97 protein-coding genes and 1 pseudogene (2 of these 98 cut by a window edge) are annotated in these 115,343 nt (G+C 37.3%); 38 read left to right on the top strand and 60 right to left on the bottom strand.

The genetic code is table 11. The annotated features are described in order from the left end of the window. From QUD79_RS03210 to QUD79_RS03195, 4 genes are all read left to right on the top strand, one after another. Positions 1–2,205, top strand: the 3' portion of a protein-coding gene (locus tag QUD79_RS03210) for a 6-hydroxymethylpterin diphosphokinase MptE-like protein (protein ID WP_184426069.1). 306 nt of this gene lie to the left of the window's left edge; the window shows 2,205 of its 2,511 coding nt (coding positions 307–2,511); its start codon lies off the left edge, out of view; its stop codon occupies positions 2,203–2,205. Between the two features lie 59 nt (positions 2,206–2,264). Continuing rightward, positions 2,265–2,438 (top strand): hypothetical protein, encoded by a 174-nt coding sequence (locus QUD79_RS03205; protein WP_184426071.1) that lies wholly within the window; start codon positions 2,265–2,267, stop codon positions 2,436–2,438. A 408-nt stretch (positions 2,439–2,846) separates the two neighbouring features. Next, the gene (locus QUD79_RS03200) at positions 2,847–3,872 is read left to right on the top strand and encodes a 6-hydroxymethylpterin diphosphokinase MptE-like protein (protein WP_184426073.1); all 1,026 of its coding nucleotides are present in this window, start codon (positions 2,847–2,849) and stop codon (positions 3,870–3,872) included. A 3-nt stretch (positions 3,873–3,875) separates the two neighbouring features. Further along, a complete protein-coding gene (locus QUD79_RS03195) occupies positions 3,876–5,456 on the top strand; it encodes a B12-binding domain-containing radical SAM protein (protein WP_184426075.1) in 1,581 nt (526 codons plus the stop codon). A 789-nt stretch (positions 5,457–6,245) separates the two neighbouring features. Here the strand turns inward: QUD79_RS03195 and QUD79_RS03190 are convergent. The 7 genes from QUD79_RS03190 to QUD79_RS03160 all read right to left on the bottom strand — a co-directional run bounded on the left by QUD79_RS03190 (position 6,246) and on the right by QUD79_RS03160 (position 13,288). Then, a complete protein-coding gene (locus QUD79_RS03190) occupies positions 6,246–6,959 on the bottom strand; it encodes an acylneuraminate cytidylyltransferase family protein (protein ID WP_184426077.1) in 714 nt (237 codons plus the stop codon). Next, the gene (locus tag QUD79_RS03185; RefSeq protein ID WP_184426079.1) at positions 6,952–8,013 is read right to left on the bottom strand and encodes a nucleotidyltransferase family protein; all 1,062 of its coding nucleotides are present in this window, start codon (positions 8,011–8,013) and stop codon (positions 6,952–6,954) included. The genes QUD79_RS03190 and QUD79_RS03185 overlap by 8 nt, the downstream gene beginning before the upstream one ends. Positions 8,014–8,453: 440 nt before the next feature. Beyond that, the gene (gene neuB / locus QUD79_RS03180; RefSeq protein WP_184426081.1) at positions 8,454–9,554 is read right to left on the bottom strand and encodes an N-acetylneuraminate synthase; all 1,101 of its coding nucleotides are present in this window, start codon (positions 9,552–9,554) and stop codon (positions 8,454–8,456) included. After that, positions 9,554–10,225, bottom strand: a complete 672-nt coding sequence (locus tag QUD79_RS03175; protein WP_184426083.1) for a PIG-L deacetylase family protein — start codon at positions 10,223–10,225, stop codon at positions 9,554–9,556. Before QUD79_RS03175 ends, neuB begins: the two co-directional genes overlap by 1 nt. After that, entirely contained in the window at positions 10,222–11,133 is a 912-nt protein-coding gene (locus tag QUD79_RS03170) for a formyltransferase family protein (protein ID WP_184426085.1), read from the bottom strand. Before QUD79_RS03170 ends, QUD79_RS03175 begins: the two co-directional genes overlap by 4 nt. Beyond that, complete coding sequence (gene neuC / locus QUD79_RS03165; protein WP_184426087.1) at positions 11,120–12,274, bottom strand: UDP-N-acetylglucosamine 2-epimerase; 1,155 nt, start codon at positions 12,272–12,274, stop codon at positions 11,120–11,122. The genes QUD79_RS03170 and neuC overlap by 14 nt, the downstream gene beginning before the upstream one ends. A gap of 15 nt (positions 12,275–12,289) precedes the next feature. After that, complete coding sequence (locus QUD79_RS03160) at positions 12,290–13,288, bottom strand: NAD-dependent 4,6-dehydratase LegB (protein WP_184426089.1); 999 nt, start codon at positions 13,286–13,288, stop codon at positions 12,290–12,292. A 371-nt stretch (positions 13,289–13,659) separates the two neighbouring features. On the opposite strand from QUD79_RS03160, the gene QUD79_RS03155 reads away from it, so the two are divergent. Together QUD79_RS03155 and QUD79_RS03150 are read left to right on the top strand one after the other, a co-directional pair. After that, positions 13,660–14,934, top strand: a complete 1,275-nt coding sequence (locus QUD79_RS03155; protein WP_184426091.1) for a motility associated factor glycosyltransferase family protein — start codon at positions 13,660–13,662, stop codon at positions 14,932–14,934. Next, positions 14,922–15,188, top strand: coding sequence for a hypothetical protein (locus tag QUD79_RS03150; protein ID WP_184426093.1), 267 nt, complete (start codon positions 14,922–14,924; stop codon positions 15,186–15,188). Before QUD79_RS03155 ends, QUD79_RS03150 begins: the two co-directional genes overlap by 13 nt. Before the next feature lie 290 nt (positions 15,189–15,478). Here the strand turns inward: QUD79_RS03150 and QUD79_RS03145 are convergent, their stop codons facing one another. The 21 genes from QUD79_RS03145 to QUD79_RS03045 all read right to left on the bottom strand — a co-directional run bounded on the left by QUD79_RS03145 (position 15,479) and on the right by QUD79_RS03045 (position 35,242). Continuing rightward, positions 15,479–15,802, bottom strand: coding sequence for a hypothetical protein (locus QUD79_RS03145; protein WP_184426095.1), 324 nt, complete (start codon positions 15,800–15,802; stop codon positions 15,479–15,481). A 1-nt stretch (position 15,803) separates the two neighbouring features. After that, the gene (gene fliS, locus QUD79_RS03140; protein WP_184426097.1) at positions 15,804–16,241 is read right to left on the bottom strand and encodes a flagellar export chaperone FliS; all 438 of its coding nucleotides are present in this window, start codon (positions 16,239–16,241) and stop codon (positions 15,804–15,806) included. A gap of 33 nt (positions 16,242–16,274) precedes the next feature. Next, positions 16,275–17,639, bottom strand: coding sequence for a flagellar filament capping protein FliD (fliD, locus tag QUD79_RS03135; RefSeq protein ID WP_184426099.1), 1,365 nt, complete (start codon positions 17,637–17,639; stop codon positions 16,275–16,277). A gap of 41 nt (positions 17,640–17,680) precedes the next feature. Then, on the bottom strand, positions 17,681–18,127 hold the full coding sequence (locus tag QUD79_RS03130) for a flagellar protein FlaG (protein WP_184426101.1): 447 nt from the start codon (positions 18,125–18,127) through the stop codon (positions 17,681–17,683). An 80-nt stretch (positions 18,128–18,207) separates the two neighbouring features. Continuing rightward, complete coding sequence (locus QUD79_RS03125; RefSeq protein WP_184426103.1) at positions 18,208–19,020, bottom strand: flagellin N-terminal helical domain-containing protein; 813 nt, start codon at positions 19,018–19,020, stop codon at positions 18,208–18,210. Between the two features lie 240 nt (positions 19,021–19,260). Beyond that, the gene (locus QUD79_RS03120) at positions 19,261–20,073 is read right to left on the bottom strand and encodes a flagellin N-terminal helical domain-containing protein (RefSeq protein WP_184426105.1); all 813 of its coding nucleotides are present in this window, start codon (positions 20,071–20,073) and stop codon (positions 19,261–19,263) included. Between the two features lie 203 nt (positions 20,074–20,276). Then, the gene (locus QUD79_RS03115; protein ID WP_184426106.1) at positions 20,277–21,089 is read right to left on the bottom strand and encodes a flagellin N-terminal helical domain-containing protein; all 813 of its coding nucleotides are present in this window, start codon (positions 21,087–21,089) and stop codon (positions 20,277–20,279) included. Positions 21,090–21,340: 251 nt separating this feature from the next. Then, complete coding sequence (locus tag QUD79_RS03110; protein WP_184426108.1) at positions 21,341–22,156, bottom strand: flagellin N-terminal helical domain-containing protein; 816 nt, start codon at positions 22,154–22,156, stop codon at positions 21,341–21,343. Between the two features lie 120 nt (positions 22,157–22,276). Then, positions 22,277–23,482, bottom strand: coding sequence for a flagellar hook-associated protein FlgL (gene flgL, locus QUD79_RS03105; RefSeq protein ID WP_184426109.1), 1,206 nt, complete (start codon positions 23,480–23,482; stop codon positions 22,277–22,279). Between the two features lie 9 nt (positions 23,483–23,491). Beyond that, entirely contained in the window at positions 23,492–25,492 is a 2,001-nt protein-coding gene (gene flgK, locus QUD79_RS03100) for a flagellar hook-associated protein FlgK (RefSeq protein WP_184426111.1), read from the bottom strand. Positions 25,493–25,541: 49 nt separating this feature from the next. Further along, a complete protein-coding gene (flgJ, locus tag QUD79_RS03095) occupies positions 25,542–26,504 on the bottom strand; it encodes a flagellar assembly peptidoglycan hydrolase FlgJ (protein WP_184426113.1) in 963 nt (320 codons plus the stop codon). 15 nt (positions 26,505–26,519) lie between these two features. Continuing rightward, complete coding sequence (locus tag QUD79_RS03090) at positions 26,520–27,614, bottom strand: flagellar basal body P-ring protein FlgI (RefSeq protein WP_184426115.1); 1,095 nt, start codon at positions 27,612–27,614, stop codon at positions 26,520–26,522. Between the two features lie 24 nt (positions 27,615–27,638). Further along, positions 27,639–28,322 (bottom strand): flagellar basal body L-ring protein FlgH, encoded by a 684-nt coding sequence (flgH, locus tag QUD79_RS03085; protein WP_184426117.1) that lies wholly within the window; start codon positions 28,320–28,322, stop codon positions 27,639–27,641. A gap of 18 nt (positions 28,323–28,340) precedes the next feature. Further along, entirely contained in the window at positions 28,341–29,129 is a 789-nt protein-coding gene (gene flgG, locus QUD79_RS03080; protein WP_184426119.1) for a flagellar basal-body rod protein FlgG, read from the bottom strand. A 20-nt stretch (positions 29,130–29,149) separates the two neighbouring features. Next, on the bottom strand, positions 29,150–29,947 hold the full coding sequence (locus QUD79_RS03075; RefSeq protein WP_184426121.1) for a flagellar basal body rod protein FlgF: 798 nt from the start codon (positions 29,945–29,947) through the stop codon (positions 29,150–29,152). A 164-nt stretch (positions 29,948–30,111) separates the two neighbouring features. After that, positions 30,112–31,488, bottom strand: coding sequence for a flagellar hook protein FlgE (gene flgE, locus QUD79_RS03070; protein ID WP_184426123.1), 1,377 nt, complete (start codon positions 31,486–31,488; stop codon positions 30,112–30,114). Positions 31,489–31,557: 69 nt separating this feature from the next. Then, positions 31,558–32,244, bottom strand: coding sequence for a flagellar hook assembly protein FlgD (locus tag QUD79_RS03065; protein ID WP_184426125.1), 687 nt, complete (start codon positions 32,242–32,244; stop codon positions 31,558–31,560). Between the two features lie 19 nt (positions 32,245–32,263). Next, a complete protein-coding gene (flgC, locus tag QUD79_RS03060) occupies positions 32,264–32,686 on the bottom strand; it encodes a flagellar basal body rod protein FlgC (RefSeq protein WP_184426127.1) in 423 nt (140 codons plus the stop codon). Between the two features lie 3 nt (positions 32,687–32,689). Then, complete coding sequence (gene flgB, locus QUD79_RS03055) at positions 32,690–33,088, bottom strand: flagellar basal body rod protein FlgB (protein ID WP_184426129.1); 399 nt, start codon at positions 33,086–33,088, stop codon at positions 32,690–32,692. A gap of 66 nt (positions 33,089–33,154) precedes the next feature. Continuing rightward, the gene (locus QUD79_RS03050; RefSeq protein ID WP_184426131.1) at positions 33,155–33,988 is read right to left on the bottom strand and encodes a CheR family methyltransferase; all 834 of its coding nucleotides are present in this window, start codon (positions 33,986–33,988) and stop codon (positions 33,155–33,157) included. Positions 33,989–34,303: 315 nt separating this feature from the next. Then, the gene (locus QUD79_RS03045) at positions 34,304–35,242 is read right to left on the bottom strand and encodes a chemotaxis protein (protein WP_184426133.1); all 939 of its coding nucleotides are present in this window, start codon (positions 35,240–35,242) and stop codon (positions 34,304–34,306) included. 167 nt (positions 35,243–35,409) lie between these two features. Here QUD79_RS03045 and flgA point away from each other — a divergent pair, with 167 nt between their 5' ends. From flgA to flgN, 3 genes are all read left to right on the top strand, one after another. After that, complete coding sequence (flgA, locus tag QUD79_RS03040) at positions 35,410–36,099, top strand: flagellar basal body P-ring formation chaperone FlgA (RefSeq protein ID WP_184426135.1); 690 nt, start codon at positions 35,410–35,412, stop codon at positions 36,097–36,099. Positions 36,100–36,176: 77 nt separating this feature from the next. After that, positions 36,177–36,491, top strand: a complete 315-nt coding sequence (gene flgM, locus QUD79_RS03035; RefSeq protein ID WP_184426137.1) for a flagellar biosynthesis anti-sigma factor FlgM — start codon at positions 36,177–36,179, stop codon at positions 36,489–36,491. A gap of 38 nt (positions 36,492–36,529) precedes the next feature. Further along, positions 36,530–36,961: a flagellar export chaperone FlgN gene (gene flgN, locus QUD79_RS03030; RefSeq protein ID WP_286289799.1), complete on the top strand. Its 432-nt coding sequence runs from the start codon at positions 36,530–36,532 to the stop codon at positions 36,959–36,961. A gap of 28 nt (positions 36,962–36,989) precedes the next feature. Here the strand turns inward: flgN and QUD79_RS03025 are convergent, their stop codons facing one another. Further along, positions 36,990–37,457 (bottom strand): LPP20 family lipoprotein, encoded by a 468-nt coding sequence (locus QUD79_RS03025; protein WP_184426139.1) that lies wholly within the window; start codon positions 37,455–37,457, stop codon positions 36,990–36,992. Positions 37,458–37,671: 214 nt separating this feature from the next. Here QUD79_RS03025 and QUD79_RS03020 point away from each other — a divergent pair, with 214 nt between their 5' ends. After that, positions 37,672–38,835, top strand: coding sequence for a flagella assembly protein FlgT (locus QUD79_RS03020; protein WP_184426141.1), 1,164 nt, complete (start codon positions 37,672–37,674; stop codon positions 38,833–38,835). A gap of 44 nt (positions 38,836–38,879) precedes the next feature. On the opposite strand, the gene QUD79_RS03015 is transcribed toward QUD79_RS03020, so the two are convergent. Further along, positions 38,880–39,011, bottom strand: coding sequence for a hypothetical protein (locus QUD79_RS03015; protein ID WP_281401858.1), 132 nt, complete (start codon positions 39,009–39,011; stop codon positions 38,880–38,882). A 154-nt stretch (positions 39,012–39,165) separates the two neighbouring features. Further along, positions 39,166–41,844 carry a CHASE domain-containing protein gene (locus QUD79_RS03010; RefSeq protein ID WP_184426142.1) on the bottom strand — a complete coding sequence of 893 codons (2,679 nt, stop codon included), beginning with the start codon at positions 41,842–41,844 and terminating at the stop codon, positions 39,166–39,168. Positions 41,845–42,482: 638 nt separating this feature from the next. Here QUD79_RS03010 and tkt point away from each other — a divergent pair. The 7 genes from tkt to QUD79_RS02975 all read left to right on the top strand — a co-directional run bounded on the left by tkt (position 42,483) and on the right by QUD79_RS02975 (position 52,946). Continuing rightward, positions 42,483–44,468 (top strand): transketolase, encoded by a 1,986-nt coding sequence (tkt, locus tag QUD79_RS03005; RefSeq protein ID WP_184426144.1) that lies wholly within the window; start codon positions 42,483–42,485, stop codon positions 44,466–44,468. 75 nt (positions 44,469–44,543) lie between these two features. Beyond that, the gene (gene epd, locus QUD79_RS03000) at positions 44,544–45,560 is read left to right on the top strand and encodes an erythrose-4-phosphate dehydrogenase (protein ID WP_184426146.1); all 1,017 of its coding nucleotides are present in this window, start codon (positions 44,544–44,546) and stop codon (positions 45,558–45,560) included. Positions 45,561–46,178: 618 nt separating this feature from the next. Continuing rightward, entirely contained in the window at positions 46,179–47,354 is a 1,176-nt protein-coding gene (locus QUD79_RS02995) for a phosphoglycerate kinase (RefSeq protein WP_184424341.1), read from the top strand. A 552-nt stretch (positions 47,355–47,906) separates the two neighbouring features. Then, on the top strand, positions 47,907–48,971 hold the full coding sequence (fba, locus tag QUD79_RS02990) for a class II fructose-bisphosphate aldolase (protein ID WP_184424342.1): 1,065 nt from the start codon (positions 47,907–47,909) through the stop codon (positions 48,969–48,971). A 125-nt stretch (positions 48,972–49,096) separates the two neighbouring features. Continuing rightward, the gene (locus QUD79_RS02985) at positions 49,097–49,927 is read left to right on the top strand and encodes a mechanosensitive ion channel domain-containing protein (protein WP_184424343.1); all 831 of its coding nucleotides are present in this window, start codon (positions 49,097–49,099) and stop codon (positions 49,925–49,927) included. Then, positions 49,917–50,687 (top strand): DUF481 domain-containing protein, encoded by a 771-nt coding sequence (locus tag QUD79_RS02980; RefSeq protein ID WP_184424344.1) that lies wholly within the window; start codon positions 49,917–49,919, stop codon positions 50,685–50,687. The genes QUD79_RS02985 and QUD79_RS02980 overlap by 11 nt, the downstream gene beginning before the upstream one ends. A 171-nt stretch (positions 50,688–50,858) precedes the next feature. Beyond that, complete coding sequence (locus QUD79_RS02975) at positions 50,859–52,946, top strand: prolyl oligopeptidase family serine peptidase (RefSeq protein ID WP_184424345.1); 2,088 nt, start codon at positions 50,859–50,861, stop codon at positions 52,944–52,946. 162 nt (positions 52,947–53,108) lie between these two features. Here the strand turns inward: QUD79_RS02975 and QUD79_RS02970 are convergent, their stop codons facing one another. Beyond that, entirely contained in the window at positions 53,109–54,707 is a 1,599-nt protein-coding gene (locus QUD79_RS02970) for an isocitrate lyase (RefSeq protein ID WP_184424346.1), read from the bottom strand. Between the two features lie 319 nt (positions 54,708–55,026). On the opposite strand from QUD79_RS02970, the gene QUD79_RS02965 reads away from it, so the two are divergent. The 6 genes from QUD79_RS02965 to QUD79_RS02940 all read left to right on the top strand — a co-directional run bounded on the left by QUD79_RS02965 (position 55,027) and on the right by QUD79_RS02940 (position 61,865). Further along, the gene (locus QUD79_RS02965) at positions 55,027–55,965 is read left to right on the top strand and encodes a LysR family transcriptional regulator (protein WP_184424347.1); all 939 of its coding nucleotides are present in this window, start codon (positions 55,027–55,029) and stop codon (positions 55,963–55,965) included. A gap of 12 nt (positions 55,966–55,977) precedes the next feature. After that, the gene (locus tag QUD79_RS02960; protein ID WP_184424348.1) at positions 55,978–56,364 is read left to right on the top strand and encodes a CidA/LrgA family protein; all 387 of its coding nucleotides are present in this window, start codon (positions 55,978–55,980) and stop codon (positions 56,362–56,364) included. 20 nt (positions 56,365–56,384) lie between these two features. Further along, a complete protein-coding gene (locus QUD79_RS02955; protein ID WP_184424349.1) occupies positions 56,385–57,089 on the top strand; it encodes an LrgB family protein in 705 nt (234 codons plus the stop codon). A gap of 598 nt (positions 57,090–57,687) precedes the next feature. Then, complete coding sequence (locus QUD79_RS02950) at positions 57,688–59,865, top strand: malate synthase G (protein ID WP_184424350.1); 2,178 nt, start codon at positions 57,688–57,690, stop codon at positions 59,863–59,865. Between the two features lie 314 nt (positions 59,866–60,179). Continuing rightward, positions 60,180–60,587 carry a hypothetical protein gene (locus QUD79_RS02945; protein WP_184424351.1) on the top strand — a complete coding sequence of 136 codons (408 nt, stop codon included), beginning with the start codon at positions 60,180–60,182 and terminating at the stop codon, positions 60,585–60,587. A 996-nt stretch (positions 60,588–61,583) separates the two neighbouring features. Further along, a complete protein-coding gene (locus QUD79_RS02940; RefSeq protein ID WP_184424352.1) occupies positions 61,584–61,865 on the top strand; it encodes a peptidylprolyl isomerase in 282 nt (93 codons plus the stop codon). A gap of 152 nt (positions 61,866–62,017) precedes the next feature. Here the strand turns inward: QUD79_RS02940 and QUD79_RS02935 are convergent, their stop codons facing one another. From QUD79_RS02935 to QUD79_RS02910, 6 genes are all read right to left on the bottom strand, one after another. Further along, positions 62,018–63,283, bottom strand: coding sequence for an inorganic phosphate transporter (locus QUD79_RS02935; RefSeq protein WP_184424353.1), 1,266 nt, complete (start codon positions 63,281–63,283; stop codon positions 62,018–62,020). A gap of 9 nt (positions 63,284–63,292) precedes the next feature. Further along, positions 63,293–63,973, bottom strand: a complete 681-nt coding sequence (locus QUD79_RS02930; RefSeq protein ID WP_184424354.1) for a TIGR00153 family protein — start codon at positions 63,971–63,973, stop codon at positions 63,293–63,295. Between the two features lie 116 nt (positions 63,974–64,089). Further along, the gene (phoU, locus tag QUD79_RS02925) at positions 64,090–64,794 is read right to left on the bottom strand and encodes a phosphate signaling complex protein PhoU (protein WP_184424355.1); all 705 of its coding nucleotides are present in this window, start codon (positions 64,792–64,794) and stop codon (positions 64,090–64,092) included. A gap of 27 nt (positions 64,795–64,821) precedes the next feature. Then, entirely contained in the window at positions 64,822–65,646 is an 825-nt protein-coding gene (gene pstB / locus QUD79_RS02920) for a phosphate ABC transporter ATP-binding protein PstB (protein ID WP_184424356.1), read from the bottom strand. 57 nt (positions 65,647–65,703) lie between these two features. Beyond that, the gene (gene pstA, locus QUD79_RS02915) at positions 65,704–67,341 is read right to left on the bottom strand and encodes a phosphate ABC transporter permease PstA (protein WP_184424357.1); all 1,638 of its coding nucleotides are present in this window, start codon (positions 67,339–67,341) and stop codon (positions 65,704–65,706) included. Between the two features lie 16 nt (positions 67,342–67,357). Then, a complete protein-coding gene (locus QUD79_RS02910; RefSeq protein WP_184424395.1) occupies positions 67,358–69,490 on the bottom strand; it encodes an ABC transporter permease subunit in 2,133 nt (710 codons plus the stop codon). A 553-nt stretch (positions 69,491–70,043) separates the two neighbouring features. Here QUD79_RS02910 and QUD79_RS02905 point away from each other — a divergent pair. Together QUD79_RS02905 and QUD79_RS02900 are read left to right on the top strand one after the other, a co-directional pair. Continuing rightward, the gene (locus QUD79_RS02905) at positions 70,044–70,595 is read left to right on the top strand and encodes a hypothetical protein (RefSeq protein WP_184424358.1); all 552 of its coding nucleotides are present in this window, start codon (positions 70,044–70,046) and stop codon (positions 70,593–70,595) included. Positions 70,596–70,864: 269 nt separating this feature from the next. Further along, the gene (locus QUD79_RS02900) at positions 70,865–71,299 is read left to right on the top strand and encodes a CBS domain-containing protein (RefSeq protein WP_184424359.1); all 435 of its coding nucleotides are present in this window, start codon (positions 70,865–70,867) and stop codon (positions 71,297–71,299) included. A 22-nt stretch (positions 71,300–71,321) separates the two neighbouring features. Here the strand turns inward: QUD79_RS02900 and QUD79_RS02895 are convergent, their stop codons facing one another. From QUD79_RS02895 to QUD79_RS02865, 7 genes and pseudogenes are all read right to left on the bottom strand, one after another. Next, positions 71,322–72,890 (bottom strand): protein adenylyltransferase SelO, encoded by a 1,569-nt coding sequence (locus tag QUD79_RS02895; protein ID WP_184424360.1) that lies wholly within the window; start codon positions 72,888–72,890, stop codon positions 71,322–71,324. A gap of 162 nt (positions 72,891–73,052) precedes the next feature. Next, positions 73,053–74,078, bottom strand: a complete 1,026-nt coding sequence (locus tag QUD79_RS02890; RefSeq protein ID WP_385957964.1) for a serine hydrolase domain-containing protein — start codon at positions 74,076–74,078, stop codon at positions 73,053–73,055. Between the two features lie 32 nt (positions 74,079–74,110). Next, on the bottom strand, positions 74,111–76,471 hold the full coding sequence (locus QUD79_RS02885; protein ID WP_184424362.1) for a peptidase U32 family protein: 2,361 nt from the start codon (positions 76,469–76,471) through the stop codon (positions 74,111–74,113). A 639-nt stretch (positions 76,472–77,110) separates the two neighbouring features. Then, positions 77,111–77,719 (bottom strand): nitroreductase family protein, encoded by a 609-nt coding sequence (locus QUD79_RS02880; protein WP_184424363.1) that lies wholly within the window; start codon positions 77,717–77,719, stop codon positions 77,111–77,113. A gap of 67 nt (positions 77,720–77,786) precedes the next feature. Beyond that, positions 77,787–78,770 (bottom strand): glutathione S-transferase family protein, encoded by a 984-nt coding sequence (locus tag QUD79_RS02875; RefSeq protein ID WP_184424364.1) that lies wholly within the window; start codon positions 78,768–78,770, stop codon positions 77,787–77,789. Positions 78,771–78,826: 56 nt separating this feature from the next. After that, entirely contained in the window at positions 78,827–79,570 is a 744-nt protein-coding gene (locus tag QUD79_RS02870) for a pirin family protein (protein WP_184424365.1), read from the bottom strand. Positions 79,571–79,638: 68 nt separating this feature from the next. Continuing rightward, a pseudogene (locus tag QUD79_RS02865) lies at positions 79,639–80,052 on the bottom strand (DoxX family protein); the annotation flags it as partial. A gap of 290 nt (positions 80,053–80,342) precedes the next feature. Between QUD79_RS02865 and QUD79_RS02860 the strand changes: the two are divergent. Then, positions 80,343–80,996 (top strand): glutathione S-transferase, encoded by a 654-nt coding sequence (locus tag QUD79_RS02860; protein ID WP_184424366.1) that lies wholly within the window; start codon positions 80,343–80,345, stop codon positions 80,994–80,996. Positions 80,997–81,100: 104 nt separating this feature from the next. Beyond that, entirely contained in the window at positions 81,101–81,307 is a 207-nt protein-coding gene (locus tag QUD79_RS02855; RefSeq protein ID WP_184424367.1) for a hypothetical protein, read from the top strand. Between the two features lie 105 nt (positions 81,308–81,412). Here the strand turns inward: QUD79_RS02855 and QUD79_RS02850 are convergent, their stop codons facing one another. The 3 genes from QUD79_RS02850 to QUD79_RS02840 are packed head-to-tail and all read right to left on the bottom strand — an operon-like array spanning position 81,413 to position 84,266. Next, a complete protein-coding gene (locus tag QUD79_RS02850) occupies positions 81,413–81,979 on the bottom strand; it encodes a CBU_0592 family membrane protein (RefSeq protein WP_184424368.1) in 567 nt (188 codons plus the stop codon). After that, on the bottom strand, positions 81,976–82,971 hold the full coding sequence (locus QUD79_RS02845; protein WP_184424369.1) for a substrate-binding periplasmic protein: 996 nt from the start codon (positions 82,969–82,971) through the stop codon (positions 81,976–81,978). The genes QUD79_RS02850 and QUD79_RS02845 overlap by 4 nt, the downstream gene beginning before the upstream one ends. A 2-nt stretch (positions 82,972–82,973) precedes the next feature. Next, a complete protein-coding gene (locus QUD79_RS02840) occupies positions 82,974–84,266 on the bottom strand; it encodes a hypothetical protein (RefSeq protein WP_184424370.1) in 1,293 nt (430 codons plus the stop codon). 385 nt (positions 84,267–84,651) lie between these two features. On the opposite strand from QUD79_RS02840, the gene ettA reads away from it, so the two are divergent. From ettA to QUD79_RS02820, 4 genes are all read left to right on the top strand, one after another. Further along, positions 84,652–86,328, top strand: a complete 1,677-nt coding sequence (gene ettA, locus QUD79_RS02835; protein ID WP_184424371.1) for an energy-dependent translational throttle protein EttA — start codon at positions 84,652–84,654, stop codon at positions 86,326–86,328. 119 nt (positions 86,329–86,447) lie between these two features. Then, the gene (locus tag QUD79_RS02830) at positions 86,448–86,813 is read left to right on the top strand and encodes a PilZ domain-containing protein (protein WP_343043959.1); all 366 of its coding nucleotides are present in this window, start codon (positions 86,448–86,450) and stop codon (positions 86,811–86,813) included. Between the two features lie 46 nt (positions 86,814–86,859). Next, positions 86,860–87,357 carry a glycine cleavage system transcriptional repressor gene (locus tag QUD79_RS02825; RefSeq protein ID WP_184424372.1) on the top strand — a complete coding sequence of 166 codons (498 nt, stop codon included), beginning with the start codon at positions 86,860–86,862 and terminating at the stop codon, positions 87,355–87,357. A 410-nt stretch (positions 87,358–87,767) separates the two neighbouring features. After that, positions 87,768–88,919, top strand: coding sequence for an HDOD domain-containing protein (locus QUD79_RS02820; RefSeq protein WP_184424373.1), 1,152 nt, complete (start codon positions 87,768–87,770; stop codon positions 88,917–88,919). 179 nt (positions 88,920–89,098) lie between these two features. Here the strand turns inward: QUD79_RS02820 and QUD79_RS02815 are convergent, their stop codons facing one another. Beyond that, positions 89,099–90,598, bottom strand: coding sequence for an aldehyde dehydrogenase (locus QUD79_RS02815; protein ID WP_184424374.1), 1,500 nt, complete (start codon positions 90,596–90,598; stop codon positions 89,099–89,101). 13 nt (positions 90,599–90,611) lie between these two features. After that, positions 90,612–91,514 carry a dihydrodipicolinate synthase family protein gene (locus tag QUD79_RS02810; protein WP_184424375.1) on the bottom strand — a complete coding sequence of 301 codons (903 nt, stop codon included), beginning with the start codon at positions 91,512–91,514 and terminating at the stop codon, positions 90,612–90,614. Between the two features lie 637 nt (positions 91,515–92,151). On the opposite strand from QUD79_RS02810, the gene QUD79_RS02805 reads away from it, so the two are divergent. Both QUD79_RS02805 and QUD79_RS02800 read left to right on the top strand, forming a co-directional pair. Beyond that, positions 92,152–94,863: a TonB-dependent receptor gene (locus tag QUD79_RS02805; protein WP_184424376.1), complete on the top strand. Its 2,712-nt coding sequence runs from the start codon at positions 92,152–92,154 to the stop codon at positions 94,861–94,863. 224 nt (positions 94,864–95,087) lie between these two features. After that, a complete protein-coding gene (locus tag QUD79_RS02800) occupies positions 95,088–95,963 on the top strand; it encodes a peptidylprolyl isomerase (RefSeq protein ID WP_184424377.1) in 876 nt (291 codons plus the stop codon). A gap of 215 nt (positions 95,964–96,178) precedes the next feature. Here QUD79_RS02800 and QUD79_RS02795 read toward each other — a convergent pair whose 3' ends face one another. The 4 genes from QUD79_RS02795 to QUD79_RS02780 form a co-directional block, all read right to left on the bottom strand. Then, the gene (locus QUD79_RS02795) at positions 96,179–97,144 is read right to left on the bottom strand and encodes a PstS family phosphate ABC transporter substrate-binding protein (protein WP_184424378.1); all 966 of its coding nucleotides are present in this window, start codon (positions 97,142–97,144) and stop codon (positions 96,179–96,181) included. A gap of 158 nt (positions 97,145–97,302) precedes the next feature. Then, positions 97,303–98,598, bottom strand: coding sequence for a phosphate regulon sensor histidine kinase PhoR (gene phoR / locus QUD79_RS02790; protein WP_184424379.1), 1,296 nt, complete (start codon positions 98,596–98,598; stop codon positions 97,303–97,305). Positions 98,599–98,702: 104 nt separating this feature from the next. Next, positions 98,703–99,389: a phosphate regulon transcriptional regulator PhoB gene (phoB, locus tag QUD79_RS02785; protein WP_184424380.1), complete on the bottom strand. Its 687-nt coding sequence runs from the start codon at positions 99,387–99,389 to the stop codon at positions 98,703–98,705. A gap of 246 nt (positions 99,390–99,635) precedes the next feature. Further along, entirely contained in the window at positions 99,636–100,553 is a 918-nt protein-coding gene (locus QUD79_RS02780; protein ID WP_184424381.1) for a porin, read from the bottom strand. Between the two features lie 764 nt (positions 100,554–101,317). Between QUD79_RS02780 and QUD79_RS02775 the strand changes: the two genes are divergently transcribed. Both QUD79_RS02775 and rdgC read left to right on the top strand, forming a co-directional pair. Next, positions 101,318–103,054, top strand: coding sequence for a sensor histidine kinase (locus QUD79_RS02775; RefSeq protein WP_184424382.1), 1,737 nt, complete (start codon positions 101,318–101,320; stop codon positions 103,052–103,054). 106 nt (positions 103,055–103,160) lie between these two features. Beyond that, positions 103,161–104,081: a recombination-associated protein RdgC gene (gene rdgC / locus QUD79_RS02770; RefSeq protein WP_184424383.1), complete on the top strand. Its 921-nt coding sequence runs from the start codon at positions 103,161–103,163 to the stop codon at positions 104,079–104,081. A 233-nt stretch (positions 104,082–104,314) separates the two neighbouring features. On the opposite strand, the gene QUD79_RS02765 is transcribed toward rdgC, so the two are convergent. Further along, positions 104,315–105,157 carry an HDOD domain-containing protein gene (locus tag QUD79_RS02765; protein WP_184424384.1) on the bottom strand — a complete coding sequence of 281 codons (843 nt, stop codon included), beginning with the start codon at positions 105,155–105,157 and terminating at the stop codon, positions 104,315–104,317. Between the two features lie 246 nt (positions 105,158–105,403). Between QUD79_RS02765 and trhP the strand changes: the two genes are divergently transcribed. After that, positions 105,404–106,780 carry a prephenate-dependent tRNA uridine(34) hydroxylase TrhP gene (gene trhP, locus QUD79_RS02760; protein WP_184424385.1) on the top strand — a complete coding sequence of 459 codons (1,377 nt, stop codon included), beginning with the start codon at positions 105,404–105,406 and terminating at the stop codon, positions 106,778–106,780. Positions 106,781–107,209: 429 nt separating this feature from the next. Here trhP and QUD79_RS02755 read toward each other — a convergent pair whose 3' ends face one another. Beyond that, complete coding sequence (locus QUD79_RS02755) at positions 107,210–108,625, bottom strand: coniferyl aldehyde dehydrogenase (RefSeq protein ID WP_184424386.1); 1,416 nt, start codon at positions 108,623–108,625, stop codon at positions 107,210–107,212. Between the two features lie 238 nt (positions 108,626–108,863). Between QUD79_RS02755 and QUD79_RS02750 the strand changes: the two genes are divergently transcribed. Next, positions 108,864–109,109 (top strand): YfhL family 4Fe-4S dicluster ferredoxin, encoded by a 246-nt coding sequence (locus tag QUD79_RS02750; protein WP_184424387.1) that lies wholly within the window; start codon positions 108,864–108,866, stop codon positions 109,107–109,109. 201 nt (positions 109,110–109,310) lie between these two features. On the opposite strand, the gene QUD79_RS02745 is transcribed toward QUD79_RS02750, so the two are convergent. Together QUD79_RS02745 and QUD79_RS02740 are read right to left on the bottom strand one after the other, a co-directional pair. After that, entirely contained in the window at positions 109,311–110,447 is a 1,137-nt protein-coding gene (locus tag QUD79_RS02745) for a transporter substrate-binding domain-containing protein (RefSeq protein ID WP_184424388.1), read from the bottom strand. A gap of 87 nt (positions 110,448–110,534) precedes the next feature. After that, positions 110,535–110,687, bottom strand: coding sequence for a hypothetical protein (locus tag QUD79_RS02740; protein ID WP_184424389.1), 153 nt, complete (start codon positions 110,685–110,687; stop codon positions 110,535–110,537). 164 nt (positions 110,688–110,851) lie between these two features. Between QUD79_RS02740 and QUD79_RS02735 the strand changes: the two genes are divergently transcribed. Further along, a complete protein-coding gene (locus QUD79_RS02735; protein ID WP_184424390.1) occupies positions 110,852–112,255 on the top strand; it encodes a class II fumarate hydratase in 1,404 nt (467 codons plus the stop codon). Between the two features lie 527 nt (positions 112,256–112,782). Here the strand turns inward: QUD79_RS02735 and QUD79_RS02730 are convergent. Further along, positions 112,783–113,859 carry a PepSY-associated TM helix domain-containing protein gene (locus tag QUD79_RS02730; protein WP_246454951.1) on the bottom strand — a complete coding sequence of 359 codons (1,077 nt, stop codon included), beginning with the start codon at positions 113,857–113,859 and terminating at the stop codon, positions 112,783–112,785. Positions 113,860–113,966: 107 nt separating this feature from the next. Further along, positions 113,967–115,343, bottom strand: the 3' portion of a protein-coding gene (locus QUD79_RS02725; protein ID WP_184424392.1) for a TonB-dependent receptor. 756 nt of this gene lie beyond the right edge of the window; only the last 1,377 of its 2,133 coding nucleotides appear in the window; its start codon lies off the right edge, out of view; it ends in the stop codon at positions 113,967–113,969.

The raw sequence follows: 115,343 nt of genomic DNA, 5'->3' as shown, positions 1-115,343 counted from the left end.
ATAGCATTTGCTTCGCTTGCCACTTGGGAAGTGGAATCTGAAAAATTAAGCCTACAGGCTTATATGTACACTGATAAAGTAAGGTACGTAAAGTCGATAGCTGCTAATGATGGTTACGATAACTATTACTACCAAGCAAATACTGAAATAGCACTAAAACTTGAAACCCAACAGCACTATACAATGGTAAGCCTATACCGCGCCCCCTTTGTGATAAAACAAATCATTAATTTAGCTGACAATATCAACCCTATGGCTGCGCTTAAAAATAAATTTGGTGGTATGGATTGTATTATATTAGGTGGCGGTCCTTCTCTTGATGAAGTTATTGATAAACTTAATTCATTAGAAAACAAAGTGGTTATTATTGCAGTTTCCCGTATTGCGAAACGCTTGCTCAGTGAAAAAATATGTCCTCACTTTGTTATTTCAGTTGATCCGCATGAAGTCAGTTTTGATGTAAGTAAAGAAATGTTAGAAATGGCTGATGACGCTATCTTCCTTCACTCAACCTATGTGGTACCAGTACTGTTAGGTCAATGGCGAGGCGTTGCTTTTCATGACGGGCTAAGAGTTCCTTGGCCAAGTGAGCTATCTAAAGATAATGTTAACTTAGCCGGTCCTACTGTCACTAATTCTGCAATTTCAGCTGCCATTGATTTTGGTTTTAAGCGTATTTTTCTGTCCGGCGTTGATTTGTGCTACTCAAGTGAAGGAAACACCCACGCTAAAGGTAGTAACGAAGCAAATGTAGGGCCAGTTCTAGGGAAGCGTGAACAGTGGATAAGAACCTACAGTGGCAAAATGGCAGAAACTATGTTGACCTTTATACAAGCAACAAAAACAATAGCAGAACAAGCAGATTTTGCCATAAAAGAAGGGGCACAACTTTATAATTTATCACCGAATGCAGCGAAAATTGACAATATTTTACTCGCTAATTTCGATGATGTAGATTTTGCTAAAGAAGATCTCGTTACTCCTATCATCAATAAAATAAAGCATAAATACAGTAAAGTGAATACCCAGCAATTTACTGATGTGAGTGATGACATCGATCGACTTGTTGATGAACTTGATGAAATAAAGAAAGTCGTTGAACAAGCAATAACAGATAATCATAACTTATATAAAACCTACGATTCTGAATTAGAAAATGCAAAAATTAAAGAACGAATCGATCAAGCAGAAGAATTACTTAGTACAACATATGAAAAAACAGCCACTTTTTTAAAAAAATATGGTATTCATCGTTTTATCCAAATAGCGAGAACTGATGGAGATTCAGAGTGGACCGATGAAGATATGGAAGAAGTGGGCCGAAAGTATTATCAATGTTTTATCGATAATATAAATGAATTAAAACCACTACTAGCAGCAGCAAAGAAAAAGCTCAACTTACGTCTTCAAGAAACTATTGTTCAGCAAGATTATCATGATATCTTTGAGCAATGGCGAAGTGAGAAGCACTTTGGTCGGGCTTACGGTTGGAAACTAAAAAATCCTGCGATTTATCAAGAGTTAAATGATTTAGATAAAAACGAATTAGACTCTCAAATAGCAGAGTATTTTGCGATACTTGAAAACACTGATACTTATCATTTACAGCGCACTAAAGCCCAATCAAGTTTAAGTGGTGTAAATCGTAAAGCCGTTTATATGTTTGAAGCCAAAAACGCTGATGGGTTAACATCGTTAACAACAAATTTAGAAAAACTTAAAAAGAACCAAAAACAAACCAAAAACATCGTAAAAGACAACGAAAATTTAGATCAGTTAATTATATTATGCTCAGCTTACTCAGCCTTGTTGCAAGGTAATAACCGACAAGCTTTACAGCAATTTTATCAGCTAGATGACCACCACTTATCAGAAGATGAGCTTATTCAAATATCTGTGTTAGAAATTGACTTAAACCATTACCAACAAGCAGAAAAGTCTTTAAAGAAATTATCAGAGTTAACGCCTGCTTATCAGCCTCAGTATGCAACCATACTGAAATTAAACAACAAAGTAACTGAAGCTGAAAATGTATATTTAAGTTATTTAGCGCAACAAAGTCATGATATTAAGGCATGGCTAGCCTTGGCAAATCTTTATCTAGAAAATAATGCGTTAGCCCCAGCTAAAGAAGCATTTGATAAAGTCAGAACATTAGACCCCAACAATATTGAAGCAAAACAATTTTTTGATAGCATAAGCTAATGGAATCAGCTACAACACCGATACAAAGCTGTTACTAAGAAAATATTTGAGGATTAACCATGAGTGATTTATTAAAAGGCAACTTCACTACCCAAAAAGAAGTAAAAAAACCTGAAGAAAACTGTGGTAAAGACAACGCACAACAAGCATTTAAAAAGGCCGCATTAAATTCAATTGGTGGTTCAATGGTATATGTTGAACGAACTGATTTAACCTGGGATGGCGAGGAATAGTCGAAAGTTAATGTTAGACTAGGGGCCTAAACCTTGTAGCTTGGTCTTGCCGCTAAGGGTTAATACATATTATCGGCAATAAATACCGACTTACTTAGTGAAAAATAAATAATAAACACCTAGGGCGTGTTGATCTTTCGAGTACAAATTTCGTACGAATTAAACATGATTTAATTGAGGCGTAGCGAGTAAAGTGTAGTTATTCTACATAAACGAGCTAGAACAAAAAGTAAATCATGTTTAAACGTATCCGTAGGACAGCGCCTCTTTGGTATTTCTACGGCGTTTTCACTTATTTATGGGGAACAACCCCATTACATAAGTTTAGCCTTGTATAAACACCAAATAAATCGCTGCAAAAATGTATAGCAAAGATCAACACGCCCTAGATCTTAATAAAGGTAATTTATGAATCAGAATGATCTAAATATTAAATTTGTTGATGTTGTTTCACAAATTACAGATATTGGCAAACAATGGCACAGCAATGATTTAATTGAAAATGCAAAAGTCAATCTACCTTTTTGTCATAAAAGCTTTAAAGATTTAGCGCCGCTAACTCAAGAAAAAAAACGCTCTGCTGTTGTAGTAAGTGCGGGCCCTAGCTTACATAAATTTAACGTTTTACAAAAACTGAAATCATCAAACTATACTGGTACTATTGTGGTTGTTGACGGCTCATTAGTAAAATGCTTAAAAAATGGCATTATACCTGACTATGTCTTAACACTAGACCCTCATCCAACACGAATGGTACGTTGGTTTGGTGATAATGATTTTGAAGAAAACACTCGCCACGATGATTATTTTTCCAGACAAGACTTAGATGTTGAGTTTCGCAACAACTCTATCAAAGAAAACCAAGAAAATATTGAGTTAATTAATAAATATGCCCCCCAGATAAAGCTTGTTATCTGTTCATCAGCACCAAAAAATGTCGTAGATAGGGCCATGGAGGCAGGCTTTGACATGTACTGGTGGAATCCAATTGTTGATGCGCCCCAAGATCCTGAAAGCCTAACAAGACAAATTTATAATATTAATAAAAAGTCATGCATGAATACTGGGGGGACTGTAGGCACCGCGGCCTGGGTATTTGCTAATGCTATTTTAAAAATACCGGAAATTGCTATCACTGGCATGGATTTGGGTTATCATAGCGACACTCCGCTTGAAATGACACAAACCTATTACGAGCTACAAGAATTTGTTAGCTCACGTGATGAGTTGGAACAGCTCTTTCCACGCTTTACCTTTCCGCTCACCAGTGAAGAGTTTTACACCGACCCTACTTACTTTTGGTACCGTCGAAATTTTCTTGATTTACATAGTCGCTCATCCGGCAATACCTACAACTGCTCTGAAGCTGGTACACTTTTTGCTAGTGATATAAGCTGCATCACTTTTAATGATTTTTTACAAAAAGGGCATTAACTTATGGCTAAAATTTTATTTATTAACCCTGTCGTTCGCGAAGAAGATGTCCCACGCCATATTCCTTATGGTATTGCCCTATTGGCATCTATTGCTATGAACAAAGGACATTTAGTGCAAGTGTATGACGCTAACGCACATCGTCTACCTTTAGATACTATTATTGAAGTATGTGAAGCAGACAATTGGGATGCTATTTGCATTGGCGGCCTTACAACAACTTATAACTACATTAAGAAAGCCTGCAAGTTAATTAAGCAAACTGCACCCAAAGCGCAATTAATTGCAGGTGGTGGTTTTCTAACCAGCATGCCTACCGAAATATTTAAATGGATACCTGAAATCGATGTTGGCTGTATTGGCGAATCATTTGAAACCTTCCCTGCGGTGCTTGATAAAATAGATAAAAAAGACTTCGACTATTCAACGGTACTCGGTGTTATTCACCGTGATTTAACGGGTAAAAGCTTTTTAACACCAGTGCGCCCAAATATTAATGATTTAGACACGTTACCATGGCCTGCTTGGGAGCTATTTCCACTTGATATTTACTTTGCAAACTCAGCGAACTTATTTAGTGAAGAGTCATTTACTTCTAAGCGTAGAATGGACATCAATGGTAGTTTTGGTTGTGGCTTAACTTGCAAATATTGTTGGCACTTGGGTACAACAGGCGACATGCTGATTGAAAAGAATGAAGAGGGCGAAAATGATGTAGTCTTCACATACGGTCGAAATATTCGCTACCATAGCGCCGACTATATCGTTGGCATGGTTAAACACCTATACGATACTTACGATATTGATTTTGCAGCCTTTATTGATGAAAACTTGATGACAATGGATGTTGCAAGTAAAGGTACATGGCTAAAAGAGCTTTGCGCTAAATGGATTGATGCCGGATTACAGCCTACATGTCGCCAGCAAGGCATTGCCCATGACGAAAACTGTAAAGGCGTGCATTGGAATGGTACTTCCCATGCGGGATTACATCGACCTGATACATTAAAGTTAATGTATGAAGCAGGCTGCACTCACTTAGTGTATGGGCTTGAGTCTTTTGATCCGCATATTTTACGTAATTTAGGTAAAGGCTCTAATGCTCGAAAAAACAAACAGAGTATCGCAACGTGCTTAGCATCAGGTATTAAACCTATTCCAAATATTATTATCGGCTTTCCAGAAGAATCGTTTGAGAGTGTACGTAATACTATAGATGCGCTGATAGAGCTTGGTATAACCGCTAAGCCCCATTTTGCTACCGCTTACCCTGGCTCCGAATGGTACTATGCCTATAAAGATTCAATTTTAGAACAATATAATGGTGACTTAGAAGCCTATATTATGGACTTAGGTGATGCTAGTAAAATTACCGCAACCATTTCTCAAGAATTCTCGCCGATGCAATTACTTGGTTTACAGCAAATTGTATATTTAAAAGATTTACGTTTATTAGACTTGTCTGAAAAGCATTGGGCTCCAGTGCAACAACATTTAGCACCTGTAGTTGAACCTAAAGCTTCATTCAATTTAAGAACAGTTAAAGAGGCTGGACCGCTAGCCAAGTACAAAGAAGTTGTTTAAGAAAATAGGGCCTAAAGCTATTATAGGTTAGCCTTTAGGCCATCAGTTTACCCGACCCATACCATTGATTAATAAATTTATTGTCGGCATAAATACCGACCTACATCGGATCTTCACTTGTGTAGGTTGGCCTTTAGGCCATCAGATTTACGGTACCCATACCATTGATTAAAAACATTTGTCGGCATAAATACCGACCTACATCGTATCTTCACTTGTGTAGGTTGGCCTTCAGGCCATCAGATTTACGGTACCCATATCATTGATTAATAAATTTATTGTCGGCATAAATACCGACCTACATCGTATCTTCACTTGTGTAGGTTAGCCTTTAAGCCATCAGACTTAGGATACCTATGCTATTGATTAAAAACATTTGTCGGCATAAATACCGACCTACAACGTTTATCAACTTGTGTAGGTTGGCCTTTAGGCCATCAGATTTACGGTACCCATACCATTGATTAATAAATTTATTGTCGGCATAAATACCGACCTACGACGTTTCTTAACTTGTGTAGGTTGGCCTTTAAGCCATCAGACTTAGGATACCTATGCTATTGATTAAAAACATTTGTCGGCATAAATACCGACCTACATCGTATCTTCACTTGTGTAGGTTGGCCTTTAGGCCATCAGACTTAGGATACCTATGCTATTGATTAAAAACATTTGTCGGCATAAATACCGACCTACATCGTATCTTCACTTGTGTAGGTTGGCCTTTAGGCCATCAGATTTACTCGACCCATACCATTGATTGTAAGGAATTTGGTCAGTACAAATAGTTTAGCCCTTGTTGTTTTGACGTTCTGTTAGTAAAAACTCCGCTAATTTAAAATCTAGGTGGTGGTCAATATCTATTGAAGCTTCTCTATCCATTACATAAGCAAACAATTTTTCTTCCAAAAAAAACGTTTCCTGTGCAAGTAGTTTGTCCACCTTAGTAATATAGATAGCGCCGTTAAGGCGGTAGAAGGTGGGCAATGCTTGACTTCTGGGGTTTTTCTTAACAAAAGTTGAGACAAAACTTGTCATACTTCCATCTTCATCAAGCGTATTACTCCACATTGGGGAGTGATCACATTCACACACACTAATCACACCATCAGCGGACTTTTCTTTTAACCTTTCGATTGCTTCTTTGATATTATTGCTAGAGCGTAATGGTGAAGTTGGTTGCAACCAAAGAATATAGTCAAATACCCGACCTTTCTTTTTATAATAATCAACAGTATGTTTAACTACGTCATTTGCGGTAGCAGTATCACCTGCAATTTCTTTGGGTCTTAAAAAGGGAACAGGTAAACCACATTTTTGAGCAATAGCTGCGATATTCTCACAATCTGTACTGACAATAATTTCATCTATCTCTTGGCATTGTTGTGCTGCTTCCATCGTCCATTGGACTAAGGGTTTTCCACATAATTGCTTACTATTTTTTCCCGGTAAACGTTTACTACCTGCTCTCGCCGGAATAATTGCTAAAATTTTATCAACCATCGAATCGCCCTCCTTGCATTACATCTTTTTGTGCTTGATAAAAGTCGACCATTTTTCCAATATCTAGCCAATACTCGTGTACTGGAAACATAGCAACATATTGGTTATCTGCGATATAACTTTCAATTAAATCAGTCATATCAATACGTTTATTTTTACCTACCGCATTTATCATGGCTTTACTCACCACGTAAACCCCAGCGTTTATAAAGTACTTATGGGTTGGTTTCTCTACCAAACTAGTGATCCTTGCGCCGTCAGCTTCTACTACACCATAAGGCACTTTATATTCATCTTCTCTTACGCACATAGTGCATATAGGCGAATGTTGGTTATGATAATTAAGTAACTTCTCAAAATCGATTTTAGTTAAAACATCACCATTCATCATGATGATAGGAAGTTCTGGTAAATCATCAGGTAATAACCCTAAACTTCCACCAGTACCGAGGGGCTCTTGCTCATGAACATAATGAATCTGTACTCCCCACCTTTCGCCATCACCAAAGTGTTCGTGAATTGCTTCTGGCATATAATGGGTTGAGATATAAAATTGATGAAAGCCTGAATCTACAAAGCTTTCTAGAATAGTTTCTAAAATTGGCTTATCTCCCAACTTTAATAACGGTTTAGGGCAAGTATCTGTTAGCGGTTTAAGCCGTGTACCAAAACCACCAGCCATCAAAAAAACAGGATTATCATAGCTTGGTCGAGCAACAATATGCTGTAGAGTTTCTAAGCCTACTAACTCACCATTTTTTATTAATGGTATAGCGTGCAACCCCTTCGCGTTCATTAGATTTAAGAGTTTATTTCGAGAAGTTCCCATAGTAGCTACAAGTGGTTTTTTATTCATGACATCTGCGATTGAACAGTCCATACTTTGGTGTCTGATTAAAGCACGCCTTATATCACCATCGGTGACAACACCAACCAGCGCATTACGATCATCAACTACCAGCGCCATTTGCATAGCCCCTTTATCTATTATTGTAATAGTTTGTTCCATTGTCGCAGTAGGTGGTATTAATATATTTTGCCAGTTATGACTCATTTTACCCTCTCGATATTTTATTCAAGGCTATACCTAATAATAAATCGGTATTGTTTGTAATTCGCCATTTGAGTAAAGATTTTTATGACACGTTTGCTAGTAGTTTCAATCGTCAATCATAGGCTTAAGTTAAAAAATCATCACTTTTTTGTAAGTTGGTTTATAGCCCTTCAGTTACTCTGATTGGCTAGTCGCTTTAATTTATCGGTATAAGTACCGACCAACAACGTACCTTAATTATGTGGGTTGGCCTCTAGGCCATCAGATGTATAATGCCCATATCATTATTTCTAAAAAGCTATTTTCCAGCATAAATACTGACCTGCAAAGTAAGTCGATAACAAGATGACTTAACCCTTTTATTTCCTAGTGCCCTACTTATGCATGTTAATTACTTATGTAGAGTAGAAGCAATAATTAAACCAGTTCGCACCTAATGCTTAAAGATCGTCAAATTCAATTAAATCGCCACTATTGAACGTTTTTTTAGAAGTTTTACCAAGAACCCGCCAATAGTTTGTCGGCGAAATACCATTCCCCGGTCGCATAATACCTACATTCTCTTGGGAAAGTACGTCACCTTTCGCGATCGGCACAATTGCGACTAAACTTTTACGAACAATATCACGGTTCTTTAATTCAGAAAGGCTTGGTTTTTTAATAACGCTTCCTAATGCTTTCTCAGTAACGCGGATGGCTTCCACCATTGCAATAAGCTCATCCGGTTCAATTGAGGCTTGATGATCGGGCCCTTCAAGGGCTCGGCTTAGAGTAAAATGTTTTTCAATAACCTGTGCCCCTTTAGCTACGGCGGCAATAGGGATAATAATGCCTTGAGTATGATCTGAATAACCCACGGTTAGCTTAAATGTAGTATCTAATGTATCTAAAACATTTAGATTAACTTCGTTAAAAGGCGCGGGATATTCTGTTGTACAATGAAGTAGTACAACCTTATCCAGTAGTAACTGTTGACCTTCTTTGCTTGCAAAAGCTTGGCTAAAATCTTCTGCTGACAAATTTTGGCTAGTAGGTATTCGTTTTTCACTATGTAAATACCCGTAAGCTATTACACCTAATGCTTGTCTAATTTCAACTAATGTTGCCATCCCCGTAGAAACAATCAAATCACAGCCTGTTAGCGCATGTTCAAGTATAAATGGACTATTAGTTAATTCGCCTGAGGGTATTTTTAAGCGTTTTAACTGCATTTCGTCTACCAAGAAGCGTAAACTTTCTGAATCAAATGCTGTAGATAAGTACTCGATGCCCTTTTGATCACAATAATTTTTAACAGACTTATGACTTTCAAAAGTTAACTCCAACTGTTTAAGCAGCTGATATTGACTTTGCTCTTTGTTGGTATTAGTTTGCTGGTATTGCGCTTGTTGCGCGTGCTGAGTTACTAAGTTTTTAGCTTTAAATGTCTGAAACTTAACAATGTCAACACCGGCCGCAACAGCTGCATCCACCAATTGATAAGCAAGTTTCTCATCGCCATTATGATTAACACCTGCTTCTGCAATGATTAAAGTAGTCATTAAAAAATCTCTTTAAGCAGCATAAAAGCTTCTGCAGCATTAGCGTTAGCTTGTACACCTCTAAGTTGCGATTGTGCAATTACTGCCTGTAAACTTCTTGGGAATGGAAACTCATCTAGTTCTGAATCATATAAGGTTAAGATTTCAAGCTTATGATCAATATGATTATCAATATTTACCCATACATTTGGACTAAACTGTGTATTACCAGGTTTAAGGTTAAAGTCTGTTTCTGAAATAGTTTCATAAGCTAACAACCTTTTAACATACGGTGCACGAAAGGCTTTACAACTTGAAATAACGCCATCAAATGTTATTTTATGATCGCTATGTGCATCATATCTAAATGGTACATAAACAACTTCTGGGCTTATATTTTTTATAACACTAGATAACTTACCTATAAAGTCAGACATATTAACCTGATCGAGTCTAGCAGCTTCATAACCTAGCTCTGTTGTTGAACTAAAGCCATACGCTTCACTTACTTGCAGTATATCTTTAGCCCTAGCCTTAATTTTTTCGGCTGAATAACCTGATGAGTCTGTCATTGCTGTGACTATCAACCAATGGATCTCATCTCCTTGTGCCTTGTGTTTCAACAGTGTTCCACCACAGCCTAACGTTTCATCATCTGGGTGTGGTGCAACAACTAATACAATTTTTTTCATAGGTGATCTCCTACCTTAACCGCGACTTTTTTATGAATGTTTTTAAGCCAAACAGCTGAGGTATCGGCACTTTTAACTAATATATTTCGATTTTCAATAGCTAATACCGTTCCAGGAATTATATTTTTGGGTATTTTTTTATTAAAAATTTCTGATTGCCATACTTTGAATTTCTCACCATGGTATAGAAATTCAGCACCTACATAAGGGTGATAGAGAGCACGAACCAAATTTACGATCGAATCGGCAGTCATTCGCCAATCTATAATACCGTCAATTTCCCCACGCTTTCTCCAAGTATTTGCCTTTGTAGCGTCTTGTACATAATAATTTAAACAACCATCACGTAATGGGTAAACAAATTCATTTATTTGCTGTAAAGCAACTTTAATAATTTTTTCATAGAGCGTTTTAGCATTGTCTTCAATGGAAACGGATACAGGCTTTTGACTAATAATTGGGCCTGAGTCTGCTCCTTCATCCATCATAAAAAAAGTCGAGGCTGTACTAGTTAGCCCTAGCGCTAATGTCCAAACAATAGGATGTCGACCTCTGTTTTCAGGTAAGTTGGTTGGATGAAAGCCAACGACACCCTTTGGTGGAAGAGTCAGTATTTCCTTCGATAAGAGTTGACTCCAACCAAAGCAAAATATTACATCGGGTGCTAATTGACGACAAAAATTTAATGTATCACTATGATCATTAACATCCATAGTTGGTATATTTTCAGCGATTCCAAAAGGTAATAAACTAACATGGTCACTATTAAAAGTGGATTTACTCTTAGTAATAATCCCTACAACCGATATGTTGTCAGCTTTAAGGCTCAATAGCACTTTAAGCGCCTGTTCACTAAACTGCACGCAACCAATAAAAACTATAGAGAGCTTATTTTTAGTGGGCGTCATAAAAGACCTTATGTTTTAATTGCTTGTAATCACATCGTAAAAGTTCTTTTACTATTTTCTCAGAAGAGTAACCATCACCGTATGGATTAATAACTGATCGGCATAACATTTGATGCTCTGCTGACAGGGCTTGAGTAATGGCGGTAGTTATTTCAGAATATGATGATTGACAATGAATAACACTTTCTGCTGATATCCGCCCTTTTTGGCGATCTCCAATATTCACGCTTGCAACCTTACACGTTGGTGCTTCAATAATACCGCTAGATGAGTTCCCCAAAACAACTCTAGTATGTTTGAGCGCCGAGAGGTAGTTAATCTGCCCTAGAGAAGGAGTTAAATATACTCTATCGCTATTACGTTTCTGATAAGATTTCAATATCTCTATCAAGTTTCTTCCAAACGTATCAGCATTTGGATAGGTAATAATTACTTTAAACTCGGGGTAATTATCTATAGCTGACAATAGATTCTCTAGCGCACTTATAGCACCTTTTTCTTCTAACGTTACTGGATGGTAGGTAACGAGGAAAAATCCCCCTGAAAGGTCGATTTTGATTGACTCACTTAATTCATCGCAAGAAAGTAAAGTTAATTTGCGTAGGTTATCTAACCCTGGCGCACCAACATTATAGACAAACTGAGGTTGCTCACCCATTTTTATAATTCTATTTTGATAAGCAACATTTGAAGTGAAGTGAATATGCGACATTTTAGTGATTGCGTGCCGAATAGCATCATCAATTAATGCTTGTGTTAATTCCCCTCCATGAATATGGGCAACGGGTACTTGTGCAATTAAAGCTGCCTGCGCCAAAGCGAGCGATTCATATCTATCTCCTAGTAATACTAAGATATCAGGCTTATTTCTTTCAATCGCTTCGGCAGCCGAAATAGTAGCTAAGCCGAGTGACTTTGTGATCCCAACGGGTGAATCTGAAGATAGTAGAAACTCTAATCGTTCATTAATACAAAAGCCGTCTTTTTCTATTTGTTGAAAAGTACAACCAAACTCTGGTGATAAATGCATTCCACCAACAAATAATTGTAAATTAGCTTCACTGACACTTATACCTTTAAGTATCCAATAGAGCAGCCCGTACTCAGCTCTAGTGCCAGTAAATACTGCAATATTTTTCATATATTCACGCTACCGTTAAACATTATAAATCCCATGCTTATACTTGGTTAAGTTGTTGGCTTGTGTAAACCATTCGACAGTTTTTGTTAGTCCCGCTCTAATGTCTACTTCAGGTTTAAAACCCGTTAATTCATTAATTTTGCTATTGTCACACCACAAACGAAACACTTCAGATTTATCAGGGCGAATACGTTGCTGGTCAACAACAAATTCAACATCACTTTTCATGATTTCTTTAATTATATTTAGCGTATCACCAATGCTGATTTCAAAATTAGAGCCAATGTTAATCGTTTTTCCTATGGTTGTATCACTTTGCGCTAAGGCTAAAAAACCACGGCAGGTATCACTGACGTAATTAAAATCACGGGTTGGACTTACATCCCCCAATTGGATCTGTTTTTCGCCATTAGCGATTTGAGTAATGATTGTTGGAATGACGGCTCGAGCTGACTGTCTAGGTCCGTAGGTATTAAAAGGCCTAACAATAGTGAGCGGTAGATCAAATGCATTAAAGTAACTCATCGCCATTGCGTCGGCTCCAATTTTAGAAGCGCTATAAGGTGACTGCGCTTGTAGTGGATGCTTTTCATCAATTGGCACGTACTGTGCTGTACCATACACTTCACTTGTTGAAGTATGAATTACACGACTCACCTTATTATCTAAACTTGCTTGGCAAATATTTAATGTGCCGGTAACATTTGTAGCGACATAACTTTGAGGCGCGACATAAGAATATGGAATCGCAATCAATGCTGCTAAATGAAAAACGATATCAATTTCCTGAGTGATATGACGACAAAAATGAGGATCACGAATATCACCAGTAATTATTTCTAAATTTTTACAGGCTTCTACATCTTCAAGCCACCCCCAGTGATTAAAAGAGTTATATTGGGCAAGTGCTCTAACTTTATAGCCTTGCGATAATAACAATTCCACTAAATGCGAACCAATAAAGCCATCTGCTCCAGTAACCAATACTGTTTGTTCTTTTTGTGAACGAATCATGAACTCAAACCTTTGTTTCAAAAATTATTACTTTTGCACTGGAATATATTAAGCAATTTATCTGCCATTACGACTCATTAATAGCAGTTCATATAAGAAAATGCTACTCAGTGAGAATTTCAAGGCATAGAGACAAAGCATTTACAGAGAATAGCCTCACTTGTCATATTCAAAAACGATGCATTTTAGCCTTTAACACCCATGGTATAGGCCCACAATGGTATTATTGTCATTTTAATTTTAACTAGGCAACCAGATTAAGCAACTAAATTCCCAAATCACTCCTGTGTTTAACTCTGTCACACCATTGAATAGCAAAAACCTTTACATTAGAATGCTTTAATTGCTATTTTACGACTGAGTGCTAGCCCATGCCTAATGTTAACTTACCAAAAAACTTTGAAATACTGAGTCAACGCTGGCCTTTGCTATTTAAAATGTTAATAGCAGCGAATGAAGATACCCTTAAAGTTGAAGTTGTAGAAAGAACGATAACAATCAATGGGATTCAACTTACTAGTAGCTATGATCGACTAGCAGAAGCGAAACTACAAGTATCTCAGATAAATATACATAATAATGAAGCAACTATATACGGACCAGCGCTTGGCGATACTGCAACTTTACTGTTAGCACGTAAGTCATTACGTAAGCTCTATGTAATTATATTAAATAAGGCAATATTTATACATAGTTTACAAGCTATTGAACGATTGAAATGGTTATCAGATCCTCGTGTAAGTTTGTCTATAGCAAGCAGCCACGATGAGGTTAGACTGCCATTTTGTGCCAACCCAGCTGAATTGAAGTTAGCTGACCTAGAAGGTGAGCAGCTAGCAGATAAGGTGCAAATAGAATTAAATCAGCAATTTCTATTGGAAAAACATCGGCGCCGGCACCAAGAACAATGCAACCCTATTCTTGACAGTATTGCTTATGTACAAAAAGATGGCGATATTTCAACATTACCCAAACCTCAGCAAGCTGACCTTTTTATTGTTGCAGCTGGACCAACATTAGCACTTCACCTTGACTATTTACTTCAGCATAAACCGTTTATTATTGCTGTTGACGCCAGTGTTAGGGTATTACTAAATTATGGTATAACGCCTGACATCGTTGTTTCAATTGATTACAAGGCCTTTCAATTTTTTGAAGATATTGATCCTAACGCATTAAAGGATACTACATTAGTTTATTTTCCTAATGTTGAGACACAAGTAATTCAATATTGGCCAGGCCCCCGTTATTGTAGCTACAGTCCAACACCCATGTATCAAGAAATTACATACTTACCCCCTAGAACGCAGCTTTTTTGTGCCGGTAGTGTTGTGCACCCCGCAATAGACCTTGGTGTTTATTTACAAGCAGAAAGGTTAATTTTATTAGGTACCGACTTTGCTTTTACTTACAACAAGAGCCATGCTGCCATTTCCGACCAGGTTAAAGCTTCGCATGAACTTGAATTAAATATTGCCCAAGAAAGTGTTATCAATGGCTTGGGTAAAAAAGTGCCCACTATGGCAAGTTTAAAAGCTTATTTGAGAGACTTAGAACGTTATATTAAGAAACACCCTAATGTAAGTTTTTTAAATGGAAGTCTAGAAGGTGCATATATTGAAGGAACAAGACCATGGAAAAGATAATTGCACTGGCTGATGTCATTTTGGTTGCACAGCAACTTTCTGACAGTTTACGTTTAGGGTTTCTTGCTAGATCACATCATTTAACATCGGAATTCATTGAACTGTTAGAACTATATCTAGCACAAAACGCTTTAGAAAACGCTCAGTTAACCCATATATTAAATGTAATGTTAGACACACAACAGCGTGATGATAGACTCTATTATGCAGATATATTGCAGTACGAGCTTATCCCTTTCTTAACGGATATATAAATATTTAACCTGAGTTCGGGTTAATGGATGTGCATAAAAAACATTTAAAAAAATATTTTACAGTGCGTTAGGTGGCTTTTTATAAGTACTAGGTGCATTGTAACTCAACCAATGCTAAAAGTTTTGTGTGAATCAAGGCTGATTTGTGTACCTAATAGCTGGCTATTAGTAGCAAATTAACGGTTTTTTAGTTCCAGACAAAAACCAAGTACCTACGTCCATGCAGGCAACGCAGATACGCGCGAAAATCTGAGCTTTGGTGCACTTAGCTTATCCCGAACTCAGGTTATTTAATTACCACTAAATTGCTGATATGCATTAACAGCATGTTTAATTTTTGATTGCTTCTGGCTATCAGCAAGTACTTTTGTACGCTCTGCTAGTAATTGTTCAACTTGTTGGTCATCGTCACGTTGACATTTTGTCAAAAACTCACGGAGCTCGTTTTTAGCTTTGTCATCACCTTCTAATAATACAGCTTCGCTTAACTGTTTCATTAAAGATAAGCGAAGAGCTAATTTATCACTAACGTTCTCAAAAGTATCTTCTGATATTAATGTAACGATTTCAGCAGATAATTGTTCTATCTGCTGGTATAGATTACCTAGAGGCATTTTATGCCCCGACAACAGACTGGTTGTCTTTTTTCTTTAACAAATCAAGGCCTTCTTTTTTAGAGGCTTCAGGAATTGATTGCCATGCATCTCTGAGGGGCTTTAATAGTTCTACCACCTCATCTAGCCCTTCAACATTTAATGTAATGTTAGTATCATTTAGACGATCAATGCAATATTGGTATAAGCTTGAAAAAGTTGCTGATATTTTAGGCTCAGCTTCTGCATCTAAAGAATTGTCTAGCGCTGACAAAATATTGACAGCCTTAGTAACCATCTGAGATTTCATTGCTAAGTCTTTGCGTTCAATTGCGCCTTTGACTTTCGCAATGCTTTCAAGTAATCCATCATACATCATTAGAATAACTTGATGAGGATCAGCGGCTAATAAAGTGCTGTTAATATTAACCTGATTATAAGCTTTTAAATTCTTTCTCATGACTTGCTCCTAGCGCCTCTCAACGCGAGACGCTTATGATTTTTTAGGCTGCATACTTTCTAAAGTAGAGGCCAACCAACTGCCAGTTGCATTATATGATGCAACAGTGGAATCTAAATATGAAAACTGGCGTCTAAGCCTATCTTCATAATCTCTTAGTCTTGTTTCTAATGCACTATACTCATCTCGAATTCCTGAAGCTTGTTTACTTAACTCAGTATTTCTTAATGTTAAAGTACCATTACTACCATTATAACTTTCAATTAACGTGGTTAATTTTGACGATACACCATTTGATGAAGCAAAAATCTCGCCAACTTCTTCTAAATTAAATTTTAAAGCGTCTTCAAGTCTTTCTGTCCCACTTTTCATCGTACCAATAGAAACAGGGTTTACTTCTAAGCGCCCTGTTTTATCGATAGTAACACCAATATCAGACAAGCCTTTGTGCACACCCGTTAATCCACTTACTGATTCGGTTACTATACTATTTAACTGTGCTTTAACCTGACGAACATTAGCGTCAAACGCTAACGCTCCATTTTCAGCATTACCTAACACATCAAGCGTACCTCGTAAGGCATTGTAGGCGTCAACAAATTCGTTAACTAACTTAGAACCATTTTCTTCATCTTGACTAATACTAATAGTAGCAGGATTCCCCATATTTTCAGCTTTAGCCGTAAAGGTTACATCTTCTATAATATTTTTGAACTCATTGGTGTCTTGTTCAACAAGGTTTCCGTCTACATAGGCGCGAGCACTTTTAGCTATATCATTAACACCCTGAGTGGTATTAGTTGAGATTGCATCAAGCGAGGCATCTGAGCTTGATATTGTCATATTGTTAGCATCGCCACTCACTGAAGAGTTGAACACTAAATAAGAGCCACTTTGTACATTAATAATATTAGCTGTAACGCCAAAGTTACCTGACTGCTCATTAATTTTATCTCGAATAGCACTAAGATCGTCAGTACCATCTACATTTACGTCAAAGGTATTCGCTCCGGCTGAAAAGGTGAGTGTCCCTGTGCCTACAGTATCAGTAGAAGCAGCAAAAGCAGTTGATTGTCGACGACTCCCTTGAGCTAGCTGTTCAACTTCAATCGCAAAGGAACCATTGCTAGCATAGCCGTTTGTTGTTACTTCAACAGCATCAGAGCTAGAAGCACTAATTTGTTTATTAAAGTCTTCTGGGGAGCCTAGCTTTTTAAGAACCGATTGAAAATTAGATAATGCCGACTTAAATTGTCCGACGCCAGAAAGTTCTGTTGTTATTCTTTTTTCTTTGTTTTGAAGGCGAAGTTCGTGCGGAATTGCTTCGGCATTAATATAAGCTTCAATAATGCCTTCTAGGTCTAACCCTGATCCAATACCTGCTGATGTAACATTCATAACAACACCTCAATTAACTTATGTACAACTAAACTTTATAATTAAACTTTTTCATCAAGAAATATGCCAGACTTTAAGTCAACATCTTGTCTCAGCTCTTTAATTTTCTGAGCTAACTTCACAAGATCTTCGGATGGAAACTGCTTAATTAACTCCTTACTATCTGAGTCAAATACTTTAATCACTGTTTTCTCAGACTTTTCATCCATTGAAAAATTCACATTACGATTATACATGTTCATAAATTGTGAGATTTCTTCAAACGCTTGCTCTAACTCCTCAACTGATTCTTCAGTTGACTTTTCAACTTGAGCTTCTTGTACATTTTTAAGCGCTTTATTTTCATTTGACTCTGTCTTTGCAACATTTGTTTCTGCACTTATTCGCTCTTTATCAGCATCGCTTTCATTATTCGATTTAAAAGTATTTGATGCCATTTCAGAGAACTGGTTAGTGAGCGGATTCTCTAATGATACTGGCTTAACCATAACTTACTCCTACTAATTTATAAAACAAAATGGCACCGAGTAGAATGCCATTGTATATTTTATGAATTAACTTATCACTATTATAACAATGACAGCGCTATTTGGGGCTGTTGGTTTGCCTGCGCTAACATAGAGCTTGACGCTTGTTGTAATACTGAGCTTCTTGCAAGTTTAGCAGTTTCTGCGGCAAAGTCAGTATCTTCAATACGCGAGCGTGATGCCGATACGTTTTCTGAAGTTATGTCGTTACTGCGAATAATTGATGAGAAACGGTTTTGTTTTGCACCTAAATCTGCACGTACGCCATTTACTGTTTTTAAAGCAGTATCAATAGCAGCTATTTGCGCTTGAGCTTTACTGAAATTTGAAACGCCAACATTGGCACTAACACCACCAGCACTTAAATCTGCACTAATCGCAATAGTAATTAATTGACCTTTATTGGCACCGATTTGGAACGCTTCTTGATAAGAAGTATCCAGTAGTTTAACACCACCAAATTCAGTATCTTTTGATATACGTGTTAATTCTGATGCTAACTCTGTAAATTCAGCATTCAATGCTAAGCGATCATCATCGTTATTTGAACCATTTGATGATTGTACCGCCAGTGTACGCATACGTTGTAATGCACCGGTGTATTCATCTAACGCGCCTTCAGCCGTTTGTGCTAATGAAATCGCATCATTTGCGTTACGTGAGGCTTGGTTTAAACCATTAATTTGTGCTGATAAACGACTTGAAATTTGTAATCCGGCGGCATCATCACGTGCGCTGTTAATACGTTTACCCGATGATAAACGTTGATAGTTATCTGATAAGTCATTAGTTGAGCGTGATAACTGACGTTGTGAGTTAAGTGACGCTATATTACTGTTTACGACTAAAGCCATGATAATGCTCCCAGGGGTTAAAAACCCATTCGGTTAGTTAATTCATTCGTTAGGCTCGTTTAATAACTCACCTTCTCTTTACTCTTTATCGGACAATTAAGGTTTTTCTTTAATTTATTTATTCAAAAAGTTCAAAAAACATACTAAACCATTAATAAGCATACTATTAAAACAAGTAATAACTTATAAAAATGGCACTCAATAGAGTGCCATTTGGTTATTATTTACTAAGCGACGTTACTATAACAATGACAGCGCTATCTGAGGTTGCTGATTAGCCTGCGCTAGCATTGAGCTTGATGCCTGTTGCAACACTGAACTTCTTGCAAGTTTAGCAGTTTCTGCGGCAAAGTCAGTATCCTCAATACGCGAGCGTGAAGCTGATACGTTTTCTGAGGTAATGTCGTTACTGCGTATAATTGACGAGAAGCGGTTTTGTTTCGCACCTAAATCAGCACGTACGCCATTCACCGTTTTAAGTGCTGCGTCAATTTTGGTAAGCATTGATTGCGCACCAGTAAAAGTAGCTACGCCTCCAGCAACACTTTGAGCACCGGCTGTTAAATCTTTACTAATTTCAATAGTAATTAACTGGCCTTTATTTGCACCAATTTGAAAGGCTTCTTTATAGTTGCTATCAAGTAATTTAACACCACCAAACTCTGTATCACTTGAAATACGCGTTAACTCGTTAGTTAACTCTGTGTATTCTGCATTAAGTGCCGCGCGGTCAGAGGTGTTATTAGAGCCATTTGACGCTTGTACTGCCAACGTACGCATACGTTGTAATGCACCGGTGTATTCATCTAACGCGCCTTCAGCCGTTTGTGCTAATGAAATCGCATCATTTGCGTTACGTGATGCTTGGTTTAAACCATTAATTTGTGCTGATAAACGACTTGAAATTTGTAAGCCGGCGGCATCATCACGTGCGCTGTTAATACGTTTACCTGATGATAAACGTTGATAGTTATCTGACAAGTCGTTAGTCGAACGTGATAACTGACGTTGTGAGTTAAGTGATGCGATATTACTATTTACAACTAAAGCCATGATAATGCTCCCAAGGGGTCTATACCCACTCTATTTAATTACTCAATGAGTTTGATTAGCTCATCTTCTCTTAAATACGTTATCGGTCAGATAAGTTTTTTCTTTAGCTTTTTTATAAAAAAAATTCAAATATCACATTTTCTCTTTCTTATAACAAAAAAAAGCACCTAGGTAGGTGCTTATATTGTTTTACTTTATCACTGTTATAACAACGACAACGCTATCTGGGGTTGCTGATTAGCCTGCGCTAGCATTGAGCTTGATGCCTGTTGCAACACTGAGCTTCTTGCAAGTTTTGCTGTTTCTGCGGCAAAGTCAGTATCCTCTATACGTGAGCGTGAAGCTGATACGTTTTCTGAGGTAATGTCGTTACTACGTATAATTGACGAGAAACGGTTTTGTTTCGCACCTAAATCGGCGCGTACGCCATTTACCGTTTTTAGTGCTGCATCAATTTTAGTAATTACCGACTGAGCTTTAGTAAAGGTTGAAACCCCTTGTTTAACACTTACACCACCCGCACTTAGCTTTTTACTGATAGTAATAGTGATTAACTGCCCTTTATTGGCACCAATTTGGAATGCTTCTTGATAACCAGCATTTAATAACTTAACACCACCAAATTCAGTGTCATCTGAAATTCGCGTCAATTCTGCGGTTAACTCTGTGTATTCGGCATTAAGTGCCGCACGGTCAGCAGTGTTATTTGAGCCGTTTGATGACTGTACCGCCAACGTACGCATACGTTGCAACGCACCTGTGTATTCATCTAACGCACCTTCAGCCGTTTGAGCTAATGAAATTGCGTCATTAGCGTTACGTGACGCTTGGTTTAGGCCATTGATTTGTGCTGATAAACGACTTGAAATTTGTAGACCCGCTGCATCATCACGTGCGCTGTTAATACGCTTACCTGATGATAAACGTTGATAGTTATCTGATAAGTCGTTCGTCGAACGTGATAACTGACGCTGTGAGTTAAGTGATGCGATATTACTATTTACGACTAAAGCCATGATAATGCTCCCAGGGCTACATACCCATTCGGTTAGTTTAAGCTATAAGGCTCGTTTTACAACTCACCCTGTAATGAAAACGTTATCGGACAATAAAAATATTTCTTTAATCTTTTTTTTAAATTTTAAATAACTTGTACCTAAAGGTATAAATAAAATTGTTCAAGTAAATATAAGACAATGTTTTATCGACGATTAAAAACAAAAAAACCTCAAAAGAGGTTTTTTAAAAATACAGCGTCAATAATTAATTATTGTAATAGCTGTAACGCTATTTGAGGCTGTTGGTTTGCCTGTGCCAACATTGAACTAGATGCTTGCTGTAACACGGTAGAGCGTGCTAGCTTAGCTGTTTCAGCTGCATAGTCAGTATCTTCAATTCTAGAACGAGATGCTGAAACATTTTCGGCTGTATTATCATTACTGCGAATAACAGAAGAAAAACGGTTTTGCTTGGCACCTAAATCTGCGCGCACACTATTAACGGTTTTTAAGGCTGTATCTATTTTAGCTAAAACCGACTGGGCTTTAGTAAATGTTGAAACACCTTGCGAAACACTTACCCCGCCAGCAGATAAATTAGCACTTATCGTTATGGTAATTAACTGCCCCTTATTAGCACCAATTTGGAAAGCTTCTTGATAACTACTATCAAGTAGTTTAACGCCACCAAACTCAGTATCTGTACTGATCCGTGTTAGCTCTACAGATAACTCTTGGAATTCAGCATTCAATGCTGCACGGTCACTGGTGTTGTTAGAGCCATTAGACGATTGAACAGCTAGAGTACGCATACGGTGTAATGCATTAGTGTACTCGTCAAGCGCACCTTCAGCCGTTTGCGCTAATGAAATACCGTCATTGGCATTTCGCGAAGCTTGATTTAAACCATTAATTTGTGCCGTTAAACGACTCGAAATTTGTAAACCAGCTGCATCATCTTTTGCACTATTAATACGCTTGCCCGAAGATAAACGCTGATAATTTTCGCCTAATTCATTAGTTGAACGGTTCAACTGACGTTGAGCATTCAATGATGATATATTACTATTTACTACTAAAGCCATTGCTATCACTCCTAAGTTATAGGGTGTGGTTCAAATCCTGATAACAATCGTTACTTAAGAACCACTACTAAATGTTATTACTACTCACTTTTAAAAGCATAGTTCGTGCCAGCTTTTAATTTATAAGTAATTAAATAAGCTCAACCCCTTAATTTGAACAAAGGTTTGTTGGGCTGCTTGTAGTGCAACTTTAGACTGTTCAAACGTTGATATTGCTTTTGCGAAATCTAAATCTTCAATATTAGAACGGCCAGAAGCCAAGCTTAATGAGGCTTCTGCGTGACTATTGCCTTGAGTTTCAATTAGTTTTAAACGCACACCCGCTTCAGTTCGTCGTGATGTCATGTGATTTAACGCTTCATTTAATTGTGTTAAAACATCACCATAATTAACATTATGCTGAATGGGGTCTACTGGCGATGCGCCAACATTCATCCAATCTATTGACGCTTTAATAGTGTCAAAAATACTGATACTTTCAGTTGGCGTGATATCAAATTCATCACCCGGCAATGGGTTGCCGCTTAATTCCACCTCCATTCCATTAAAGGCAACGGTTTGCCCGGCAGTATATGTTGTGGTATTGAAGACAACTGCACCATTACCATCGGTGACAGTTAAATCAGTAGTAGATGTAAATAAAAACTTATAATCAGGGGGATTAGTGGCCGGATCGTAGGTACTTGGAGTTGCAATTACTGCACGATTAAGGGCAACACCTGAGGTATTATTAATATAATTTGCTGTAAAGTCACCAATTGAATTAGCCACTTTTGAGAATGCATCGTCACCGGGTTGGTTAGTTTCAACCATCACATTTTTTGCTATTTGCAGCTCTCTAGTTCCATTGTCTCCTAAATAAGTAACATTGTTACCAGGATGTATAGCAAATGGCTTCTGATCTATCTGGTAACCAGCAAAAATATAGCCGCCGGTTTCATCTTTACTATTCGCAATATCAAGCATTTGATTTAGGCTATTGGTAGCAAGTTCAGCTAATGACTTTAGATCTGAGTCAGATAACGTACCGTTATTAGCATTTATAAATAGTGTTTTTAATTCCTGCATTAAACTTTCAGCGTTAGCAAATGATGTCTCTTGTAAGCTATTGCGGTTTTCAGCTTGTGTAATATTTCGTTGATACTTATCAATGTTGGTTAATTCATCTTTGTAGCCAGATAACGTACCAAAGCTAACAGGGTCATCTTTTGCAGTAAGCACTCGCTTACCAGATGAAATGTATTTCATTTGATCATTTAACGTCGATTGCTTATCACTTAATTGACGGCTATTTTGAAAATAAAATTGTTGTGTAGAAACTCTCATCGATAACTCCTATCGAACCGCATTCAATAATGTGTCAAATATAGTATTAGCTGTAGATATAATTTGAGAAGATGCTTGATATGCCTGTTGAAATTTCAACATATTGGCAGCTTCTTCATCTAAGTTAACCCCTGATATTTCTTGGTTGCGATTAAACGCTTGGGTATATAGTGCATCTGCTGTTGTAGCAACTAACTCCGCAGATTTAGCTTTTGAGCCAACACCAGCGATAGAAATTGCCATCCCTTGTCCAAAGGTTTCTTTACCACCATTGATAACGCCTTTTTCTTGCGTTAATCCAATAGCAACAGCATTAGCACCATTACCTATACCAAACGCATCAACGATATTGTAAGTTTCACGCGCTAGCGGACCTTGGCCAACAGGGTCTCCGCCAATTTCAATTTGAAAGGCTGGGCCTGCTGGTAAAGGTGGTAAATCGATCAACGCACTAGCACCAGCTGCAAATGTACCTGTAGCAATTGTAGGCGCTGGCGGCGGGTTACCAGAATCGTAAACCCTATATGCATATGTACCTGGAGCACTTTCATAAACGTCTACCGTTAAACCAGCATTAAGTGTCGCTGTATAGTTACGCGCTGCTACTGGATCATAAACTTCCGATACTTTCAGGTAGCCATCGCTAATATTATTTTCTGACGGTTTTACTTCAACTGAAGAGCTTGCAGCTATCCCTAGCTCACTCGTAAGCGTAACTTTCATTAAAGCTGCACTATTTTGGCCTGGCCTTACAATAAAAACGTCATCAGCTACCGGAGCACCCGAATCAATTACAAAGTCAAAGCCTTCTCCTGAGTCATAACGATTAGGAGGTGAAAGTGTTAACACAGTACTAGACATAGTATTCATGTTGGTCATAACGTAATTAGTACCATCGTATTTAACTTGATACTCGTCAGTTGTTAACAAGCTTACATCGGTAATTTCAACGCTGGCAGCGACCGTTCCATTATTTTTAGTTGGTGCCATTACTCGCCCTTCCATCAGGGCTGTAGTATTTATATCGGTAAAAAAGTTAAGACCCTGCTGTTCATTTAAGTCTAGGCCAGCCTGTTGCGCAGAGTTTAAGGTATGTGAAATTGCTAAGGCCAAGCGATCAATACCCGCGCGGGTTTGTGCTAAGTGTTCATCTCTAAATTCCATTTTTGCAGCAAGAGAGCCACCTAAAACAGCGCCATTTAATGCTACCGTGCTATTAGGGCCTGAAAGTTGTAATTGAGTTTTTAATGGGTCTGGATCTCCAGCACGAACACTAACGGTTAAAGGCGTAATACCAGCAACTAAGGTCGCACCGCTGCCAATCATTACGGTCATTACACCATTTTGGTCTTCAATAGCAGTAACATTGGTGTACTCACCTAGCTCATGAATAAGTTGATCGCGTTTATCTAAAATCTCATTAGGCTGGCCATTAACAGTGAGTCCTTTGCCTGTAAGTACCTGCTCATTAATTTTCGCTAATTCTTGGGAGATTTTAGAGATTTTAGAGACCATTTGTTCTATTTCACCATTAGCTGACTTTTCAAGTTGATCAAAGTTTTCACTTAACGATCGAAAGTCACTAGCAAGTATATTTGCTTGGCTTAAGGCAATGCTCCTTAGCCCTAAATCACTTGGATTGTCTGCTATACCATTAATGGTTTGATAAAAACTGTCAATTCCGTTTACCACAGAAGTGCCCGAAAAGCTCATCACTTGATTAAGATGATTTAAATCTTTATGTAAGGTGTCTGCATTACCTAAATTACTTTGGTTGAATAGTTGCTCTTTATAGGCAAATTTATCGTAAATTCTGACAATATCATTTACGTAAGTGCCAGAGCCTATGTAGTTTCCACCACTATTGTGGCCTAGTAACGCATTCTGTTCAGCGCGCTGGCGGTTGTAGCCTTCAGTATTTACATTGGCAATATTATTGCCTGTGGTTGCCAACTGCTGTTGAGCAGCTAGAAGCCCACTTACACCCGTTTGATATAAACTTACTGACATGACTTACACTCCTACAAGCGCACCTAAAGTAACTAACTGATTAAATTTATTATTTATTAATTAGGCTGGTTACGGTACGAAGTGTCCCAAGTATTTTATTGGCATATTCAGGATCGGTTGCATAACCAGCACCCTGTAAACCTTGCAAAAACTGTTCCACATTACCTACTTGCTTTAATGCAGCTTGATATCGGTCGCCCGATGAAAGGAAGTTAATATAGTCGTTAACACTATCTTGGATAGACTGATAAACGCGAAAGGGTTCACGTTTTTTTACCATTGCGCCATTTTCAAACTCTAAGGTTTCTTTATGAGTTTTATCGCCTTGCCAGCGCTTATCGGCTTTTATATTAAACAGGTTATTTGAGCTTTCACCATCACCTGTTTTAATGATTTTCTTGCCCCAACCAGTTTCTAATGCAGCTTGTGCAATAACAACTTCGAAAGGTACCTTTAATCGTTCTTGCACTTGTTTAGCGGGTTCAATAAGTGCTGTTACAAAGTCTTTAGGCTCAGCAAAGGTTTGGGACGTTATTGCTGGTATTCGTTGCGTTAAGGTATAAGTTTCGTTGAAACGATTGTCAGTACTTTGACGCTCTTTTGCTTGTTCCAATAAGTTAGCTTTCATTTTCGCTAATTCAGCTGGGCTAGTGTCAAATCGTAATACGCTGCTCGGGGTAAAGTTTTCACTATCGCCTCCTAACTGACGAACAATTAACTCAGACAAGCCTAACGAACCATTATTAGACATCTCTAACGCCATTTGTTGATCATGCATATCACGATAAAATTTAGTTGACTCTGAGTTAAACGGGCTGTCCGATTCAAGAACATCCTGCGCACTTCGCATACTTTTGAGCAGCATTTGCATAAAGATAGCTTCAAATTGTTTTGCCGCTGAATTTAGTGCTTCTTCTTTGCTCGTTTTGTCACTCGCATTAGATTGTCGACGAATATCATTTAAGCCATTAACATCTAAGAAGTTTTGTGCATCTGCTATACGTGTGCTCATAGTAGTATCTAGTCATTAAATAATGACTAGATCTCCTCGTAATGCACCCGCCTGCTCTAATGCTTCAAGTATTGCCATAACATCACCTGGACCTGCGCCAACATCGTTAATAGCCTTCACTAACGTATCTAAGGTAACCCCAGGATCGAATACAAACATACGTGAATCGTCTTTTCTAACATCAACGATTGATTGCGTGGTAGTTGCGGTTACGCCATCAGAAAATGCGTCGGGTTGATTAATAGACTCAGTTTCATTAATAGTAACGGTAATGCCACCATGGGTAATCGCTGCAGGTAATAAACGTACTTCAGAACCTATAACAATGGTGCCTGTACGCGAGTTAACTATTATTTTCGCTGATGGGGTATCAGGTTCAAACTCTAAATTTTCAAGTGTGGATAAAAAGCTTACTCGGTCAGCTGCGTCTCTAGGTGCATTAACTCGAACTGACGTTGCATCTATCGCACGAGCTGAGCCTGCGATAAAATCATTGATTGCATCTGACAAACGTTTTGCCGTAGTAAAGTCTGAATTTTTTAAATTAAAAGTTATGTAATCACCACTCGAAAATGGTGATTGTACTTCTCGCTCGACTATTGCGCCATTGGCAATACGTCCAACCGTAGGTGTATTTATCACAACACTAGAGCCATCTAAGCCGCCAGCACCTAAGCCACTTACAACTACGCTACCTTGTGCAACTGCATAAGCATTTCCATCAAGCCCCATTAATATGGTTTGAAGTAACGTGCCACCGCGTAAACTTTGTGCACTACCCATTGAAGAAACAGTAATATCTATGGTTTGCCCTGGCTTACTAAATGCAGGAAGCTCGGCATGAACAGCGACTGCTGCCACATTTTTAATTTTCGGCTTTAGGTTTGCAGGCATTGTAATACCGAAGTTACTTAACATAGTTTTAAAGCTTTGCTCTGTAAATGGGCTTTGCTCGCCGGTACCTGGTAGACCAACAACAAGTCCGTAACCAATTAGTTGGTTCGCTCTCACACCTGCTACATCGGCAAGATCTTTAATACGTTGCCCATTAGCTAATTGACTCGTTAGCAATAAGCATGTACCAATAAGTATACTATTAAATAATTTCATCTTATTACCTACCTCATAGCACACTTAAAGTGGCCACCAAGAGCTGTTGAAAAATTTTGATAACCAACCTTGCTCATTAACCTCAGCAAAGCTACCAGTACCAGAATATTGAATACGTGCATTAGCTACTTTATTAGACACTATGGTGTTATTCGAGCTAATATCTTGTGCTCTAATAATGCCCGTTAAGCGAATGTATTCATCACCGCTATTTAGGGTCATCCATTTTTCGCCGCGGATCATCAGGTTACCGTTTGGAAGCACCCTTAAAACATGCACTGAAATATTACCGCTTAAGCTATTGCCTTGATCGGCTTTAGAATCACCTTTAAAATTCGAGCTTTGATTTAGACCAAACTGAATAGCATCATCTTTAAAATTAATCGCGGCACCGCCTAAACCAATGATAGGGTCTAAATTCGCTGAATTATCTTTTTTCAATTCTGTTTTAGCATTTTTCTTCGCTTGCGTACTTTCATTCAAAATAACTGAAATAATATCGCCAACTCGATGGGCTTTAGAGTCAGAATAAATATTATTAACATAGTTAGGTTTAAATAAAGATCCTGTAGGTATAATCGACTCTTCTTCCATTTCAGGTAAAATTGGCGCAAAATCAGGATCATTCGGTAGTATTTGTGCCTGTTCTGTACTTGCACACCCCGTTAACGTCATCCATACGATTATTACTAATATTGTATATTTCATTTGACGCTCCTCAACTCTTTAAAGTTGCTGATTGATATAACTAAGCATTTGGTCAACCGCTGAAATAACCTTAGAGTTCATTTCATACACCCGTTGACTTTCAATTAGGTTTACCAACTCTTCTGTTGTATTTACATTAGAAGTTTCCAACATGCCTTGTTGCAGCATGCCAAAACCTTCTAAACCAGGTATCCCTTCTTGTGGTGCGCCACTTACCGCTGACTCTACATACAAATTCTGACCGACCGGCTGTAAACCTGTTGGGTTAACGAAGTTGATGGTATTAATTTGACCTACAACTGCCGGTTCAGGCTGCCCCGCTAAACTAACTGAGACCTCACCATCTTGTGAAATAGTGACTTGCTGAGCATCTTCAGGAATGGTTATTTGTGGTTGCAGCATATAGCCTGCACCTGAAGTAACCATGTTACCTTCTGCGTCACGAGTAAATTGACCATTTCTAGAATACGCTGAAGTACCATCTGGCATCAAAATCTCAAAGAAACCGTCCCCTTGGATTGATAAATCTAATGCGTTATCAGTGGTTAATACATCACCTTGTGAATGGATTTTTTGTGTAGCTACCACTTTTGTACCTGTACCTAACATTAGTCCTGACGGTAGTGCAGTATCTTGTGCACTTCGGCCACCCGGTTGGTTAATATTTTGATAAAGTAAATCTTCAAAAACAGCCCTACTTTTTTTAAAGCCTATCGTACTAGCATTGGCTAGATTGTTAGAAATTACCGCAATATCTTTGGTTTGCGCATCTAAGCCTGTTTTACTGATCCATAATGCTGGGTTCATAAGTCACCTCAATAATTAGTTTAGAAAGCTCGCAACAATGACCCAGCAGCTGAGTCATTTTCTTCGGCGGTTTTCATAAGTTTTAATTGCATTTCAAACTGACGCTGTAAAGCGATCATGTCAGTCACCTCACCAATAGGGTTTACGTTACTCGATTCTAGTGCACCACTCACCACACCTACGTTAATGTCAGCTTCAGCTATTGCTCCGCTTTTAAGCCTAAATAAACCGTCATTTCCTTTAGCCATTAAACGATTATCAGGATTCACTAACTTAATACGGCCAACTTCTTCTTGAACTGTAGCTGGCGCGCCTTCGGGGCGGACTGTAATAGTTCCGTCGCGTGAAATAGTGATATTATTAACAGGTAACGGAATGGTTATTGGCCCGTTCTCACCAATAACTGGATGACCATTACTGGTTTCTAACATACCTTCTGGTGATAATTTTAATTGCCCAAATCGTGTATAAGCTTCGTCATCATTACCTACTTGCCCTAACTGCTGAGCATTTTGATTTCCAGTATTGGGTGATGGACCTGCAGCTTGAACCGCAATCCAGCCATTACCTTCTACTGCTATGTCTAAATCTCTGCCTGTTGTTAAAAGTGCACCACTGTCAAAGTTTTGGCTGGCGCGCTCAGTCATTGAAAACACTCGCGAAGGTAACCCTTCACCAAATGCTTGCATTGCTCGAGCCTGTGCCATGTCCTGCTTAAAGCCAGTAGTTTTAGCGTTTGCTAAATTATTGGCATTCACCGATAAGGCATGCATATTTTGTTTAGCACCACTCATAGCGATATAAAGCAACTTATCCATAATGAATCCTAACAATCAATAATTAATATATTGATAAATGCAATTTAGGTGCCAATTAAGTTTGTAGAAATAGTTAATGAGTGTAAATAGGGAGGTTATACGCCATAGCAAATAAAAAAGCCCCTGCAACTCTGTTACAGGGGCTTACTATTTTAAAGCGGTTATTAACGAATTTGTAAAATTGTTTGGTTAAGGGTGTTATTTACTTCAAGTGCTCGCGAATTTGCTTGGAAATTACGCTGCGCTGAAATAAGGTCAATTAATTCGGTAGTTAAGTTTACGTTTGACTGCTCTAACGCAGATGAGTTAATTGAACCAAAAGTACCCGATCCTGCTTCACCTGCTAATGCTTCACCAGAATTAATACTTGATTTCCACGAGGTATTACCTATTTGCTTTAACCCCTGCTCATTAGCAAAGTTAACTAACGCGATGCGCGATAATGGTGAAGATGTGCCATTACTGTAGGTTGCACGTAATAAGCCATCGATACCAATATCGATACCGGTTAAACGACCTACCGCTAAACCATCTTGCTCTAACGCCGTTACTTCAAAATTAGAAGCAAATTGTGTTGGTTCATTAGGGTTTGGCTGTAAAGGATCTAAATTAAAATCTATTTTTACATCTTGAGTTGGATCTGCACCATTTGCCAAAATACCTGCGCCTAATGCAGCTGTTTTAATTCCGCCATTTGCGGGGGTTGGTACTTGACTAACAAAATCACCTGAGCTATTGAACCTTAGTTTAGCACCACTTACACCAGCAGGAGATAATGGTCCAATAACATCACCACCAAGGATACCTGTCGGTGTATTAGTATTATCAACAATATCTACTGGCGTGCCATCTACACTCGTGAAAACAAACCATTCGTTAGGATTTGTTGCGGGGTCATCTTTAACAAAGTAATACGTCATAATATGACTATCACCCAGTGAATCAAAGATATTGACCGAAGTAGAATAGTTAAAGGTTAACGGATCACTTGGATCGAAATTTGTTGGTGCAGAAGTAAGATATGAGTCACCTGCAGGCAAGTTCATACGAATATCAACTTCTGCCGTTTTTTGTGGCGCACCTGAGGCAGTAGGTATTCTAATGGGTTCTGTAGTACTTAAGCTTACTGAGGCAGAAGTTCCGTCTGCGTTTACAGGAAAACCAAGTAAGTGTTCGCCATTAGAGTTAACCACAAAATTACTATCGTTTAATTTAAACTGGCCTGCTCGGGTATAAGTTGTTTCTAAACTGCCTAATTCAGGTACAACAGCAAAGAAACCGTTACCTGTGATTGCTAAATCAAGTGAGTTTTGCGTAAACTGAATACTGCCTTGTGAAAACTGTTGGGCAACATCAGCAGTTAAAACACCGTCGCCTACTTTGGTTTTACCTGATGATAAAAGTGACGATGCATACACATCAACAAATTCGGCACGCGACTCTTTAAAGCCTACAGTATTAACGTTCGCGATATTATTTGATGAAACATCTAAATCTTTTTGTGCTGCGTTTAATCCGCTTAATGCTATATTAAATGACATAATTACACCTCTATAAAATTCTGTTCTTTAACCATGATAATAAATCACGATAATTAACTAAGTTACCACCTAGCCTTCTGAAACCTCTACCACATCTGATAATGCCATTGATGTGCCACCATTAAGGTTTAATAAAATTTTTCCACCCGCACCTGCTAACGTTACGCTATCAACTTTGCGATAAGTCATTGCGGTAAGCTCTGATGCTTGGCCATCTACTAAGCCACCAATTCTAAAGCGGTATGCACCTGCAGCTGCCGGTTGACCGTCTGACGCCATACCATCCCAAGTAAAGGTTGACTCACCGGCTGGTACGCTACCAACTGGTACCGTTTGTATAATTTCACCCGCAACGTTTTCAACATAAATATTAACGTTACTTGCAGGCTCATCAGTCACTAACTTTCCTCTAACGTTATCACCTGAATTCATGCCAAAAACATTATCATCAACCAAGACGCTACGTCCCACTAATGAAGATGCTTGTAACGCCTGACTTGATGTCATTGAGTCGGCAAACTTGGTGAACTGATCATTAAGCGCCTGCACACCGTCTGTAGTTGAGAATGCCGTCATCTGCGAGATCATTTCATTATTATCAACCGGTTTGGTTGGGTCTTGGTGCGCTAGCTCTTTGGTCATTAACGCAAAGAAGTCAGCTTGCGTTAACATGCCTCGATTTTGCTCAGCTTCTTTTATCGGCTCTTTCTGCCAATGCAAACCGTCTAGTGGATTACTACCTGATACAGAACTCATAATAACTCCTACTTAGCGTTTAACGCTGGCCTAATAATAAAGTTTTATTCAACATGTTTTTTGCAGATTCTGCTAGTTGAATATTGGTTTGATATGACCGTGAAGCTGAGATCATATTGGTCATTTCTTCAATTACATTGACATTAGGCTTATAGATATAGCCATCTTTATCAGACATAGGATGATTAGGTGCATATTCTACGTTCAGCGGTTTGTCACTTTCGACAATGCCAAGTACTTGTACACTAACCGACTCATCTTGGCCACTAGCGGCAGCTTTTTGCATTTGAGCGGCAAATACTGGATGACGAGCTCGGTAAGTTTGGTCGATACTGCTACTAACGCTATCAGCATTAGCAATATTACTTGCGGTAGTATTAAGACGAATAGATTGAGCGCTCATACCGCTGCCGGATATATCGAATACATTAAAAAGGCTCATTTTTTATTGCCCTCCAGTGATTGCTTTCCTCAATCCCTTAATTTTGCCATTAAGAAATTGAAGGCTTGCTTGATAATTCATTGAATTTTCTAGATACAAGTTTCGTTCCACTTGTACATTTACCGTGTTACCGTCGCCAGTATCTGGTTGATCTGGCACACGATAATCAACACCATTGTTTATTGTGGTGCGTACATCAAAGTGTTTTTCGTGGGTACGTGACATGCCGCTTTGTTGCTTACTTGCCGCTTGAGCTAGTGCCGCTTTAAAGTCCATACCTTTGGCTTTATAACCAGGCGTATCAGCATTAGCAATATTACTTGCAATCACTTCTGCATTTTTTGCACGTAGTTTTAAGCTGTCAGGATGAATACCAAACGCTTTATCAAAACTTATCGCCATAAAAAAATACCTCCAAATCAATGGAAATAATCATTCAATATTTATGCCAAGGTGTTTTAGAAGTGCTTAAGATTTTTTTTGATAGATGATACCAGGGTTACAACGTACCATATCGAAGTTTTGATTAAGTCCAGATAAAGATTCTGATGCGCCAAGAAATAAATATCCATTTTTGTTAAGCACTCCATGGATTTGCGTTAAAATTTTAGATTTTATTTCAGGAGCAAAATAAATGAGCACATTACGACAAAATACAAGATCATAACGCCCCATTAAACTGTAACTATTTAATAAATTAATCTGTCGAAAACTCACCATTTTTTTGACATGATCTTTGACTTTCATCATACCGTTATCACCAGCTTCAAAAAATTGTCGTTTACGCTCAGCTGATAGCCCTCTAGATAAGGCTAAAGAATCATAGTGGGCATACTTACAATGTTCTAACATGGTGTTTGAAATATCTGTACCAACAATTTGCACTCCCCCCGAAAAAGCGCCCGGATTAGATTGCATATACTCAAGTATGGTCATGGCGATTGAATAAGGTTCTTGCCCAGAGGAGCTCGCTGCAGACCATATTTTTAATGGTGTTTTTTGTTTTGAAAATTCAGGTAACAGTTTGTTTTTTAATAATGCAAAAGGGTAATCATCACGAAACCATAATGTTTCATTTGTTGTCATAGCATCAATAACAGCGGCACGCAATTGCCGCTCCGTTGGGCTTAATGTTAATGTTACTAACATGCCTAACGAATCAACATTAAATTTAGCCATTAGCGGAGCTAAACGACTCTTTACGAGATATTGTTTGTTGTTTCCAAGCACAATACCGCATTGTTGCTCAAGAAATTCTCGAAACTGATGATAACTTTTATCGTCCAGTTCTCTTGCTGACACTATATGTTACTACCTTATTAATGTGTGACGTTTCTGAAAGCCACTAGGGTCTATATGATCTTTCACGGTTTTTTTTGTAACAGTTTGTTTGGTATTTGTACAAGACGTGGTCTGTTTCGTAGGGCTTTTCCCCGTAATCAGACGTCAACCTAGTAGAAATGACAAACAAATTTTGCCCTTTGGGTTCTTCTAAACACTCCCTTAGCCGTGTTGTTAGAAATTTACATAGAACATCTATGCTACATGACTAGCGCCTTGCTCAGAAAGTGTTTAGATTGAACAAAATTCAAGCTCGAAAGTTCAACAGATCCTAACTTAGTTGGCAATTTCATCTGCTTTAAGCCATTTTTTTACTGCCGTTGCTAATTCATCAGGATGAAATTTTGGTATAAAATCTTCAGCGCCTACTTTTTCTACCATCGCATTGTTAAATACACCACTCAGTGATGTATGCAAAATAACGGGCATTTTTCTTAGCCTTTCATTACTTTTAATTTCTGCAGTTAAGGTATACCCATCCATTTCTGGCATTTCAATATCAGAAATCAATAATGCGACTTTTTCACAAATAGAATGAGTGCAAGTTTCATCAACTTTTTTAAGTTGGTCAAGCGCATCTTGTCCATTTTTAGCTAACATCATTGTTAAACCTAAAGGCTCTAACGCCCTTTTAACCTGATTACGAGCTACTGTAGAGTCATCAGCAATCATAATTACACGCTCGCCAATACTCTCCCCTACTGTAAGGTCGGCGACCCCTTCACTAAGGTCAGTTGAAACAGGATTGATTTCATTCAAGATTTTTTCAACATCTAAAATAGAGACCATTTCATTATCAATTTCGGTGACGGCTGTCAGATAGCTAGATTTACCAGCGCCCTCTGGTGGTGGCATAATATCTTGCCAACTTAAGGTAACAATACGCTCAACGCCAGCAACTAAGAAACCTTGCACACTTCGATTATATTCAGCAATAATGACAAACGCTGTAGTCAAGTCAGTTATTTCTCTACCGCCAGTTGCTTTACTAAGATCTATAACTGAAATAGTTTGACCACGAATATGGGCAACGCCTTTTATAAATTCATCTTGCTTTGGTAGATTAGTTAAACGCGGACAAGGCATTACTTCTCTAACTTTAAATACGTTTATACCAAAACGCTGTCGTCCAACCAATTTGAACAACAAGAGCTCTAATCTATTTTGACCAACTAATTGTGTGCGTTGGTTAACTGAATCTAAAATACCTGCCATATAAACCTCTTTGGATATTGTGCTATCAATAACAGGCACAGTTCTTGATAGTACAATACTATAAACAACTAAGTGCCTTTTTTTTGACACTTAGATAATCAATATAAACGTCTAATGTTAATCATAGACGAGTATTTCAATTTCCCTAGTGTTAGATTATAAAAAATATGAGCAAATTAACGATTTTTATCACAATTTTATTCATTAGCCTGTGCCACTGTGCTTTGGTGACAGCACAAAACTATGACAGTGAAATTATAAAAAACCTAGCTAAGGCTTATGTAGAAAAAAATATAACCGCTCCCAAAAGGGGAAAAATGGTAATAACACCCGCAGATATTGATCCACGAATAATAATTAAGCCTTGTCAAACACCATTAGTCTTGAATATACCTGAAAATAATTCCAGTAGAAACGTAAACGTTAAAATATCTTGTGATGATTCAGCGTCATGGGTGCTTTACTTACCCGTTAGAATAGAAACCCAAGTTCCCGTGCTTGTACCAAATCAATCAATAGGTAAAGGTTCAATACTTGATCACTCCAATATTGTGCTCACTTACGTTGACCAGTTTGAATTACGCGGAGAGTCACTTAACAATATTGATGAAATTATTGGAGCAAAAGCTAAACGAAGACTATCTAAAGATAAACCATTAAGCCCACGAAGCTTCTGTATGGTCTGTAGAGGTGATAATGTTGAAATAATTGCTAAGTCAGAGATTTTTATGATACAAACTGAAGGTGTTGCACTTAAAGACGCTAATGTGGGTGAACAAATTAGGGTCAAAAATAACCGCTCAGGTAGAATTGTTGTAGGAACGGTGAATCCTGATCATAAAGTTATAATTAATTAGTAATTTTAACTCAAGTTTTTGCTATTATGGTCGATAAAAGGTTAGAAACTTATAACACTTGCCAATAGGATTTTATTATGGCTATAAATATCAACAACTTGTCTAACAACAGTCAAATTAAAACAAATGTTGATTTGCAATCACAAGTAAAAGAAAAGGCTGCGCAATCAACAACCTCAGTTGAACAAGCAAAGGTTGCCAATAAAGACTCAGTTTCAATAACAGCACAAGCACAAAAATTAACCGAGTTGCAAAAAAAAGCTCAGGGTGCTCCTGCTGTTGATGTCAAAAAGATTGCCGAAATGAAAAAAGCAATTGAGTCGGGCGAATATAAAGTTAACCCTGAAAAACTCGCTGCAAGCCTTGCAAAGTTTGAATTTGACTTGGTTTAAGTTCCGTATAGTTTAATAGCATTTGGATAGGAAAATTTGTGACAACAGAATTTGATGGGCAACAAGCACTAGATCAACAGTTACAACAACTGCAACAGTTGCTATTAATTCTTGAGCAGGAAAAAGAGATCTTAATTAAAAGCGACCCCGAACAACTGACCAGTATTGGCCTGGTTAAAGATGAAATTTTATTGGCTATACAATCACTTGATAAGCAAATAGAGCAAAGTGTTCAATTTCGCCAAGGGAAAGCTCAGGGCTTATATGACAATGCATTAGCACAAATAGAACAATGCTTGTTGCAATGTAAAGACCAAAATACGGTTAATGGTAAAATTATTCAGCAATCTCAACTAGCCGTTGAGCGAATGAAAACGTCGCTTTTACAAAGCCATAATAAGTCTTCGCTAACTTATGACAATAAAGGTAAAACTAGTGGTGGTTTAAGTAGCTTAGACGTTAAAGCATAACAAGTGTTTGCTTAAAGCTGCCTTTAGATTAATAGTAATCTACATTTTTAATTTCTCGGTTTCGTGAAGACCCCAAATAAATATCATAAACCTGCTTAAAATCTAACTCTAATTCTGTAGTATAGGTATCGCCAACTGGGTAACTTCTGACTACACGAGCCCCCCGAATTACCCCATTAATAGAGGTTTTTAATTCATTATCTCCCATAACCAAGTTGAGCATACTGGTTTTGCCACTTACTTGCTGACCAAAAACCTGCTCTGCTAGTTCTGCATAAGCTGCTATTTTAGATGCTTTAATTGCTAATAACATTTTTTGTGTTTCGTTATTCGACTTTTGTAAACTAATCGGTGCTTGACCAACCGCTTTAAGTACAGGAAAAGCTTCTGGTTGAGTCGTTTTCCATTCTACGTGTTTATCGTACACACTAGAGCAACTCATTAGAAAACCTAAACTCATACTAACAAGTAACACCTTGGTTAATTGACATTTCATAACGATTACCTACTTTTATTTTAGACTGGGTAGAATTTTTACTTTAAAACCACAATAAAGCTTGCATTATTTATGCCTACTTTACATTTGATTAGGTAACTGCAACTACATGTACTGTAAATTGAAAGCATCTGTTAGTAAATAACGCATACCTTCAATTAAAAGGCATAGTTCATGCATACAAAAATTTATCAATTTACGCTCAGGAAACCCTATGCGATATATTCTTATATTGTTTACTAGTATCTTATTTGTACCAACTAGCGTTGGGCAGTGGTATGAAACGCAAGGCAACGCCATTATAACAAATGGTGATGATAAGCTGGCCCGCACTAAGGCGATGGAAAACGCATTAAAAAAAGCGTTACTCGTTGCTGGCGCTTCCGTGTCTAGTGTTCAACAAGTAGTTAACGGGCTTCTCACGCAAGACGAAATCAATATTCGTGCAACTGGTAGTGTAAATTCGTTTGAGTTGATTAATGAAACTTATCATGACAATCAAGTAACAGTGACGATACGCGCTGATATATTCCCGCAAGAAAAACAATGCTTTTCAGCTGATTATCGTAAGTCGTTACTGCTGACAAAAGCTCAGTTAAAAGATCGTGAGCAAGCTAATATTGGGGGCATTTATAAAATAGACAGTAGTGTGATTAAAAAGCTCGCCAATAAACTGACACAAGATGGTATGTATCTCGACACTAAGTTAGCACTAAAACATAACTCGTCATTCTCGAGATATAAAAATAGTATGCAAGAAGAAAATATAAAGCAGTTATCTATGTCTCTATCAGATGTAAGCGATAGCCAATATATACTATTTACCGAGATCCAAGACCTTTCATTTGCAAATACAAATAATAACACTTGGCAGTTTTGGCAAGATAATATTTATGATCGTTATTTTCAACTTAACACTTACATATATAATGGCACTGATGGCGAACTAATACTGGCAAAAGAATATAGAAACTCTGCTCCATGGACATATAACAAAAGAGCCATGATTGATGTAAATTCAAATAGTTTCTGGCAAAGTGAATATGGCGCCATGATAGATGAATTGCTAAGTCAAGTAATTACTGATATCGACACAAATATGATGTGCCAACCTACTCGTGGCAAAATTGTACAAATAACCGGTAACACTGTGAAAATAAACTTAGGCCGCAGGCATGGTGTACAAGTTGGGGATGAGTTTTCATTACTGCATTTAAATAACTTTACCAGTGACGCTGGTAAAATATACGCAGGTTATAACATTAGTAATTTTAAAGTGAGGGTTACAGAGCTAACTAGAGATAGTGCGACAGCCATTACGCCAGATGAAAGTATTATTGACAGTATTCAAATTGATGACCTTGCGGTAAGATATTAAAAGATAGCCTCGTAAACACGAAGCTATCTTTCTTAACTACAATATTATGTTTGTTCTTCTGTAATGTCCGTATTACCAGCAACTAAGGTGTTACTTATTACTGCTGATAGCGCTAATATTATTACTGCAAATATTACCGTCGTCAGTTTAATCCCACGTGATGACGATTTATTCATGGTTGATCCAAATAACAGCTTTGATCTAATTGAATTAACTAATAACAAATCATTAATTAGTTCATTCAGTAAATTATTTTTGTAATTTTTGTACAAAAAGCACGTTATAGTATTAACATTAAAAAATCAATGATTTAAAGAAATTTTGTACATTTTAGCTAACATTGGCTTTCATTAGTACCATTTGCAGATTCTCTGCCGAAATTGGATACAGCAAACAATCACCCATTAATTGTTTAAACGAAGGCTCAAGTTGTCGATATTCAATCCCACGATAAATGCCTATTACAGTCGTTTTATCGCCCTTTCCTAGCTGACCCAATGATTCTTCAATCGCTTTAACATAGGGCTTTGAGGTGATGTTATCAATAATAATAATATCAAAGTGTAATTCGCTTATGGCATAACCAACTTCAGTGAAGTCATCTATGATCTCTACTTGGTAATCAAGCCCTAATAACAAGGGTGTAGTTTCAAAGTTTGTAGACAATGACTCTTCAATTAATAATACTTTTCTCTTATTATTAAAAGTTAACGTTTCTATTTCATCCGTTTTATTTAAAGTATCTTGCTGAGACTTAATACCTATAGGTAAAGAAATGGTCATCACTACGTCACCAGTTGGTACAAGCGTCAGCTTGATATTACCTTGTAATAGATAAGTAAGTTCAGAAGCTAATGCCATACTTGTACTAAAGTTAGCAATATCTTTCTTTAACCAAGAGAGTATCGGCATGCTTTCTTTCGCAGATAAAGCACTACAGGTAAAAAAAAGTGAGGCAAAGTCTTTATGGTAATGAGTTTTTACCGACATTTGCACATCACTACCGTTAAATAGCTTTAGAATATTATCTTGAAGCGATAACAATAGTTTTTCTAAGCGGTTTTTGTCAGCTACAACAAAATTTGGAAGCTCACAATCAAATAAAAACTTTATTTGATTGTGAGCGTGAATTTCCCTTTGCTGATAGGTACTTTCAATTTGATTAAGAAAGTACGAGAAATCAAATACCTGGCTATCAAGTTTTTGAGTGCGGCTTTCAATAGTAGAAAGGTCGCTAACGCTCGTTAGTATATGCTTTAATTGTTCTGTTACTTCATTAAATTGCTGTAATTGGCTATTTCCCAAGTTTCGACTACTTCCTCGAGATAAACGTTCTGCTAACTTTATTGGCGTACTCAACTCTAGGGTTAACATTTGTAAAAAATGTGCTTTAGATTGATTTTCCTTCTCTGATAATTCGTTAGCTTTAATGAGCTCCCTAGTTTTTTCAGCAACTTTATCACTTAGCTCAATAGAGTATGCCGCCATCATTAAAATAAGTAACTGAAAGATAAAACCACCAAATACAGCCCCCAATAGCATTACCCAAGTTTGCCAACTTTTATCTTGCGATAACCACGTTGTACTTTCAGCAATATGAAACTTCCACTGCCGGCCAAAGAAATCAACAACTTCAGTCTGCTTTAGTCTATTGTCAGTTGTTAATTTATCACCATAAATGAGATAGTTTTCTCCCGCTGTTACATCAACAATTGTCATCGTAATGTTGTTAGCAGAGATCTTGGTTTTTAAGGTATTAACTAATCGTTCAAGTTCAATTACCGCACTTAAAAATCCAATTGCTAATTCGCCAGAAGCTAATGTTATATAGCCAAATACATTAGCGCCTTTAGCGTTGCTTACCGGATGCGCAATAATAATTAATGGGTTCATTTCATTATTCTGATTCATTGAAAAAGGCGCAGAAGCGACAGCATCTTGTTTTTCAAGTGACTTCATCAATGTTGGAGTTATGGCAGTGTATTCATGTAAATCAAACCCATAATAAGTTTCACTCCCTTTCTCAGGAAATAGGTAAAGTACTGGCACAAAAAGCGTTTTATTCTGCGGCTCTAGCGGCTGGTTTCTCACTTTAGTTACAATAGTATATTCAATACCCAACTGACTTTTTGCATATTGTTCAAAACGCTGCTGTTCTTGGGCGGTAACAACAGGCGCCCATTGAATAGAACTTATGCTGCTGTTATCTCGATATACTTCATTTGAGTATGAGTTAAACTCATAAAAGTCAACCTCAACAGAGCTATTAAAATAAGCCGACATTGCTTTAATATCTGATTTAATATCTGAAATTTCTTTCACCAATACGTCGTTCAGCTCATGTAAAGACCGTTCGTATATATCAAGACGTTTATGCAGTTCTTGTTGTTGCGAAATTTGAAATAGCAAACCAATTGCAACACAACCAAGTGTAGATGAAACAAATACAAAGGTCCGTTTTGATACACTAAGCTTTTGTTCGCCAACAATAAAGAGAAGCGAAGGAATAGTAAATGCCGATACTAGAACGCTCGTCGACCACGCCCTAAAGAAAGCATAAGTTAACGAAGTGTCAAAGGTACCATTATCCAAAATTGCTACTATAACTGCGCAAGATGCAGCAACAATCCCAACAACAGGACCGATTTTGAGCATAAATGAAAAGAGTGACGACCTGCTTGCAATCCATCTTTGCTTGCCAATTAATTTATACGTAAGTTGTTTTGCCCAAAATGCTTGCAATAACGCGGCTAGAAAAATAAAAAGGACAATGGCAAGGTTAAGATCAAAGTAGGCATATTTATTTACTATCATTAGCAGCAATAAAGAGCTGATAATAACACCAGCTAACGCAATACTGCCCCAAACTAAAGTGACCGCTGTAATTATTCCTGTCACTGGGCCTATGAAATTAATTAATGAAAGCGGTTTAATAGCAAATACTACCAACAGGCAAACAGCAATAAAAATAGCGCTTGAATAGAAAAGCGGTTTAATTACTCCCCGCATAAATCCCCTGTTATAAATGAAATTATTCATTAATTATAAAATTCCTAACGCTACTATATCGAAAAGCAATAAGAACACCAATAGTGTCTATTAGGGCGGATTGTTCTTTGAAGTACAAATTTAACATGATTTTATTGAGACTATACGAAATACGTATAGTTTTTATATCAATTAACTAACCTGAACTCGGGTTAAGCAAAGTTACTCAGTAAGCTATTTTTGAGCCTATCTACGTTGAATTTGTTGCCAATAGCCCGCTATTGGATCAAAAAATTCGCCTTGATATTCACAAAACTATCAATACTGAGAAATAAAGGTTAGCTTTTCAAACAGTGAATAAAATTAAACTATTAAAAAATAATGTTTTATGTGAGAAAATCAACATTCATTAACCCGAGTTCAGGTTAACTAAAAAATAACGTTGTACTCTTTCGTATAAACCATGCTTAAAGCTTGTAAATAACAGCTGAAAAAACATACAAAAAAGCTCAACACCACCAACCTATGAAGTTTGTATTTGGTTAAAAAATGAGAAAAGTATAATAAATAGCGTAATAACATTTGCAGTTCAGCATGCGCTAGGCGAAAATAAGCACAATTTACGCCCTCAAGACAAGTACAAATTTACTGGAGCTATTATGCCGTCGCGTCAACAACTCGCCAATGCTATTCGTGTTTTAAGTATGGATGCTGTTCAAAAAGCAAAATCTGGTCACCCTGGAGCCCCAATGGGAATGGCCGATATTGCAGAAGTTCTCTGGAGAGATTTCTTAAAACACAATCCTACTGATCCAAACTGGGTAGATCGCGATCGGTTTATTCTCTCGAACGGCCATGGTTCAATGTTGATCTATTCACTTTTACATTTAACTGGCTATGACCTACCAATAAACGAACTTAAAAACTTCCGTCAATTACACTCAAAAACACCAGGCCATCCTGAGTATGGCTATACTCCGGGTGTAGAAACTACTACCGGGCCATTAGGCGCTGGAATTTCTAACGCAGTCGGAATGGCAATTGCTGAAAAAACATTGGCTGCTCAGTTTAACCGTGAAGACCATAATATTGTTGACCATTTCACTTATTGCTTTTTAGGCGACGGTTGTTTAATGGAAGGTATTTCGCATGAAGCCTGTTCATTAGCTGGTACATTAGGGTTAGGTAAACTAATTGCATTTTGGGATGATAACGGTATTTCAATAGACGGAAATGTTGAAGGTTGGTTTACTGATGATACTCCTGCTCGATTCGCTTCTTATGGTTGGCATGTCATTAGTAATGTTGATGGCCATGACTCAGCCGCTATCAGCGCTGCAATTGCACAAGCAAAGTTGGTAACAGACAAGCCAACCATGATTTGCTGCAAAACAGTTATTGGATTTGGCTCTCCAAATAAGTCAGGCACACATGATTGCCATGGCGCACCACTTGGTGATGACGAAATAGCCGCAACTCGTGAATTTTTAAATTGGCCACATGCTCCATTTGAAATCCCTAGCGATATATACAACGAGTGGGATCAAAAAGAAAAAGGTCAAGCAAGCCAAGTGAGCTGGAAGGAAAAGTTTGCCGCTTACCAAGCAGCCCACCCAGCATTAGCAGCAGAGTATGAGCGTAGAGTAATTAAAGGCGATTTACCTGCTGAATTTGAAGAAAGAGCTAATGCGTACATTCAAGAGTGCCAAGCAAAAGGCGATAACATAGCTTCTCGTAAAGCATCACAAAATACGATTGAAGCTTTCGGTACTATTTTACCTGAATTATTGGGCGGTTCAGCCGATTTAGCGGGTTCTAACTTAACGTTATGGTCGGGCTCAAGGGGTATTCAAGACGATGCTGCCGGCAACTATATCTTCTACGGTGTACGTGAATTTGGTATGAGTGGCATTATGAATGGCATTTCTTTACATGGTGGCTTCATTAATTATGGCGCAACTTTCATGATGTTTATGGAGTATGCACGTAATGCGGTACGCATGTCGGCACTTATGGGGATTCAAAACATTTTTGTTTATACTCACGACTCTATTGGACAAGGCGAAGATGGCCCAACCCACCAACCTATTGAGCAATTAACAAACTTGCGCACCACACCAAATATGGTAACGTGGCGTCCAGCCGACGCAACAGAGTCAGCGGTTGCTTGGAAAAATGCTGTTGAACGCCAAAAAGCACCTACTTCTTTAATATTTTCTCGCCAAGGTTTGCCAGCTCTAGATCGCAATGAAGCGCAGGTTGGACTCATTGAAAAAGGTGGCTACATCCTGAAAGAAAGCGAAGGTACACCAGAGGTTATTTTAATTGCGACCGGTTCAGAAGTATCACTCGCTTTAAAAGCTGCAGAAAGCTTAGGAAACAAAGTGCGTGTAGTTTCTATGCCTTCAACCAATATTTTTGATCAGCAAGATGCTCAATATAAAGAATCTGTATTACCTGCTTCAGTTACTAAACGAGTAGCTATTGAAGCTGCACACACAGATTTTTGGTACAAATACGTTGGCTTAAATGGCAAAGTAGTTGGCATGACAACGTTTGGCGAATCTGCGCCTGGTAACGTTTTACTCGAACATTTTGGTTTCACAGTAGACAACGTTGTTGCAACCGTTAATAGCTTAAACTAACGCGATACAGCGCCACTTAATTTAATTAAGTGGCGCTTCAATTCAATAATATATCTCAACATTATAAGTAGTCATATGCCTGTAAACATTGCCATTAATGGGTTTGGTCGTATTGGTCGAAGTGTTGCCCGAGCACTCTATGAAAATGATCAATTAAGCCACCTAAAATTAGTGGCTATCAATGAAATTGCCGATCCAAAAGGGATCGCTCACTTACTAAAGTATGACACTACCCATGGGCGCTTTTCATTTGATGTACAGCTTGATAACGAAACGTTAATTATTGCTAATGATAAAGTAGCCTTAAGTCATTGTGAGCAGTTATCACAATTACCTTGGCAAGCACATAATGTAGATATTGTGCTTGATTGCACTGGAAAGTTTGGTAGCAATGCCGAAGCAATGATCCACATTCAACAAGGGGCAAAAAAAGTATTACTTTCGCACCCAGGCGATCAAGACGTTGACGCAACCATAATTTTTGGTGTTAATGAACACACCTTAACCCCAAATGATAATGTAGTAAGTAATGGCTCATGCACAACCAACTGTATTGTGCCGGTAATAAAAGTCATTGATGATGCTTTTGGCGTTGAAAGTGGCACAATTACTACCATACATTCATCAATGCATGACCAACAAGTGATTGATGCTTATCACCCTGATCTTCGACGTTCACGTGCTGCAAGCCAATCAATTATTCCAGTAGATACAAAGCTTGCTGCTGGCATTGAAAGAATATTACCTAAGTTTTCAGGGCGCTTTGAAGCTATCGCGGTACGGGTACCTACTGTGAATGTAACGGCAATGGACTTAAGCTTAACCGTTAGTAGTGATGTAGATATTAAAGCAATTAACAACGCCATAGTCGCAGCGAAAAATAATGGCCTACAAGGTATTCTTTGTTACAGCGAGGAACCATTAGTTTCAATCGACTTTAACCATGACCCTCATTCTTGTATTGTTGACGGGAATCAAACAAGAGTGAGCCATAAGCGCCTAGTTAAAATGCTGATCTGGTGCGATAACGAGTGGGGCTTTGCTAATCGCATGATAGACACAGCAAAAACAATGGCACAGTTATTAGACTAACTAAGGCGATAAAATATTTAATTTTTTAAACTAGGGTCTGTTGATCTTTCAGTTTATAGCTCTGTTGCATTTGAAAAAGATGACAGTCGAGGCACTTAATGTAATGTTTGGTTGTTCCAAATGCACATTAAGTAACAAAGAGTGACGCTTTTTCAAGGCAACCCAAAGGGCTATGACTATTTTTCAACCTAACATCGTTAAAAATGGTTAAAGTACGACTGCACGGATGCAGAAGGTAGAGCGACGCAGGATGCCAAAGCCGAGAATGACTACATTGCACCATTTTTGCCTTGTTATCTTAAAAAATAGTCTATAGCAGAGGCTAAAATGAAAGATCAACAGACCCTAATTGTTACCTAACTTACACTTTAATATAAAAAATTTAACTCTTATTAGTTAACATTAACTCATAAGTTAGACGTTAAGATACCATCAGTGCGTCATGCCTGATTACATCAAATTTTTAATTATAGGTCGGCATTTATGCCGTCAAGTAACTATCCTAGTCAGAGAGTAACTGATGGGCTAAAGCCCAACCTGCAAATATGATGCTTTTTCTTAAAGTCCAAGCTATGAATACTAATAATTTACTATTTACTCAAAACAGGGAACAAATCAATGTCTGTAATAAAAATGGCTGAATTGGCACTCAAAAATCAACGCGTGCTTATTCGTGAAGATCTCAATGTACCGGTCAAAAATGGAAAAATCACCTCTGATGCACGTTTAAGGGCAGCACTTCCAACAATTAAGTTAGCCCTAAACGCTGGCGCAAAAGTAATGGTAATGTCTCATTTAGGACGACCAACCGAAGGTGAGTATAATAGCGAATTTTCATTACAGCCTGTTGTTGATTACCTTACAGATACATTAGATACTCCCGTCAGACTAGTCGCAGATTATTTAGAAGGCGTAGAAGTTGCTGCCGGTGAATTAGTAATTTTTGAAAATATTCGTTTCAATGTAGGCGAGAAGAAAAACGACGATGCTTTAGCTAAAAAGCTTGCTGCGCTTTGTGATATTTTTGTCATGGATGCCTTTGGAACAGCACACCGAGCACAAGCGAGTACTCATGGCGTTGCAAAGTTTGCACCTATTGCCTGTGCTGGCCCCTTACTATCGGCAGAGTTAAATGCATTAGCTAAAGCACTCGATAACCCTGCCCGCCCATTAGTTGCCATTGTTGGTGGTGCGAAAGTATCAACAAAACTAACCGTTCTTGACGCTTTATCAAAAATTGTTGACACCCTAGTTGTTGGTGGCGGCATCTCTAATACTTTTGTCGCTGCAGCAGGTCATGAAGTAGGCAAATCTTTATATGAAAAAGATTTAATCCCTGAAGCACAACGCTTATGTAAAGAAACTGACGTTATTTTTGCCGATGATGTCACAGTAACTCAAGATGAGTTTAACGATTGGTCACACAACTCAGCGACTGAGGTTAAAGCCTTGACCGATATAAATTCAAACGATAATATTATTGATTTTGGTCCTAAAACAGCAGAAAAAGTTGCTGAAATAGTAAAGTCTGCCGGTACTATTTTATGGAATGGGCCAGTAGGTGTATTTGAAATGGGCGCTTTTGCAAAGGGTACCGAGGTTATTTCTTTTGCTATTGCTCAAAGTGCTGCTTTTTCAATTGCGGGCGGTGGTGATACCTTAGCAGCGGTCGATAAGTATAACATTGCAGATAAAGTGTCTTATATTTCAACTGGTGGTGGTGCTTTTCTAGAGTTTTTAGAAGGCAAAAAATTACCGGCGGTAGAAATTTTAGAGCAACGCGCCAAGAAATAGCAACGCATGCAGGAATGGTTATTTTGGCTAACTGTTCCTGCAATCTTTTAATATAGCGTATTTATGTCAGAGCTTGTAAAAGTTAATAAAGCTATCAGACCGTGTAAATATTGGCTAACTTTTAGTTTCGTTTTAAAAGATGACAAGGCATTAACCTCCCCTGCTTAAAGTCACTCAATTTATATCTCATTAACGATAACGTTATGAATAAACAATGACTTGTACCTATGAGTAGCCATCAACGAAACATCATTACTGAAAGTAAAATAAAAATCTGAGTGCAAAGGCTATTTTTTTTCTGATATAATTACGTTACGAAACCAAATAGTTTCACTTTGAAAGATAAATAATACCTGTTTCATTAATTATGCTATCAACTTTATACGCAGGAAACACAGTCAAATACAAAGTGTTTATTTTCATAACTAGTTGTTCTAATTATTAAATAAATAACGCAGTAGTTGACTGTTTTAGCCTGTAGAAATAAGCACATAGTTAGTAAGATTGGTATAACATCGAATATTGTATTAAACGCAACCTCAGGAGTACATCATGGCTTTAATTTCTATGCGCCAAATGCTAGATCACGCCGCAGAGCATGGATATGGGATCCCTGCTTTTAACGTTAATAATTTAGAGCAAGTACGAGCCATTATGTTGGCGGCAAGTGACACTGACAGCCCTGTTATTTTACAAGCTTCAGCTGGCGCAAGAAGTTATGCAGGAGCACCATTTTTACGTCATTTAATACTAGCCGCAATTGAAGAGTTCCCAGATATTCCTGTTGTTATGCATCAAGACCATGGTACATCACCAGCAGTGTGCCAACGCTCAATCCAATTAGGGTTTTCATCGGTAATGATGGATGGCTCATTAATGTCTGATGGTAAAACACCTTCAAGTTACGAGTACAATGTAGATGTGACTCAACGTACTGTTGAAATGGCACATGCCTGCGGAGTATCAGTTGAAGGTGAGCTAGGCTGTTTAGGATCATTAGAAACAGGTATGGCTGGTGAAGAAGATGGTGTAGGTGCTGAGGGCGTTTTAACTGCAGAGCAGTTATTAACAGATCCAGAAGAAGCCGCTGACTTTGTAAATAAAACTCAAGTAGATGCTTTAGCAATTGCTTGTGGTACTTCACATGGCGCTTACAAGTTTACCCGCCCACCAACAGGGGATATTCTTGCAATTGATCGTATAAAAGCAATTCATGCCCGTATACCTAACACACACTTAGTAATGCATGGTTCATCTTCTGTACCACAAGATTGGTTAGCAATTATTAATGAATTTGGCGGAAAAATCCCTGAAACTTACGGAGTTCCTGTTGAGCAAATTCAAGAAGGCATTAAAAATGGCGTTCGTAAAATCAACATAGATACAGACCTTCGTTTAGCTTCTACAGGTGCTGTGCGTCGCTTTTTAGCCCAAAATCCAAGTGAATTTGATCCAAGGAAATTTCTACAAGCTTCTACAAAAGCAATGTACGATATTTGTAAAGCGCGTTACGAAGCATTTGATGCTGCAGGGAACGCAAGTAAAATTAAACCGATTTCACTTGAAGCTATGTTTCAAATGTATGAAAAAGGTGAACTACGCGCAGTAGTAAAATAATTTTTGTACATATTTACAAATAAAAAAGAGCTACGGCTCTTTTTTTTAAAATATGGGGTAATAGTAATAGGTTTCATTACCGTTTTTTACTATAATTCTCGATTCAAAAAATAGGAGCTCTCTCAATGGAACAAGTCACCGATTGGTTGATAGCAAACCAAGACTTAATTATTAATTATGGAATTAAGTTTGTAGTTGCATTAGCGATATTATTTGTTGGTAAAATTATTGCTAAAGTTATCAGTAAAACCATCAAAAAATTATTAACAAAAAAAGAATTCGACAAAACTGTCGTTAGCTTTATTGGTAGTTTAGTTTATGGCATATTTATTATTATCACCTTTATCGTTGCAATCTCGCATCTAGGTTTTAATACTTCATCACTTGTTGCTATTGTAGGTGCCGCTGGTTTAGCTATTGGTTTAGCCCTGCAAGGTTCACTCTCAAACTTTGCATCAGGTATTTTATTAATCACGCTAAAGCCATTTAAATCTGGTGACTTTATTGACGTTTCAGGCACATCAGGCATCGTAGAAGAAATAAATATTTTTGCTACAAAGTTGAGAACGGGTGATAATAAAGCCGTTATTATTCCAAATGGTCGTATTACTAGCAGTAATATTATTAACTTTTCAGCCAAACCTATGCGACGTATCGATTTAGTTATAGGCGTTGGATACAGTGCCGATTTAGCCCAAACAAAAGAAATATTAACTAGAGTAGCTAGCTCACATGAGCTGGTACTCAAAGACCAAGCTATAACTGTTGGCGTAAGTGAATTGGCAGACAGTTCAGTAAATTTTGTTGTTCGACCATGGGTGAAAACATCTGACTATTGGCCAGTGTATTACGCGCTATTAGAAACAATTAAAGTAGAGCTAGATAATGCAGGTATTGAAATACCATTCCCACAAATGTCTGTACATGTAAATCAAGAGAATTCAAATGAATCGTAATATAACTTTATTAGCACTATGTTGTGCGCCAATGTTCAGTGTTGCTGAAGAAGTTAAAGAAAAGCCAGCACTTACCTCATCAGCCGAACTTGGCTTTTTATATAAAACCGGTAACAGCAAAAGTGCCGACGTTAAAGCCGGTTATGATTTAAAGTATGAAAAAGATTTATGGCGTTCAACCTTAGCCCTCGATCTTTTAATTAGAAAAACGGATGTTGAAGATGACAATGGCAATAGCCACCTAAAAACGACTGACCAAAAGTGGGTAGCCGAATCAAAAACTAACTACACTTTAGATAAAACCTCTAAAAGTTATGTTTATGGCGATGTTTACTATGAAGACAGTCGTTTTAGCGGCTTTGAAAACCAAAGTACTATTTCAGCTGGTTGGGGTCGTGAATGGTATAAAACTGAAGTTGCTTCATTCTTTGCTGATATTGGCCCTGGTTACAAGCGTGATGTTACTATGGCTACAGATTCAAAGCCAAGTGAAACCAATACTGCCTTTATTGTGCAAGCACAAGCCTTATACTTGCGTAAAATTAATGAACATGTAGATTTTAAACAATCACTTACCGTTAAGTATGCACCAGAAAGTGGTGAAAGCAGCCGCTATAGAGCAGAGTCGTCTATTACCACTAAGTTAATTCAAACACTACAGTTAAAATTTTCATTTAAAGTTGATCACAACACAGAAGTTGATGAAGGTCGTGATAAAACAGATACGCAAACAGCAATTACCTTAGTATATAGTTTTTAATGAGCTATTTGTAATAGACGAAAGTTTTGCCGATAAAAGCCGATTAACACACGTTAATCGGCTTTTATCGTTTTTATTCCATCATTAATTAACTTTTTTTGACACCGTAATGAATTTTAATTAGCTTGTCAGTAAGTTTTATACCGCTTTAACAAACACTATAGGAAATATATGAAAATCAATTTAACGCTACTCGCTACGCTGAGTATGCTCTTTGTTTTGTTTCAAACAAATGCGACAGAAGACCCTTTTATATGGCTAGAAGATGTAGAAGGAGAAAAACAACTTTCTTGGGTAAAAAAGAAAAATGAAAAAGCCTTAAAAACATTCAAAGCACATCCTAAATTCAATTTACTTAAGAATAATATTTTATCTCAATATAAAGATAAGGAGCGTATCCCTGGTGTATTTAAACAAGGGGATTACTATTATAATTTTTGGAAAGACGAAACCCATGTTAGAGGGCTTTATCGACGTACAACGCTTGCCGAATATAAAAAAGACGATCCACAATGGGAAACTGTGTTAGACATTGATGACTTGAGTAAAAAAGAAGGTGTTAATTGGGTTTATAAAGGAATGAGCTGTCTCTACCCTGATTATAAGCGGTGCTTAGTTTCACTTTCACGAGGTGGTGCAGATGCAACCCAAGTACGCGAGTTTAATTTAGATACTAAAGAGTTTATCGCCGATGGTTTTTTCCTACCTGAAGCTAAGAACAGTGTTAGTTGGTACAACACAGATACTATTTGGGTTGCCACCGACTTTAACGATGGCGATAGCATGACAGATTCAGGCTATCCACGAAAAGTAAAACTGTGGCAACGAGGTACAAAATTAACGCAAGCAAGTTTATTATTTGAAGGGAATAAAACTTCCGTTAGTAGTGGCGGTTATACAGCGCGAGATGGTGATAACAAACACCATTTTATTTATGAAAGTAATACTTTTTATACACGTACAATATACCTTTATGACCAAGGTAAAAAAATAAAACTCGCTATGCCTGCTGATGCTAGTTTACAAGGAGTTTACCAAGGTAATATTTTTATTGAACTAAAAAGTGATTGGACAATCAATGGAAATACTTATGCTCAAGGTAGTGTGGTATACGCTAATTTTTCAGACTTCATTAAAAACGACTTTGATCTTTTGACCTTTGTTCAGCCAAGTGCAACCACTTCAATTGCATCTTTCGCTATGTCGAAGTCTTATATTATTATAAATTGGCTCGACAATGTAAAAAACAAACTGGTTAGATATCATTTAGATAAAAATAATATCTGGCAAGAGCATTTATTTGAATTCCCTACCAGTGGCTCTATTAGTGCCTATAGTATCAATAGAGAAAGTGATGACTTTTTCGCATCTTATACCGATTTTTTAACACCTTCAGGTGTTAACCAAGTGAATGCTCAAACACTGGCGATTACTTTACTTAAATCTAAGCCACCTAAATTTGACACGTCTAAATACAAATTTGAACAATATATGGCGACCTCAAAAGATGGTACACAAGTACCTTACTTTGTTGTGAGCAACAAAAAGCTCATTAAGAATGGTAAAAATCCCACGTTACTCTACGGGTATGGTGGTTTTGAAGTAAGTTTAGCACCTTTTTACTCTGAATCTGTCGGACAAAATTGGTTAGCGCAAGGCGGTGTTTATGTACTAGCAAATATCCGCGGTGGCGGTGAATATGGCCCAAGGTGGCATCAAGCCGCGTTAAAAGAGAACAGACACCGTGCTTACGAAGACTTTGAAGCTATTGCTGAAGATCTTATCGCAAAAAAAATCACTTCAAGCAAACACTTAGGTATTCAAGGAGGAAGTAATGGCGGCTTACTTGTAGGTGCTGCCTTTACCCGTCGCCCAGATTTATACAGCGCTGTTATATGTCAGGTACCACTGTTAGATATGAAGCGCTTTAATAAGTTATTAGCAGGTGCTAGTTGGATGGGGGAATACGGGAATCCTGACATTGAGAGTGAATGGGCATATATCAAAGAATATTCGCCTTACCAAAATGTTAAGCGTGCTCAACCTTACCCTAAAGTATTCTTTACAAGTTCAACAAGAGATGACCGAGTACATCCTGCACACGCCAGAAAAATGGTCGCTAAAATGGAAAACATGGGCTACGACGTTTTATATTATGAAAATATTGAAGGCGGGCATGCCGGTGCTGCAGATATTAATCAGTCTGCTGAAATTGCAGCAATGAATTACATTTATTTATTACAACAGTTAAGTAATTAGTGAGAGCCTACTTAACCAGTAGCAATGATCTCATCGTTAGTAAGATTTAAGATTTAAATTGAGACGAAAATAAAAAAAGCCAACTAACCGCTAGGTTAGTTGGCTTTTTAAATAAACACAGTGGGAACACTGCTATTCTAGAGTTGTAGACTAAGTCAGAGGTTAGATATTAGCAAACTGATTCATCGTATTGTCTTTACCGCCCGCTTTAAGCGCAGCTTCACCAGCAAAGTATTCTTTATGGTCGTCACCTAAATCTGAGCCTGCCATATTCTGATGTTTAACACACGCAATACCTTGACGAATCTCTTTACGTTGCACGCCTAATACATAACCAAGCATACCTTGGTCGCCAAAGTATTCTTTAGCTAAGTTATCAGTTGATAATGCAGCAGTATGGTATGTTGGTAACGTAATTAAATGATGGAATATACCAGCACCTACCGCTGCGTCAGCTTGGAAGGTACGAATTTTTTCATCTGCAGTTACTGCTAACTCAGTTTCGTCATATTCAGCACTCATCAAACGATCTCTGTCATAAGCTGAAACATCTTTACCTTCTTCTTGCATTGCATCAAACACTTGCTGACGGAAGTTAAGCGTCCAGTTAAATGACGGAGAATTGTTATAAACTAGCTTGGCATTAGGCACTTCTTTACGGATAGCATCTACCATTGCGCCAATTTGACCAATATGAGGCTTCTCTGTTTCAATCCAGATTAAGTCTGCACCATTTTGAAGTGAAGTAATACTATCAAGAATACAACGCGCCTCTCCTGTTCCTGCTTTAAATTGGAACAGATTACTCGGTAAACGTTTAGGGCGAACCAGTTTGCCGTCTCGGTTTAATACTACATCACCGTTATTAAGGTTCTCAGGCAACACTTCTTCACAATCTAAGAATGAATTGTATTGGTCACCTAAATCACCAGGTGTTTTAGTGACCGCAATTTGTTTAGTTAAACCCGCACCTAAAGAATCGGTACGTGCAACAATAACACCATCGTCTACACCCAGTTCCATAAATGCATATCGAACGGCATTAATTTTAGCTAAAAAGTCTTCATGTGGCACTGTTACTTTACCATCTTGGTGACCACATTGTTTTTCGTCAGATACTTGGTTCTCGATTTGAATACAACAAGCACCCGCCTCAATCATTTGCTTAGCCATCAAATAGGTAGCTTCTGCATTACCAAAACCAGCATCAATATCAGCAATAATTGGCACAACATGAGTAATATGGCCATCAATTTTTGCTTGTACTTCTTTAGCTTTTGCTGTGTCTCCGGCTTCATTGGCAGCATCTAACTCACGGAAAAAGTCGCCAAGTTCACGCGCATCTGCTTGACGTAGGAAGGTATATAATTCGGCAATCAAGCTAGCAACTGAGGTTTTTTCATGCATGGATTGGTCGGGTAATGGGCCAAACTCTGAGCGAAGTGCTGCAACCATCCAACCCGAAAGGTATAAATAGCGGCGATCAGTGTTTTGAAAATGTTTTTTAATTGAAATCATTTTTTGTTGGCCAATAAATCCATGCCAACAACCTAGAGATTGTGTATATTTAGTTGGGTCATTATCATACGCGTCCATATCTTTACGCATTATAGCAGCAGTATATTTGGCAATATCTAACCCTGTTTTAAATTGGTTTTGCAAACGCATACGAGCAACTGATTCGGCATTAATTGCCTGCCAGTTATTTTTTGTTTTAAGTTGTGTTGATAACGCATCTATTTCTTGGCGGTAGTTACTCATAGCTTGGCTCTCCAGCAGTTAGTTATGTAATTCGACTTGTAAGTAAACAAATCAGATAACAAAATAGTAGACTATCATTTAGGTATTTATGAAATATATATTGTTTATCACTACCATTCACAATATAAATAAAGGTGATTGATTTGCTCAACAACTTGCATATTAACTATACTAATCAATGATTAAATCGTAATTAGTACCAGTTTCACACTTAGAGTAATTACACTTATATTGTTTTTTTCTGCGAAAAGCGACTTGCTTTCACGTATAAGTCATGACATATAGTTAAGTTATATTTTTTATATTGGCTATTAATAACATGAATATATCTAAAATTGATTTAAACCTGCTTATCTATCTTGATGTTCTTTTACGCGAGAAAAATGTGACTCGCGCTGCAAGTCGCTTAAATATTACTCAGCCAGCAATGAGTAATGGGTTGAAACGATTACGAACCCTTTTTGGGGATCCTATATTAGTGCGTACCTCAGACGGTATGGTGCCAACGGAACGTGCTCGCGCTTTAGCTCCAGTGATCAGAAAAATATTATTAGAACTTGAAGAGGCACTTCAAGGTGAAGAAGAGTTTAATGAAAAAAATAGCCAACGCGTTTTTCGTATAATGGCAAGTGATTATGCAGCCTCAACATTATTTCCAAGTTTATTGCGCAAAATAAATCAACTTGCACCAAATATAACTATTGATTTTATGACGCCTAGTGATGTGACTTTTCATGATGTTGAAGCCGGAAAGATCGATATGGCGATTAACCGCTTCGATGAACTACCACAGTCTTTTCATCAAAAAACTATTTGGCGAGACACTTTTTCATGCTTACTTAGCACTGAAAACGATATAGTTTCCGATTTTAATTTAACTTCCTACTTAGCGTCAAAGCATGTTTGGGTGTCAAAAACAGGTTTTGGGGTGGGTGTTGGAATGGATCCTAAAGATGTTCAAAAGCTTGGTTGGGTTGATGAGGCGCTTGCTAGAATCGGTAAAAAGCGTGATATTAAAGTGTTTACTCGTAACTACCATGTAGCAATGCAGCTAGCATACGAGGATGCACTGATAGCAACTTTGCCTACTAAGGCTGCATTACTCCATAAAAACGATGCTAACTATACAATTTTAAAGCCACCTTTTGAGATCCCAGATATAGAATTAAAAATGATTTGGAGCCCTTTACTTCACCACGACGCTAGCCATATTTGGTTTAGGCAGCTTGTTATTGAAGCTGCAAAAGAAAGCCAATAAGCGTTCTACATAATGAAATATGCGAATAAAAACCAGCTTAAAGATGTGCTATATGCCATAGTAATGCTGCTTATTTGTCTTGCGGGTGGCTACGGGATAAACTTTTTAATTGGTGGACTTCCGCCAAGCTTGTATGGCATGGCAGTACTAACAACAGCATTACAATTACAGTGGATAAGCCCGGTAAAATTTAAGCTTTTTGCAACTTGGGCTATCCGTAATATGGCGGTTTGTTTTATACCTGCAGGAGTCGGCATTATTGAGCACGGTGATCTTATTAAAACGCACGGCTTCGCCATTGTAGTAATTACCTTTATCACCACCTTTTTATTACTTACTTTCGTTGGTGTATTTTATCAACGCTATGAAAATAGCACTTTAAAAGATAATACCGAATAAACCTTAAGGAATAATGGCCAGTGCTAACAGATCTTCTTACGATATTGCTCACCTGTAGCTTAACCATATTAGCTTACCAAGGATTTGCTCAATTACAAATTAAGCTAAATAAAATATGGCTTAACCCAATGTTGTTAACTGTACTATTTATTATTTTATGCCTTTACGTTTTTGATATTAACTACAGTTTTTATGATGATAATAGCGACCCTTTTAACTTTTTATTAGAGCTATCAGTGGTAACATTAGGGTTTCCGCTTTATCAGCACTTACATTCAATGAAACGCCAGTGGAAAGCAATTACATTATTATTAGTATTTGCCGCAGTCATCGCCATTACCAGCAGCTTTGCGTTAACATGGTTAATAATAGCAGAGCAAGAAGTTGCTGTTTCACTTGCGTTAAAGTCAATTACTACGCCTATCGCTCTTGCCATTACTGAGCAGTTTCATGGCAATATCGCAGTAACCGCATTTACTATAATTATCGCCGGCTTAATTGGTGCGATATGGGGGATACCATGGTTAAGCTTTCTCGGAGTGACCTCTGCTAATGCGCAAGGAATTGCTATAGGAACGGCAAGTCATGCCCTGGGAACCGCCACAATTAGTCAAATTAGTTATCAACACGCGGCTTATGGCTCATTAGCATTAATATTATCAGCTGCTATTACTGCTGCTATCAGCCCAATACTAATGCCGATCATGATCAGCTTAGTACAGTAATTAAACGCGATAATACAATTACTTAACCTGAACTCGGGTTAATGAATGTTGATTTTCTCACATAAAACATTGTTTTTTTTAATTAGTTTAATTTTATTCACTGTTTAAAAAGCTAACCTTTATTTCTCAGTATTGATAGTTTTGTGAATATCAAGGCGAATTTTTTGATCCAATAGCGGGCTATTGGCAACAAATTCAACGTAGATAGGCTCAAAAATAGCTTACTGAGTAACTTTGCTTAACCCGAGTTCTGGTTACTTAATAATGTTGTAATTGTAGCGAAGTGAGGTAGTGCATATATTGTAAGTTTATAGGCATTCATAAACATTAAAAATATAAAAACAATCATTCACCAAATGAATGATGTATATCGATTAATACAATAATATAACCTAATGCATTGCACACCTTTAAAATTACCACTATATCAACAAGTTAAACCAACAAGCTAATCAGACAAGTACAGCAAGAACTAAACAGTCAATATTGTGCTATTGCAGCATTAGGCAATTACACTTACATTTCATTTAATCGATTAGTAATCAGGTGTGCTTTTACATAAAAGCTTTCATAACAACATACATTCTTCGGAGACCTCATGACAAACAGAATTAATATTGGGCAAATACAAGTAGCTGAATGTTTATATAACTTCGTTGAAAAAGAAGTTATGCCAACACTCAAGCTCAACAGTGATCAATTTTGGCAAGGCTTTTCTGACATTATCAATCAGCTAAGTGTAACTAACGAAGCGTTATTGGCTAAGCGTGAAAATTTACAGCATAAAATTGACCAATGGCATGACCAACACCAAGGTGAACTGTTTAATTTTTCAGAATATAAAACATTTTTAACAGCAATAGGGTATTTAGAGCCTGTTGTTGATGACTTTACAATATCAACCAATAACGTTGATGCAGAATTAGCGACAATGGCAGGGCCACAGCTTGTGGTTCCTATAATGAACGCACGTTTTGCTTTAAATGCAGTTAATGCTAGGTGGGGCAGTTTATATGATGCGCTTTACGGTACTGACGCTATTAGTGATAAAGATGGGGCTGAAAAAACACCAGAATATAACCCTATTAGAGGCAATAAAGTTATCGCGTTTGCACGAGATATTCTTGACCAAGCAATCCCACTTTCTGAGGGTAGTCATCATCAGGTCAAAAAATATGAAATAAAAGATGGTAAGTTAGCAGTTACATTATTAAATAACGAGACTCACTCTTTAGCAAAACCGAAGCAATGTATCGGCTATACCGGCGAAGCACAAAGACCTGACTCTATAATTTTTGAAAACAATCAACTTCACCTCGAGTTATGTTTCGATGCCAAGAACCCTATAGCAAAAAGCGATAAAGCAGGAGTAAGCGATGTTATGCTTGAGTCGGCACTCACCACAATTATGGACTGTGAGGACTCAGTTGCCGCTGTTGATGCAAGTGATAAGGTTATCGCCTACCGAAACTGGCTTGGGCTTAATACAGGCACACTGACCGAAAGAATTAGTAAAGGTGAAAAAACATATATCCGTTCAATGGCAAACGACAAAAGTTATCAAACTATTAATGGTTCGCCTGCAACGTTACCCGGCCGAAGTGTTATGTTTGTGCGTAACGTTGGTCACTTAATGACAAATGATGCGGTATTAACTCAACAAGGAAAAGCTGCACCTGAAGGAATTATTGATGCTGTGATGACATCACTAATCGCACTTCATGATGTAAAGGGCTATAGCCAAAAGCCTAATAGCCGCACTCGTTCAATATATATTGTAAAGCCAAAGATGCATGGCTCTGCAGAAGTCGCATTTGCTGATCTTCTATTTTCAAGGGTTGAGCAACTTCTACATTTACCTGAAAACACAATAAAGATGGGTATTATGGATGAAGAGCGCCGTACAAGCGTAAATTTAAAAAACTGCATACATGCCGCTAAAGCAAGAGTGGTCTTTATCAACACCGGATTTTTAGACCGAACAGGCGATGAAATACATACTTCAATGAATGCTGGTGTGATGGCGAGAAAAGCAGATATTAAGTTCACTCCTTGGATCAGCGCTTATGAAGATAATAATGTTGATATTGGCTTAGCTTGCGGCTTTAGTGGTAAAGCCCAAATAGGCAAAGGTATGTGGCCTATTCCTGATCAAATGTCGAATATGCTAGCCAATAAAATTAACCATGTGCAAGCGGGTGCAAATACTGCTTGGGTACCTTCACCAACGGCAGCTACATTACACGCTATTCATTATCACCAAACCCATGTACTTAGCTTACAACAAAAGTTAGCCACCAGAGAACCAGCAAGCCTCGATGATATTCTTACTATTCCATTAGCCGACAAAACCAACTGGAGCACAGAAGAAATTACTAATGAATTAGACAATAATGCACAAGGTATTTTGGGGTATGTAGTTCGTTGGATTGATCAAGGTATTGGTTGCTCAAAAGTGCCTGATATAAACGATGTAGGACTGATGGAAGATCGCGCCACTTTGCGTATTTCTAGTCAACACATTGCAAACTGGCTTAAACATGGCATCTGCACAAAAGCGCAGGTACTAAGTAGCATGAAGAAAATGGCTACGATTGTTGATCAACAAAACCAAAATGACAGTTTATATTGCCCAATGTCTAAAGATTTTGATAACAATATTGCTTTTCAAGCGGCGTGCGATTTAGTGTTTAAGGGATGTGAGCAACCAAGTGGTTATACAGAGCCTTTGTTACATCAATATCGAATACAGCATAAAGCAAAAAATGGGTCTTAACTTCCTAAATTAATACGACTGTATTTCAAACTAGGTTAGTAGAGCCTGTTGTCACTTTAAGTTCAACTGGCTCTAGCTTAGCACCCTAACCTACAGTGCTAAGGTTATTTACCTAAGTAAGCATTTATTTTATACTTCAAACCTTCAAAAAACGTTAATAGCCGTGTAATACATGCTGTTTATCCTAAGCAACTAGTAATTATCTAGGTTACAAATTACAGTAATGCTATAATCAAGCTGTATTATGTAAATAATTATTATCGGTTGTTACTCTAGTCATTATTTAAATAGGTGCTTTAAAAGGAAATTGCTCAATGAAATTATTTATAAAATTAGTTTTATTAACCAATATTATCGTATTGGCGAGCTTTGCTTTCTTTAACGCAAAGGCTGCAAGCATTCAAGATGATCAAGTGCTAGTTCAGCAAAAATCGCAAATCATGATCTTTTTTACGTTACCACAGCTTAAAGGCGAAGGTAGCAATGCAGAGCTACCCAATACGTTAATATCGGCTATATCTGACAAGTCACAACATTACAGCATTGATAAGCATACTTGCCCGAGTAAAAAAGCTAATGAAATATATGAGTTAACCGCTCTATTTAATGATAAGTTGCAGGTATTATTGTCTTACTTTTCAACCCATGAGCAAAAGTTAAATTTAGAAGACAAAAGAGAAGACAAAGAAGCTATTAAAGTACTTTCGGTTAAAACCTCATAGTTGCTATTATCACATTTTAGCAATCCCCTTAGTACTTAAACACTGTAATGGTAAAGATTAGCGCGATAAAGTTAATCTCAGTTACCAGAAATTAATCGGTTGTCTTAATTGATAACTCAATATTCTTTTTATCGCCAGCAAACCACTTTTGCACATATATAGTCCCTAAAATTGGAGGCATTCCATTCTCAGGTACTTCTTGATAACGAACACTATTTTTATTTTGTTTTTCAAATACAAACTTATACCAGTTTCATTAATTAAGTGATCTATTGTATACGCAGTGAAAACAGTCAAATACAAGGCATTTATTTTCATAACTAGTTGTTCAGGACAATAATGCTCCTGCATTGTCCACATAAGCTACATCCATGTAGCGATAATTATAAAATAAATAACGCAGTAGTTGACTGTTTTAGCCAGTAGAAATGATCACATAGTTAGTGAGATTGGTATTAGTCACTTTCTCTGACACAACTTATCCTTAGCAGTTAGCTTTATTTTTACATGAATTATACCACTTTATTGAACTGTGTAACCGCTCAGAGCTGCATGGCGATATTAAAAAAGTTACCCAGTTTTGCTAAGTGAAAGATGCAATGAAAAGCAGTAAATCAAATAAAGAGAGAATATAAGAATAATACCAGTCCGTATAAGAAAAAGATCTCTAGAGTGCTATATGGACAGTGCATATAATAAAATTTAGGCAAAAAAAAGCGTTTACCTGAATTCAAGTAAACGCATTATAAAACATGAAACACTAAGGGAAATAATAGTCTATCGTATAGTAAGAGTGCGACTGGGCAACAAAGTTCATTTTAATTTATATTTATTTTTATTTAATTCAAAATTTAAACAAAATGAGTTAATGTTAAGTGTGATTAATTTAGGGAATGTAGCGATACTTCGTTCAACACGCCTCAAGTTATCACGTTTAATGTGTACAAAATTTGTACATTAAAGTTCAACACGTCTTACAGAGAAGTAAATTAACTTATGGTTACAGCATCAGCACGACACATACTAGTAGATTCAGAAGCACAGTGTTTAGCACTTAAATCTGAAATTGAAAGCGGTAATGATTTCGCGAAAGTGGCAGAAGCGCATTCAAACTGCCCTTCAAAGTCGCAAGGTGGCGCTTTGGGGTCTTTTGGTAAAGGGCAAATGGTAAAAGAGTTTGAAGATGTAGTGTTTACTGCACCAGTAAACACTGTTCAAGGCCCGGTAAAAACACAATTTGGCTTCCACTTAATTGAAGTAACTGCTCGCAACGATTAAATGTAGGGGAAGTATTGTCTCAAATGGTTAATCAAAATATGTTCAAGATGAGACAGAGATTATAATATAAGGCCAATCAATCGATTGGCCTTATATGTTCAGGATGAACGCTCAAGGTATTAACACTTATGTTAATACCCAAGCAATCTAAACTAAGCAAAAATAGCTTGCATCATCCAGAAGAATAAAATAGATAAACCAGCACCTACAGGTAATGTAATCACCCAAGAAATGACAATATTTCTAACAACGCTCAAGTTTATTGCCGCAATTCCTCGCGCCATTCCAACACCTAATACTGCACCAACAAGTGTTTGAGTTGTAGAAATAGGCAAACCAGTACCAGAGGCGATAACCACCGTACAAGCCGCGGCTAATTCTGCAGCGAAGCCTCTACTTGGTGTTAAGTGGGTTATACCATTACCGATTGTAGCAATCACTCTGTGTCCAAATAATGCTAAACCGGCAACAATTCCGAAACCACCTAAAGGCAATATCCACCACGCCAAAGCCGCTTGTTTAACAATTTCACCGCCACTAGCAACAATACTGGCTACAGCAGCAAGTGGCCCTATCGCATTAGCTACATCGTTTGAGCCATGGGCAAAAGCCATACAAGATGCGGTTACTATCATTAACATTGCAAACACTTTTTCTACGTTTGCGTAATGGGTTGACCGAGTCACTTTCTCATCAAATTTTATCCTATTGATAAAAAACTTACCCACTACAGCTACTGCAATAGCAATAATTACTGCATACATATAGCCATCAGCAGTGCCAATATCTAAACCTATGTGCTTTAAGCCTTTAGTGATCGTTACTAGCGATAAAATAAATCCAGCTAAGAACATATAAAAAGGCACATAGCGTCGGGCATTTTCTAAGGGTTTGTCGGTATCAAAAATAAGCTTTTGCGCACTATTAAAAATTAAAAAAGCAATGACACCTGAAATTAGCGGAGTAATTATCCAACTACCAACTATGCCACCAACCTTTGCCCATTCAACCGCTTCTGGGCTAACGCCAACAGCAGCAAAGCCAATAATAGCGCCAATTATTGAATGTGTAGTCGATACCGGCCAGCCTAATATAGAAGCAACTAATAACCAAGTTGCTGCAGCAAATAATGCTGAGATCATTCCAAAAACGAGTAATTCCGGTGTTTCAATAAAGAAAGATGAGTCTATTATTCCTTTTCGAATGGTTGATGTAACTTCGCCACCTGCTAAATATGCTCCAGCAAATTCAAACACCATAGCAATAATAATTGCTTGCTTAATAGTAAGTGCTTTAGAACCAACCGATGTTCCCATCGCATTTGCAACATCGTTCGCACCAATACCCCAAGCCATAAAAAAGCCAACAACAGCGGCTAGCATGACTAAGGTTGAGCCATGTGATAATAATATTTCCATGAGCTACCCTTATTTTCTAGCCAGTAAAATTTCTAATCGTGCACCGACTCTTTCGGCTAAATCAGCAAGGTCTCCGACCCAGTCAAATATTTGATATAAAAACATCACATCAATCGGATTCATATCATCTTCAATCGCGAGTAAATCTTTACGGATAGTTACTTGCAAAATATCAGTTTCACATTCAATTTCATCTAATTGATGGATAATTTTATCAACTAATTTTACTTCTCTACCGCGGAAACCTGTTTGTAATAAGTCATCTAACTCATTTATCGCTTCAGCAGCTTTAGCAATTGCATCAATATTACGTTGTAAGTAAATAGCAAATTGCGCTTGTAATGATTCAGGGATCTCCAAGTTACGCCCTAAAACACGACCTGAAATATCTTTCGCTTTGTTCGCTATTTTATCTTGCTGTGATAACAGCTCAAGAATATCTGTGCGATCAATAGGCATAAATAAACCACCGGGCAATTCCATGCGTAGTTGTCTTTTTAAATCGTCTGCATCGCGTTCAAGTTTTGAAATTTTTGTTCTGACTTTCCCTGCTGTCGACCAATCATTGGCGTAAACCGCCTCAAAAAATGGTACTAGCTGCTTAGAACATTTACTCACCATTCGAATATGTTTTTCTAATGGTTTAATAGGTGATTTAGCAAATACACCTAAAATTGAATTACTGGCCATAGTGTTATTTCCAGGAGTTAAAACTCTTAATTGTCTTTCGCGGCGGATATTAACTTATTTAACCGCATTAGAAAATGACTTTATTCACTACTTTATCATAGTGCACGAAAATTATATTACTCAGTTTTTATAATACCGTCTTCAGTAGTATGGCGAACAACCTTACCTTTAACAAAGTATATAATGTATTCACAAATATTTTGACATCTATCCCCTATTCTTTCCAATGCCCTCGCTGACCAAATTACACTCATAACTTGTGGAATAGTACGTGGCTCTTCCATCATATAAGTCATTAATTGTCTCATTAAGGCTTCATACTCACGGTCAATTTTAGTATCACTTTGGTGTATAGCTGATGCAGCTTCAGCATCCATTCGAGTAAACGCATCAAGCGTTGCTTGTAAAAACTCAAGCACTCTACGCCCTAAGTTATCCAAGTTAATTAGTAAGTCTTTTTGTTGTCCAGAAAGGCTTTCTAGGGCCACTTGCGCTATTTTTTTTACTTCATCGCCAATACGTTCTAAATCTGCAATAGTTTTCACTATTGCCATAATCAGTCTTAAATCGCCCGCTGCGGGTTGACGCTTTGCAATAATTCGAGTGCATTCATCATCAATACTCACTTCAAGTTTGTTGATTTGATAGTCATTCTTGTGCACTTTTCGAGCAAGATCTTGGTCAGCATCACAAACCGCTAACAAAGCCTCTGATAACTGCTTTTCAACTAACCCCCCCATTTGCATAACATGGTTAATTACCCGTTCTAAATCTTCATTAAATTGCCCTGATATATGGCGACCAAGATTTAAATTGTCCATTATGTTCTCCTACTTTTAATCGCCAACTTAACCATAACGGCCAGTAATATAGTCTTCCGTTTGTTTTTTAGTTGGGTTGGTAAATAAAGTATTAGTATCGCTGTACTCTATTAAGTCTCCCATATACATAAATGCCGTTTGATCAGACACTCGCGCAGCTTGTTGCATGTTATGAGTAACAATAACTACGGTAAACTGCTTTTTAAGATCGTTAATCAGCTCTTCAATAGTCAGTGTCGAAATAGGGTCTAATGCAGAGGTAGGTTCATCAAGTAACAGTACCTCGGGCGATATCGCGATAGCACGCGCAATCACTAACCTTTGTTGCTGCCCACCTGATAAGCCTAGCGCACTTTCGTGTAAGCGGTCTTTTACTTCATTCCACAGTGCCGCGCTACGCAAAGAGTTTTCTACCGCTTCATCTAAAACTCTGCGATTATTTACCCCAGTAATACGCAGCCCATAAATAACATTCTCATAAATACTTTTAGGAAATGGATTTGGCCTTTGAAACACCATCCCAACTTTACGACGAAGTGCGGCTACATCGACATGTTTTCCATAAATATTTTCACCATTAAGATTTACTTCGCCTTCTATTCGGCAAATATCAACTAAATCATTCATGCGATTAATACATCGCAGTAAGGTAGATTTACCACAACCACTTGGCCCGATGAACGCCGTGACCTGCCCTTTAGGTATCGACATTGATATATTTTGTAATGCTTGTTTGTCGCCATAATATAAATTTAAATTATTAATAGTTAATGCAACCTGCTCAGGTGTCATATTATTTAAATCTAACGGTATATCTGGCTGTAAAATCGTTTTAGGACTAACAGAAATCATAACATTCTCTTTTACACTTAATTTTATTTAGCTCGTTTAGTTAAAGCATTTAATCAATTAATGCTCTAACGTGCGGTATTTTTCTCTTAAACGGTTTCTAATTGAAACAGCCGTCATGTTTAATGCAACAATTATAGTGACTAATAATAATGCGGTTGCATACACCAATGGTCTAGCTGCTTCAACATTAGGGCTTTGAAAACCAACATCATAGATATGAAAACCTAAATGCATAAATTTTCGGTCTAAATGTAGAAATGGAAAGTTGCCATCTAACGGAAGGTTAGGGGCCATTTTCACAACCCCAACCAACATTAATGGGGCTACTTCACCAGCAGCGCGTGCAATCGCTAAAATAATGCCCGTCATAATTGCGGGGCTAGCAATGGGTAAAATAATCCGCCATAAGGTTTCAGCTTTAGTAGCTCCAAGGGCTAAACTGCCATGGCGCATTGATGACGGAATACGCGATAACCCTTCTTCAGTAGAAACAATAACCACAGGTAAAGTTAGTATTGCGAGCGTTAATGCTGACCACATAACGCCTGGTGTTCCAAATGTTGGACTAGGTAATGTTTCTGGATAAAACAATTGATCTAAACTTCCGCCAACCATATAGACAAAAAATCCTAAACCAAACACACCATAAACAATTGAAGGCACACCTGCTAAATTAATGACCGCGATACGTAACAACTTTGTTAAGCCGTTATTGCCCGCATATTCATGTAGATAAATAGCAGCAACAACACCTAAGGGTGAAACAATAATTGTCATCAACAAGACCATTAGCACTGTGCCGAAAATAGCCGGAAACACGCCACCTTCCGTATTGGCTTCACGCGGGTCTTCGGTAACAAAGTTTGCTATTTGAACAAAAAACAATTTCAGCTTATCAATAACATTCATTTGATTATTAAAGTTAATCTGTAAAATATCTTCAAAATTAATTGTCACTAACGAATTATCCATCGCCTTTACGATTAACTGATCTCTAGCTATGTTATCGCGCAGTGACATTAAGCGTGTTTCTAATAATTGATACTCTTGCTGTAATGTTTGAACTTGCTGGTTAATGTCGCTTGCCACTTCATCAGTTAAAGTGTTTTGCAAGCGATGTTTACGTTCTTTTAATCTCAAGCGCTCAAGTTGATAATTAATGGCGCCAATATCTACTTTTTGTAACGAATCTATTTGGCTTTGAAACTCATTAACTCTTTCAAGCGCTTTGTCCATGTTATTGAGTGAAACCGCTTTGCCCTCTAATATCAGCTGTTCAATAACACCATAAAAGTTACCATTAGTTCTTCGTTCTATAACTACTAGGTTTTCTGGGGTAGAAATATTGGTTATTTGAGGGGCTAGTAACCAACGAAAATCTAAACTTACCAGCTCACGGTTACCTGTTTTAACTAGGTAACGTTCAATAGTTTCCTGAGTAGGCTCAAGTTTAAGGTTAAGATGTGATAATTGTTTCGTAGGAACTTTCTCACGATCGTATACTTCACCAATTACCGTTGAAGGGTTGCCAGCTTGATCAACCATTTCAAATTGATAAAGATCGGCAGGCCAAAAGTAAGAAAGCCCTCTTGACGCAATTAACCATAGTAAGCCTAAGACAGATATCAAACTAATGCTAACACCACCTGCCGACAACCAAATCCACGGGGAACCAGATTTAAACCACTTATTCATTCTTTAGTTCCTCAACTTATAACGAGCTATATTTTTCACGTAATCGCTGACGTACAAACTCAGCAACCGTATTGAAAATAAATGTGAATATGAATAGAACAAAAGCAGCTAAGAAAAGTATTCGATAATGAGAGCTACCTACTTCAGACTCAGGCATTTCAACAGCAATGTTTGCCGCTAATGTTCTCATGCCTTCAAAAACATTCCAATCAAGAATTGGCGTATTTCCTGTTGCCATAAGTACTATCATTGTTTCTCCTACTGCTCGGCCTAACCCCATCATTACAGCTGAAAATATCCCTGGGCTTGCCGTTAACAGTACTACTTTAACTAAGGTTTGCCATTGGGTTGCACCTAATGCTAAAGAGCCACTGGTTAAATGTTTTGGCACACTAAAAATAGCATCTTCTGCCATTGAAAATATGGTAGGGATAACCGCAAAACCCATCGCAATACCTACAACTAAGGCATTACGCTGATCAAAATCGATATTTAAATCGTTAGTAATAAATTGTCTGATATCACCGCCAAAAAGGTATAGTTCTAGTACAGGAGATAAACTAAAAGCAGCATAAGCAGCCAGTAACATCGCTGGAATTAACAACATTGGCGCAAGCGTTTCAGGTAGTTTCAACTTGACTTCTTTTGGCAATTTGAACCATATATAGGCAGTTAAAAATACCGACAAAGGTAAAAACAATAACAATAAAGCTATTGCAGGTAAGTACTTCTCAATAATAGGTGCAAGCCATAAACCCGCTAAAAATCCGAGAATAACCGTAGGTAAGGCTTCCATTAATTCAATTGTGGGCTTTACTTTCCTACGCATTGCCGGTGTCATAAAGTATGCTGTGTAAATTGCAGCGCTAAGGGCAACAGGCACTGCAAATAACATGGCATAGGTAGCCGCTTTTAATGTGCCGAATGAAATTGGCACTAATGAAAACTTAGCTTCAAAATCATCTGATCCTGAAGTAGATTGCCAGATATAATCAGGCTCTGGGTAACCTTCATACCAAACTTCTTCCCACAATGCTTGCCATGTTACTTCTGGGTGTTCATTTTTAACTGAAAATAATGAGAATTGCTGACCACTTAATGACAGTAAAGCATCTGCTCGCGGTGATATTGAAAAGTTACTCGGCGCATTAGCACTTAAGGGCCCACGCCAAAGTTCTGCTTCACTCGTTGTATAGAACAAGCCAAGCTCTCCGGAAGCTGTCATTGTATAAAAACTTTTACGATACTGCTCTGTATAAATAGCCGTAATTATTTGATTTTCTGCCGCCTTAAATGTTCTAACTTGTTTAAACTCTCTGCCGTGCTCTCCCGCCACTTCAAACCATTGGCTAACTTTACCACTACTATCACCAAGTAAAATAGAACTACTACCTGAAAGTAACGCCATTGCAGTTATATGTAATGGCTTAGTTGAGTGTTGTGAGAGTTGCGGAATAATGGTGGCTTTTAACTCAACCTCATCATCGTCTGATAAGTCGTAAACAAAAACTTGATCACCAGCTCTAGCAAACACCATAGATAAATCAGGCGTTACCAATATGTCATCATAGTCTCTATTTTTACTGTCTATTTCTTGATAATGAATGTCATAAGTAGTGTCATAGGTAAAATCATCATCGGCGATGAGTGTTGTTTTGATTAAACGTTTATCATGGGTGTAAGCAACAAAAACAGCTCGTTCATCATTCATCGCAAATGATATTTTAGATAACGCTTGGCCATTTTGATCAACTTGAATTGCTGTATCACCCAACGGGTAGGTAATATTAGGTACTATTTTACGATTATCTTGAGCAAATTCAGCGGTAAATTTAGGTGAAACCACTTGAACTTGTCCGTTGCTCCCTACTAAGAGCTTTTCTTCAATATTAATATCAACCACTTTTTCAAGCTTAAATTCGGCTAATAGCAACGCTTGAGAATATACCTGTTCTCCTATGTTGTGTTCATTAGTTTCAACAAGCTGATAGTAGTTAATTTGCCCATTATCGTTAATAATGTAAGCTAATTCCTTTAGCTCATCTACACCAATAGACGAAACCTTAGCATTTGTAGTTAATTCAAACGTTTGTTTTTGCATAATTTCTGCCGAAGCAAAAATGGGTTTTATCACATACAGTAAATACATAAAAATAAGCACTAAAGTAAATAGTACACTTATTCCGCCTAGCGTAATCAGCCACTTTGCTAGTGCATTTTTCAACTGTCTTGGCCCTGTTGATTTCAACGCAATTGTCACTGAATAATCCCAAATAACTATTTTAATTAATTAAAGCGATTATAAGACAGCTATGTGACACTTTTGTGACAGCTTCAAAATATATACCCAAACCACCCCAAGTTGTGAGTTTCAGTTGCAATTAAAAGCGATTTAGACAAGGTATTAATTGCAACTAATCGTGTTTCTATTGTTAAAATGAATAACGCAGTATAAATTGCTTTAAACTAACCTTTTAGGCGCTTCACAACTACCTATCCTCATCGTTGGGACTTCTTAAAAGGCGCTGCCATTCTTGCAAAGTAACGCCTTGATGTTAAGCACCTTTGAAACGCTGAATTCTGCATGTTGAGGTGGCTTGGGTATAAGTGCTTTTATAATTGAAAAAGCTTGCCGCTATAAGGCTTGGTTTAAACAAATTAAGTGATTATACTGCTACTACAACAAGGTTCTGAGAAGTACAATGAAGAAACAATTATTTATACTATTAGCAATATTATCTGCGCCTACTTTTGCTGCACAAAACACCGTTAATACTAAAGCGCTCCAGGCATGTACCATAATAGAAAATAACTTAGAACGTTTACTTTGTTACGATAATGTTATTGCTGGTAAGTCGTTATCTAAGTCACAAATAAGCGAAGTAGCTACACCTGAACCAGTAATTAAGCACCAACAATCAGCTAGCATGCCAATACAAGTAAAAGAGGTAACAAAGAAAGTAGCGACACAAGAAGCAGCAGTACCTGATAACTTTGGGTTAGAACACGAAGATATTATTAAAGAAAAAGAAAAACATCCTCAATTACAAGCTGTGGTAACCAAGGTAATAAAAGCGCCTCATGGAGAATTGATTATCACACTTAATAATAATCAACAATGGCGTCAAGTTGGCACAAAGAAATTTTATTTAAAAGAAAACGAAAACGTTACAATAAGTCGTGGGATCTTCAGCGCTTTCTTACTTAAAAAGGCCGGCCAAAATAGAACAATTACGGTTAAGCGTACTAAGTAACCTCAGTTCTGGATAAGTAAAAACGAAAACTTTTTTACAAAGTTTACCTTAGTGTTAAACGCTATTTAGTAAACCTAGCTAGCATTGATGTTTTAATAAAACCTATCACCCATACACCTCTGTGGGTGATCTCAAATACTTTACCCACTTAACAATTTAAAATTTTATCGATTACTACAAGATAAAAATTTTATTCGTAATTTTAAATAAAAATGTTACCTTAGAGTACGTTAGGGTTATATCTAGTGCGAATATGACGAGGAGTTACCATGAGTATCGGTCAAATAATGTCTAAAAAGTTAATTACACTTGAGATTGACGACCACTTAGACAAGGCAAAAGCATTATTTGAGCAACATAAAATTCATCATATTCTAGTGCTAAATAACAAAGAACTTGCCGGTATTCTCACCGATAGAGATCTTTATAAACAACTTAGCCCTTATATTGGTACCAGTAAAGAAACACCACGCGACAGTACATTGCTCCATAAAAAAGTACATCTGGTTATGACAAGAGAGCTTGTCACAACAACCATTAATAGTTCGATAAACGATGTGGTAATGCTATTTTACAAAGAGCACATTTCTTGCTTGCCCATAGTTGATGAAAACTTCCACCCTATTGGCATTATTTCATGGCGAGATATTATTAAAGTTGCCGCATTACAACACCTTAAAAAAATAGCAAAAGCAAAAACTTAAATGCAACAGCCGATAAAAGTATTTAAGAACTACATGACAACATAGAACTGCCTGCTTTATTTTCTGCCCATTTAGGGCGTTTTGCGGCATATATTTCAAACTCTGGCTGATCTTCATAAGGCTTTAAAAACACTCTTTGCAGAGTATGAAGCAGTGTATAGTCACCTTGCTCTGCTTGCTCAATGGCCTGTTGTGCTAAGTAGTTTCTAAGCACATATTTAGGGTTAACACTGTTCATTTTCACTTTGCGCTGTTCGTGCCCGCTTTCATTCAATGCTAATCGAACAAAATAACTTGCCAACCACTCAATAAAATGCTCTTTATCGGCTTGCGTTAACTCTTGTGGTTGATAAAAACAAGAGTGGAAAAAGCGTATCGCATCTACGCTATTTTCGGGTGTTGCTGTGGCAAGTATTCGATAAAACAGTGTCATATCGATTGTTAGCTCACTCATTAAGTGTTCTAGTTCAAGAAATAAGGTGTCATCTTTATCTTTAATATAGCGCTCAAAGCCTAACTTACTCGCCATCATCTCGCCAAAACTTTGCTGATATAACGTGGCATAGTTATTCAAAATCTCATTTAATGGTTCAGCGTCTTCTATTAATGGGTAGATCGCATTAGCTAATTGAAATAAGTTCCATTGGCCTATTTCAGCTTGCGCACCAAAACAATATCGCTTGCCTTGCGCATCTGTAGTATTGGGGGTCCAGTGCAAATCGAAATTATCAATCCAACCGTAAGGACCATAATCAATGGTTTCACCAATAATCGATAAGTTATCGGTATTCATGACACCGTGAACAAAGCCTACCCTCATCCAGTGCACAATTAGCTGACAAGTACTTTCACTAATTTCTTGAAACCATTTAAGATAAGCAGATTTACATGGCTGACCTAAATGAGTGAAGTTTTGGGTGATAGAATAATCAACCAATTGTTTTAATAATGTTACATCTCCCCTTGTAGCGGGCAGTTGAAAGCAGCCAAAACGTAAAAAGCTTTTTGACACTCTACAAACAACTGCACCGGGCTCTGCTTTAACATTACCGTTATAAAACATATCGCGCATTACTTTATCACCCGTTAAACACAAGCTTAACGCGCGTGTTGTTGGCACACCTAAGTGATACATTGCTTCAGAGCATAAAAATTCACGTACAGACGAACGAAGCACAGCTAAGCCATCGGCAGTTCGCGAATAAGGCGTTGGCCCTGCCCCCTTTAATTGTAGTGTTAACAAACCTGAATCAGTTTTAATTTGTCCTAAGTTAATCGCCCTACCATCACCTAACTGCCCAGCCCAATGGCCAAACTGATGGCCGCCATAATTCATTGCATAAGGCTGCATGCCATCTAACAAGGCATTACCTGAAAAAACATCGGTGAATAACGCTAAGTTGTCATCAACATTAACACCAATACCTAATGCCAACTCTGGTGTTATTGCAATAAGCTTTGGCGCGGCAGTTTTTTTCGGGGTTGCCCATGAGTATGCCTGGGTAACTTGTCGTGGATAATTATCAGTAATTTTGTCAGCGGTAAAGTGTTTTAAAAATTGATTATCAAATGAAAAATTCAGTTTATTCACAGCAAGCCTACAATGAGTTAATTTAAGTTAGGTAAAACCTATTGGTAACAATATGACAGGGTTTTATGAGTAGTACTTTAACATAGACAGGGTAAATCATGATACGAGAGGATTAATGATAAATTTATGCGGTTAAGTACTTTATAGGTTAGAGCGTGTTGATTATCCCTTACTTAACATTTTCACAATGCGATCATAAACAACGTTTGAAAAGATCAGTGTATTTTCGCCAACAGTATTTACAAACTGTATAACCACAGTATCAATATCTTTGTGATATCGCGCGATACTATAATAGCCAATTACCCAGCCTGTATGCTCATACACATAAATTGACATATAAATTGCCTGCTCTTTTTCGGTAAATAATGTGCCATCATTTAACGCCCGCAAAAATATGCCAACATCTTCTGCTGTTGCAACAAACCCTTGGTCAAGCGCTTTAAAATCATCTGGATAACCCACGTAGTAACCACTCATGAGCTTTGAAGAGTCGACTTCATTGACCGAGAAGAATGTGTGTTGCAAGTTAAGGGGGGTTAATATTTCAGCTTGAATAAATTGGTTATGATCGTAGCCAAGTACTTTATCCATAATTCGACCTAGCAGCAGATAATTAGTATTGGAATAGCCATAATCGCTATCTGGTTTGAAGTCTGCAGGGGTATCTAACACTAACGCTAAGTTTTCCTCTGTACCAATAGTATTTTCTGCCCATGAAAACCCTTCATTATCAGTATAGTTGGGTAAACCACTTCGATGACTAACCATCATGTGCAATGTAATTTTATCAGCATATTCAAAGCGCCCTGCTAGCGCTGGTAAATACTCTGCGAGCGTTTTATCTAAAGACAAGTCGCCTCTTGCCACCAGTTTTGCTACAGCTGATGCTCTATATAGCTTGCCGATACTAGCAATTTTAAAAAGTGCATCTGGAGCTGTTGGGATTTTTTTATCTCGATTATGCCAACCGCTAGTATAAAACTGGCCTTCCTGATCTTGTTTTTGAACATAAACAATTATGCCATCTAAGCCCCAGTTGACAGCATTATCTACTTGTTCTTGAATTGTCGCAGGAAGAGGATAAAAGTAATAAACAGCCGCTTTCCACGGTGCAAAAATATAAATACTGACAACTGTGACTATTGCTGCAGTTACTCTAATTATTATCTTATTTTTATTGCTCATTTTCATTCTGCTTTCAGTTCAATTATCTAGGGTTATAAACCATTAAAATACTGAATATTAGTTTGTTCTGGCACCATAATGCCTAACGTTTCTTTAACGGGTAAATCATTTGTTAATTCACCACTAAGTAGTTGTTCAAATTGTTTAATGAGCATAACTTTATCAGGAGACTCTTTATCGCCAGCGCCAATGTTAGTGAGATCTATCATAAAGTCGTCAAATATATCTGCAAGATCGTCGATCACATCAGTGTTTAAAAACTGATCTTTATTATAAATACTTGGGTAACCCGCCTTTTGTTTGTCGATGGCAAACGAAACCCCTTTAAGATTAGTAATACTGGTAGATTTATCACAAGAGAGCATACAACCATTATCAATACGCGGTTTTTCACAGCCAACACTTTGTTGGAAAAAACACTGTCTACTCGCCATAAGTAAAATGGGGTGATAAATACTGTACATCATTTTAAAGTTTTTAGGGCGGGCAATTGTTTTAATTTGTTGTTTGTTAATTTCATTTGAAATAAACGCACCACTACAATTAAATGCTTCTTGCATCGCGAGTAACACATAAGAATTAGTCGTATTTAAAAATGGTCCTGCTATCCATTTTATCCCGAGTTCAAAGGCACGAAAAGCAATGCCTGTGTTATTAGTAACAATGAGCTGTGGTTTCACTTGTTCTAAAATAGTTAATGCGACGTCGTAATCTTTACCAATTAATACTGACGGAAACCATGGAATTAATCGTGGATTTGCTGTTAAAAATTCAACGTATTTTGTACAACCACGTTTATAAGCGTCTGGTAATTTGAAATAAATAGCTGCATCTGTTTCATCAGCTAAGCCAACATCGGCTTCATCACAAATTAATATCGACAAATTAGCACGTTTAACTGTTTCAGCAATATTTACAGTATCAACTTTGGCATGACTCTCAAGCACAGGTAATTCTACTTCGGGTAAGAATTCTTGCTTATTTAACAATGAAATTATTTTATTTTTCATTAATGTTAATACTTTAAATGGAATACTTACTTTACTAGCTAAATTATCAATATTGAGTGTTTGTAAATCATATTCAGCACTTGATAAGCTTTTAAAACGTTTTTCAATAACGCCTGCATCAATGCCAACTTGTTCAGTAGCTGTTAATACTTGCTCTGAGTTAACCACAAAAGTTTGCTGTTCGCTACTAAGGCTTAGATTAATACCATCAGTAACACGTTCTGATATATCATTATGGGTAGACACTTTAATTGACAACGGCTGACCAACATCACCAGAAAATTCAAGGTTAAGCGGTATTTTATCAATGTTAAGGTGTTTAATTTTGTCAAAAACAGTTGCCGTTATTTGATCTTTTTCTTGATTAAGGCTTTGCTCAACTTCCTGAACTTGTACAACTGAAATGGTGTTGCTTGCATCGATACCATATGTTTTAAGTGCATGACTTTCAATCGCATGATTTTTTGAATTGTCGCGTGGATTTTCAATAAACATCGACTGGTTTAAGTCACCTCGTAAAAATGCATTTGAAAAATCACGATTAAACACTTTATATAAGCGTTCTCCATTTTGAGTTAATGCGCCTGTTTCAATAAAACCATCGATTTGTTTTCGGAAACTATCAACCACAGTATGAACATAACTTGCACCTTTAATACGCCCCTCTACTTTAAAGGAATGAACGCCAGCATCAATTAATGCAGGTAAATCAAAAAAGGCAGAATTGTCTTTGATATTTAATGGGAAATTATTACCTGACGCGGTCGTTTCATATTCTTCACGGCATGCTTGACTGCAGCGACCGCGGTTACCTGAGTTACCAACACTAGCGGAGGTTGAATAGCATAAACCTGAAAATGCCACACACAGCGAACCATGAACAAACACTTCGGTTAATACGCCATGTTTACGGCCGGCTTCAGCCATTGATGTAATTTCGCGTAAATTTAATTCTCTCGATAAATTTACTCGAGATGCCCCCAGTTTTTTCAGAAAAGGAATTTGCCCAACATTATGAGTGGTTAACTGCGTTGAAGCATGTATATCTAAACTCGGAAAGTACTTTCTCAGCACATAGCACAAGCCAATATCTTGCACTATTACGCCGTCTAACGTGGTATTAACCAACTTACTTAACAGTTTCGCTAGTGTTTTAAACTCTCGCTCTAAAATAACAATATTAAGCGTTAAAAATATCTGACACTGATACTGATGTGCTAGTCGAATAACCCCTACCAATTCTTCAAATGAAATATTAGACGCGCGATTGCGGGCATTAAATGTGTCTAAACCACAATAGACTGCATCAGCGCCAGCAATAATAGCGGCTTTTATCGCATCAACATCGCCACCAGGTGCCAATAATTCAATTTTAGGGTTCATGTATACAACTTATGTTATGTAATTAGCTTGCGCTTAAAAAGAGATGAATTTATTTTAAGGCTGCGATTTTACCCGTATATTGACTCGATGAATACCGCTAAAATAAACGCCTGATATTTATATTAACAATTTATACGAAACATCAGGTCTGATGATTTAACCTGAAGTAGGGATAATGAATGTACGTTTAACGCATATAAAACTCATACTTTGCAATATTTAGGTTATTTCTTCCTTAATACTAAGTGCAAGTTTACTACTACTGTTATATAACTACATAAGCAATACGATTTTTTATAATAAGCAATTGAAAAATATAACTTTATCTTTATTGGTCGTACATCCGTTATCCAGAACTCAGGTTACTTAGCTTATGCCGAATTCAGGTTATTTATTTTTTCTTAATTAGTTATGAGTGGAAGAAAGAATGAAACCGCTAATTGTTCTAAAAGGAAGTAAGTGGAATCGGTCATAAATAGCAAAAAGTAGTTATAGCTATTTACGATGGAGAGCTTAGCTTAAGAGTACTGCGCTTATTTTGTCTGTATCATCTGTTTAATTTCTCAGAGATAAAACATTGGGTCAAGCCTGATTTAATGGCATTGACCCAGTATAATTCAAAATAATGCGAAGTAATGTTTAGCCAAACACTTTTAAACGCTTTTCAATTGGTTCAAATGATTTATCACCGGCCGCTTGTTCAATACCACCAAATACCATTTGAGCAACTAAAGTCCAGTTTGAATCAACATCCCAAGTACTCGCAACTTTTTTATCAATCACTGGATTATAATGCTGAAGGTTAGCACCTATGTTTAAACTTGCTAGCCCTGTCCACACTGCGTATTGATGCATACCGCTGGCATGATCAGACCATGATGGAAATTTATCTGCATACATCGCAAATTGACTTTGCAAATGCTTAACAACACTATCGTCTTCAAAGAAGAGAACCGTGCCTGCACCGGCTTTAAAGCTATCAATTTTTTGCTTAGTCGGTACAAACTTTTCATCATCGTTTACGATATCTCGCAAGGTGTCTTCTGTAATTTGCCATAGTTTATGATGCTCTTGGCCAAATAATACAATAGCGCGCGACGATTGTGAGTTAAATGCTGATGGTGTATGTAAAATAGCGTGCTCTACTAATTTAACAACCTCTTCTTTTGCCACGGGTAATTGGCTATTTAAGCTATATATTGAACGACGCGTTTGCGCTACTTGTTGTAAAGTTTGTAGGTTTGACATATTCATGCTCCATGTTTTTGTTAGTTAATAATAAGCTGATATCTATCGTTTAAAATATAAACATCAACTAATTAAATGTTCTATTTCGGTTGTGTGTTACTGTCCAATCTTGTTGATGCGTGATCGGTATTATGCCGTATGGGTTAATCGCTAAATGACTCGCATAATAATGACACTTAATATGAGCCTCATTTACAGTTTTAGCAATGTTTGGGATTTGATATAGCTCTAACATATAATTGTAAATGTTCTCGTATTGCGCTATTAAATTCAAATTACATTTAAAATGCGTATGATAAACCCAATCAAATCGCACTAAAGTTACCCATAAACGCCAGTCTGCTTCAGTTATTTTATCACCAGCTAAATACCGTTGTTTTGACAGTTTTTCTTCAAGGTGTTCAAGTGCACTAAATAGCTCTTCTACGTTCCTATCGTAAGCGCCTTGCGTGGTTGCAAAGCCCGTTTTATAAACACCATTATTTATTTTGTGATATACCAATTCATTTACATGATCAATTGTTTCTCGTAATTCTTCAGGATAAAAATCGAGAGTATTACCAGTAATGTCGTTGAACGCACTGTTAAACATACGAATAATTTCAGAAGACTCATTATTTACAATAACTTTATCTTTTTTATCCCAAAGGATTGGCACACTATTCACACCACTATAATTAGGATCTTGTGCTACGTATTTCTCTGCAATAAAGTTATCACCATCTAAGTCATCACCCGTAGTTCCATAAAGCTTTGCAGACTCTTCATCATGCTGAAAACTCCAACCATTTTCGTGCATAATAGGGTGAACTACACTCACTGTAATTAAATCTTCTAAACCTTTTAATTGACGAAACACCAAAGTACGATGTGCCCAAGGACAGGCAAGTGACACATATAAATGGTATCGTCCTGCTTCGGCTTTGAAGCCGCTACGCCCGGATACACCAGCACTACCGTCTGGCGTAATCCAATTTCTAAACTGCGATTCTTTACGCTGATATTCACCATCTTTAATGCTGCTATTCCAACTATTTTTTACTGTTGTCATAAATAATTCTCCTTATTGATGTCTACTGCAGGCGTTCTATAAACTGAGTGTTAATGTTATTTTTTTGATTTTTTCATCTCAATAACAATAACGTGTGCATGATTACCTTTTAGCATGATCTTTAACCTTGTCGGCGTAGTTATCGCCAACGAATCTCTTTCATTAAGCGCTGGAAATCCATCTATATGCACACTACCTTCAACACAATTAATGTAAGCCTGTCGGCCTGCCTTTAATTCAAATTCGACTACGACTCTAGAATCTGTCAACTCTGATGCGTAAAAATTAACATCTGCATTTATATACAAAGGTGCCTTGTTTTTAGTATTTGCACGGCCAACAATATGCAATAGCTTATTTTCTCTATCCTTAAGCTCAAAGCCTTGCTGATTATAACGAGCATTGCCACCACGCTTTTGCGGTGTTATCCAAATTTGTAGCAGACGACACCACTGACTTTGTTTGTTCATTTCTGTATGCCATACGCCTGTACCAGATGATATAGCCTGAACATAACCTCGACCAATTGTTGCTTCTTTTTGCGTAACACTGTCCCAATGAGTTAACTTACCCTTAACTACATAACTGATAATTTCCATATTTTTGTGCTGATGTCGACCAAAACCACTATGAGGCTTAATTTCATCATCATTTAGTACACGTAATGCGCCAAACCCCATGCGTGTTGGGTCGTAATAGTTAGCAAACGAGAAATGAAAGCGAGTATTTGCCGGATGCATCTGACTACTAGGCAAATAATGCAACTGTGACGCGCTAATCTTTTGATGTGCACCATTCATAATAAATATAACCTTACACTGTCTATTAGCGCAGGCCAGTTAATTAGCTAGCCTACACATACATCTCGTTAAGCTAAACGCTTTGATAGTAAGTTATCTAGTGACAGCTTACCTGCTCCACTAAACATTAATGAAACAGATGCCGCCAATAAAGCAAGTCCAAATTCATAGCCGTTATTTGACATAAATAGGCCATTTTCAAAATGAACACTTAAAATTGCAACAACCATAGTTACACTAAGCATTAACGCTGCTGGACGTACTAGTAAACCTACTAATAGTGCTAAACCACCAAAAAACTCCGCACCGCCTGCTAATAAAGCCATGTAATAGCCTGGTTCTAAACCAATAGAAGCCATCCACTGACCTGTACCCTCTAGTCCGTAACCACCAAATAATCCAAATAATTTCTGTGCGCCATGGGCTATAAAAATTATTGCAATGGGTAATCTAAGGGCTAATGCTGAAACGCCAGCGTTATTTTAAACAATTTTTTTAATTAATGAAATACTCATAAAACCTCACCTAAAAGCTATTGATTAATTGATATAAATTAACTTATTGACGTTATTATACTCGAAGAAAGTAAAGAAGAATAACGATATAAACTGAACAATCCTTTCAAAAAATTTGACAGGTTTATAAATCTAGCAATGTTCACATAATAAAGAGATACCTAAAGAAAGGTTATTAAAGCCGGTAATATTTGCCTGACGAATGCCACTCAAGTAAGCTTATCGACGAAACACAATAAAACAGTATTACCAATAAAATGACATTACCTATATTGTATTCGTTAAGAAATTGTCCATATGCCATGCGCGCCCGAATCGCTATTTATCGGTCGTCAGTGCCTATTGAACTACGTGATATTGTATTAAAAAATAAACCTAAAGAAATGTTACTTGCTTCGCCTAAAGGTACAGTGCCTACTTTAGTACTTCCATCAGGAAAGGTGGTTGATGAAAGTTTAGACGTAATGCTATGGGCACTAAATACAAATGACCCATACGGTTTACTCGGCGCTAATAAAGAGCAACTACATAACATGCTAACTTTAATTCATCGGTTTGATCACGAATTTAAGCAAGCACTAGAGCAATATAAATGTGCCAAACGTTATCATGAAGCTAACATAGAACAATGCAGAGAGAAGTGTGAACTTTATATTCAAGAGATAGAGCAGCGACTAAACAAAGGCAATTACCTTATTAACACTGAAGAAAGTCTTGCAGATATTGCTATTTTACCTTTTATTCGCCAGTTTGCTCGTGTAGAACGTCAGTGGTATTTACAGTCGCCTTATCCCAACCTAAAAAAGTGGCTTAAACACTATTTACAAAGTGCGATGTTTACTAAGGTTATGGCTAAATATCCTTTATGGAAATTGAGTAGTGAGCCTGTTATATTTTCTGGCAGTAAATAAGTAAAAGCGAGCTGCGTTTAATAGCATAACATTGCTTATCAAGAATTAAGGCTAACTAGCACAGCCTGCTTAAATAGCGTGAATTTAGGTAAAATAGGTACTACATGAACAAGTTACTGACTTTCGTTTCTTCATTAATATTGCTGGCTGCCTGCACCAACAAAGACTTATACAATTTGGGGAAAGATTACCAAAAGAGCGACTGCATTGATAAAGCGCAAAACGAAGCGCAATACAATGAATGCCTTCTCAAAGAGCATAAAACTTACCAAGAATACAAAGATGCGCGCAAAAAAGTTATTAACCCATAACTTTCCAGTGGTTAACTAAAAACGAATATATCAGGCTTGAAAAGTTCAACACGCCCTAGTCACTTTATTTAAACATTAGAAAGTATTAGAAAGTATTAGAAAAAATTAATCAATTAGGTGTACTTCGTCAACCTGTGTATACGCACCATAAATTGATATTAACACCCAACATATTTCAAGACTAAATACTGGCCAATTTTCTTGCCTCCATAAAATAGGTAAAAGTGCACTTGCGGCAAAAGCATTAAGTAACAAGTAGCTAATACGGTTTAATTTTTTACTACAAAATAAAAAATATGAAAGACAAAAAACATAGCTAGAAGACCACCCTAAATAAGTAAAAAACGCGAGTGAATTAATGCCATGCTTGTATGCAATGTATGCTGACCAAGCCAGTATCAATATAAGCCCTAAATAGAAAGCACGCTTTGAAAAGGCGATTGTGCTCATATCAAACTTGATAATTAACAGTATCGAGATTAAAGCCCAAAAACCATTGATTACCACTGCCTGATAAGAAGAAATCAATAACGAGCTTGCAACTAAAGCAAGCGCAGCAATAAGGTTCCCTGTAAAATATATATTCGGCTTCCACTCTTTATTTACTGAGATATAGCCATGATTAACTAAATATAATATCGAGCCAAACCAACCTAATACAGCGACAATCATTGGATCTCTAAATGCATGTTTTTAATATAAAGCTCTTTGCCTACATGCGGCCCGTTTAACACCACAACTTTACTCAGATCAATCATACTTTTATATATTCGGTCTGTAGTTGATGGCCTTACAATTTTATCGCTCCAGTTTAAAATCAATACTTTAGTTCCTTGCGGAAGGGTGTAGTAATCAGTACTGCTATCTAATGATGTTTGCCCAACAATAGCAGGGTAGCCTTCTGCGGTGATAAGCCTTGCTATGTCTTTGGGTTTAAAACGAAGCACTGGTTTTGGTTTTAAACTGGTTATAGCTGACACCTGCGCTAATAACCGATTAACTTTGTTGATTAATTTTTTACCTTCAGCAGTATTTGGCGCTATAAGATGCAGTGTGTCATGCCCTTCTACTTTATCAATTTTCTTTATTAAAAGTGCTTGGTCACTGTAACTTGAATTAAGCATGGTGTTCATTACACTTTCGGTCATTGGCAAAAAATCAATTTCATTCTTAAATAAACTTTCTAATGCATCGCTTTCACTTGGAAAAACAATAGCATCAGTAAGGTAAGCATCTATAACTTGACCATAACTGTAGCCTGATACACGACCAAACTTATGACCGTTCAACGTTGAAAAGTTCAAATAGTCTTCTCGTTGCCGATTATAATAAATGCCACTTGTTACACTAAGCACGGGCTGTGAGTATAAAACGCGTTGCTCACGCTCTTTAGTTTTAAAGTATGGAAAAGCAGCTTCTTGTTTATTATTTGCCACTAACTCAAAAGCTAAATCATAGTTTTGATAACGCCAATTAATTATCTCTTTATCTTGGCTTAATACTTGTCTAAGTATATCTGCAGCTGTACCTAATGGTTTGTTTTCTGCATGTATATAAGGCGCCCATTGACTTGTAGAAACAGATACAGGCGCGGCCCAAGTAGGCAGTAATAAAGACATAGCAGCAGTAATAATTAGTAGCGATAACGCAGCAATATTTTTCATAATTAGTTTCGTTTTATATAGCGATAAACAACAATAAGAATAAGGGTCAAACAAAAGCCAAATGAAAACATGATATCTGCATCTATCTCAGCAATAATGCCTAAAAAGAATGAGCGTTTATTATCGTTGTAGTCAAGTGCTGGCCTACTCATCATTTCTCGGCTAAATTCAGTTAAATAAAGGGATAATTCAAAGACCGCGAAAAAACTTAACGTAACAAGTAATAGGTCTGTCATTACAGTGCTGCGCTCACGCTTTTTGTTATCTTCTTCTTGAAGTCGCGCGTTACATATTTCAATCATCCGCTCTGAATTTTCTACTAATTGGTTAAATTGCCAACCAGTTAAAATATCTTCTAACAGCACCCTATTAGGACGATTTAGGAATTTGATATTCTCAAAATAAGCAATTTGGTTAAGCCGACAAGCTGTACGGGTATCAGCAAGTACCTTGTCAATTTTATTTGTACTACCACGAGCATACGCAACTTCAATTGCACTACGTAAACCACTATTACAGTTTTCTTGAGAAACGTAATAATATTGGGATAGCACCATTATTTGTATTTGTGGATCAGCACCAACTCCTTTAGCATTTTTAACAACATAATTAAGCCAGGTCATAGAAAAGTTTATTTTACGAGAGATAATATCGGCGGCATCTTCTGGCCTACCTGTTTTCTTTAACCATGCAGTTAATATAGCCTGTATTTTTGGCTGCTCGAGCGACGTGTCATCAATAAGCATTGTTCGCGCAACCCACGTAACATTAGACGCAGGGGTTGTTTTAGAGAGCACAAAGTCATCAGAGAGAAATGATTTAAGTTGCTGTAAATCTTTACAAAAGTCATTAAAATTTAGTTCCACTTGGGCTTGCGCTAATTGCTGCACCTGCTCTTCAAGACCTAAAACAAGAGCATCAACAGATTCTCCTTCGATAGTTAAATCATCCATGTCTATTGTTAGTTCGACTTCAGCAATTGCGATATGGTTAGTAAAAACATGAAACATTACCTGGGTACTAGCCTGCTCTTTAGTTTCAGGCGACCAACACATTAAACGTACATCTTTTGAGTTTAACGCTGTTGACTGATACTGCCGTTTATCACTTTGTTGACCACCAAGGTGAAGTAACCTGCCCTTCCAATTAAGCAGGTTATGCTTATCATCGTAGTCTATATTAGTTGCTTTTAATGATTCGATAAATTGTGGCGCGAACTGATCCACACCTAGGTGCAAGCTCAACGGCGAATATATAGGCGCAATTGCACGGAACGTTATTTTAGAATTAGGCATAGCTATTAAAGTTTAACTGTTATAATTCAAACTTTAACAGTTATGCCAGCAAACTACTAACAATTTGCATACTAAATATATGTTTTAAATAGTTATATTACCTTCATCAGCATAAAAAACCTGACAAAAACAGTGCGAATATTATAAGTTTGCTTACAAAAAAACTCATTTTTAAAACAGATGACACGACCATAAAAACCCACTTAATATTACTGGCGTTACAGCGCGCTAAAAGCGTTATTGATTTTGACAAGGGAGTAACCATTCACTACAATCTATGCCTTGCCTAAAGCCACATAATTCTTGCTAAATAGGCAATTATTTACGTCAGTTGCTGTACAATATTAACAATTTAATTTTCTATTAAAAATAAAAGGTTGTTCCAATGGCTTTGCCAGATAAATTTATCTATTCAATGAATCGTGTCAGTAAAGTTGTGCCACCAAAACGCACAATTTTGAAAGACATTTCACTTTCTTTTTTCCCCGGTGCCAAAATTGGTGTTTTAGGTTTAAATGGTGCAGGTAAGTCAACACTTTTACGTATTATGGCTGGTGTTGATACCGAGTTTGAAGGTGAAGCACATGCATTAACCGGTACTAACATTGGTTACTTGCCACAAGAGCCGCAACTAGACGAAGAGAAAACAGTTCGTGAAGTTGTTGAAAGTGCGGTTTCAGTAGTAAAAGATGCAATGAAACGCCTTGATCAGGTTTACATGGAATATGCCGAAGAAGGTGCTGACTTCGATGCCTTAGCTAAAGAGCAAGGTCAATTAGAAGATATTATCAATAGTAACGATGGCCACAACATTGATAACGCATTAGAGCGCGCAGCAGATGCGCTTCGCTTGCCACCTTGGGATCAAAAAATTGCGGTACTTAGTGGTGGTGAGCGCCGCCGTGTTGCACTTTGTCATTTGCTTTTACAAAAACCAGACATGTTATTGTTAGATGAACCAACGAACCATTTAGATGCTGAATCTGTTGCTTGGTTAGAGCGTTTTTTACATGACTATAGTGGTACTGTTGTTGCTATTACCCATGATAGATATTTCTTAGACAACGTTGCTGGTTGGATCTTAGAACTAGACCGTGGCTACGGTATTCCTTGGGAAGGCAACTACTCATCTTGGTTAGAGCAAAAAGATGCACGCTTACAACAAGAGTCTAAAAGTGAAAGCGCTTTACAAAAAACCATTAAGCAAGAACTTGAATGGGTACGCCAAAACCCTAAAGCTCGCCAGTCTAAAAATAAAGCGCGTATGGCAAGGTTTGAAGAACTTAACAATCAAGAGCATCAAAAGCGTAATGAAACGAATGAGCTTTATATTCCACCAGGGCCTCGTTTAGGCGACAAAGTATTAGACGTAATAAACTTAACTAAATCGTTTGGCGACAGAGTATTAATAGACAAGTTAAGCTTTAGTGTTCCTAAGGGTGCGATTGTTGGTATTATCGGCGCTAACGGTGCCGGTAAGTCAACCTTATTTAAAATGCTATCTGGTGCTGAAAAGCCAGACTCAGGCACTATTGAATTAGGTGAAACCGTAAAAATAGCGAGTGTTGACCAGTTTAGAGATGATATGGATGACAAAAACACTGTCTATCAAGAAATTTCTCAAGGCCACGATATTCTTGAAATTGGTAATTATCAAATACCAAGTCGTGCATACTGTAGCCGTTTTAACTTTAAAGGTAACGATCAGCAAAAGTTTATAGGTGACTTATCAGGTGGTGAGCGTAATCGTGTTCATCTAGCGAAATTAGTACAAACCGGGGGTAACTTATTACTACTAGATGAGCCAACTAACGATCTTGATATTGAAACGCTTCGCGCACTTGAAGAGGCATTGCTAGAGTTTCCTGGTTGTGCCATGGTAATTTCACATGACCGTTGGTTTTTAGACCGTATTGCCACTCATATTCTCGACTATAGAGATGAAGGGCAAGTTAACTTCTTTGAAGGCAACTTTACTGATTATAACGAATGGTTGAAGAAAACACTTGGAGCCGCGGCTACTGAACCTCACCGCATTAAGTATAAGAAAATTATCAAGTAGTAAGTATTTACAATTTTAATTTTTAATAAAAGACACCTTAATTCAATTTTAACGGATTAAGGTGTCTTTTTTTATAAATACAGCTATGCTGAGTGTACCAGTAGTTAATTTATATTTGTATGATGGAAAATAGACGTCAATTTACTCGCATATTGTTTTCTATGGACGCTTCGTTAGAAGTAACAGATCAGCAATACGCTGTTAATATTCATGACATATCGCTAAATGGTGCTTTAGTTAGCCGTCCTAAAGCTGAGCAATCATTATTAAAATCACTAGGCGTACTGCGTTTTGCATTACCTGATAGTGACATTAATGTAGAAATGCATATCGCTATTGTTCATGAAGAAGGTGATGAAATTGGTTTACGTTGTAATGCCATTGATATTGACAGTGTAAGTCATTTGAAACGACTCATTGAACTCAATCTTGGTGATGAAAGTCAATTAAGTAAAGAACTATCGCAATTAACAAAAGCTATGTAAATTACTAAACTGGATCACTTCATTTAACTCTCGATAAGGACGATGTATGAATCACCTCGTTATCTCTTTTATTAGCCCTGACAAGCCGGGTTTAGTTGATAAACTCTCCCATACAATTAAGCAATACCAAGGTAATTGGCAAACTAGTAGCCTGCATCATTTATCTGGATTTTTTGCTGGCATTATTGAAGTTGCTGTTGATGAAGGGCAAACCGATGCACTAAAAAATGCACTTAATAACTTACCAAATTTTAATGTCACTATTGAAGTAGCCACAGCATTATCTCCCAAATCTCCTGCGAGTTTAGTACTTGAATTAACTGCAAATGATCGCCCTGGCATCATACAAGAAATTAGCTCTGTTATACATCAGCAAGGTGGAAACCTATTAAAGTTAGTAAGTAGTCAAGAGAGCGCCCCACACTCTGGGCAAGACTTATTTAAAGCTAAAGCGACTATAACAATTAATAAAGACGCTCTAGCACCTTTAGTTACACAAATTGAGAGTTTAGCTGATGATCTAATGGTTGATATATCCCATTAATAACATTTCAAATAAATGATAAAGCCAATATCTTGAATATGCAGATATTGGCTTTTTCAATTAATGAAACTGGTATAAACAGCCAATTACACAGCATTTATTGTTATAACGGGTTGTTCGGAACAATTATGTTGCTGTATTGTCCTCATATGCAAAATCCTTGTAGCGATACTTAGTAAACACACAACGCCTTAGTAGGTTTTTACCTCTTAGAAATGCTCGCATAATCAGTGGGATTGGCATTACACCTGTAAATTATATTTTTTATCCTTTATAGTTAAGCAATACCAATTGAAGCCTTACAGCAATTTCAATTCGTTTTTTGACAGATGTGCAATTAATTAGTTAGTATGCCTCACTGTTTATTTTTCTTGCCTCTCTCTTATTATGATAAGGATGTTTAAATGTTCATGGAAGTGTCAATTTCTATCGTTATTTTTAGTGTTTTTGCACTTATATTGTGGCGACTAAACAGCATAAAAAAGCCCCATAGAAATACTAATACTCGAGCCAATAATACCTCTGTTCAATATCGTGCCACCAAGTCAAATATTGCGCGAACAGACAATTCTTTAGCCTCAGAGTTTACAGAAAAAGTAACAAAAGAGTTTAACGTTGATGATGTAGAGTTACCTAAAGAATTTAACTCACTTGAATTAATAAAGACAGATATTAACAATAAAGAACAACAGCAAGTTATTGAAGAGATTTGTCGTGGTTTTCGCAAACCCCATCCGCTGTTGCTACCACTTACCCAAAAAGCGTTTGAACCTAACGAGTTATTTGATTTAATTAAATCTGACCCTCAAATCACGGCAAAAGTTCTTAACCGTGTTAACTCATCTGCTTTTGCTTTAAAGCAACCCATTACCAGTATTAACCATGCAATTATTTACTTAGGCATTGGCACAGTTAAAAATATCGCTATGCATTTTGCTGTAGAAAACGAGGTAAAGTTTGAAAGTAATATTCAACAAAATGCCTACCAAAAACTTTGGAGTGCAAGTTATTTAGCGAGTAGTTTAGGGTTATTATTCGCGAAAGAATTGCTACTTGATGACGCCTCTGATATTTCTACCCGTTGCCTATTAAACTATTTAGGTGACATGGCAATATTATCAACACATCCTGAGCTGGCACCGAGTTACAACGAGCAAAAAGCACTGTACCAACGCGTGAGTGATCATCAATCACAACTAAACATTAATACACAAATTATTGGTAGTAAGCTTGCACGTTACTGGCAATTACCTCGCACTTTAGTGCGCAGCATTGAGAACAACTTGTCATTTCTAGCTGCTACACCAGCCTCAGAGACTAATGATATAAATGAGAATGAGCAGGTTAAATACCAAGTATGTTATATTGCATGTCGATTAGCAGATTTAGCAGTTATTAATGAAAAAAGTTGCCTAGAAACCATCCGTTATGACCTTAATAAACAACTCGATTTTTATTATCTTTTTAAAAACGAACAACAGCCAAAAGTGAAACAACTGTTAAATTTGTTTCATGACATGAGTTTTAGTAAAAAAGTAAATAGCCTGTTATTGATAAACTAAGTTATTATTTCAGACGTTTGTTGTGAGTTCATCTAGCATAGTTAAAAAGTAGTTGAAAAACTTTCAACAACCCAATGGCAAGTAGATTAAGATTGAACATGTATGGACTCCAAATACCTAACTTAAATTGGTAGTAAGATCACCCCTCTCGCAGGAAAAGGAGTCCACACATTTAGTTTTTACGAAAAATCAAACCAAGTTGCTTTTACTTCGCTGTATTGGTCAAAAGCCATTAACGAATTATCTCTGCCACCAAAGCCTGATAACTTATAACCACCAAAAGGTGTAGTTATATCACCTTCTGAAAAACAGTTTACAGATACAGTGCCTGCTTTAAGTTGCTGAGAATACAAATGAGCTTTCTTTAAATCTCTAGTATATAAAGAAGCTTGCAAACCATAACAAGTGTCATTAGCTATAGCGATAGCTTCTTCATCAGACTCTGCTTCAATTAACCCGAACACCGGCCCGAAAATTTCCTCTTTAGCAATTGTCATATCAGGTGTTACTGAATCAAATATTGTTGGTTCAATAAATAAGCCATTATTAAGTTCAATAGCATTACCACCGAAAATCACTTTAGCTCCTTCTTTCTTGCCGATCTCAATATAACCAAGCACCTTATCGTATTGCTGGCGGTTAATAACCGAACCAAGCATATATTGAGGGTCTAACGGATCACCTGTTCTCCAGTCATCAAGCTTGGCAATGATCTTTTTAGTTAATTCAACTTTTAGGTCTTTGTGAATAATAATTCTCGAGTTCGCGGTACAGTTTTGCCCCATATTCCATAACCCTGCAGCAACAATATTTTCAGCAACAGAGTCTAAATTATCTGCGTCTGAAAGCACCACACTCGGACTTTTTCCACCACATTCAAGCACAACACGCTTAAGGTTACTGTCTGCAGAGTATTTTAAAAAGCGTCTTCCAGTTGCTGTTGAACCCGTAAAAGAAATTACTTGAACATCTTCGTGCAGCCCAAGCGGTTCACCCACATTAGGCCCTAGCCCCGGCAACACATTGAAAACGCCAGCAGGAATTCCAGCTTTAATAGCAAGCTCGGCCACTTTTAATGTCGTCATACTTGTTGATTCAGCTGGCTTGATAATCACTGAATTCCCCATCACTAATGCCGGGCCTAATTTCCAAGCAAGCATCATTAAAGGAAAATTCCAAGGCAGTACACAAGCTACAACTCCAACGGCTTCACGTCTGATAGTTGCTAAAGCATTGTTAGCCGTTGGTGAAATTTGGTCATACATTTTATCCGCAGCTTCTGCATACCATCTGATGCAACTGATCGTCTCTGGCAAATCAGTTTTAACGCATTCGTGGATTGGCTTACCTGCTTCTAATGTTTCTAGAACCGCCAATTCTAAAGCGTGCTCTTCAATTAAGTCAGCTAACTTTAATACTGCCGTTTTTCTCTCGGCAGGCGATAGTGCTGACCAAACACCACTTTCATAAACTGTTTTAGCATTAGCAACAGCAATATTAACGTCACTCGCATCACAAGAAGCAATTTCTGTTAGTACTTCACCCGTAGCTGGGTTTTCACTTGGCATTGTCTGTCCGCTTTGTGCATCAACAAACTGTCCATTAATAAATGCTTTATTTGGCAAAGTAATTTTCTTTGCTATTTCGCTATACTCTTGTTTAGTTAATAATTCAGACATGATTTATTTCCTATTATTCGTTAGCAAGCGCGGCAAGTTCAATTGACGCTTTAGTTACTACCTCTTTTACTTGCGCTTTCATTTCATCAGACATTTCTAGCATAGGTAAACGTACAGGCCCAGTCGTTAAACCTTGTAATTGAGCACCATATTTTACGCACTGAACAAACTTTCCGCTTTGCTCTAAAAATTCCATTACAGGCATGAAAGTTGCCATGTATTTTTGCCCTTTAACAAAGTCTTTTTCTTCTACGCAGGTTTGATAAAAAGAAACACATGCTTCTGGGAATATGTTTGCACAAGCACAAACCCAACTTTGAGCGCCCCACGCAAAAAATTCTAATACTTGATCTTCAGCGCCTGCACATAACGACACCTGCGGGTATTTTAATGCTAATTCATGGATGCGATTAACATCACCACTAGACTCTTTTATTGCGACAACATTTTTTCTATCGGCAACAAGTTCAAGAAACTCCGTACCCATCTCAACACCCGTACGCCCAGGGTAGTTATATAAAATAATGGCCAAATCCGCAGCTTCATCTATACGAATAATATGCTGTGCTAATTCTTCTTCGCTAGGCAATGAGTATGGTGGAGCAGCAACCAACATGCCTGAAGCACCTAATTCTTTTGCTGACTTTGCAAAACTATAAACTTCTGTAGCGATAACGTCATTTATACCTGCGATCCAAGGCACTCTGCCAGCAATGTAGTCATTGGCAAATTTAAATTGCTCTAAGCGTTCGGCTTTTGACATTGCGTAAAATTCACCCGTAGAGCCACCCACAACAATTCCATGTACACCAGCATTAATCTGCTTGTCTAATACCTTTTCCCATGCAGGATAATCAATTGTTCCATCTTCTTTAAAAGAAGTTAACACCGGTGTGTAGATGCCTTTCAATTTCATTTTTCATTTCTCTCTATGGTTAATTGAACCAATAAAATTTGGTTTGTCTTTAGTCATTTTTAGCGTTTAAGCTAATTTGTAGACAAAATAACACTATTGCATATTGTATGCAATAGTGTTTAATATTGTTTTTCATAAGTGTTACTCAGTTAAAACAAGCTAAGCAATTGTTTATAATATTAAATTTGTTTATTCTTAGAGTAAATTAACCATCAAAATTGATACATAGATCTAAGGCCTTAGCCTTTCACTTGATAATTTTTGTAATCGAAGCACTTGATCTTATGTTTATTGTTTTAAATGCTTATTAGCTGCAAAACCTAACTCGCATAACAGTCTTAGTACCTAAGTTATCCTTAGCAGCAAAAATCGACGTTTTTACCTCAGCCTAAACAATTACCTGAACTTTATATACAAGATTAAATTGCAATGCGCTGCTTCATTATCACGCCACTGACCACCAAATTGTACGCTAAATCAAACAAAGTTTTAGCTAAAGGATCTCGCAATCCCCCTAGACCATAACGTTCAAATTTGCACTCAACACCCTTGATAACGTATACAATATAAAGTATATATAATGAATTGATTCATTAATGCTCTGTATAAAACCTATAAAAGCCAAAAGGACATAATAATGCTTACAAAAAACAGATTTAATCTATCGACACTTTCCGTTGCGATGCTATCGGCAGCAGCAAGTTTTACAACTCCCAGCTATGCCGCTGACGCAAATATAGAAAAAATTATGGTTACCGGCTCACGTATCGCACGGGCTGAAGTAGCTTCTACATCGCCTGTCACTGTGGTAACTAAAGCTCAGCTTACTAATCTTGGCATTACAGATGTTAGCTCTGCTTTGCGCCGTTTACCTGCAATTACTGGTAATAGTGAAAATAACCAAAGTAGTAGAGGAAGCACTAATATTCAAACGGCAACACTACGTGGTATTGAAGCTACAAATACATTAGTTTTACTTAATGGTCGACGTATCGTTGGCTCTAATGAAGAAGGTTTAGTTGATCTTTCCTCTATCCCATTTGAAGCTATTTCACAAATCGAAGTATTAAAAGATGGCGCATCAGCTATTTATGGATCTGATGCTATTGCTGGTGTAATAAACATAATTACCCGCAAAAACTATGAAGGCTTTGAAGTAAATGCCCGTTATGGTCAAACGTCAAAAAGCGATGCTCAAGAGCGTAAACTTGGTTTAGTTATGGGGTTTAGTGGTGATAAAGGGAGCATGATGTTAGCAGCTTCCACCAGTAATAACGCAGGTTGGGAAGAAAAAGATCGCTATATGACGCGTGACGCTGATCAAGGCTATTTAGGTGGTGGCGATACAAGCTCCGGCACAACCCCATTCCCTCGCCTAACCGGCTTTGGTTTAGATCCAAATCAATCATGGACTATTTTAGATGCAGACAATCCTGACAATGTTTCCATTTTTGACTATAGCACCATGGGATACAACTACCGATCGGCACAGTCAGGTGCTAATGATAACAAGACTACCAGCGTATTTTTAACTGGTGATTATCAGCTTAATAATGACATAACTTTTTTCACTGAGCTATCATTTCATGATGGCTTTGTTCAAGGAAATGAAGCACCTCCTGGGGTTGATACTAGCTGGTATGGTGATAATGTTGACACACCAAATGCCTTTAAGCGTTATCCTGATGCAGAGGGTAATAATTTTGGTGTCGGGCCTAACCAAAAATACAACCCGTTTGGAATAGCTGGTAATGTTAGTCGCCGCTTTACTGAGTATGGTTCACGCCTCTATAAGTCTGATAATACAATCAATCGCTACACCCTTGGTTTACAAGGAAGTATTTTTGATGAATATGACTGGGAGTTAAGTTTCTCAAGTCAAACTGCTGAAATAATTAGACGTGGTGGCACCCAACCTTCTATAGCTATGATTGAGCGCGCTCTTTCAGATGAGTGTGAAACAGCAGCAGATCCAACATGTGTAGCATTAAACGTATTTGGGCCAGAAGGCTCTGTTACTTCACAGATGTTAGATTTTATTAATACTACGGCACCAGTAATAACAAATAAAAACGATTTAATGTTTATACAAGCCCATATTTCTGGCCCTATTATGGACTTACCTGCCGGCGTTCTCATGTTCTCAACTGGTATGGAGTATCGAGAAGACCAACTGTCTATGGAGGTAGACCAAGCACAACGAACGGCAACCTTTGATGTTTCTTGGGGCGAATCAAGAACCCCTGTTATTTCTCCCGTTCGTGAAATAACAGAATATTATTTAGAGTTAGCAATTCCGGTACTGGATAATTTAGAAGTTGAAACGGCGATTCGTTATAGCAACTATAGCGACATTAACAAAAGTACAACTAACCCTAAATTTGGATTAATGTACCAGCCATTTGACATGTTAAAGTTACGAACTACTTATAGCACGGGTTTCAGAGCTCCAACAATGGCGCAAATGTACCAAGGGCAAACATCAAGTATGAATACTAACTTGTATGATCCGTGTAATCCTGGAAATGATATTAATTTTAGCTCAAGTAAACCTGAATGCTTGGCTTTAGGGTTAGATCCAGCATTTAGCAATAATACTGTTCAAAGTAACGATATTATTGGTGGCGGTAATCCAAACCTAAAACCTGAAGAAGCAAACAACATGACGTTTGGCTTAGTTATTGAGCCAATAGAGAACTTATCGCTTACGCTCGATTACTTTAAAATTGAGCAAACAAATGTTGTATTTGCAAGTTCGCGATATGTTGTTGATCAGAACTTAGCTGGTAACCCTGCTTATGCTGATGCAGTAATACGAAGTAACAATGGTAAGGGTTATATTCAAACAATTTTTTCTCCTCAAAGCAATATTGCAGCCCGTAACTTAGCAGGGATTGACATTAATGCTCATTATTTATTAGACACCGATATTGGTCAGTGGCGCTTTAATATTGATACTACCTTTTTGAGTAAATTTGAAGTTCAAGACACGAGTGATACACCATTTAGAGATGTAGTGGGAACTTATGATGCTGCATTTGGAAGCCTTCCTGAGTATAAAACAACTATCCAGATTGATTGGTCAATGGGCAATTACCATGTGACCTGGGATGCTAACTACAACTCAAAAATTGAAGCATCACAAGATGATGTTATGTCAGCCTCTACGTTCCATAATATGCAAGCTGGTTATTTCATGGAAAGTATTGGAACCGATATTCACTTTGGTATTCAAAATGTATTCGATAAAGAGCCTCCATACTTAAAAGCTAATGGTAACTCTACTGATGATAGTCTTTATTCATTCAGAGGTAGATTTTTCTACATGGGTGTGAAAAAAGAATTTTAACTGGGGTCTTTTGACTTTTCAGTTTATAGCTCAGTTGCACTTGAATAAAGTGTCAATCGCGGCGCTTAATGTCATATTTGGTTGTTCCAAATGCAGATTAAGCAACAAAGAGCAACGCTTTGTAAAGGCAAGCCAAAGGGCCATGGCTATTTTTCAACCTAACTAGGTTAAAAATAGCCATACTATAAAGCCTAGTATGGCTATTGATAGATGGAGTACGCACTATGAGCACTAGAATAAATTTACTGGTAATTTTTATACTAATTATAAACTTACCAAGCTATGCAACAAATATAGACAAATCACTTTATCGTACACCGAATGCTGACAACCTGTTATACCTAGAACTAGATGTTGGTCTTATTATTATAGAAATGAACCCTTTATTTGCTCCAAAGCATGTCGCTCAAATAAAAAAACTGGTACGCAATGATTTTTATAATGGGTTAACCTTTTATCGAGTAATCGATGGTTTTGTGGCACAAGCGGGAACAAGTATTGATGAAGATAATGGCCATTTAGATTTTGAAATAAAAAACAAGTCATTACAATTACCCATTGAGTCGAGGATAGCTAATACAGTAAACAAACCATTTACCCTAGTGCAGTCCCCAGATATGTTTGCTGCCAAAACAGGTTTTATCGAAGGATTTACTGTAGCTAAAAATAGCGAAGACTCACTTACTTGGTTAACCCATTGCCCAGGTGTAATTGGTATGTCTCGTAATAACGCCCCTAATACTGCAACTACCGATTTTTATATTGTTATAGGTCAGGCGCCGAGGTATTTAGATAGTATTATGTCTGTATTTGGTCGCGTCATTTATGGTATGGATAACGTGCAACGTATTAAGCGGGTTAATGCTAAACACAATGGGAATTTTATCAATCTTAGCGAAGGTACAACAATTAAAAACATAAGCGTAGCAAGCGATCTACCAAAAGATAAACAGCTCAACATTGTCGTAGAACGAACTAATACAACTAGATTTAGAAAAAAATTATCTCAAAGGCGGATGAGAGCAGATCCTTTTTTCTATGAAAAGCCGCCCCAGGTCCTAGATATATGTCAGGTTCCAGTTGAAACAATAATATTGTAAGCCATAATCAGTATATAAATTTTATGAAAACAAACTACTTAAAGCTTGTTATGTGCTGCTATTAAAGTTGCTTTGTTGTAGGCTTTCATCATTAACAAAGATGCACTTAAAAGATAACTTTAACTGTTAGGGGTCTTCTAAAAAATGTTGCCTTACGCGATGTAAGGCAACTGAATAGAATTTATCTGATTTGAGGTTAGCTGCTAAGTATTAGATTACAAACTGAAACCTAATTTTCTAAACTCTTTTTCTACCACTGAACGAGACAATGGGATATAGCCGTCTTTCTCAACAATTTTTTGACCTGACTTTGATAATATCATCTTCAAAAACTCAGCTTCCATTGGCGCTAAAGGCTTATTTGGATGTTTATTTACATACACATATAAATAACGAGACAACGGGTATTTATTAGAAATAGCATTTTCCATTGTAGCCTCAACAAAGTCATTACCTTTTTTCGCTAAAGCTAACGCCCTAACACCTGATGTTTTGTAACCAATTCCAGAATAACCAATACCATTAAGTGACGCAGAAACTGACTGTACAACCGATGCAGAGCCTGGTTGCTCATTTACACTGTTTTTAAAGTCGCCTTTACATAGCGCCTTACTTTTAAAATAACCGTATGTTCCAGAAACTGAGTTACGACCGTATAATTGAATATCTTTACCGCTCCACTCTCCTGTTAGCCCTAAGTCACCCCAACGGTCAATATCTTCTACTAATCCACATTTACGATTATTTGAAAAAATAGCATCAACTTGGTCGATCCGTAAGCCTTTAATTGGGTTATCTTTATGCACAAAAACAGCAAGCGCATCAATGGCCACTCTAACAGCTGTAGGTTTATAGCCATAACGTTTCTCAAAAGCTTCTATCTCTCGCGATTTCATTTTACGACTCATTGGCCCTAAATTTGAAGTAGCTTCTGTTAGTGCTGGCGGTGCAGTAGACGAACCTGCCGCTTGAATTTGAACATTTACATTAGGGTAAGTACGCTTAAATTCTTCTGCCCAGAAAGTCATCATATTCGCTAAAGTATCTGATCCTACCGACGATACATTGCCAGACACGCCACTTACTTTTTCATATTTTGGCAAATTTTTATCAACGGCAGCCGCCGATAAGCTGATCATACTTGTTAAACTTATAACGCTTAATACACGCTTCAAACTCATAACTTTCTCCAATAAGAGTTGTAATAGCTTTGCCACTTGTTAAAAGTTAACGGGTTAATGGCATTGCTTTAAATGATTTGTGAACACTATAAAAACTTTATATGACAATTATATTTAAACTTTGTGACACTTGTATGACAGGAACTTAAAGGGTGAAATTAAAGAATATTCTCACGTTCAAACACTACAAAAAATTCACTCCCTTTACCGAATTGACTGTTAATTGATAAAGACGCGTTGTGATGATTAAGCACATGTTTAACAATCGCTAAACCTAGCCCTGAGCCACCTGTATCACGAGAACGTGATTTATCTACTCGAAAAAAGCGTTCAGTTAAGCGGTTAATATCTTCGGGTCTGATCCCTGCCCCATTATCTTTCACTGAAAACTTTGCTTTATTACCTTCAATTTGCCAAGAAATACTCACTTCACCATTATTTGCAGTATACGCAATTGCATTGGCAATTAAGTTTGAGAAAGCACTTTTTAGTTCACTTTCAACCCCTTTTATTTTTAGCGTTTCATCGATATCAGCTAAAATTTTGTGTTGTTTATCTTGATTAAGCCACTGCGCATCATCGATCAACCCATACAGTAATTTAGGTACGTCAACACTGTGCTTTTCTTCATCATCAGCTTGTATTTCAACACGAGACAGAATTAATAACTGCTCAACCAAACGGTCCATTCGAGTGACTTGTCCTTCTATAGTGGCAAATGCTTTTTTCCACTGGGGATCAAGGCTATGTTCGGTCAACTGAACCATCTCAACATAGCCACGCACAACAGTAAGGGGAGTTTTTAATTCATGAGAAACGTTAGCAACAAAGTCACGCCGCATTTCTTCTAAGCGATAAATTTTACTCACATCTCTTGCAAGCATTAATATTTGCTCAGAGCCGTATGGCATTAGCCTTAACTCTATCCTTAGCTCGTTATTGTGCGGCGATGGGATCAAACAAGGGTGTTCAAAGCTATTGGTCTCTAAGTATTGAGTAAACTCAGGAAAGCGTAATAAATTATCAATGCGTTGCCCAACATCACTTGGCCAACGTATACCAAGAATATGCTGTGCTTTTTTATTACCCCATAAAATAGTTAATTCATTTGAAAGTACAAGTGCAGCATCAGGAAGTGCTTCAGCACCATCCCTAAACTGCCTTATCGTATCATTTAATTGTTTTAATTTTTGGCGGTGCTGTTTCTTTTGTCGATAAAGACCATCATAAATTCGCCCCCAAACCCCCTTAGCTTGTGGAGGAAATATCGCATTACTGTGCCAAAGCCAGCGTGTTAAAGTAAGTAAGTGATGATAATGCCATACAAGAAAACCAAAAGCGCATAAACCTAACATTAATAAGGCTGCATCAAACAAATAACCAATAAAGCCCGAAAGCAAAAATGCAATAACAAGCTTAGATAATATTTCTTTTACTGATAATCGAAAGTGCATATTACGCGGTTAACCTAAACGTGTATTGATGGCTGAAAATTAGCGTGTGTAGAGCTAACGGCTAAATATATCATAACGCTCCACTCAAAACCGAAATTGACAAGTTATTTTCCAGTAAAACGATAACCTGCGCCACGTACCGTTTGAATAAAGTCTTCGTGTCCTTCCCCTGAAATAGCCTTACGCAAACGCCTGATATGCACATCTACTGTACGGTCTTCAACATACACATTTGTGCCCCAAACGTTATCAAGCAGTTGTTCTCGACTATAAACTCGTTCTGTATGAGACATAAAAAAATGCAATAATTTAAACTCTTTTGGCCCCAAATTTAAGCTTCGATCATTTATTGAAACTCTATGGGCTACAGGGTCAAGTCTCATTCCATGAAACTCAATTGACTCTTCTAAGGCGGTTGGTGATACACGACGAATAACCGCTTTAATACGAGCAATTAATTCTTTGGGTGAAAATGGTTTAGTAACATAGTCATCAACACCTACGTCAAACCCTTTAACTTTGTCTTCTTCATCTGCTCTTGCTGTAAGCATAATAATGGGGATATTGCGCGTATATTCATTTTGCTTAATAGTTTTTGCTAGCTTTATGCCGGTGCCTCCTGGCAACATCCAATCTAATAAAATTAATTCGGGATAAGGTTCAATAATTTTGTCTTGAGCTTGCCCATAATCTTCCGCTTCAACAACATCAAAGCCATTCTGCTCTAAGACAAAGGTGATCATTTCTCGAATTGGCGCTTCATCCTCAACCACCAAAATTTTTATACTCATGCTAACTTCCTGATTATTGACTACCGATACACGAGTGCACATTGTGGTCATTTTTTATGACAATTTTATGACATCTATTAAAAATTATTTATGATACATCAAAATATGACAAATAAGTGATCAGCGCATGGGGCTCTGCCTTGAACATATTACAGATGGCTGTACGTGCTCACATAGAAAGCAAAATTGTTACTAAGGCACTACACGCTCTAAATAAAAAAAGCGGCAACTTGCCGCTATATCGCACTAGAATTTGTAATCGATACCTAAACCAAGATAATCTTGATCTGAGTTGCTGTCCATATCATAGGTAGTATAAAAGCTATAAAGTTTGGTACTTTTAGATAAAGTATAGTCTGCACCAATACTAATGCCTGAGTTATCATCTCCGCCATCATGATCAGCAGCTTGTAATTGGCCTTTAAATGTCCAGTTATACATACCATATTTCGCAGAGACTAAATAACCTGTCATTTCAGCACTACCATCTACTTTCTCTTGTGATTGTGCCATTGCTCCTAAAGTAAATCCTGCTACTTTCCCTTGAATTGTTGCTCGCACTGCATCGTAGCCTTTCATCTCAGAATCTATCGCGATGGCAGCATAAACATTCGCTTTTTTCAGGTTTTTGTCACCATAAGAAACGGCAACAGAATAAGCATCGTCTTTATCAAGGCTATCTTCTAAAACATAAGTAAAGGCAAGCTGTACACCAGAAAAGCTCGGTGACTTATAAGTGATGCTATCACTCATACGATTTTCACCTTTCCATAACACTTTAATATCACCATTTAGGTCATTAAATAGATCAATTTTACCTTGAGCTTGTTTAAATACAGTGTCATTTTTTCCAAATAAAACCTGACCAAAGCTTCCTTCTAACCCTATATACTGGTTACGTTGGCTAAATGTATCACCATCTCCATCAAGATCGACCTGAAATTCGGCCTGATAAATGACTTCTAATTCATTTGATAAAGTATGCGTACCTTTAAAACCTATACGTGATGCGTTACTTTTCATCTCAGAGTATGAGCCCTGTCCATCATCAGAAGATTGAACAGACACATTAGCTTTGCCATAAAATGAGACATCAGCAGCTGCTACATTTAATGATAAAGCTGAAAGTATTGCTGTACTAATTATTCTTTTTGAGCGTTTCATTATTATTCCCTTGTTAACTAGTGTTTTTGATTCTGCGCATTTTGCCAAGCATTCATGACAATTTTATGACAAATACATTTTAACGTTCATGATTATAAAAATGTGTTGTTGCCTATTTAGGAAAAATACCGATGATGTTACTAGGAGCTGTTGAACTTTCAGTTTATAGCTCTGATGCACTTGAATAAGGTGTCAATCGCGGTGCTTAATGTAATATCTGGTTGCTCCAAATGCGCATTAAGCAACAAAGAGTGACGCTTTTTTCAAGCCCCCAAAGAGCTATGGCTATTTTTTCAACCTAACTACGTTAAAATGGTTAAGGTTTAATAACCGCATCACACTATTTTCGTCTTGTTATCTTAAAAAGTAGCCTATAGCAGAGCCTAAAAAGAAAGATCAACAGCCCCTAAATCTAAACTATTAAGTATTATAGCTAACTATCACCTTTTGTTATAATTTTACTGAGTGATCCAAGCTCGAAGTAAGCGATACAGCTCAATGCCAACTTTTATTTTGCCTATCAACGGTTAATAGCTAACATTTAAATGAGTAACTTTTATTGAATTATAAAAATTGATTAAACGGCATAAATAAAAGCAAACACCTCATACATAAAACCATTATAAAACATAAAGTTAAAAACCTTAACCACATACGTCTTTACGCACTCAAACTAAATAATTCATTGTTATTTAAAAAATAACTTTTATCGTGAGATAAAAACGATAGAATCAAAGTACGTCAATTACACAAAGAATGGTTCAATGAAGGTAACAAGTCTCTCTCGTACACTCTTAACTCGCGTATTATCCTTTTATTTTGTCCTAACATTTCTTGTCACCTGTGTTCAAATTGGCGCTGAGTATTTTAATACAAAAGAACATATTAAAAGAGAGTTATTAACAATCGAAAGAACTTTTAGTAGCAGCTTAACTCGGGCAGTATGGGAGCTAAATACTCAGCAAGCTGTAGATATTGCTCAAGGGTTAGTTGATATACCAATGATTAAAGGTATACGTGTCACTGATGAAAATAATCAGGTAATAACCCAATTAGGAGAAGTTAGTAATTCAACAAAATACCAGCTAAAAAATGAAGATGACGGGTATCTCAATATTAATTCAAGCTCTGATGGTTTATTTGGACATAATTTTTCTTTAATTTTTGAATTTTCAGGCCGTACAACCAAAGTTGGATCAGTCACGTTACTGTCGAGTAATCAGGTGATTTTTGACCGTATTGAAGTAGGTATATATTTCTTAATTGGTAACGCAATGGTTAAAACTGCTGCCCTAGTTTTATTATTCACTATCGCCTTTAATAAATTGTTAACCAACCCGCTTAACGAACTTACTGAACAAATGAATCAATTTGATGTTGATGATCCTGAAGCCTCAAAGTTACATATTATCAACTACGACCATAATGAATTAAGTATCTTACAAGACTCATATAACAACCTAATAACTGAACTTGCACGGCATAAAGAAAAGCTTGCCGATGCTCAGTACGAAGTTATGTCAACAAACGACAAACTTGATGAACAAAACTTAATATTAGAACAAGAAGTTGCTCGTAAAACATCTTCACTTAGCACCACGATGTTAAAAATGGAAACGCAGCAACGAGAACTAATAGAGCAACAAACGCAATTAAAAGCCGAGAATTCCCGTAGAAGCAAAACAGAAGCAACATTAATGCAAACAAATAATGAATTAAAAAGCTCTATTGCTGAATTAAATAAAGCACAAGTTCGTTTATTAGAAGCAGAAAAAATGGCTATTTTAGGTGGGCTTTCTGCTGAAGTAACACATGAAGTTAATACACCCATTGGTGTTTCAATTACGTCAACGACCTATTTAGCTGATTTATTGAGTGAGTTAAAGCGCGATGTAGAAGAAAACAAGCTTAGTAAAAGAGGCCTAGAGGGTTTTGTTGAAAAAGCAGAACAAAGCATAGAGTTACAACTTAATAATTTAAATAGAGCTTCTGAATTAATTTCTAGCTATAAGCAAGTCGCTGTTGATCAAACTAATGATAAAATACGCAAAATTGACTTGTGTAAATATACCCGTGAAGTAGTAAATTCGTTAACACCAAAAATCAAAAAAACTAACCACGTTATTAATATAAATTGTCCTCAAAGTGTTGAAGTATATTGCCAGGCAGGAGCCATCTCTCAAATATTTACTAACCTGATTGTCAATTCACTTACCCATGGTTTAGACAAGACAGTTAACGGTGAAATAAATATCGATATATCGAAACAAAATGATACCGTCCATATTCATTATTCTGATAATGGCATTGGAGTCTCTGAAGAACAATTAGGTTACTTATTTGAGCCTTTCTATACTACTAAGAGTAATCAAGGAGGTACTGGCTTGGGTACTCATATTGTGCATGGTTTAGTGGTAGACACCCTTAATGGAACAATATCGGCATCATCACCAGAAGGGCAAGGTTTACACTTTGATATTCGTTTTGACAACATGCAGTAAGCTTGTCTGAATATTACCCTTTTAGGGTGATCATAAACGCTAATTACGTTAATATAGCGACCCTTTTGTATTGTCGCCCTTAAACTATGGGCAAAGGATTATTTTCATGTGGTTCAAGAACCTATACTTTTTTGCCTTTACACGCCCTTTTGAATGGTCTGAACAAGATTTAGAAAAAAACCTATCTGAGCATTTATTCACTCCTTGTGGATCAACCGAAATGTCACATTTTGGTTGGGTTAATGCTTTAGGTAAACATGGCAGCACTACGGTACATGCCGTTAATGGCAATTATTTATTATGTGCCCGCAAAGAAGAAAAAATTCTTCCCGCACCTGTCATTAAAGACATGATCGAAGAAAAAATGGCACATTTAGAAAATGAGCAAGGCCGCTCTGCCACAAAAAAAGAAAAAGAACAGTTTAAAGAAGATATTATCTTTGAACTACTACCTCGCGCATTTTCTCGGGTAACCGATACGCATGCTTATATTAACCCTGAAGAAAATATTATTGTGGTTAATACTAGTAGTAGAGGAAAAGCTGAAGACTTTTTAGCCTTATTACGAAAAGTATTAGGAACATTACCTGTAACAAGCTTATCACCAGAACGCGCACCTGATGAAATAATGACAGACTGGCTAACAGAACAGAGTTTAACTGAACCTTTCCAATTAGGTATGGAAGCTGAATTTCATGCATTAGGTGACGATGGTGCAGTGGTTAGAGTAAAAAACCAAGACTTAACAAGTGACGAAATAAAAGCACACTTAGATGCTGATAAGTTTGTTGTTAAAACAGCATTAGAATGGGACGATGCTATCTCGTTTATCTTGTGTGATGATCTAGCAATAAAACGCTTAAAGTTTTTTGAAGTATTGCATGAACAAAATGAAGATATCGACAAAGATGATATGACTGCTCGTCTTGATGCTGACTTTGCTTTAATGGCGGGTGAATTAAACCGATTAATTAAAGATCTGTTAGCGCAGTTCTCACTTAAATCAACTGATTGTTTAGAGAGCTAATTAGCATTTATTTTACAAACGAATATTTGCTAATAATTTACATAGCAATTATTAGCAAAGCCCACTTAACGCTTATTACAACAAAGCGACAAGTATAGAACAACAAAGGCCTGATCTAAATTCTTCTAGCTCAGGCCTTTAACTTAACCTACCACCTGTTACCAAGTGATTGTATATAAAGCAATTTCATTTATTAGACGATCTACTTTATAAGTAGAATAAACTGTGAAATGTTAACTGAACATCGCTTTAACATTTGTTACCAGTTCTAGAAACTCCGGTGAATCCATAAAGGTAACATCAGGTATTATTCCTTTATTTACATAACTTTTAAGTAATACCTCCTTGGTTGATTCATTTTTAAAAACATTATGAAATATCGCGCCTGCACGGATAAAATCAAGATAATGAACTTCATTGGGCAATACCGTTAAATTGCTCCAGTTTTTTACTAATTCAGTAAACTCTTCGCTAAATCCCCACGCTTGAGTAACTTCTGCACCAATATCACTCGACAACTTAACAATAGCTTGCTGTAAAAATGTTGGATTTGCGAAAACATCTGGATGGTTTTCAGCTTCAGTCAGAATGGGTAAAATGCCAATATTATGCACTAAGGCCGCTAAAGTAAGGGTGTCTAATGTAAGTGAAGTACGTTTATTCTCTTGTAGATAAAATGTCATTAGTGCAATAGCAACCGAAGATACATCAACCGTTTTACTCCAAGATTTCTTTAAGTACATGGTGACAATTTCATTTTCTGACACAAAAACCTGCTCTAGTGCCATCGCTGTTGCGATACTTTTAATTTGTCTTAGCCCTATACGAGTGACCGCTTGATTAACAGTTTCTACTTTTACACTACGACCCAGTATTGCACTGTTTGCCACTTTTAACATTCCCATAGATAAAGCGGCATCATGGCCGATAATATCGCTCATACTATTGAGGTTGATATCGGGATCATCGGCAGCCTCTCTAACTTTTAATGCTATTTCAGGCAAGGTGGGCAATACCAATGCTTCTTGCTTTATTTTTTCAACCAATATTGTGTAAAGCGCGTTTTCTGTTCCCATATTAATACCTAACTTATTAAATTATCTTACTTAAAAAATAGCACATATATTTTAGAAATATATTTTTATATTGCTAAAACTATAAAACGTTCAACTATTTATAAAATATATACATTAATACTACTTAGGCAATACTCATATTGGTGTTTTATTCACTAATTACATTAACTTTGATCTGGTTACCTTTTCTGTAATTCTCTTTTGTTATAATTGCCTATCTTATTACCATTAACTAATAGTTATATTATGTTTAAGCCAGAATTGTTATCTCCAGCAGGGAGTCTAAAAAATATGCGTTATGCGTTTGCTTACGGAGCTGACGCCGTTTACGCTGGCCAACCTCGTTATTCATTAAGGGTTAGAAATAATGAATTTACCTTAGATAACATTAAAATTGGCATTGACGAAGCACATAGCTTAGGCAAAAAGTTTTACTTAGTGAATAACATTGCCCCACACAACAGTAAACTAAGAACCTTTATTAAAGACATAACCCCTATTATTGAAATGAAGCCTGACGCCTTAATTATGTCAGATCCGGGCTTAATTATGATGGTACGTGAACAATTTCCAGATATGTCTATACATTTGTCAGTACAAGCAAATGCCGTTAATTGGTCTACGGTAAAATTTTGGTATCAACAAGGTGTTGAGCGTGTCATTCTTTCACGAGAACTCTCACTTGATGAAATTGAAGAAATTCGTTTCCGATGTCCGGAAATGGAGTTAGAAGTATTTGTTCACGGCGCGCTTTGTATGGCATATTCTGGCCGTTGTTTACTCTCTGGTTACATAAATAAGCGAGACCCTAACCAAGGTACATGCACCAATGCTTGTCGTTGGAAGTATGACACTCATGAAGCAACAGAAACAGAAACTGGAGATGTAGTAGCCACTAAACCAATCGAAATTTATACCCCAGAGGCTGGTCCTGTCGATGATATCGTGTTATTGCAAGAACAAGGTCGCCCTGGTGAATATATGCCTGCGTTTGAAGACGAACACGGCACCTATATTATGAACTCCAAAGACTTACGTGCAGTAGAGCATGTAGAGCGCTTAGTGAAAATGGGTGTACATTCATTAAAAATCGAGGGTCGTACAAAGTCATTTTATTATTGCGCCAGAACAGCTCAAATTTATAACCAAGCTATTTTAGATGCTATTGCAGATAAACCATTTAACCCTAAGCTCAATAATGACCTTGAACATTTAGCCCATCGTGGTTACACCGAGGGTTTCTTAAAGCGTCACCGCCCTAGTGATACACAAAATTACGATTATGGTTACTCAAAAAGTGATACTCAACAATTTGTTGGTGAAGTTATAGGTCGTAATGAAGACAGCCAATTAATTGAAATAGAAGTAAAAAACAAGTTTCTCACTGGAGATAGTTTAGAGTTAATGACACCTAACGGGAATATCAGTTTCTTGCTTGAGTATATGGAAAACACCAAAGGTGAGGATATTAATGACGCCAAAGGCTCTGGTCATAAAGTCTTCATCAAGCTTGAGACATCGCTTGATCTTAAATTTGGCATTATCATGCGTTATTTAGAAGAAGGTGGTACTACCCGCCACCCTTTTGCCCAAAACCAAGAAAGCCAAATCGATTCAAAGTAATTTGTATACCTTCATATTATTGGCCTATTGTGCTGATAATAAACAAGTTAGCGTTTATTATCAGCACAAGTAAGTACTTAGCCTAAATTCGGATAAGCTAAGTACCCCAAAACTTCGGTTTTTATGCGTATCTTCGTTGCCTGCATGGACGTAAGTACTTGGTTTTACCTGGAACTAAAAAACCGTTAATTTGCTACTAATAGCTAGCTATTAGGTACACAAATCAGCCTTGATTCACACAAAAATTATAGCATTGGTAGTAAACTTGCACTCAGGAAGAAATAATCTAAAATATTGCAAAGTATTACTATTATATGCGTTAAACGCACATCAATTCTCCGAGTTCAGGTTACTGACTTCAAACTTACTAACTATGTGATCAGTTTTACTGTCTAAACCAACACACAGCAGATAATAATTGTGCTTTATTTAACGAATAAATAGTTTATACACTAGCTTATGAACTAACTTACCATAAGGAGGAAATAACTGTTTTGCTACACTGATCCTGCCGCGTGCAAATACCGCCTTTGCATGAGAGAAGGTTTTAAACCCTTCAATACCATGGTAACTTCCCATGCCTGAAGCACCAACACCGCCAAAGGGAAGATCTTCCACACCTACATGCATAGCTGTGTCATTAATACACACACCACCTGAATGGGTTTCTTTTAATAACCTGTTTTGAAAAGCATTATTAAAGCTACAAATATAGAGTGCTAAAGGCCGTTCTCGTGCATTTACATAAGCGATAGCTTGTTCTATTGAGTCATATTCAATAATAGGTAATAAAGGACCAAAAATTTCTTCCTGCATTACTTTCATCTCATCACTAACATTTAGCAACAGGGTTAATGGCAATTGTCGTGTTTTAATACACCCTGTATCGGATGATAATGACTTAATTGTTGCTCCTTTAGCTTTAGCGTCGTCAACTAACCCCTTTAAACGAGCATGTTGTCCTTCATTAACAACACTTGTGTAATCAAGGTTATTTTTAATAGTAGGAAACATAGTGGCAAAGGTATTAGCTAATATATTACTTAACTCCTGGGCTTTACCTTGTGGACATAGAATATAATCTGGTGCGACACATGTTTGTCCACTGTTTAAAGTTTTCCCCATAATTAAGCGGTCTACAGCGGTAGTTAATGGGATTTCATCGTCGATAATCACTGGTGACTTTCCCCCTAACTCAAGTGTTACGGGCACTAAATTATCAGCGGCGGCTTTCATCACCATTTTGCCAACGGCTGTTGAACCAGTAAAAAATAGATGATCAAAGGGTAGAGCTGAAAACTGTGCTGCAACCTTGGCGTCTCCCTCAATAATAGAGACGCAATTATCATCAAAATATTGAGGGATTAACCGTGCAAGTAATGCACTGGTTTTAGGTGTAAACTCAGACATTTTTATCATTGCTCTATTACCTGCAGCTAAAGCAGTAGTAAGAGGACCAAGTGATAAAAATACTGGATAATTCCAAGGGACCATAATACCAATAACACCCAAGGGTTGGTATTCTACACGAGCACTTGCAGGTTGAAATAACATCCCAACATGACGCTTTTCAGGCTTCATCCATTGCTTTAAACGACTCATACTATAATTAATACCTGCAACAGTCGTTAAAATATCTCCTAGTTTAGAATCATCGGAAGAGCGATTTCCAAAGTCATCACTCATCGCATTAATTAAGTCAGCTTGATTATCTAACATTAACGACTTAAGTGCCTGCAAATGAGTCAGTCTTTGTTGGTAGCTAGGATACGGCATAATAGAAAAAGCCGCTTTATGTTCATTCAATAGTTGATGTAATTGTGCTTGACTATCCATTTGGCTCATTTCTCGCCTCTTATTATTATTGAGAACACTCTTAAATTAAATTTATTGTACATTAGTTCGATTAAAATAAAACCCATACAAATTATCATTCACTGCCAAACTTTAGCAGGGTAACAATCATTATTTTATTGATAATAGGCTTTAAACTTAATCATTGATATAATTGATCCTAATTTTTATAACATTCGCTTTCATAAGTGAATTAACTCATCAAATATTCTTTCTTGGAATTGCATTTATGGCCTTAAAAATTTTATCTGCTTGTATTAATTGCGATATGTGTGATCCAGAATGTCCCAACGAGGCGATCTCTTTAGGTGAAGAAATTTATGAAATTGATGCTGAAAAGTGTACAGAATGTATTGGACATTACGATAAACCTACCTGTGTCAGCGTGTGTCCTATCGATTGTATAATTAATGATCCTGACAATATCGAAACTGAAGATAAACTACTTGCCAAATTTTTTAAAATGCATGGCTGAAGCCATAAAATTAATAGGTAATACCGTTAAGTTTAAAGCACTCGCCATCCGTGGGAGTACTTTTGAAATCTAGAGCGCGCTGGTCTTCGAGTGCAAGTTTTGTACTAATTAAACATAGTTTAATTGAGGCGTAGCGAGTAAAGTGTAGATATTCTACATAAATTAGCTAGACAGCTTCCGCGTCCTACTCACGCTCTAGTTTTACTTATAACCATCAAAGTACGTTGCTACACGGTCTGGCCAATCTGGCGAGTTAATTCGCTGCAATAATGAAGCATTAATCAATTCACGTATTTTACTTTCGTCTGGTAGCGCAAAAACATAATCTTGGCGCACAAGTGTAATAGGCAGCACTTGTAATTTACCGCTAAATTCTTGATTAATGGTCCATCGCAATAACGGCGCATCATAAACAACGGCATCAACTTTACCATCAGCTAATTGCTTTAACGCTAAATTCAGTGTGCTTTCTTGAGTATATTTAAGTTTTCTATTTTTAAGCCAACTTGCACTGGTACTACCGGTTACACTGGCTATATTCATACTAGCAAGATCATTAGCATTTCTAAGTTTACTATTTAGCTGCCCTATCGTAAGTGCACTGGTAATCGATGCAGTGAAAAAAGACACAATGATAAGTGCCGTTAGCATCCAAACCACGCCTATTAATCGCCCTGCTACTGTTTTAGGTGCTACATCACCATAGCCCACAGTTGTCATTGTGACTATAGCCCACCAAAATCCTGAGAAGAGCCCATTTGCTCTACTACCACCAAATTGATCTGGGTTATCTTTGTGCTCAAATAACCAAGCGATAAAACCAACAAAGAGCAACAACAGTACAAGCATGCTTATCACCTTTAAAAACGCTGGTGAAGCTAACGCTGTAAGTACTGCCAACCAACCAGAAGACCATTCACTACGAACAGCAACAGATAAGCCAGAGCTTGTTATTGTATGAGTAAAATCCATACGATGAGCGCGCTCTGACGTTGCAGTTATTGCCCCTAGGCCAACATCTATTTCACCTCGCGTGGTTGCATCTAAAAGCCCTTCTAAATCGTACTCTTTAAAGCGATATTCCCAACCTTGCTCGTCGGCAATTTCTTTCCAAAGATCAATAGCTAAGCCGCTGTATGATACCCCATCTGCTTTAGCAAAAGGCGGCGCTGTCTTAACACCAATAACTAAAGTTTTTGCTGCTGAAGTTTTATTTAAGTTTTGAACGGGTTCAGCTTCAGTAACACTCTGTGCATTAGCTAAGATAGTGATACATAATAAACATAATGTGAGTAGGCTACGCTGCCATAGAGGTTTAATTATTGATCTATTTATCATGCGGTTGTCTCATTTTACATCATTTGGATAGTATTTTATAAACATGTTAACGTAATCTTATCATCCTTGCACTTTTGAATGATTTAATTAAATCAATACAAAATTATTTGCCTGTAAGTAAATAATAGCAGTTTCATTAATTAAGTGATTTATTTTATACGCAGTGAAAACGGTCAAATACAAGGTATTTATTTTCATAACTAGTTGTTCAGGGCAATTATGCTCCAGCATTGCCCACATAAGCTACATCCTTGTAGCGATAATTATAAAATAAATAACGCACTAGTTGACTATTTTAGCCAGTAGAAATGATCATATAGTTAGTGAGATTGGTATATTACCAAGATGTGCCAAACTTAGTGTCATATACGTTATCGACAACATAAATTAAGGAATGTATTTTTATGAGTATTTCTGCCTCAAACCCTAGTCAGCACAATAAAGCTAGCCAAAGTGCGCTTTGGGGAAAGCAAACACAACTGTCTTTAAAATACTTTGATATTGGTAGCCATCGCTTTTCGATAGATTTTATACATGCATATATTAGTATTAAACGAGCATGTGCACAGGTTAATAACAACGAAGGCCTTTTGAGTGAAGATAACAGGAATGCAATACAGCTTGCCTGCGATAAATTAGGGATAGAAGACTATACAAAGCAGTTCCCACTGAGTGTATGGCAAACAGGCTCAGGCACTCAAACCAATATGAATGTTAATGAAGTCGTTGCCTCCATAGCCAATACTATAAAAGAAACATCGGAAAGCACCCAAGACAACTCTCAACAGTTAAGTGAAAAAGTCCATCCCAATGATCATGTAAATTTATCACAGTCGTCTAATGATACGTTTCCAAGTGCCATGCATATTGTAGTCGCCTTATTAACTCGTGATAAATTACTCAACTCTCTTAGTCACTTAAGTAAAATTCTGGATGATAAGCAACAAGAACTGACCAAAGAGTTTACTGTTGGCCGTACACATCTGATGGATGCGTTACCTGTACCAGCTAGCTCAATATTCTCAGGTTATTTGGCACAACTATCGCTTGCAAAGTCTGCAATAGAAGACAGTTTGGTAGCAGTTTATCAACTAGCTATTGGTGGCACCGCTGTTGGTGGTGGTGATAATGCGCCACCTCAATTTGGTGAAAAAGTTGCTGCATTGTTAGCCGAGCAATACCAGCTTCCATTTGTAGCAAACGATAACGCTTATGCAGCAGTTTCAGGCGAAGATGCTTCTTTACGTTATAGTAGTGCTTTAAAACAGCTTGCCAGCGTTTTATTTAAAATTGCTAATGACTTTCGGCTACTTGGTAGTGGACCACGTTGTGGCTTTAATGAGTGGTTATTACCAGCAAATGAGCCCGGTAGCTCAATAATGCCGGGTAAAGTTAACCCGACACAATGCGAAGCCCTTAGCATGGTGTGCTTGCAGGTATTCGGTAACGATTTAACTGTATCGTTAGCCGCATCAAATGGTCAACTTCAGCTTAATACTTACCGACCAGTGATTATTCATAATTTAATGGAAAGTATTGAATTGTTAACTGATGCTATGCATTCGTTTGCTGATAATTGCATTGCAGGTCTATCGCTTAATCACGCACAGATCAAAACTAATATGCAACAAAACCTTTCAATAATTACGGTTCTTGCACCAACATTAGGCTATGACGTAGCAACTCAAATTGTGCATGAAGCAAACAATAACAACACATCATTAGCGCAAGCAGCACAAACGCTTGGGTTATATAGTTGCGAAGAGTTCGATGCGCTGTTGACAACACACCTTAACAATAAACGTTAACAGTACAAGTTATACTAGGGGAGGTGAACTTTGCGGTACATTTTTACAGTGATTTATTTGGTGTTTATACAAGGCTGAACTTATGTAATGGGTTGTTCCCCATAAATAAGTGAAAACGCCGTAGAAAAACCAAAGAAGCGCTGTACTACGGATACGTTTAAACATGATTTACTTTTCGCTGTCTAAACGGAACAGTTACTTAGCGTAAGCAGGGCACGGAAGCTGTCTAGCTCATTTATGTAGAATAACTAACCTTAGCTCGGCTTAAGAGATAAGTTAATGCCCGGAAATTGCTAGACTTGTGATTGTAGCAACTCACTAGCTTGATAGTTTTTCTTAATACAAGGCAAATTCATTAAGAATAGTTATTTTATTTAACACAGAAGTAAGGAAAAATAGGTGCTAGAGAGCTATTTATTATCCCGAGTTGAGGTTAACTACACTATGTTCGCTACGCCTCAATTAAATCACGTTTAATGCGTACGAAATTTGTACTTAAAAGATCAACACGCCCTAGCATGTAGTGATTATTTGCGTCGTTTTATCGCTAAGTAAACACCTGAGCAAACAAAGAAGACTGGCAATAAACTAATAAACAACCACAGTACTTTTATTGGCCAGCCCAAAAACTCCCCAATATGGAATTTATACCTAAAATTCCATACTTGGGTGGTTAATGAGGCTTTACTCGCATTAAATATGGCTAATGACTCGCCAGTATAAGGATTTGCCCAACTCCAACTATTACCATGACTTTCAATGGGCATTTTCATCCGTAATGCCAATGGTTGATCGTCTGCTTTCGGTAAATATATACGATAAACTTCACCAGAAGTTAGTGCTAACCTTGCTTGTTGATACGCTTTATCTAATTGATATGAAGTGCTAGCGGGTTTTACTTTTTCTTGGTAGCTGTGTTGTTCAACATCACCATGAGTGAGCCATTCAACTACCCTCATTGTTGGTATTTTCCAATGAAACGTCATGCCTGAAAACGCGATTAACAGTAGTGGGATACAGAGAATGATCCCTAATGTACCATGTAGTTGTTGTAACCATACTCTACCTTTTGCACGCCAACGTACATTTAAACGCTTTAACCGATGTTTGGGTTTTAGCCAAAGGTAACAACCTACTAACACCTCTAGTATTAATACTAACGAGGTGATAGACATTAATACTTTAAGTGGTGTTTTATTTTCACCATCGCGAAAAAGCAGCCATCGGTGCCAAGCCATGGTAAAACCATAAAAAGTGTCGTAATAATTATGAATAAGTAGTATTTTTCCATTGTATGGATTGATGTTTAAGTAACGTTCATCAGCTAATTTAACTTGCCAGCTCTGAGTAGGATGTTCAGCGCGTTCAATAGTATGTATTTTTTCTTTACTCGCTTGCTCTATCTTAGTTACTAGCACACTTAGAGGTAGGAAATCATCATTTTTTAGTACATGATCTTCACTCACTAACCAATATTGAGGATGAATAAACGCTTGAATATCTTTAGCATAAAGCATTAAGGCACCTGATACACTTAAACTTATTAAAAATAGACCACTGAGCAAAGCCAAAACTAAATGAATACGGCGAAACCACTTTTTCAACAATTTTTACCTCAAAGAGTTAATTGGTAATGATATAGAATATTAGCGAATGCAGCACTAAGACTGCATTACACCAAAGTTTAAATTAGTTGACGATATACTCACAGTTAGAAGTGATAATTCACACCTAAATTCACCGTTGTACCTAGGCCTTTTACGTTATAACCGCTGTAGGTATAGCCTTGAGATTTAGCTGGGTAATAATCTTTATTTAATAGGTTCTCAACCCCTATAAATGCAGACCATCCGTCATTGAACTGATATTGGCCGCTAATATTAAGTACATTATAAGCATCTATATTACCTAAATCGCCAATATAGCTACCATCGACAGGCTCAAATTTATGCCGATCTCCTACATATAAATATGCAATTGATATACGACTATTTTCTATAGGGCGCCAATTTATATTCATTACACCTTTAGGAGGGCTTATTTGTTTTATGCCAAGAAAGACATTGTTTTCCTTATCTTTCCCCTCAACCCAAGAAAAAGAAGCACTAATGTCTAATGTCTCATTTACGTTATATACTACAAGCGCCTCGTAGCCATAAATTTCTTGAGGAGCACGCACTGGCATATAAACACCTGTATTTGGATCATATTTATTTGTTGTTCCAAGTTCAGAAGTACTTCGGTACGCTGAAAATTCAAATCTAATGTCATCGGAGGCTGAATTAAAACCAATTTCATAGTTATCAATAATAGAAGCTTCGGTTTGAATATCTGCGATATCTGTTACTGTGGCAGTGCGAAGTAGTCGGCCAATATCTGAAATATCTGCGCCTTGTGAGTAACTCACAAAAGGTTGAAATAGTTCGCTAAGGTTATAACGAATAGCAAAGTTATAGGTAGTAGCACGATAGTTTAATGTGTCACCTGTCACATCAACAGGGATTGAACATAATGTTGCAGTTTTACACAGTTTCAATGTGCGATAATCATTAACGTCTAAGTCAATATCTTCACGCCTAATTCCCGCTTTAATGATAAAGTCATCATTAATCACCCATTTACTTTGTATAAAACCAGCGATGTTGTCCATGTCCATTTCTGGTACCCAGACACGACCATCAACTAATGGCTGGGAAGTAATATCATTCAGTACATCAAGGCCATAGATAAAGGTAGCTTCTACATTATCAAATTCAAATTGACTATTTAACGTTGCGCGTAAACCTGTTTTATCTGATTTAATTACTGATTGGCCTCCAGAGTAACCTTCGCCTTGGTTCGCTAGGGTTGGAGAGTAAAAGAAAATATTTTCTACTTTTTGTGTGTATGCATCGATCACCAATTGTGTATTGGCAAATAATGCCTCATCAGTATATTTCAGCATTAAGTTTTTATTGTTTGGCCCCTGAGGCTCACCTAACGCACCAGATCCATTTGGAGCCTTTACAGCATATGTTTTGATACCTGTATTTACACTCCCTACAACATCAACCAAATCACTTTTCTGCTCAGACTGATAGTAGTTATA

The sequence above is a fragment of the Thalassotalea piscium genome (assembly GCF_030295935.1).
In the GTDB taxonomy this organism is placed as follows: domain Bacteria; phylum Pseudomonadota; class Gammaproteobacteria; order Enterobacterales; family Alteromonadaceae; genus Thalassotalea_B; species Thalassotalea_B piscium.
This window is presented reverse-complemented; position numbering and strand designations above follow the sequence as displayed.

Excerpts from the sequence above, each read along its gene's own strand:
- QUD79_RS03205 (WP_184426071.1), top strand. The coding sequence starts at position 2,265 with ATGAGTGATTTATTAAAAGGCAACTTCACTACCCAAAAAGAAGTAAAA.
- QUD79_RS03200 (WP_184426073.1), top strand. The coding sequence starts at position 2,847 with ATGAATCAGAATGATCTAAATATTAAATTTGTTGATGTTGTTTCACAA.
- QUD79_RS03195 (WP_184426075.1), top strand. The coding sequence starts at position 3,876 with ATGGCTAAAATTTTATTTATTAACCCTGTCGTTCGCGAAGAAGATGTC.
- QUD79_RS03190 (WP_184426077.1), bottom strand. The coding sequence starts at position 6,959 with ATGGTTGATAAAATTTTAGCAATTATTCCGGCGAGAGCAGGTAGTAAA.
- QUD79_RS03185 (WP_184426079.1), bottom strand. The coding sequence starts at position 8,013 with ATGAGTCATAACTGGCAAAATATATTAATACCACCTACTGCGACAATG.
- neuB (WP_184426081.1), bottom strand. The coding sequence starts at position 9,554 with ATGACTACTTTAATCATTGCAGAAGCAGGTGTTAATCATAATGGCGAT.
- QUD79_RS03175 (WP_184426083.1), bottom strand. The coding sequence starts at position 10,225 with ATGAAAAAAATTGTATTAGTTGTTGCACCACACCCAGATGATGAAACG.
- QUD79_RS03170 (WP_184426085.1), bottom strand. The coding sequence starts at position 11,133 with ATGACGCCCACTAAAAATAAGCTCTCTATAGTTTTTATTGGTTGCGTG.
- neuC (WP_184426087.1), bottom strand. The coding sequence starts at position 12,274 with ATGAAAAATATTGCAGTATTTACTGGCACTAGAGCTGAGTACGGGCTG.
- QUD79_RS03160 (WP_184426089.1), bottom strand. The coding sequence starts at position 13,288 with ATGATTCGTTCACAAAAAGAACAAACAGTATTGGTTACTGGAGCAGAT.
- QUD79_RS03155 (WP_184426091.1), top strand. The coding sequence starts at position 13,660 with ATGCCTAATGTTAACTTACCAAAAAACTTTGAAATACTGAGTCAACGC.
- QUD79_RS03150 (WP_184426093.1), top strand. The coding sequence starts at position 14,922 with ATGGAAAAGATAATTGCACTGGCTGATGTCATTTTGGTTGCACAGCAA.
- QUD79_RS03145 (WP_184426095.1), bottom strand. The coding sequence starts at position 15,802 with ATGCCTCTAGGTAATCTATACCAGCAGATAGAACAATTATCTGCTGAA.
- fliS (WP_184426097.1), bottom strand. The coding sequence starts at position 16,241 with ATGAGAAAGAATTTAAAAGCTTATAATCAGGTTAATATTAACAGCACT.
- fliD (WP_184426099.1), bottom strand. The coding sequence starts at position 17,639 with ATGAATGTTACATCAGCAGGTATTGGATCAGGGTTAGACCTAGAAGGC.
- QUD79_RS03130 (WP_184426101.1), bottom strand. The coding sequence starts at position 18,127 with ATGGTTAAGCCAGTATCATTAGAGAATCCGCTCACTAACCAGTTCTCT.
- QUD79_RS03125 (WP_184426103.1), bottom strand. The coding sequence starts at position 19,020 with ATGGCTTTAGTCGTAAACAGTAATATAGCGTCACTTAACTCACAACGT.
- QUD79_RS03120 (WP_184426105.1), bottom strand. The coding sequence starts at position 20,073 with ATGGCTTTAGTTGTAAATAGTAATATCGCATCACTTAACTCACAACGT.
- QUD79_RS03115 (WP_184426106.1), bottom strand. The coding sequence starts at position 21,089 with ATGGCTTTAGTCGTAAATAGTAATATCGCATCACTTAACTCACAGCGT.
- QUD79_RS03110 (WP_184426108.1), bottom strand. The coding sequence starts at position 22,156 with ATGGCTTTAGTAGTAAATAGTAATATATCATCATTGAATGCTCAACGT.
- flgL (WP_184426109.1), bottom strand. The coding sequence starts at position 23,482 with ATGAGAGTTTCTACACAACAATTTTATTTTCAAAATAGCCGTCAATTA.
- flgK (WP_184426111.1), bottom strand. The coding sequence starts at position 25,492 with ATGTCAGTAAGTTTATATCAAACGGGTGTAAGTGGGCTTCTAGCTGCT.
- flgJ (WP_184426113.1), bottom strand. The coding sequence starts at position 26,504 with ATGAGCACACGTATAGCAGATGCACAAAACTTCTTAGATGTTAATGGC.
- QUD79_RS03090 (WP_184426115.1), bottom strand. The coding sequence starts at position 27,614 with ATGAAATTATTTAATAGTATACTTATTGGTACATGCTTATTGCTAACG.
- flgH (WP_184426117.1), bottom strand. The coding sequence starts at position 28,322 with ATGAAATATACAATATTAGTAATAATCGTATGGATGACGTTAACGGGG.
- flgG (WP_184426119.1), bottom strand. The coding sequence starts at position 29,129 with ATGAACCCAGCATTATGGATCAGTAAAACAGGCTTAGATGCGCAAACC.
- QUD79_RS03075 (WP_184426121.1), bottom strand. The coding sequence starts at position 29,947 with ATGGATAAGTTGCTTTATATCGCTATGAGTGGTGCTAAACAAAATATG.
- flgE (WP_184426123.1), bottom strand. The coding sequence starts at position 31,488 with ATGTCATTTAATATAGCATTAAGCGGATTAAACGCAGCACAAAAAGAT.
- QUD79_RS03065 (WP_184426125.1), bottom strand. The coding sequence starts at position 32,244 with ATGAGTTCTGTATCAGGTAGTAATCCACTAGACGGTTTGCATTGGCAG.
- flgC (WP_184426127.1), bottom strand. The coding sequence starts at position 32,686 with ATGAGCCTTTTTAATGTATTCGATATATCCGGCAGCGGTATGAGCGCT.
- flgB (WP_184426129.1), bottom strand. The coding sequence starts at position 33,088 with ATGGCGATAAGTTTTGATAAAGCGTTTGGTATTCATCCTGACAGCTTA.
- QUD79_RS03045 (WP_184426133.1), bottom strand. The coding sequence starts at position 35,242 with ATGGCAGGTATTTTAGATTCAGTTAACCAACGCACACAATTAGTTGGT.
- flgA (WP_184426135.1), top strand. The coding sequence starts at position 35,410 with ATGAGCAAATTAACGATTTTTATCACAATTTTATTCATTAGCCTGTGC.
- flgM (WP_184426137.1), top strand. The coding sequence starts at position 36,177 with ATGGCTATAAATATCAACAACTTGTCTAACAACAGTCAAATTAAAACA.
- QUD79_RS03025 (WP_184426139.1), bottom strand. The coding sequence starts at position 37,457 with ATGAAATGTCAATTAACCAAGGTGTTACTTGTTAGTATGAGTTTAGGT.
- QUD79_RS03020 (WP_184426141.1), top strand. The coding sequence starts at position 37,672 with ATGCGATATATTCTTATATTGTTTACTAGTATCTTATTTGTACCAACT.
- QUD79_RS03015 (WP_281401858.1), bottom strand. The coding sequence starts at position 39,011 with ATGAATAAATCGTCATCACGTGGGATTAAACTGACGACGGTAATATTT.
- QUD79_RS03010 (WP_184426142.1), bottom strand. The coding sequence starts at position 41,844 with ATGCGGGGAGTAATTAAACCGCTTTTCTATTCAAGCGCTATTTTTATT.
- tkt (WP_184426144.1), top strand. The coding sequence starts at position 42,483 with ATGCCGTCGCGTCAACAACTCGCCAATGCTATTCGTGTTTTAAGTATG.
- epd (WP_184426146.1), top strand. The coding sequence starts at position 44,544 with ATGCCTGTAAACATTGCCATTAATGGGTTTGGTCGTATTGGTCGAAGT.
- QUD79_RS02995 (WP_184424341.1), top strand. The coding sequence starts at position 46,179 with ATGTCTGTAATAAAAATGGCTGAATTGGCACTCAAAAATCAACGCGTG.
- fba (WP_184424342.1), top strand. The coding sequence starts at position 47,907 with ATGGCTTTAATTTCTATGCGCCAAATGCTAGATCACGCCGCAGAGCAT.
- QUD79_RS02985 (WP_184424343.1), top strand. The coding sequence starts at position 49,097 with ATGGAACAAGTCACCGATTGGTTGATAGCAAACCAAGACTTAATTATT.
- QUD79_RS02980 (WP_184424344.1), top strand. The coding sequence starts at position 49,917 with ATGAATCGTAATATAACTTTATTAGCACTATGTTGTGCGCCAATGTTC.
- QUD79_RS02975 (WP_184424345.1), top strand. The coding sequence starts at position 50,859 with ATGAAAATCAATTTAACGCTACTCGCTACGCTGAGTATGCTCTTTGTT.
- QUD79_RS02970 (WP_184424346.1), bottom strand. The coding sequence starts at position 54,707 with ATGAGTAACTACCGCCAAGAAATAGATGCGTTATCAACACAACTTAAA.
- QUD79_RS02965 (WP_184424347.1), top strand. The coding sequence starts at position 55,027 with ATGAATATATCTAAAATTGATTTAAACCTGCTTATCTATCTTGATGTT.
- QUD79_RS02960 (WP_184424348.1), top strand. The coding sequence starts at position 55,978 with ATGAAATATGCGAATAAAAACCAGCTTAAAGATGTGCTATATGCCATA.
- QUD79_RS02950 (WP_184424350.1), top strand. The coding sequence starts at position 57,688 with ATGACAAACAGAATTAATATTGGGCAAATACAAGTAGCTGAATGTTTA.
- QUD79_RS02945 (WP_184424351.1), top strand. The coding sequence starts at position 60,180 with ATGAAATTATTTATAAAATTAGTTTTATTAACCAATATTATCGTATTG.
- QUD79_RS02940 (WP_184424352.1), top strand. The coding sequence starts at position 61,584 with ATGGTTACAGCATCAGCACGACACATACTAGTAGATTCAGAAGCACAG.
- QUD79_RS02935 (WP_184424353.1), bottom strand. The coding sequence starts at position 63,283 with ATGGAAATATTATTATCACATGGCTCAACCTTAGTCATGCTAGCCGCT.
- QUD79_RS02930 (WP_184424354.1), bottom strand. The coding sequence starts at position 63,973 with ATGGCCAGTAATTCAATTTTAGGTGTATTTGCTAAATCACCTATTAAA.
- phoU (WP_184424355.1), bottom strand. The coding sequence starts at position 64,794 with ATGGACAATTTAAATCTTGGTCGCCATATATCAGGGCAATTTAATGAA.
- pstB (WP_184424356.1), bottom strand. The coding sequence starts at position 65,646 with ATGATTTCTGTTAGTCCTAAAACGATTTTACAGCCAGATATACCGTTA.
- pstA (WP_184424357.1), bottom strand. The coding sequence starts at position 67,341 with ATGAATAAGTGGTTTAAATCTGGTTCCCCGTGGATTTGGTTGTCGGCA.
- QUD79_RS02910 (WP_184424395.1), bottom strand. The coding sequence starts at position 69,490 with ATGTATTTACTGTATGTGATAAAACCCATTTTTGCTTCGGCAGAAATT.
- QUD79_RS02905 (WP_184424358.1), top strand. The coding sequence starts at position 70,044 with ATGAAGAAACAATTATTTATACTATTAGCAATATTATCTGCGCCTACT.
- QUD79_RS02900 (WP_184424359.1), top strand. The coding sequence starts at position 70,865 with ATGAGTATCGGTCAAATAATGTCTAAAAAGTTAATTACACTTGAGATT.
- QUD79_RS02890 (WP_385957964.1), bottom strand. The coding sequence starts at position 74,078 with ATGAGCAATAAAAATAAGATAATAATTAGAGTAACTGCAGCAATAGTC.
- QUD79_RS02885 (WP_184424362.1), bottom strand. The coding sequence starts at position 76,471 with ATGAACCCTAAAATTGAATTATTGGCACCTGGTGGCGATGTTGATGCG.
- QUD79_RS02880 (WP_184424363.1), bottom strand. The coding sequence starts at position 77,719 with ATGTCAAACCTACAAACTTTACAACAAGTAGCGCAAACGCGTCGTTCA.
- QUD79_RS02875 (WP_184424364.1), bottom strand. The coding sequence starts at position 78,770 with ATGACAACAGTAAAAAATAGTTGGAATAGCAGCATTAAAGATGGTGAA.
- QUD79_RS02870 (WP_184424365.1), bottom strand. The coding sequence starts at position 79,570 with ATGAATGGTGCACATCAAAAGATTAGCGCGTCACAGTTGCATTATTTG.
- QUD79_RS02860 (WP_184424366.1), top strand. The coding sequence starts at position 80,343 with ATGACATTACCTATATTGTATTCGTTAAGAAATTGTCCATATGCCATG.
- QUD79_RS02855 (WP_184424367.1), top strand. The coding sequence starts at position 81,101 with ATGAACAAGTTACTGACTTTCGTTTCTTCATTAATATTGCTGGCTGCC.
- QUD79_RS02850 (WP_184424368.1), bottom strand. The coding sequence starts at position 81,979 with ATGATTGTCGCTGTATTAGGTTGGTTTGGCTCGATATTATATTTAGTT.
- QUD79_RS02845 (WP_184424369.1), bottom strand. The coding sequence starts at position 82,971 with ATGAAAAATATTGCTGCGTTATCGCTACTAATTATTACTGCTGCTATG.
- QUD79_RS02840 (WP_184424370.1), bottom strand. The coding sequence starts at position 84,266 with ATGCCTAATTCTAAAATAACGTTCCGTGCAATTGCGCCTATATATTCG.
- ettA (WP_184424371.1), top strand. The coding sequence starts at position 84,652 with ATGGCTTTGCCAGATAAATTTATCTATTCAATGAATCGTGTCAGTAAA.
- QUD79_RS02830 (WP_343043959.1), top strand. The coding sequence starts at position 86,448 with ATGATGGAAAATAGACGTCAATTTACTCGCATATTGTTTTCTATGGAC.
- QUD79_RS02825 (WP_184424372.1), top strand. The coding sequence starts at position 86,860 with ATGAATCACCTCGTTATCTCTTTTATTAGCCCTGACAAGCCGGGTTTA.
- QUD79_RS02820 (WP_184424373.1), top strand. The coding sequence starts at position 87,768 with ATGGAAGTGTCAATTTCTATCGTTATTTTTAGTGTTTTTGCACTTATA.
- QUD79_RS02815 (WP_184424374.1), bottom strand. The coding sequence starts at position 90,598 with ATGTCTGAATTATTAACTAAACAAGAGTATAGCGAAATAGCAAAGAAA.
- QUD79_RS02810 (WP_184424375.1), bottom strand. The coding sequence starts at position 91,514 with ATGAAATTGAAAGGCATCTACACACCGGTGTTAACTTCTTTTAAAGAA.
- QUD79_RS02805 (WP_184424376.1), top strand. The coding sequence starts at position 92,152 with ATGCTTACAAAAAACAGATTTAATCTATCGACACTTTCCGTTGCGATG.
- QUD79_RS02800 (WP_184424377.1), top strand. The coding sequence starts at position 95,088 with ATGAGCACTAGAATAAATTTACTGGTAATTTTTATACTAATTATAAAC.
- QUD79_RS02795 (WP_184424378.1), bottom strand. The coding sequence starts at position 97,144 with ATGAGTTTGAAGCGTGTATTAAGCGTTATAAGTTTAACAAGTATGATC.
- phoR (WP_184424379.1), bottom strand. The coding sequence starts at position 98,598 with ATGCACTTTCGATTATCAGTAAAAGAAATATTATCTAAGCTTGTTATT.
- phoB (WP_184424380.1), bottom strand. The coding sequence starts at position 99,389 with ATGAGTATAAAAATTTTGGTGGTTGAGGATGAAGCGCCAATTCGAGAA.
- QUD79_RS02780 (WP_184424381.1), bottom strand. The coding sequence starts at position 100,553 with ATGAAACGCTCAAAAAGAATAATTAGTACAGCAATACTTTCAGCTTTA.
- QUD79_RS02775 (WP_184424382.1), top strand. The coding sequence starts at position 101,318 with ATGAAGGTAACAAGTCTCTCTCGTACACTCTTAACTCGCGTATTATCC.
- rdgC (WP_184424383.1), top strand. The coding sequence starts at position 103,161 with ATGTGGTTCAAGAACCTATACTTTTTTGCCTTTACACGCCCTTTTGAA.
- QUD79_RS02765 (WP_184424384.1), bottom strand. The coding sequence starts at position 105,157 with ATGGGAACAGAAAACGCGCTTTACACAATATTGGTTGAAAAAATAAAG.
- trhP (WP_184424385.1), top strand. The coding sequence starts at position 105,404 with ATGTTTAAGCCAGAATTGTTATCTCCAGCAGGGAGTCTAAAAAATATG.
- QUD79_RS02755 (WP_184424386.1), bottom strand. The coding sequence starts at position 108,625 with ATGAGCCAAATGGATAGTCAAGCACAATTACATCAACTATTGAATGAA.
- QUD79_RS02750 (WP_184424387.1), top strand. The coding sequence starts at position 108,864 with ATGGCCTTAAAAATTTTATCTGCTTGTATTAATTGCGATATGTGTGAT.
- QUD79_RS02745 (WP_184424388.1), bottom strand. The coding sequence starts at position 110,447 with ATGATAAATAGATCAATAATTAAACCTCTATGGCAGCGTAGCCTACTC.
- QUD79_RS02740 (WP_184424389.1), bottom strand. The coding sequence starts at position 110,687 with ATGTGGGCAATGCTGGAGCATAATTGCCCTGAACAACTAGTTATGAAA.
- QUD79_RS02735 (WP_184424390.1), top strand. The coding sequence starts at position 110,852 with ATGAGTATTTCTGCCTCAAACCCTAGTCAGCACAATAAAGCTAGCCAA.